Raw genomic sequence first — 115,343 nt, forward strand, 5'->3', positions numbered from 1 at the left:
CAGCCCCAAGAACCCGGGCCAGCCGATTGGCTGCGTCACGCAAATCGGCCCCAACTGGGTGGAACTGCAACTCGACGACAAGAGCGCCAGCCTGCACAACGGCGATGGCCTGTGCTACTACGACTTGCAAAAGGAACTGGTGGGCCTGGCGGTGAACCGGGCCGAGGTGCAGAGTGCCGCCAAGGGCAAGTGGCGGGTGTTCCCCAAGGACGCGGTGGCTGGCCTGAAGGACCTGCGCAAAGGCACCCAGGTGAACCGCAACCGCGACATGCACTGGACACGGGTGCTGGAGAAAAAATCCAGCGACCGGCGCATTGGCGTGTGGCTCGCACTGGCGGAAACACCCCAAGGCATGGCGCTCACGCTCACTGACGAGGACGGCCACACGGCCACGGCCCATGGCAGCCTGCAGCGGCAGGTTTCCAAGGATTGCGCCATGGCCGAGGCCACGCTGCGCGAACAACTCGGGCGCATGGGCAACACGATTTTTGAAGCGCTGGATGTGGCGATCCAGTTCAGCCAACCCTGGTTTGTTCCCGCCTCCAGCCTGAACGCGCTGCGCCGCGAAGCGGTGGAATCACTGGAAGCAGCGAGGTTCAAGGCCTTCACCCGCCTGCCCCGCGCTGCGGCCGTAGAGCCACCGGCACCCTTCCCCGAAGACAGCCTGAGCTACCTGGGCAATGTGTTCAACCAGGCCGCGCACCGCTTTTACGCCAGACACGGCGTGCAGGTGATTGCCCCGGCCTACGAGGCCATTGAAGAGCTGGGCGAGGTCAGCCTGATGATCACCAAGCACTGCGTGCGCTATTCCTTGAGCCTGTGCCCCAAGCAGGCCAAGGGAGTGACCGGTGTGCAGGGCCAGGTCAAGGCCGAGCCGCTGCAGCTCATCAACGGCAAAGAGAAGCTCACCCTGCGCTTTGACTGCAAACCCTGTGAGATGCATGTGGTGGGCAAGATGAAGACCGCCGTGGCGCGCCAGTCACGCGAGGAACTGGCGCTGTCGGCCCAAGGCCAGCCCCTCACCTTTCACAAGCGCAGACCCGGCAGCGAATTCGGCCACTGAAGCCTCGCCTGCCTGCGCGCTGGTGCGAGGCCGCCCCTGGAGTGATCCAGCGGCGGCTTTTTTCTCTTACCCTACCCAGCGGCGCGCGTTGTGCCAGAGCTGCATCCAGGGGCTGTGGCCGTCCGTGCCCAGATCCGTCCAACTCATCTGAACCGAACGGAACACGCGCTCGGGGTGCGGCATCATGGCGGTGAAGCGCCCGTCTGCCGTGGTCACCGCCGTCAGGCCGCCGGGGCTGCCGTTGGGGTTGAAGGGATAGGCCTCGGTGGCTGCACCCGTGTTGTCCACAAAGCGCATGGCGGCAATCGCCTTGTCGGCATTGCCGCGGTACTTGAAGTTGGCATAGCCCTCGCCGTGCGCCACCGCAATCGGCAGGCGCGTACCGGCCAGGCCTTGCAGGAACAGGCTGGGCGACTCCAGCACTTCCACCAGCGACAGGCGGGCTTCAAAGCGCTCGCTCTGGTTGGTGGTGAAGCGCGGCCAGTCCTGCGCGCCGGGAATGATGTCGGCAAGCTCGGCAAACATCTGGCAGCCGTTGCACACGCCCAGGCCAAAGGTATCGCCCCGGCCAAAGAAGGCCTGGAACTGCTCGGACAAACGGGGGTTGAAGGTAACCGAGCGGGCCCAGCCAATGCCGGCTCCCAGGGTGTCGCCATAGCTGAAGCCGCCACAGGCCACCACGCCCTGGAAGTCGTCCAATTTTGCGCGGCCCGTCTGCAGGTCGGTCATGTGGACGTCGAAGGCATCAAAACCCGCCTCGGTAAAGGCATAGGCCATTTCCACATGGGAGTTCACACCCTGCTCGCGCAGCACGGCCACCTTGGGACGGCTTTTCAGAACCGCGGGGGCGGAGGCCATCAGCGTCTTGAGAGATGCGGGCAGATGCGTGTGCAGGCCGGGGTCACCCACCGCACCAGCGGCTGCGTGCTCGGCATCGGCGCAGGCCGGGTTGTCGCGCTGCTGGCAAATCTTCCAGCTCACGGCGTCCCAGACCTGGTGCAAGTCGGACAGGGGCGCGCTGAAGATGGACTTGGCATCGCGCCAGATCTGCAGTGCGTTTTTGCCGGCGTCCATGCTGCTGGTAGCCGGACGGGTCTTGCCCACGAAATGGCTGAAGGCGGACAGGCCGTGCTCGCGCAGGGTTTGCATCACTTCGGAGCGCTCGGAGGTGCGCACCTGCAGCACGACACCCGGCTCTTCGCTGAACAAGGCCTTGAGGGTCAGCTCTTCGCGGCGGGCACCCACCTGCCCTGCCCAGTTCTTGCTGTCACCCACGTCCATGCGGCTGTCACTGATACCGTCACCCTCCAGCACCAGCATGTCCACATTGAGGGTAACGCCCACGCGTCCGGCAAAGGCCATTTCGGCCACGGTGGCCAGCAGGCCGCCGTCACCGCGGTCGTGGTAGGCCAGGACCTGGCCCTTGGCGCGCAGGGCGTTCACCGCGTTCACCAGGTTGATCAGGTCCTGCGCACTGTCCAGGTCGGGCACGCTGTCGCCCATCTGGTTCAGGGTTTGCGCCAGGATGCTGCCGGCCATGCGGTTCTGGCCGTGGCCCAGGTCGATCAGCACCAGGGTGGTGTCCTCCACCGCATTGAGCTGGGGCGTGAGCGTGCCGCGCACATCGGCCAGCGTGGCAAACGCGGTGATGATGAGGGACACGGGTGAGGTCACCTTGTGCTTGCCGGCCTCGGTTTCCCACTGCGTGCGCATGGAGAGCGAATCCTTGCCCACCGGAATCGAAATACCCAGCGCCGGGCACAGTTCCAGGCCCACGGCCTTGACGGTGGCGTAGAGCGCGGCGTCTTCGCCGGGCTCGCCGCAAGCGGCCATCCAGTTGGCCGAGAGTTTGACGCGCGAGAGTTCAATCGGTGCGGCCAGCAGGTTGGTAATGGCTTCAGCCACCGCCATGCGGCCCGAGGCGGGGGCGTTCAGTGCGGCCAAGGGCGTGCGTTCGCCCATGGACATGGCTTCACCGGCAAAGCCCTGGTAGTCGGCCAGGGTCACGGCGCAGTCGGCCACCGGCACCTGCCAGGGGCCCACCATCTGGTCACGGTGGGTAAAGCCGCCCACGCTGCGGTCACCAATGGTGATGAGAAAACGCTTGGAGGCCACCGTGGGATGGGCCAGCACGTCGATCACGGCCTGTTGCAGCGACACGCCCGTGAGGTCCAGCGGCTTGGCGGCGCGCGTGATGGTGGTCACGTCACGCTGCATTTTCGGAGGCTTGCCCAGCAGCACGTTCATGGGCATATCGACCGGGGAATCTGCCCCCGCGTCCACCAATTGCAACTGCCGCTCTTCGGTAGCCACGCCAACAACAGAGAACGGGCAGCGCTCGCGCTCGCACAGCGCCTTGAACAGCTCCAGCGACTCAGGCGCGATGGCCAGCACATAGCGTTCCTGGCTTTCGTTGCACCAGATTTCCTTGGGCGCCATGCCACTTTCTTCCAGCGGTACGGCGCGCAAATCAAAACGGGCGCCGCGTTCGGCGTCGTTGGTGAGCTCGGGGAAGGCGTTCGAGAGGCCGCCGGCGCCCACGTCGTGGATGGCCAGAATCGGGTTGCCGGTGCCAGTGGGGCCGCCGGTTTGCCCCAGCGTCCAGCACTGGTTGATGACCTCTTGTGCCCGGCGTTCGATCTCGGGGTTGCCGCGCTGCACCGAGTCAAAGTCCAGGTGGGCCGCATTCGCCCCGGTGGCCATGGAACTGGCCGCGCTGCCGCCCATGCCGATGCGCATGCCGGGGCCGCCCAGCTGGATCAAGAGGCTGCCGGCAGGGAAGGCAATCTTGTGGGTCTGCGTCTGGTCAATCACGCCCAGGCCGCCGGCAATCATGATGGGCTTGTGGTAGCCGCGTTGCTGCGTGTCCCGGTCGGTGACCACGGTCTGCTCGTACTCGCGGAAGTAGCCCAGCAGGTTGGGCCGTCCAAATTCGTTGTTGAAGGCCGCGCCACCCAGCGGGCCTTCCGTCATGATTTGCAGCGGGCTGGCAATGTGCTCGGGCTTGCCACCGGCTTCATCGGACCAGCCGCCCCAGAGCTTGGAGACGGTAAAGCCGGTCAGGCCCGCCTTGGGCTTGGAGCCGCGTCCGGTGGCGCCCTCGTCGCGGATCTCGCCACCGGCACCGGTGGAAGCTCCGGGGAAGGGGGAAATGGCGGTGGGGTGGTTGTGGGTTTCCACTTTCATCAGGATGTGCTGGGTGGCGGTCTGCTTTTCATACGCCGCTGCGCTGTGGGTACCCGTGACGCTGGCTGCGGCCGTGGCCACAAAGCGCTCCACCACCGCGCCCTCCATCACCGAGGCATTGTCCGAGTAGGCCACCAGCATGTGCTGGGGGTTTTGCTGGTGGGTGTGGCGGATCATGCCAAACAGGCTGCTGGTCTGGGCCACACCGTCAATGCTGAACTGCGCATTGAATATCTTGTGGCGGCAGTGCTCGCTGTTGGCCTGGGCGAACATCATCAGCTCCACGTCCGTGGGGTTGCGGCCCAGTTTGGTAAAGGCGTCCACCAGGTAATCGATTTCATCGGCGGCCAGGGCCAGGCCGAAGCGGCTGTTGGCGTCCAGCAGCGCGGCTTTTCCTCCCGAGAGCACATCCACATGGTCCATGGGTGCGGGTTGCAGCGCATGAAACAGGTCATTGGCCTGGGCGCGGTCCAGCATGGCGCTTTCGGTCATGCGGTCATGCAGCAGTGCGGCCACGGCCTGCAGTTGCTCCGGGCTCAGCGAGGCTTTGCCCAGCAGCGGGTTCTTCAAGGTGATGCGGTACTCCACCAGGCGCTCCACGCGCTTGACGGCAAAGCCGCAGTTGTGGGCGATGTCGGTGGCCTTGGAGGCCCAGGGCGATACCGTGCCAAAACGCGGGCTGACCACAATGGCCGGGCCGTCAGTTGCACCGGTGTACGGGTCGCCATAGGTGAGCAGGGCTGAGAGCTGGGCGGCAACGTCCGCGTCGAGTGCAGACTCGGTGGCCACCAGATGCACAAAGCGCCCTGCAATGCCGCTGATGCGTTCGTGAATGCCCTGGAGTGTGGGCAGGAGTTGCTGGATTCGGAAACTGCTCAGGGCGTTGCCGCCTTCAAAGGAAGAGATATGCAGGGTCACTGTGCGGGCCTGGAAGGTGGGCTGGAAGATGGGGCAAAGACGGGCGTAGCGATACGCCAACGCGGGCAATTTTACCCGCGCGATCCCGGCGCCCAGAGGCGATGGGATAATTCAGCCCATGACAATCACCTACAAAGATGCCCAGGGCATTGAAGGCATGCGCATTGCGGGCAGGCTGACCGCCGAAGTGCTGGACTACCTGGCCCCCTTCGTCAAACCCGGCGTGACCACCAATGAGTTGGACAAGCTGGCCCACGACTACATCGTGGACGTGCAAAAAGCCATCCCCGCACCGCTGAACTACACGGGTGGCGGCAACACGCCCTACCCCAAGTCCATCTGCACCTCCATCAACCACCAGGTCTGCCACGGCATACCCAATGACAAGCAGCTCAAGAAAGGCGACATCGTCAATGTGGATGTCACCGTCATCAAGGACGGCTGGCATGGGGACAGCAGCCGCATGTATGCGGTGGGTGACGCATCGATTGCGGCCAAGCGCCTGTGTTCCCTCACCTATGACGCCATGTGGCACGGTATCAAGATGGTCCGCCCCGGCATCCATCTGGGTGACATAGGCCACGCCATTCAGGTGTTTGCTGAGCGCAACGGCTTTAGCGTGGTGCGCGAGTTCTGCGGCCACGGCATAGGCCAGGGCTTTCACGAAGAGCCGCAAGTACTGCACTACGGCCGCCCCGGCACCCTGGACAAGCTGGTCGAAGGCATGACCTTCACCATCGAGCCCATGATCAACGCCGGCAAGCGCGACATCAAGGACGGACCCGAGAAAGACGGCTGGAGCATCGTCACCAAAGACCATTCGCTGTCAGCCCAGTGGGAGCACACCGTGCTGGTCACCCCCACCGGCTACGAGGTGCTGACCCTGTCAGCTGCCAGCCCGCCCATACCGGCTTTTGTGGCCGAGTACGCCCAAGCCGCTACCGCTTCCAAGCCCTGAGTCGCAGGGCCTGCATGCACGACATCGCCACGCTGCGCGACACTTATCGCGCCCAGAAGGCCGCCCTGCTGGCCACGCTGGGCGAGCGCGCGGCCTCCACCCGCACGGTGCGCCAGTCGCTGCGCCGCATGTCCGATCTGGTGGACTCGGTGCTGGTGGAGCTCTGGCATCTCTCGGGCATGCCGGAGCCCTTTGCCCTGCTGGCGGTAGGCGGTTTTGGACGCGCCGAACTGTTCCCCTATTCGGATGTGGATGTGCTGCTGCTCTTGCCCGATGGCACCTCGGCCGAGCAAGACCCGGAGCTCAAAAGCCGTATCGAAGGCTTCATCAGCAACTGCTGGGACCTGGGGCTGGAAATCGGCTCCAGTGTGCGCAGCATCAGCGAATGCCTGAGTGAGGCCGAGCGCGACGTCACCATCCAGACCGCCCTGCTGGAGAGCCGCCTGATCACGGGCAACGCCAAACTGGTGCGGGCCTTCCAGAAGGCCTACTTTGGCGCCATGGACCCCAAGGCTTTTTTTGTGGCCAAGACCCTGGAGATGCGCCAGCGCCACACCAAGTTTGAGGACACACCCTACGCACTGGAGCCCAACTGCAAAGAGTCACCCGGAGGTCTGCGCGACTTGCAGGTGATTCTGTGGGTGGCCAAGGCCGCGCGTCTGGGTAACACCTGGAAGGAACTGGCCCACAACGGTCTGGCCACGCCCTTTGAGATCCGCCAGATTCTGCGCAACGAAGCCCTGCTGCTGCAGGTGCGCGCGCGCCTGCACCTGCTGGCCAGACGGCGCGAAGACCGGCTGATATTTGACCTGCAGAACGCTGTGGCAGAGACCTTTGGCTACAGCAACCGCGAGGCCGATGAAGACAGGAAGCACATGGTGCGCGCCAGCGAGCAGTTGATGAAGCGCTACTACTGGGCTGCCAAGGCTGTGACCCAGCTCAACCAGATCCTGTTGATGAACATCGAGGAGCGCCTGAGCCCCTCCACCCACACCCTGCACCGCATCAACGAGCACTTCAACGAGAAGGCCGGAACCCTGGATGTGGTGAGTGACGACCTGTACCGCCGCAACCCGCATGCCATCCTGGAAACCTTCTGGGTCTACCAGACCACGGTGGGCGTGAAGGGCCTCTCAGCCCGCACCCTGCGCGCGCTGTACAACGCGCGCGACCTGATGGATGCCAAATTCCGCAAGGACCCGGTCAACCGCGCCACTTTCATGCGCATCCTGATGGAGCATGACGGCATTACCCACGCGCTGCGCCTGATGAACCAGACCTCGGTGCTGGGTCGCTACCTGTGGGTGTTTCGCCGCATCGTGGGGCAGATGCAGCACGACCTGTTCCACGTCTACACCGTGGACCAGCACATCCTGATGGTGCTGCGCAATGTGCGGCGCTTCTTCATTGTGGAGCATGCGCACGAATACCCGTTCTGCTCGCAGTTGGCCTCCGGCTGGGACAAGCCCTGGGTGCTGTACGCGGCAGCCCTGTTCCACGACATTGCCAAGGGCCGTGGCGGCGACCACTCCGTACTGGGCACGGTGGAGGCCGGGCGCTTTTGCCTCGAGCATGGCATTGACGCCGAAGACGCTGAGCTAATTGAATTCATGGTGCGCGAGCACCTGACCATGAGCCGTGTGGCCCAGAAGTCCGACCTGAGCGACCCCAAGGTGATCGCCGACTTTGCCAAGCGCGTGGGCAACGAGCGCAACCTCACCGCCCTGTACCTGCTGACGGTGGCCGACATTCGCGGCACCTCGCCCAAGGTCTGGAATGCCTGGAAGGGCAAGCTGCTCGAAGACCTGTACAAGTACACCACCCGCGCCCTCGGTGGCCGCGCCCCCGACCCGGATGCCGAGGTGGAAGCCCGCAAGCGCGAGGCGCTGGTGATGGTGGCCCTGTATGCCATGCCCTTTGAGGCGCACAAGCCCTTGTGGGACACGCTGGACGTGGGCTACTTCATGCGCCATGACGCCTCCGACATTGCCTGGCACACCAAGCAGATTTCCCGCCACGTGGACACCAAAACACCCATCGTGCGGGCGCGCCGCTCCCCGATTGGCGAAGGCCTGCAGGTGCTGGTCTACACCCACGACCAGCCAGATCTGTTTGCCCGCATTTGTGGCTACTTCGACCAGGGCGGCTTCAGCATCCTGGATGCGCGGGTGCACACCAGCAAAACCAATTACGCGCTCGACACCTTCCAGGTGATCACCGCCGGTGGCATCGACGAGCACTTCCGTGAGCTCACCGCCATGGTGGAAAACGGACTGGCCAGTGCCATTGCCACCGAATCCCCACTGCCCTCCCCCAGCCGCGGCCGGGTGTCACGGCGGGTCAAGAGTTTCCCGATTGCACCGCGCGTCTCCTTGCGCCCGGACGAGAAGGCCCAACTCTGGCTGCTCAGCATTTCCGCCAGCGACCGCCAGGGCCTGCTGTACTCCATTGCCCGCGTGCTGGCGCGCCACCAGATCGAGGTGCAACTGGCCAAGGTGGTGACGCTGGGCGAACGGGTGGAAGACACCTTCCTGATCCACGGCCCGCAGTTGCAGCACAACCGCGCGCAAATCGAGATCGAGACCGAACTGCTGGACGCACTGGCGGCCTGAGCCTTCCCTAATACCGCCCCCGCTGATAGTCTTCCTGCCGCAGCGGTGCCATGGGGTGCCGGTGCTGACCAGGAGACTTTGCAATGGATAGCGCACAAAACAAAACGTCTGGCACAGGTGATGCCGCTGATGCCTTCAATGCGGCCAATGCAGCGTTCAGGGAGGGCCAATGGGAAAGAGCCTTGGCCTTGTACCGATCCGCAATCGATAGCGATGGCACGCTCGATACCGCCGCCCTGCAGTGCGCGCGCTGCCTGGTGCAACTGGAGCGTTGGATGCCGGCGCGTGAGGCATTTGCCGCCACCCTGCGTATCAACCCGGCCAATTACTCGGCCTGGTTGGAGGCCGGCCATCTGTGCCGCAGGATGGGTGAAGAGCAGCAGGCCATGCTGTCCTACCAGCGCGCCATCGACCAGGCCCCCCAGCGCTATGAAGCACCTTTGGCCCTTGCCCGAACCCTGGAACTTGCTGGCAATTGGGACGTGGCGCAGCGCGCCTATGCGCATGCCGTGCAGGCCGCCGCGGCACTGAGCCCCAGCCTGGCCCGTGAAGTGCATAGGCACATGGCGCGCTACCGCCTGGAGCGCGGGGATGCCGAGCGCGCGATGCAGTCTTTGCAGGAGGCCCTGATTCTGGGCAAAGGCCCCGAAGGTGATGCTGTCGACCCAGAGGACCAGGCGGATATCCAGATCGACATCGGCGAGTGCCTGATCCGTCTGGGCGCCATGGAGCAAGGGCTATTGGCCCTGACCAGCGCAAGCAACGCGCAGCGCGAATCCACGCTGGCCCGTCTTGCGGCACTGAGCCTGCGCTACAACCTGTGGCAAGAGGCCATCGCGGTTTCGCGCCGCAATGTGGAACTGCACCCAGGCAGCCCCTGGGCGCACTGGAACCTGGCCTACCTCTTGAACGACTGCTGGCACATGGAAGAAGCTGAAGCCGCGCTGCGGCAAGCCGAAGCCATGGCACCCATGCCGGGAGCGCGGGCGCTGCGCGCTTCGATGGCCTCGCGCCGGGGAGATGCCGATACCGCGCTGGCCCTGTACCAGGAGATGGCCCGGGAGCCAGGCGCAGACCCTACGTTGGCAGCGTCGATTGCCATGACCTCGCTCTACAGCGACAAGCTGTCGGCCGCCGACGTGGCAGCGCTGCACCGCAGGCTGTTTGCGCCGCTGGGTGCTGGGGCACGCAGCAAGGCCAGTTTTGTGCGCGAACCGATAGCGGGGCGCCGTATCCGGCTGGGCCTGGTGTCGGCCGATTTTCACCACCAGCATCCGGTCAACCTCTTCATGCAGCCGGTCCTGCGGGAACTGGACCGCAGCCGCTTTGAGCTGTTTGTCTATTTCACCGGCACGTCCTATGACGCGCAGACCCGCTTTGCCCGAGACCGCTCAGAGCACTGGGTAGAGGTGAGCACGCTGAACTGCGAACAACTGGCCAAGCGCATAGACCGCGATGGCGTAGATGTATTGCTGGACCTGGCCGGCCATACCGACGCACAGCGCACGCTGTTGTATGCGCGGCGCGCAGCCCCGGTACAGGCCACCTACCTGGGCTACCCCGGCTCCACCGGTCTGCCCAATATGGACTGGATTGTGGGCGACGCCGTGGTCACACCTGAAGGTGACGAGGCACTGTTTTCCGAGCGCGTTGTCCGGCTACCAGGCGCAGTGTTTTGCTACGCACCCGAAGCCCACTACCCCTACCCGCCGTACGGCCCCAGCCATGGCCAGCGGCCGCTGACCTTCGGCTCCTTCAACAACGTGCCCAAGCTCACCGAACACACGCTGCGCCTGTGGGCCCAGGTGTTGGCAGCGGTGCCGGGTTCGCGCCTGCTGCTCAAGGCGCCCAGCATGGGTGACGCCTCGGCCGTGGCCGCTTTTGGCAAACGCCTGGAGGGCTTGGGCGTGGACCTGGCGCGGGTGGAGTTCCGTGGCCCCATCGCGCTGACCGAGATGATGGCCGAATACGCCGATGTAGACATTGCCCTGGACCCGGTACCCTACAACGGCGGCACCACCACCTTGCAAGCCCTGTGGATGGGCGTGCCCGTGATCACCAAGCGGGGCAGCAGCTTTGTGTCACGCATGGGGGCGAGTTTCATGACAGCCGCCGGTTTGCCGGAGTGGGTCGCAGACGATGACGCCGACTACGTGCGCATAGCGGTCCAGCAAGCGTCCAACCGCAAGGCCTTGTTGACGCTCAAGAAGGGCCTGCGCAAACGTCTGCAAGGCCGGCCCGCCTGGGATGTGGTGCAGCACACCCGCAACCTGGAGGCGGCGATTGAGCAGATGTGTGCAGAGTCCGATCAATCGTCCTCGTTGGCTGCAATGTCCGGGAACAAAACCTCTGTATAGCCAAACTGGCTGAAGTCGCGCATGCGCATGGGGTAGAGCTTGCCCCACAGGTGATCGCACTCGTGCTGCACCACACGGGCATGAAAGCCTTCCACCGTTCTGTCGATGGCGTCGCCGTATTGGTCGAAGCCGGTGTAGCGGATGTGGGTCCAGCGCGGCACCAGGCCGCGCAGGCCGGGCACGGACAGGCAGCCTTCCCAGTCGCTTTCCTCGGCATCACCAAGCGGGGTGATGGTGGGGTTGATCAGCACGGTGGGCGGCACCACCGGACGGTCCGGGTAACGCGGATTGCGCTCGAAGCTGCCAAAGATCACCACCTGCAGATCGACACCGATTTGCGGCGCCGCCAGCCCCGCACCGTTGGCCGCGCGCATGGTATCCAGCAGGTCGGTTACCAGCAGATGCAGCGCGTCGCTGTCGAAATCGGTGACCGGTTGCGCGGTGCGTAAAAGGCGTGGGTCGCCCATTTTGAGAATTTCACGCACAGTCATTTCAGCATCTCCAGCAAAGCCGCTTCATCCAGTATGGCCACACCCAACTCCTGTGCCCGGGTGAGCTTGCTGCCCGCCTCGGTGCCGGCCACCACGTAGCTGGTCTTCTTGCTCACCGAGCCGGAGACCTTGCCGCCAGCGGCTTCAATGCGGTCCTTGGCATCATCGCGGCCCAGGGTGGGCAGGGTGCCGGTCAGCACAAAGGTCAGGCCGGCCAGCGGCTTGGCTGCGTCGGAGTCGCCAGTGCCCTCCTCCCAACGGATGCCGCAGGCACGCAGTTGCTCCACCACCTCGCGGTTGTGGGGCTGCTCAAAGAAGGTGCGAATGCTGTGGGCCACGATGGGGCCCACGTCATTGACCTGCAGCAGTTGCTCCACGCTGGCGTCCATGATGGCGTCGAGTGCGCCAAAATGCCGCGCCAGCGCCTTGGCCGTGGACTCGCCCACATGGCGAATGCCCAGGCCGAACAGGAAGCGCTGCAAGGTGGTGTGCTTGGATTTTTCCAGGGCATCCACAATGTTCTGCGCCGACTTGTCGGCCATGCGCTCCAGGCTGGCCAATGCTGTAAAGCCCAGGCGGTACAGGTCGGGCAAAGTGCGGATGATGTTGGCATCCACCAGCTGCTCCACCAGCTTGTCGCCCAGGCCTTCGATCTCCACCGCGCGGCGCTGGGCAAAGTGCAGAATCGCCTGCTTGCATTGGGCGTTGCAGAACAGGCCGCCGGTGCAGCGGTAGTCGGCCTCGCCCTCCTCGCGCACGGCGGCCGAGCCGCAGACCGGGCAGGTGCGCGGCATGGTGAAGAGTGCGCGCCCTTCGTGGGCCGACTTTTGCTCGGGCTGGTCCAGCACCACGCTCACCACCTCGGGGATGACGTCTCCGGCGCGGCGCACGATGACCGTGTCGCCCACCCGCACATCCTTGCGCCTGGCTTCGTCCTCGTTGTGCAGGGTGGCGTTGGTCACGGTCACACCGCCCACAAACACCGGGGAGAGCTTGGCCACGGGTGTGAGCTTGCCGGTGCGGCCCACCTGCACATCAATGGCCAGCACGGTGGTCATCTGTTCCTGGGCCGGAAATTTGTGGGCCACGGCCCAGCGTGGCTCGCGCGACACAAAGCCCAGGCGCTGTTGCAGGGCCAGGCTGTTGACCTTGTAGACGACGCCGTCAATGTCATAGGGCAACTGGTCGCGGGTCTGGGCGATGTGCTGGTGAAAGGCCACCAAGGCATCGGCACCGCGCACCACGCGGATTTCATCGGCTACGGGGAAGCCCCAGCTCTTGAGGGTCTGCAGCAGTTCCATGTGCGTGGCAAACAGGCTGCCCGCGTTTTTGGGGGCAACCTCACCCACGCCATAGGCAAAAAAGCTCAAGGGGCGCTGGGCGGCAATGGACGGGTCGAGCTGGCGCACCGCACCGGCGGCGGCATTGCGTGGGTTGACGAAGGTTTTTTCGCCCTTCTCGCCCTGGGCAATGCGCGCGCGCTGGCGCTCGTTCAGAGCCTCGAAATCATCGCGCCGCATGTAGACCTCGCCGCGTACTTCCAGCACCTGCGGAAATTCCACGGTGATGTGCGCAGCAGCAGTGCGCTTGGGCAACTGCAGCCTGAGTGGGATCTGCCCCACCGTGCGGATGTTCTGCGTGACGTCTTCGCCGTTCTCGCCATCGCCCCGCGTGGCCGCCTGCACCAGCACGCCACCCTCATAGCGCAGGTTGATGGCCAGGCCGTCAAACTTCAGCTCGGCCACATACTCCACCGCTGCCTCCGCTTCTGTCAGCTCCAGTTCCTTGCGTATCCGCGTGTCAAAGGCCAAAGCGCCAGAGGACTCGGTATCGGTCTCGGTGCGGATGCTGAGCATGGGCACGGCATGGCGCACGCTGGCAAAGGCGTCGAGTGGCTTGCCGCCCACGCGCTGGGTGGGCGAATCGGGCGTTACCCAGTCGGGGTGCAGTGCCTCCAGGGCCTGCAGCTCCTGGAACAGGCGGTCGTATTCCGCATCCGGCACGGTGGGCGCGTCCAGCACGTAGTAGCTGTGGGCGTGGCGGTGCAGTTCGGCGCGCAGGGCATCCAGATGCTTGCGCTCGGGGGTGGCCTCGTCGGGTGCGGAAAATAAATCGCGGGGGTGATCCGGAGTGGCCATGGCCTGTGCCTCCTCTCAAAAAGGAAGGTTCAGGAAAAAAGGCGGCGCGCTACTGCGGAGCCAGCTGCCAGGTCGCGCTGCTCGAGGGTGTTGTAGAGCGTTTGCAGCTCGGTGCCGATCACTTCCATGCTCTCGCGCGCCAGGGGCTGACCGTTGTCATCGGTGACCACGCCGTCCATGCCTTCTGCCAGGGCAAAGGCCGCGTCGCGCATGCGCTCAAACGGCGCTTCAGCGCGCTCGGCCTGGGCCACATCCAGGTGCAGGCTGATCTCGCGGATGGCGGATTGCGCCGGGTCTTCGGCCAATGCGGCCTGTGAATCAAAGCCCAGCACCAATACCGGTGGCATGCCCTCGGTCGCCGCGGGCAGGACCATGCGCCCGGCCATCGCACCGGCCACAAAACCCAGGCGCCCGGCATTCTGGTGCACATAGCCAGGGCTCCACGAAGCGTTGCGGGCTCGGATGGTAAAGCCCAGCTGTGCGTCATGGCCGCTGGCGAACTGGTCGAGCTCGCGGGCACGGGCCACTTCGTCACGCATCTCGGGGAAGTCGGGCGTAGCGCCCACAGCGTCGGCAAAGTGCTGGGTCTTGACCACAAACTCGGAGTATTCGATTTCGTTGAGCGCGCCGGTGCGGTTGGCCAGTTGCACCCCGGCCTGGAAGCTGCTGTAGCGCTGGCCTGCCGCCGGTGCCTCCCACTGGTGGGTGTTCACGTTGAAGCCTTCCACCGCAAACGGCTTGGTGCCGGCGCGGCGCGTGGCCGGCAGCGCGGCAATGGCCGCATCACCAGATACGGCCGGGGCGCTGGGGTCCAGGGCCAGGTTGGCAATGACGTCGATCAGCGCGTCCAGCGTCGGCTTTTTGGCGGGCGTGGGCAGGGCCATATCGCGCTCCTGCACTTCGGCATCGGAAAAAGTGGGCTCCACCTGCTCCAGTCCGCCGGGCTCCACTTGTGCCGCCTCGGGTTGGCGCGGTGCATTCTTGCGCGAAGTCCAGGTGTTGTAGCCCACCACGCCGGCCAGCACCAGGCCTCCGGCAACAGCCAATCCGATCTGTAAGGTACTCATAGTCTGTGCGGGTCCTAGGCCAGTTCAGCCATTGAGAGGGCGGACTCCATGTCCACCGCCACGATACGGGAAACGCCCTGCTCCTGCATGGTCACACCAATCAATTGCTCGGCCATTTCCATGGCGATCTTGTTGTGGCTGATGAACAGGAACTGGGTGCTCTTGCTCATGCTGGCCACCAGTTTGGCGTAGCGCTCGGTGTTGGCATCGTCCAGCGGCGCGTCCACTTCGTCGAGCAGACAGAAAGGCGCGGGGTTGAGCTGGAAGATGGCAAACACCAGGGCGATGGCGGTCAGCGCTTTTTCGCCACCCGAGAGCAGGTGGATGGTCTGGTTCTTCTTGCCCGGGGGCTGGGCAATCACCTGCACGCCGGAGTCCAGAATCTCGTCGCCGGTAATCACCAGGCGTGCATTGCCGCCACCAAACAGTTCGGGGAACATGCGGCCAAAGTGCTCATTGACCTGGTTGAAGGTGCCCGAGAGCAGCTCGCGCGTTTCGGCGTCGATCTTGCGGATGGCGTCTTCCAGGATGTTCATGGCGTCCGTCAGGTCGGTGCTTTGCGAATCCAGGAAGGTCTTGCGTTCGCGCGCGGCGGCCAGTTCATCCAGGGCAGCCAGGTTGACGGCGCCCAGAGCCGTGATTTCACGGTTGATGCGGTCGATATCGCTCTGCATGCCGAAGAGGCGCACATTGCCGTCCTTGATACTTTGCTCCACCGCTTCCAGGTCGGCCTTGGCATCGACCAGCTGGGCCTCGTATTGCTCAAACCCCAAGCGCGCGGCCTGTTCCTTGAGCTGGAATTCGGTGATGCGCTGGCGCAGCGGGTCGAGCTCGCGCTCCAGTTGCATGCGGCGCTCGTCGCTGGCGCGCAGCTTGGCCGTCAGGTCGTCGTATTCACTGCGCTTGGCGCCCAAAGACTGTTCGCGCTCCAGCTTGAGGGCCAGGGCGTCCTGCAGGCCGCCTTGGGCGGCGGCATCGGTCAGGCGCGCCAACTCTTCCTTGGCGCGCTGTTCTTCGGCATCAATCGAGCGGCTTTGCTGGTCGGCCGTTTCCATGGCGCGCGACAGTTCGGCATTGCGCGCCTGCAGGCTGCGCTGGGCAAAGCTGGCTTCCTGGGCCTGGCGTTCCAGGCTGCGCTGCTGTTCGCGGCATTGCGAGAGCTTGCCCTGCCATTCGATCACGCGCTCATCAAGCTGGGCATGGCGCTCCTGGCTGTCGGCCAGTTGCATGTCCAGGGACTCGAAGCGCCCCTCGGCGGTGGCGCGGCGCTCCTGCAGGTCTTCAAGCTGCGCGTCCACCTCGGCCAGGTCACTCTCGATCTGGGCACTGCGGGCGCGGGCCTGCTCGGCCAGCTGGGTCAGACGCAGGGCTTCTACTTGCAGGGTGTGGTTGCGGGTTTGGGCCTCGGCCGCTTCCCGGCGCGCGGTCACCAGGGCCTGCGCGCTTTGGGCATAAGCGCTCTCGGCGCGCGACAGGGCCACGCGGGACTCGTCGGCAATCAGCACCTGGGCGCGCAGCTGCTTTTCCAGATTCTCGATTTCCTGGGCGCGCGCCAACAGGCCGGCCTGCTCGGAATCCTGCGCGTAAAAGCTCACGCTGTGGCTGGAGACCACATGGCCTGATTTCACATAAATGGTTTCACCGGCCTTGAGCTGGCCGCGTTGGGCCAGGGCCTCTTCAAAGCTGCTGGCAGTAAAGCAGCCGTGCAGCCAGTCCACCAGGATGGCACGCTGGCCGGCGTCGTTTACGCGCAGCAGGTCCGACAGACGCGGCAGCGCAGAGGCGCCTTCGGGTATTGCGGCCTGTGGCGGGCTGTAAAACGCCAGCTTGGCCGGTGGCGCGTCCACCGCGAAGGCGCGCACCATGTCCAGGCGCGAGACTTCCAGGGCGCCCAGGCGCTCGCGCAGAGCGCCTTCCAGGGCGTTTTCCCAACCTTGTTCGATGTGGATGCGGCTCCACAGGCCCTGCAAATGGTCCAGGCCATGTTTGGCCAGCCAGGGTTGCAGCTTGCCGTCGGTCTTGACCTTTTCCTGCAAGGTCTTGAGGGCCTCCAGCCGGGCCGAGAAGTCGGCCTGGCGGGCCGACTCGGTATTGACGGCCTGCTGGGCAATACGTCTGGCCTCGTCCAGCGCGGGCACGGATTCCTGCAGCTCGTGCAGGCGTTCCTGCGCAATGGCGTGGGCTTCGGTGGCCTCTTCAAACTGCTGCTGCACGTCATGCAGCTTGTCCTCATCCGGCGCGGACAGCGCGTTGCGGTCGGCGCTCAGGCGTTCGCGGCGTGTGGACAGCCCGCGGCTTTGCTCTTCAATGCTGCGTTGCTCGGCGGCCAGCACCTGGATTTGCTGCTGCACCTGCACCACGGCGCCACGCTGCTCATTGGCGGTGGTCTGCGCTTTGGACAGGTTTTCTTCAATCTCGGGGAGTTGCTGCGCCTGCTCTTCCACTTGGGCTGCCAGCAACTCGGTCTGCTCGTCACCATGCAGGGCCAACTCGGCCAGGCGTTCGATCTCGGCTGCGGCGTCCTCTTTGCGCACAGCCCATTGCGCGATCTGTTCTTTCAGGGTGACCAGGCGCTGCTCAACACGTTGGCGCCCTTCCACCACAAAGCGGATCTCGGCCTCCAGGCGGCCCACATCGGTGCTCGCCTCATACAACAGGCCCTGGGCCTGGTTGACGTGGTCACCGGCGGCGTAATGGGCCTGGCGCACGGCTTCGAGCTCGGCTTCGATGTGGCGCAGGTCCGCCATGCGCGATTCCAGCGCATTGACGGCCGAGAGGCCATCGGCCTGCACCTTGGACTGGTCGGCCAGGGCTTCTGCACGCTTCAAGAACCATTGCTGGTGCTGCTTGAGGGTGACTTCGCCGTGCAGTGTGTGGTACTTCTGCGCTACCTCGGCCTGCTTCTCCAGCTTTTCGAGGTTGGCGTTGAGTTCGCGCAGGATGTCTTCCACCCGGGTCAGGTTTTCGCGCGTGTCGGAGAGGCGGTTCTCGGTCTCGCGGCGGCGCTCCTTGTACTTGGAGACACCGGCCGCTTCTTCCAGAAACAGGCGCAGCTCTTCGGGCTTGGACTCGATGATGCGGCTGATCGTGCCCTGGCCAATGATGGCGTAGGCACGTGGACCCAAGCCGGTGCCCAGGAACACGTCCTGCACGTCGCGGCGGCGCACCGGCTGGTTGTTGATGAAGTAGCTGGAGCCGCCTTCACGGGTGAGCACGCGCTTGACCGCGATTTCGCCAAACTGGCCCCACTGGCCACCGGCGCGGTGGTCGGCGTTGTCAAACACCAGCTCCACGCTGGAGCGGCTTGCGGGTTTGCGGGTGGTGGTGCCATTGAAGATCACGTCCTGCATGGACTCGCCGCGCAGCTCGCTGGCCTTGCTCTCGCCCAGCACCCAGCGCACCGCATCCATGATGTTGGACTTGCCGCAGCCATTGGGCCCGACCACCCCCACCAGCTGGCCAGGCAGCAGGAAGTTGGTGGGTTCGGCAAAGGACTTGAAGCCCGAGAGCTTGATGGAATTGAGACGCACGTGACGGAATAGCCTGCGCTAAGCGGTTGATTTCATTGGGATTTACAAGGCTGCACAGTCACAGCCGCCAAGCCAATGATACCGTGTGACTAATCAAAGAACTCCAGCGTATGGCCCTTGAGCGCCTGCTCGATTTTTGCCGCCAATACTTTGAGGTTGGGTGGTTTGACCAGATAGCCGGCAATACCCAGCGGCAGGGCTTCGCTCACCGTGGAGCTGCTGGAGTCCGCACTCAGAAAAATCACTGGCAGGTTGGACAGCTTTTCGTCGGCCAGCGAGCGCAGGTTATTCAGGAATTCAATACCGCCCATGGACTGCATGTGCACGTCGGTGATGACCAGGTCCGGCTTGACCGTGCCAAGTTCCCGCAGTGCGGTGAGTCCGTTGTCATAAGAATACAAATCCAGTATGCCCATGCGCCGCAAACTGCCCAGGACGAAGGTGGCCATGATCTTTTCGTCTTCGATCACCAGCACGCGCGCTCTTTTCATGTCCATGGCTGCAGTTCTCCGGGTACCTTTGTCTGCTCAAGCCGAAATGCCGTTTGCCGCAAGATACGCCGACACCTCTGCCAGCAGTGTTTCCAAATGCGGCCGCAAGCCGGCATAGGCTGCTACCAGATCCGGATTGGCTGCGACCTTGCTCAGGCCTTCCACGTACACCACTTTGTCGCAGAAGGATTCATGACAAAAAATGGGGACAAACCCTTTGAGCGCGTGCAGCAGGCGATTGGCACCTGCAAAGTCTCCGCTTTGCAGCATCGTCGTTACCTGCGGCACATCACGCGCCAGGGCTTCCTCAAGCATGACGATCATGTCATTCATGGCATCCACATCACCGATTTGCGACAGGGCCAAATCGATGTCCAGAATGACCGGGCCGGTTTGCGACAACTGTGACGCCATGTATTTACTCTCCTGAATGGCTGTAAAGCATAGGCCTCTTGGGCCCATTGGTCGAGTTTAGCCAATGCTCGGACATAATTCCCGCCCATGAATCCCAATTTGTCACGTCTGCAGGCTTACCCATTCGAGCGCCTGCGTCAGTTGTTCGCCACCGTTACGCCCAACGCGGCCTACAAGCCCATCAGCCTGGGCATTGGTGAGCCCCGGCATGCGGCACCCGAGTTGGTCAAGCAAGCCTATTGCGATGCCATTCTGAACAGCGGCGGCCTGTCGGTTTACCCGGCCACTGCTGGAGACCCGGCCTTGCGCCAGGCCATGGGCCAGTGGATAGAACGGCGCTACGCCCTGCAAGTGGACCCGGCCACGCAAATCCTGCCTATCAACGGTTCACGCGAGGCGCTGTTTGCCTTTGCGCAGACGGTGCTGCATCCCAGGGCGGACGGCCAGGCTGCTTTTGTGGTGTGCCCCAACCCTTTCTACCAAATCTACGAAGGTGCGGCTTACCTGTCCAACGCGGAGCCGTACTTTGTGAACTCGGTTCCCGAGAGCAACTTCGCGCAGGACTGGGACAGCGTGCCCGAATCGGTGTGGGAGCGCACGCAGCTGCTCTTTGTCTGCTCACCGGGCAACCCGGCCGGTGCGGTGATGCCTCTCTCGGAATGGGCCAAGCTGTTTGCCCTGAGTGACCGCTTTGGCTTTGTCATCGCCTCCGACGAGTGCTACAGCGAGATTTACTTCCGCGACGAGCCGCCCCTGGGCGGGCTGGAAGCCGCGGCCAAGCTGGGCCGAGCCGACTTCAAGAACCTGTTGTCCTTCACCAGCCTGTCCAAGCGCAGCAATGTGCCGGGCATGCGCAGCGGCTTTTGCGCGGGGGACGCTGCCCTGGTCAAGCAGTTCCTGCTTTACCGCACCTACCATGGCAGCGCCATGAGCCCGGTGGTGCAAGCCGCCAGCATCGCGGCCTGGAACGACGAGGCCCATGTGGTGGACAACCGTGCCAAGTACCGTGCCAAATTTGCCCAGGTCACGCCCATGCTGTCGGCCGTGATGGATGTGGCCTTGCCCGACGCGGGCTTTTATTTGTGGGCCCGGGTGCAAGGCAGCGACATCGACTTCGCCCGCGACCTGCTCGCAAATTACAATGTGACGGTATTGCCCGGCAGTTTTCTGGCGCGTGAGGCGCAGGGCAGCAATCCCGGCGCTGGCCGCATCCGCATGGCTTTGGTTGCTGAGACCGAAGAATGCGTGGAAGCTGCACAACGCATTGTGCAGTTCGTGCAATCCCGATCCTGAACCCCTTCATTACCTTTTTGCCATGACACAACAACTTCAATCCATCATCGACCAGGCCTGGGAAGACCGCGCCACCCTGTCCATTGCCTCTGCCCCCAAGGAAGTGACCGAGGCGGTCGAGCACGTGATTGCCCAGCTCAACTCCGGCAAGCTGCGGGTTGCCACACGCGAATCCGTGGGCCAGTGGACCACGCACCAATGGATCAAGAAGGCTGTGCTGCTGAGCTTTCGCCTGAAGGACAACGAAGTCATCAAGGCCGGTGACCTGGGCTTTTACGACAAGGTGCAGACCAAGTTTGCGCACATGGACGAAGAAGGCCTGAAGGCCTCTGGCGTACGCGTGGTGCCACCCGCCGTGGCGCGCCGCGGCAGCTACCTTGGCCGGGGCGTGATTCTGATGCCCTCCTACGTGAATATTGGTGCCTATGTGGACGAAGGCACCATGGTGGACACCTGGGCCACGGTGGGTTCGTGCGCTCAGATCGGCAAGAACGTGCACCTGAGCGGTGGCGTAGGCATTGGCGGTGTGCTCGAACCCATGCAGGCCGGCCCCACCATCATTGAAGACAACTGCTTTATCGGCGCCCGCTCCGAAGTGGTGGAAGGCGTCATCGTGGAAGAGAACTCGGTGATCTCCATGGGCGTGTACATCGGGCAGAGCACCAAGATTTATGACCGCGCCACCGGCACCGTGACTTATGGCCGCATCCCATCGGGTTCGGTGGTCGTGTCTGGCAATCTGCCCAGCGCCGACGGCAAGTACAGCCTGTATTGCGCTGTGATTGTCAAACGCGTGGACGCCCAGACCCGGGCCAAGACGTCATTGAACGATTTGCTGCGCGACTGATTCCAAGGCATTCGGGAGGCCCACACATGGCAACGACAAGCACGCCAACACCAGGAACCATGGAGCGCATCCTGCGCCTGATGGGCGAGAAGAAAGCGTCTGACGTGTATTTGACGGCCATGGCCCCGGCGCAAATCAAGATCAACGGGCAGTGCGTCCCGATCAATGCACAGCTCTTGCCGTTTGATGCGCCCAGAAGCCTGCTGGCCGAGGTACTGCCAGCGGACCGCATGGCCGAGCTCGACGCGGTGGGTGAGCTCAATATGGGTTTTCCCATTGCGGGCGTGGGGCGCTTTCGGGTCAGCGCGATGCGCCAGCGCGGTACCGTGGCCGCCGTGATCCGCTACATCGCAGTGGACGTGCCCTCGCTGGATGACCTGAACGTGCCCCTGGTGCTGGGCGACTTGATCATGGAAAAGCGCGGCCTCATCCTGATGGTGGGCGCCACCGGTGCGGGCAAGAGCACCACGCTGGCTTCCATGCTGGACTACCGCAATGAAAACGCCTCCGGCCACATCCTGACCATTGAAGACCCGATTGAATTCCTGTTCAAGAACAAGAAGTCGATCGTGAACCAGCGGGAAATTGGCACGGACACCGAGTCGCTGCAGGTTGCGCTGAAGAACGCCCTGCGCCAGGCGCCGGATGTGATCCTGATCGGTGAAATACGCGACCGTGAGACCATGTCCGCGGCCCTGGCCTATGCCCAGTCGGGCCACCTGTGCCTGGCCACCATGCACGCCAACAACAGCTACCAGGCGCTGAACCGCATACTGAGCTTTTATCCGGTGGAGGTACGCGCCACCATGCTGGGTGACTTGGCGGCGGCACTGAAAGCTGTGGTGTCGCAGCGTCTGCTGCGCACCACCACGGGCAAGCGCACACCGGCCGTTGAGATCATGCTCAATACCAAGCTGATTGCCGAGTTGATTGAGAAGGGTGATTTCTCAGGCGTCAAGGAAGCCATGGAGAAGTCCATGGCCGAGGGGTCGCAGGGCTTCGAGCAAGACATTGCAAGGCTGATTGTCAGCGGCATTGTGGAACGCAAGGAAGGCCTGGCCAATGCCGACTCGCCTACCAATTTGATGTGGCGCATGCAGAACGACTTCACGCAAAAAGCGAAGGTGATTGCGGCCCCGGAAGAGGACGAAGAAGCGTCGTTCACCGAAATTTCCCTGGATGTGAAGCACTGATGAGCGTCACCGTGCAAAGCACCAAGGCAAGCCCATGACGCAGACCCTGTTTTTGACAGAGCAGTTGCTGTCCCTGCCCTCCCTGACACCGGCAGACCACGGTTGCCAGGACCTCATTGCCAGCCGCCTCGCGCCGCTTGGCTTTGTGTGTGAGACCCTGCACAGTGGACCGGCGGACTTTCGCGTGACCAACCTCTGGGCCAAGCGCACGTCATCGGTCGCCGGAGCGAAGACCCTGGTGTTTGCCGGCCATACCGACGTGGTGCCGACCGGCCCCTTGAACGAATGGCTCAGCCCGCCTTTTGTGCCCACGCACCGTGATGGCAAGCTGTTTGGCCGCGGCGCCAGTGACATGAAGGCCTCGCTTGCGGCCTTTGTGGTGGCAACGGAAGCATTTCTGGCCAGCCACCCGGATCCGGCTTTGAACATTGCCTTCTTGCTGACCAGCGATGAAGAAGGCCCGGCCAACGACGGCACCGTGATCGTGTGCAACACGCTGGCCGCACGCGGCGAGGTGTTGGACTACTGCATCGTGGGCGAGCCCACCTCGGTAGAGCGCACCGGCGACATGATCAAGAACGGCCGGCGCGGAACCATGAGCGGCAAGCTCACCGTCAAAGGCCTGCAAGGGCATATTGCCTATCCGCATCTGGCCAAAAACCCGATTCACCTCTTCGCGCCTGCATTGGCCGACCTGGTGGCCATCACATGGGACCAGGGCAACGCCTTCTTCCCACCCACCAGCTGGCAGGTCAGCAACATCCACGGCGGCACCGGGGCCAGCAATGTGATTCCGGGCAACTTGGTGGTGGACTTCAACTTCCGCTTTTGCACCGAGTCCACACCGGAGTCCCTGCAACAGCGCCTGGCCGCCGTGCTGGACGCCCACCAACTGGACTACACGCTGGCCTGGACCATAGGCGGCCTGCCCTTCCTGACCACACCGGGAACCCTGGTGGACGCGGTGTGTGATGCCATCCGTACCGAGACCGGTATCGAGACGCAACTCTCCACCACCGGCGGCACGAGCGACGGCCGTTTCATTGCCAAGGTCTGCCCGCAGGTGATCGAGCTTGGGCCGCCGAACGCCACCATCCACCAGATCAACGAATACGTGACTGTCGCAGACATCGAACCCTTGAAGAATATTTACCAACGCGTGCTTGAAAATTTGAACCGACTGGCTGCGGCATGACCCTGCTGGAATTGATTGAGACCTCGGCCGAGCGGCTAACCCAAGCCCAGGTTTGCTTTGGACACGGCACCACCAACGCCCGCGATGAGGCGGCCTGGCTGGTGCTCTGGAGCCTGGACCTGCCACTGGACACCGAATTCGTGGGGCCGAACTCGCAGGAGTTGCGCCCTATCCATGTGGCTGAGGCAGAAGAGTGCGCCACCTTGATCGAGGCCCGTATTGCCTCGCGCAAGCCCGCGGCCTACCTGACGCGCGAAGCCTGGCTGCAGGGCGTGTCGTTCTATGTGGATGAGCGCGTGATCGTGCCGCGCTCACTGATTGCCGAATGCCTGGTGGATGGCGCCCTGGACTATTGGTTGAGCGAGGCCACCCATGCGGTGCTGGACCTTTGCACCGGCAACGGCAGCCTGGCCGTGATTGCTGCCATGACCTACCCCGACACACAGGTGGATGCGGCTGACATTTCTGCCGATGCACTGGCAGTTGCACGCATCAATGTCGACCGCCACCACCTGGGCGAGCGCATCACACTGGTGGAGTCCGACGGACTACAACAACTGCACAAGACCTACGACCTGATTCTCTGCAACCCACCCTATGTCAACGCCGACAGCATGGCTGCCCTGCCCCCGGAATACCGGGCAGAACCCGCCATTGCGCTGGACGGCAACAGGTGTGGCGGCGCAGACGGCATGGACTTTGTTCGCAGCCTGCTGCAGGACGCGCCCCGGGTGATGAACCCGGGTGCTGTTCTGGTGCTGGAAATCGGCAACGAACGCCACTACTTTGAGACTGCTTTTCCGACCCTTCAGGCCATCTGGCTTGACACCAGTGCCGGTGAAGACCAGGTCCTACTTCTTACGCGCGAAGCGCTTCTTGCATGATCAATCTGAAAAATATCACCTTGCGCCGCGGCGTCAAGGTGCTGCTCGACGGCGCGTCCGTCACCCTCAACCCGGGAGAAAAAGTCGGCCTGGTGGGCCGCAATGGCGCTGGCAAGTCGTCGCTGTTTGCCCTGCTCAATGGCAACCTGCATGAGGACGGTGGCGAGTTCTTCATTCCCAGCCAGTGGCGCATGGGCCAGGTGGCCCAGGATATGCCGGAAACCTCGCAAAGCGCTACCGACTTTGTGGTGGAAGGCGACACCGAACTCCTCGCCGCCCGCATTGAAGTGGCCGCTTCTGAGGCCACCGACGACTACGACCGCATGGCCCACGCCTACATGGCGCTGCACGATGCCGGTGAGCATGATGCCCCCTCACGCGCGCAGGCGCTGATTCTGGGCCTGGGCTTCAAGACCACTGAACTGGAAAACCCGGTCAACAGCTTCTCGGGCGGCTGGCGCATGCGCCTGCAACTGGCGCGTGCGCTGATGTGCCCGTCCGACCTGCTGCTGCTCGACGAGCCCACCAACCACCTGGACTTGGACGCCCTGGTCTGGCTGGAGGCGTGGCTGAAAAAATACGAAGGCACCATGGTGGTCATCAGCCATGACCGGGAATTTTTGGACGCGGTAACCAACGTCACCTTGCACATCGATGCCGCCAAGCTGATGCGCTACGGCGGCAATTACAGCAAGTTCGAGGACATGCGCGCCGAGCAGATGGAGCTGCAACAAAACGCCTTCTCCAAGCAGCAGGACAAGATTGCCCACCTGCAAAAGTTCATTGCCCGCTTCAAGGCCAAGGCCAGCAAGGCCAAGCAGGCGCAAAGCCGGGTCAAGGCGCTGGACCGTATGGAAAAGATTGCGCCTCTGCTCAGCGAGGCGGACTTCACCTTTGAATTCAGTGAACCTGCCAACCTGCCCAACCCCATGCTCTCCATGGCTGGCGTGAGCTTTGGCTACCCGGCGCCCGAAGGCTCACCGCCCAAGACTCCACCCACGGTGATTGTGCGCAATGTCAGCAAGTCGGTGCTGGCCGGACAGCGCATTGGTATTCTGGGTGCCAACGGCCAGGGCAAATCCACCGTGGTGAAAACCATTGCACGCGATCTGGCCGCCATTGGGGGCGAGGTAACCGAGGGCAAGGGCCTCAACATCGGTTACTTCGCGCAGCAGGAGCTCGACGTGCTGCGCCCCGCGGACAACCCGCTGGAGCACATGATCCGCCTGGCCAAGGACCTGGCGGCCAACGGGAAGATCGGTGGCCAGGCCACGCGCGAGCAGGACTTGCGCAGCTTCCTGGGCACCTTCAATTTTGGTGGCGACATGGTCAAGCAGGCCGTGGGCAGCATGAGCGGCGGCGAGAAGGCGCGGCTGGTGCTGTGCATGCTGGTCTGGCAGCGGCCCAACCTCTTGCTGATGGACGAGCCCACCAACCACCTGGATCTGGCCACACGCGAGGCGCTGTCCATGGCGCTTAATGAGTTCGAGGGCACGGTGATGCTGGTCAGCCACGACCGCTCGCTGCTGCGCGCGGTGTGCGACGAGTTCTGGATGGTGTCACGCGGCGGTGTGGAACCCTTTGACGGAGACCTGGACGACTACCAGCGCTACCTGCTGGACGAAGCCAAACGCCAGCGTGAGTTGGCAAAGGAAGAGGCCAAGAACCAGGCACCCAAGGCGGCTACCGTGGTTGCGGCCCCGGCATTGCCAGCGGGACTTACTCAGGACCAGGTGAAGCAGCTGAAGAAATCCTTGCAGGCCGTGGAAGAAAAGATGGCCACTTTGAATGCAGAGGGTGCAGCGCTGGATGGAAAACTGTCCACCAACCCGCACCCTTCGGTGATTGCAGAAACCGGCAAACGGCTCAAGGCTGTGAACCAGGAGCTCAAGACGCTGGAAGACCAGTGGCTGGATCTCACCGGCCAACTGGAAACCTGATTCGGTTAGCTGGAGAAAACCTTCACCGCTGCCAACAGGCGCACGGCCTGCTCGCTCATGCTGTTGGCAGCAGCACTGCTTTGCTCCACCATGGCAGCGTTTTGCTGGGTCATCTCATCGAGTTGGGCAACGGCCTGCCCAACCTGACCGATACCAACCGCCTGCTCTTTGGAGGCCACCGTAATCTCGGCGATGAGCTGGTTCATGCGCTCCACCTGCCGGACCACATCGGACATGGTTTCACCGGCGTCGGATACCAACCTGGAGCCGCTCTCCACCTTGCCTACCGAGTCGTCAATCAGCCCCTTGATTTCGCGCGCGGCCGCTGCCGAGCGACCGGCCAGGCTGCGCACCTCACTGGCCACCACCGCAAAGCCCCTGCCCTGCTCGCCTGCGCGTGCGGCCTCCACGGCAGCATTCAGGGCCAGAATATTGGTCTGAAACGCAATGCCATCTATCACGCTGATGATGTCTGCAATCTTGCGGCTTGATTCCGAAATGAGTCCCATGGTGGCCACCACATTGCCCATGGCAGCCCCACCCTTGCTTGCCACGCTGGTAGTGGCATTTGCCAGTTGACTGGCTTGCTGCGCCGTGTCGGAGTTTTGCCGGACAGTGGCGGTTTGTTGCTCCATGGCTGCAGCGGTTTGCTCGAGGTTGGAGGCGGTTTGTTCGGTGCGATCCGACAGGTCAGAGTTGGCTACGGCAATTTCCTTGCTGGCAACCTGCACACCACTGACCTGCTCCTGCACATCGGCCATGAGTGCCTGCAGATTCAGTCCGGCCTGTGTGATAGCCCTGGCAATCAGGCCGACTTCGTCACAGCGTTCCAAGCCCAGGTCATCTGCTTTGGTTCCACTGGCGACTTGCTGGGCTGCACCCAGTATCTTCGCAATAGGGGTGGTGACCTGCGCCTCCATAAGCCAGCAGATCAGCAGGCAGGCAGACAAGATGACTGCGGCAGTGACCATCAGCGCAGTGCTCTCCAGCCCTGAGAGGCCAAGCGATAGGCCAGCGACAGCGCCAAGCAACAACATGGGCAAGCGGATGCGCCAGGCGACGGGGAGCAGCTTGTGGGCACTGGCCCAGCGCATGAGGCCGGTCCGCACAATCAGTCCGCGATGGAATGCGATTCCCGTTGCGCGTCCTTCGCGAAAACGCTCGTACAAGGTCTCTGCAGCCTGTACTTCTGCGACCTTGGGCTTTGTGCGAACCGACAGGTAGCCGACCAGGTTTCCATTGCGCACCATAGGCGCTGCGTTGGCGCGGACCCAGTAGTGGTCACCATTCTTGCGTCGGTTCTTCACAAGTGCGGTCCAGGAGTAGCCCGACTTCAGACAGCTCCACATGTCGGCAAACGCTTCTGCCGGCATATCGGGGTGTCTGACAATGTTGTGGTGCTGCCCGATCAGCTCGTCCTGCTCAAAGCCACTGGTTCGAATAAACGGCGCGTTGGCGTAGCTTATTCTGCTGGTGGTGTCGGTGGTGGACAGCAGTGTTTCAGAGTCAGGGAACTCATAGGCATGCTGTGTAACGGGAAGATTTGTGCGCATGATGCAGACGTACTCCTGTGTATCCCAACGACGCTTGCAATGAATTTTTGTGCGATTATGTGTTCATTCTGAATTGTTCGCAAAACAAAAAAAGCCTGCTACCGATATCGATAGCAGGCTTTTTTACAGATTCAGCCTAAGGTTAATGGTGGGTTCTGAGAGATTCGAACTCTCGACCTACGGATTAAGAGTCCGCTGCTCTACCAGCTGAGCTAAGAACCCACAAACCTCAAATAACTCTTGGTGGGACGTGCGGGGGTCGAACCCACGACAAACGGATTAAAAGTCCGCTGCTCTACCAACTGAGCTAACGTCCCGTCATCTCACAGAAACCAGATGGTCACTGCAATCTGCCAAGCCTTAAATTATAGCGTTATTTCTAACCTGATCGGCCGCTGCCCTGAGAAATTTTGTCCATCACCCAACCGGCTGCGCACATGCCAAAACTGGCTGTTACCGCAACGGAAGATCCATACCCATGGCAGTTCAAAGATCCATCCGAAGCTAGTGCGCAAGATGGGTCAGGTGGCGCCACGGCCTCGCGGCTGAACACACAAGCCACACCCATGGATTTGCCTTCCTTGGGTGCCCCATGGAATTTGCGCAGTTGGTAGCGCACCTGAGCCAGCAGAGGATCGTGCGTGACCTGTGAGAGGTCCGCAATGTCCGCCAAATGTGCATGCCGCTTCCCGCCAGCCGCACCCACGCAAACCAAAAGGGCCTTACTCCGGCGCGCCCAGTCAGCCATGGCTACTTTGGTCTTCACCTGGTCACAGGCATCTACAACTGCAGTTACATTGCCTGGCAAAAGTTGCGTCCAGCTATCCGGCTCTACAAAGGCATCGATCGCGTGTACTTTGCAGTCCGGGTTGATCTGCGCCATACGCTCCTGCATGGCCTGGACTTTGGCCATTCCCACTGTGGAAGTGAGTGCATGAACCTGGCGGTTGATGTTTGACTCGGCAATATGGTCCATGTCCAGCAGCGTGATTTCGCCAACACCGCTGCGCACCAGCGCTTCAGCCACCCAGGAACCCACGCCACCAATGCCAACGACCACCACGTGGCTGTTACGGATGCGCTGCGCGGGTTCCATGCCATACAAGCGCTCCAAGCCACCAAAGCGCCGAGCGAGGTCGGCTTGCATTTCAGACACGCAGCGGCCTACTTCAGACGCCCGAGCCTGTCCTTGGCAGCATTGGCCGCATCGGTGGTCGGATAGATCGATATCAGGTCATCCAATGTGCGCTTGGCTGCCTTGGTTTCCTTGGCTTCAATCTGGCAGTTGGCTACGGTCAGCATGGCCTCAGGTGCGTGCATGTGGGTCGGTGCCAAAGCAATCAGGCTTTTGAAGTTCACCACGGCACTTTTGCAGTCCTTGTTGGCATACTGCGCATTGCCAAGCCAGAACAAAGCCGAAGCCCGGTAGCCGGTCTGCGGATTGCGATTCAGAAAATCGACAAAGCCATTGGTCGCGCCTGCAAAGTCCCCCTTGCGAAACATGGCCAGGTTGGCGTCGTAATCACGCTTTTCGGATGGGTCTGCCTGAAACTCCTTGCCATCAACCGTCACGGTCAGTGGCTCGAGTTTGTGCAGTCGCTCCTCCAGGGAGACACTCGCATCCTTTTGTCGCCGCTGGTACTCGGACAAGTCTCGCGCGAGTTGTTCATTCTGGCCCCGCAGCTTGGCGATATCAGCACGCGTGGCTTCCAATTGGTTCTGCAAATCCAGAATGCTGCGACGCAGTTGCGCAGACTCCTCGGACGCCCGCTGCACCTCTTCTGTGATCTTTCGGTCGGTCTCGCTCTTGTCCTGCTTGACAGCTTCTACACGCTGGCGCAGGTCGATGATGGCTCTGCGCGCCTCTTCATCTTCAAACAAACCGGCTGATGCCGAACTTGCCGCCAGGACCAGCCCGGCAAGCACCAAAGACCGGGAAAGAGCGGAGCGAAAAATCATTGCTGTCAGACTCAACGGTAGGATATTTCAGCGCGACGGTTCTTTTCCATCACAGCTTCGCTCGAACCTTGAACCGCTGGCTTCTCCTTGCCAAAACTGACGGCTTCCAATTGGCTCTCAGCCACACCCAACAGACTCAGTGCCTTGCGAACCGCTTCGGCACGCTTCTGGCCGAGTGCAATGTTGTATTCACGGCCGCCACGCTCATCGGTGTGGCCTTCGATCACAACTTTGCGGCTCTTGTCTGCACGGATGTACTTGGCGTGAGACTCTATAACTGCCTGGAACTCCGAGCGGACGGCAAAGCTGTCGTAGTCAAAATAGACCACACGGGTGGTCGCCTGCATGGCTGCATCCTGGCCTGACTTGGTCAGGTCCACCGAAGCCACAGCTCCTTTTCCCACAGCAGAACCACTGGCGGCACCACCGGCGCCCGCAGAGCCAGAGGACGAACCGGAGCGGTCTTCCACGGGAACATTGTCCAGCTTGACTGCAGAACCACAGGCACTGAGCACTGCCACCAAACCGACCACTACCAAAGTACGTTTCATTAAAGACTCCTGAATACAATTTACTATCTTTGAAAGGGACCCCAATTGGGCTCCCGAATATCACCCGTTTGACCCGCCAGCCGCGCCTTGACCTTGCCATCGATGGTGCTGGTCATCAGCGCTTCCTTGCCCTGCTGCTGGGTCGCATAAATCAGCATTCTGCTGTTTGGAGAAAAGCTGGGCCGCTCATCTGCAACCGTGTCGGTAATGCCATTTGCTGTACCAGACGCCAAATCCATCACATACAGCTTGAAAGCCCCACCCACGCGCGACACATAGGCAAGCCAGCGTCCGTCCGGACTGAGCGCGGGCGACGTGTTGTAGTTGCCACTGAATGTAACCCGCTCCGGGCTGCCTCCAGACACGGAAACCCTGTAAATCTGAGGTGAACCGCCGCGATCACTGACAAAGTAGATGCTGCGTCCGTCCGCCGTGAAAACTGGCTCGGTATCGATGGACGCTGACTGGGCTATGCGTCTGGGCTCCGAGCCAGCGGTCGACACGTCAAGCAAATTCAGTTGGGTCCCACCATCGCGACTCAATGCAAGAGCCAGTGTTTTGCCGTCGGGCGACCACGCTGGCGCACTGTTGTTGCCCTTGAAGTTGGCAACCAGGCGCCGCTTTCCAGTGGCCACCTCATGGACGTAGATCGTGGGTTTTCGTGCTTCGTAGGATACGTAGGCCAGTTGGCGCCCGTTGGGTGACCAGGCCGGAGAAATGATGGGCTCAGAGCTGGCAAGCGCGCTTTGGGGGCTTTCGCCGTCCGCGTCGGCCACCCACAAATTGAACCCGTTACCCTTCTTCGTCACATAGGCTATGCGCGTTGAAAAGATGCCCTTGTCGCCGGTAAGTTTTTCATAAACATAATCGGCGATTTCATGCGCAGCTATCCGCAGATCGGCCTGAAATACTGCTTTGCTTTGCGCACCCAGATCCTGTCCGCGCACCGTGTCCCACAGATGCATGCGTACATCGAAACGGCCATCGGCAAGTCGCGTGACACTGCCCGTAAGCAACGCATCGGCATTCTTTTGCCGCCACGCAGAAAAGTCGGGGCGCGAACTGTCGTCCAGATTGCTGCCGGATGCGTCCACACCGCGGAACTGACCACTGCGCTCCAGGTCAGCCTGCACCAAGGCAGAAATTTTCTGGGAGGAAGAGTCTTCGCCGCGAAATGCTGCGATAGCTACAGGGATCTGCGTGACGCCAACGCCAGCAACCTCCACACGGAACTGTGCCCATGCAGTAGCCTGCAGAAGAGCCAGAATAAGAAGAGAAAGGATTTTTTTCATTGTGCGGCGATTATCCCCATCTGTGAACGACCACATCTTTTGCGGCCTTACTTTCCCTGTAACCAATTGTCGCCTGCGAGATACCACTCTGCAAACGCTCACCCACAATGGCCGCATTGGATCCTTCCGCATCCCGCGTTGCCTCCTTGTGCCAGAGGTGGTAAACCTCGGTGGCATAGAAACCGTTTTTTCGCTTCACCCCATGGTTGTGCAAGCGCAATACGAAATCAGCGTCCTCATGGCCCCAGCCGATAAAGGACTCGTCAAAGCCATTTACGGCTTCATAGTCCTTGCGCCACACCCCCATGTTGCAGCCACGGATGCCACGCCAACGGAACCCTTTTACTTTGCGCACTTTCAGATCGGGAAGGCGAATAATGGCCCCCAACTTGTTGGCATCTCCATGCAGGCGCCGACGCAACCAGAACAAAGCGCCTTGTCCCTCAAGCCGCATTCCGGTTGATAGCACACGCGTGGTAATGGACTGGGACAAAAGCACCCGGCTACCCATGACCAGGTACCCGCTTTCCCTGAGCTGACGGTGGCGGCGTACAAAGTCAGTGTCTGGCACGCAGTCGCCATCGAGAAAAACAAGATAACTTCCCCTGGATGCCGACACGCCAAGATTGCGAACCCGCGCCAGCGTAAATCCGACGTCGGGATGCCAGACATGGGTGAGGGACAGGCCGTAGGTTGTGGCTGCGGCCTGAATTGCGTCGCGGTGGACTTGCATGGAGCCGTCATCAGCAACAATGACTTCAAAGCCATTGTCGTCTTGATTGGCCAGTGAGGCCAATACAGCCACCAGAGTGTCACTGCGGTTGTAGGTAGCAATGACAATCGAGATTAAGTCAGCAGTTGGCATTTTGGAATAGACTAAGTGGCTATGGCGTAGCCCCCAAAAGGCGGGATGCTTCTCAAGATTTTTAATGGTATCACCTTCAATGCCCCTGGTTTCCGTTTACATCATTGCGTTTAACGAATCGGAAAAAGTACGCGCAACCATTGAAAGCGCGCGCTGGGCAGACGAGATCATTGTGGTGGATTCCTGGAGCACAGACGGCACCGCCGAAATCGCCACTGGCATGGGCGCGCGGGTGGTCCAAGTGGATTTCAAAGGCTTTGGTGATTTGCGCAACCAAGCCATTGCTGCCTGCAGCCATGAGTGGATATTCAGCCTGGATGCAGACGAGCGTTGCACACCGGAAGCTGCTGAAGAAGTCAGGAAACTCATTAATGACCCGAATGCGTTGGATGCCTACCGTACCCCACGTCGCAATTTCTTCATGGGCAGGTGGATCAAGCACTCCGGCTGGTACCCCAACTACCGCCAGCCCCAGTTGTTTCGCAAGGGCAAGATGTGCTATGACCAGAAGCCCGTGCACGAAGGCTATGAACTCATCGACAGCGCCAAACCCGTGGGCCATATGACAAATGCTATCTGGCAGTTCCCCTTCAAGAACATGGCTGAAGTCATGCACAAGGCCAACCGCTATTCCTCACTGGGTGCAGAGAAAATCAAGCACAAGAAGATCAGCATGGGCTCCGCATTGGCGCATGGACTCTGGTCGTTTGCCAAGCACTATGTGTTCAAGCTTGGCTTTCTGGATGGCTGGGCGGGGTTTGTGATTGCACTGGGGAACTTTGAGGGGACGTTTTACCGGTATGCGAAGGCGTTGGAGATTCAAAAGGGTGCGCAATGGAGCACTCCGACCGATACACCGAGCGGGTTAAATGGGTAACACCGACCGAGCCCTGTATTTCAGGCTTTTAAGCTATGTGAAGCCTTATTGGAGAGTCTTCGGACTTGCCGTGCTTGGTATGGTGGGCACCGCTTCAACCGAGCCGGTATTTCCGGCGATCATGAAGTTTCTTCTGGACCACGGCTTCAAGACTGAAGACCAGCGACTGGTTTGGCTGATACCGCTCAGCATTGTGGGTCTCTTCTTGGTACGCGGCTTGCTGTCATTTGTCACCAGCTACTTGATGACATGGATATCCACACGGTTGGTCTGCGATTTGCGGCGTGAACTGTTTGCCCACATCCTGGTTCTACCAACACAGGCGTTTCACGATCAATCCTCAGGCAAGCTGATTTCCAAGATTCTTTATGACGTGGACAACGTAAATCAAGCTGCCACCAATGTCCTGGTAATCGCCGTTCGAGAGTCGTTGACTGCTGTGGCATTGTTGGCCTATCTGTTGTTTTTGGACTGGAAGTTGACTTTGGTAACGCTGGCAATTGGGCCTGCCATAGCGTTCATCATCCGTGGCTTTGGCAAACGCATCCGTAAAGCCAGCAGAGACAGTTTCAACTCCATGCAGACCATTGCACACACGGTTGAAGAGAGCGCGGTGGCAAATAAGGTCATCAAGATCTATGGTGCACAGGCACAACAAAGCAGGCGCTTCTTTGAGGATACGGAGCGGTTCCGCCGCTCCATGATGCGCGAGGCAGTTCCGGCCTCTGCACTCACTCCGATTACACACTTGACGGCGTCGCTGGCCATCGCAGCCATTACCTTTATGGCCTTGAGCCAAAGCATGGGCCAAGGCGGAACCTCTGCAGGCGGATTTGTCTCGTTTATTACGACCTTGCTTCTTCTGATTTCGCCGATCAAGCAATTGACCACCATCAGCCCCATCATGCAGCGCGGACTGTCAGCTTGTGAAAGCGTGTTCCATTTTTTGGACACCCCCACAGAGCCAGATAAGGACGGTAAATTGCTGCCGCAGGTTCGCGGCGAAATTTCATTTGAAAACGTCACATTCCGTTACCCGCATGCCGACAAAGACGCGCTCTCGGACATCTGCTTCAAGGCGTTGGCAGGACAAACGGTCGCCCTGGTAGGCGCGTCCGGTGGTGGAAAGACCACGATTGGTGCGCTGATTCCACGCTTCTATTCGCCTGAAAGCGGCCGTATCAAAATTGACGGCCAAGACATCGGTGGTATCAAACTGGCAAGCCTGAGGTCCCACATCGGTCTGGTCAGCCAGGATATTGTCTTACTCAACGACACAGTAGAAGCCAATATTGCATTTGGTTTGGAGGGCACACTGGACCGGCAGCGCGTCATCAGTGCGGCAAAGGCAGCAAATGCCTGGGATTTCATAGAGCAATTGCCCCAAGGTCTGGACAGTTTGATTGGCGAAAACGGTGCCAAGCTATCCGGCGGACAAAGGCAGCGTATTGCCATCGCGCGCGCCGTTCTCAGAAATGCACCCATTTTGATTCTGGATGAAGCGACATCAGCCCTGGATACCGAGTCCGAGCGTCAGGTTCAAAATGCATTGGCCGCCCTGATGCAGAACAAGACCACACTGGTCATTGCGCACCGCCTCAGTACCATTGAGAAGGCCGACCAAATTCTGGTTCTCGATGCCGGCAGAATCGTGGAACGGGGTACCCATGCAGAACTGAGCCGCATGGGCGGCCTGTACTCCAATCTTCACCAAATGCAAACATGAAGATTCCGATATTGATGTACCACCAGATAGACGTGCCGCCCAGGCGAGGTACGTCCCTGCGCGGACTCATTGTTGCGCCCGCCTCTTTTTCGCGGCAAATGGCGATGCTCAAACTGTTGGGCTACCAGGCTTTGTCCATGCGCGATTTGGAGCCTTACCTCGCTGGTGAAAAGCAAGGCAGGGTTGTAGGCATAACCTTTGACGATGGCTTTCAGAACAATGTGCAGCATGCATTGCCCGTGCTGTTGAAACATGGCTTTACCGCAACCTGCTACGCAGTGAGCCAAGCCATCGGTGGCACCAACAGCTGGGACCTCAAATTGGGTATCGTCCAAAAGCCCCTGATGACCGCTGAAGACTGGAGGCAATGGTTGAAATCAGGTATGGAGATAGGTTCCCATACGCGTAACCATGCAAACCTGAATGAACTGTCCCGTGAGCAGGCAATTGCCGAGATCAAGGGCTCCAAAGACGACCTGGAGGCCAGGTTTTCGTGCAAAGTCAGGCATTTTTGCTACCCCTATGGTTGGTTTTCCGAACGGCACAAGCAACTTGTTCAAGACGCTGGATACATCACGGCAACCACGACGAGGCGGGGAAAAGTCGCGGTGCCGTCCGACCTATTCGCGCTGAAGCGCATCATGGTGGCGAGAGCCACCCACCTGGGGCTATTTGCCGTCAAGGTACTGACCGGATACGAAGACCGCAGAACATGAAGCCCCTGTCGCTGTACTGCAAGAGTTATTGCACCGACCTCAAGCGGGTGATTCGCCTGGCCGAATCCGTGCAAAAATTTAATCGAGAAGCATTGCCTTTTCACCTCTCTGTCCCCGAGCGGGACTACACGCTTTTTTTAGACCATCTGCGGGAATTTGATGTCGTTTTGCACAAAGACGAAGACATCATCACGGCCGCCGGTTTGAACTTGCAGCAGGTGCTTCAGATGGCTGGAAGTGCGTCACAGCAAGTCGTCAAGTCCAGTTTTTGGAAGTTGGGTCTCTCCACCTGCTACGCCTGCATCGATTCGGATTCGTTCTTCATCCGTCCATTCGGACGCGAAGATTTCCTGACCCCGGATGGAACACCTTACACCATGCTGGATGAGGGGCATGACTTGTTGGAGGATGCCATACGCCATGGTCGCCCCCGCATTGTTGACGCCTTTGAAAAGGAAGCAGCGTTGGTCCAGACCCTGTTTGCCCGCCAAGGCAAGCCGTACAGCTTTGGCCCCTTTCCCCTGGTCTGGCACCGTGATGTTTGGCAAAGCCTGGAAGTTAACTACCTGCAACCACGAAGCATGACCTTTGCCGACGCGATCACCATGGCGCCCATCGAGTCGCGCTGGTACGGCGAGGCTTTGTTGCGCTATGGAGCCATTCCCCTGGTGCCAACGCAAGCGCTTTTCAAGGTGTATCACTATGCTTGGCAGTGTGACCAGGACCGCAAGCGCGGAGTTGGTACGCAAGACCTGGCGCGACTGTACTGCGGCGTTATCCACCAGTCTGCGTGGGAGCGGGAGTTGGACTGGCCGCGTGAAGGCGGCAACTGGCTTTCCAGATTGGGCCGCAGGATCAGAAGAAAGCTGGGTCGCATTTAGCATGCAGGATGCGAACGCACATGCAGAATGGCGGGATCTGTGGAGCATTCCCGTTCTGCTTACCTCCAGCGTGATCGCACACGACACGCGCGTCGCGTTGACCAACACAGAAGAGCGGCTGGAATTTGCTCTGGAATCGGTTGCACAATGGTTGTCACTGTATCCCCAGATCCATCTGGTGCTATGCGATGGCTCCAACTTTGACTTCAGCGCGCTAGTGGCTCAACGGTTCCCCACGGCCTCCATTGAATGCGTGTATTTCGAGAACGACCAGAACGCTGTTCGCACATATGGAAGAGGCTATGGTGAGGGAGAGATCGTCCGCTTTGCCATTGCCCACTCACGGCTGATCCGGCAAGCGGGTGCGTTTGCGAAATGCACCTCCAAACTGTGGGTGAGCAACTATGCACAGTGCCTTGCAGAATGGAATGGGCTATTTCTTTGCAAGGCCGTTTTTGGCCACGTTTTTTCGCCATTCAAGAAGACGACCCTGTCCTACATCGACACCCGTTTTTACATTGCTTCCTTGCCGTACTACCAGCAGCACTTTGAATCGGCACATCAGCGGATCAACGTGGATGCGGGCAAGGGTCTTGAGGACTGCTTCTTGGAGGCCTTCTGCAGCGGCCATTTGTCGGGTGTTCTGTTGAATACGCCACCGGTCATTGACGGTGTGGGTGGCGGTATAGGCAAACACTACAAAAATCCACTGAAGCGCCGTTTGAAGGAGCGCCTACGCTTGTACCTGGTTCGCGCACAGCTGCCATTTCGCGGCCTGTTTACCCCCGTATTGAAACGCCCGTCACCTGACTAAGCTGCGTCAGCCGCAAACTGCCAACGTCCAAAAAGGTACATCAGCAACATGAACTGCATCTGCAGATAGTGCTCACGGTAAACCGAATCGGCAACCCCCCGCAATATCCAAAAGCAGCTGACCAGCACCAGTGCCATTGCCCATTGCCGGTCCACACCTGATCTCATACCCACAAGGCCGCGGTAGAAGAAGAGCCCCATCAGGCAGGCAAAGGCGAGTGTGCCAACCCAACCCAAGGCTAGTGTCAAATCAATCCAGGAATTGTGAGAATGCGCAAACTGCAAGACTGGTTCATGGCCACATTTTTCCTTGATCAGCTTGCGGTAGGACTGGCGGGAACCGTCCAGTCCTACCGGGTTCTCGAGCATTAACTGGAATCCCGCGCGGAGCACCAGAATACGCCCACCATCGGAGTTCAGTCCATCGATCACGGCCTGCACATATTTGGCGTCTCTGTCTGCGAGACGACTACGAATACCTTCCTGGACGCTGGGATCCAAACCTTCGCACAGGGCTTTGCTAGGGTCTTCAATGGCAAAGGCAGCCACCACACTGTCGGTCATGGAGAACCAGCGGGGATCGTTTTTTGCGTATTGAAAAGTCACCACCAACAAAACCAATGCAGCCAGGAATCCCAGTACAGTGCCACGCGGACCCAGGTGGACATTGTTTGGTTGACTGACAGCCGCGACGGGACGGCTGGCACGCACTTTGGTCAAGGAAATGCTGACGAGCATGATGAGAAACGCATACAAAATGGCGCCCCGTGACTGGGCGATCAAAATGCTCAGAAAGCACAATGCAATGCCAACCGAGGACGCAACCAGGCCTCTCACCCGCCGGTCACGTAGATCTTGTACCAAGGCAGCGCAAAACAGGCAGATGGATTGGCAAGCTGGGTAGCCCAGGTTGCCATGCATGGGCTCAATTCCTCTGAAGCCTTTCATCAGGGCCGACAAGGTCCAGTGGGCATTGGTCTGAAATGCCTCAGGATGCCGCAATGAATTCCAAAGCGTGGCGATGGTCGGGTTTGCAAAAAATGCACCATCGAGGAGTCCTTGCGTAGCGGCGATACACAGCAATAGATGCAGTAACAAAGGTACCGCACTTGCATAGCCCAAGGCCAGCAGTCCAGGTCCATTTCGCCCAAGCAGGTGGAATGCCGCGTATCCGATAAAGCCTGCCAAAAGAGCTTCCAGCCATTGCCCACCCAGGTTATGCCAGGCAGTAGGCGCCTCACGTGCCCATAAGGGAAACAGCAGTAGCAGCCCCACCCATAGAAGAATCGGCCATGGCATTTTTTTGAGCGAGCTACGCAGTGGATGTGCAAATCGTCCCTGTCCAAACACCAGCAATACCAGCATGGCGCCGGTCAAAAGGACGATCAGTACATTGCGCAGTGCAATCGTATTTGAAATGGGGAAAATGGCGAAAAGCAAAAGGAACAGCCCATAGATGCCATTTTTGAACGTGTACTTGCTCTCTTGAATCATTGAACTTGCTTTCAATCGTTGATGGCAGATTGCAGCGCATGCGCCAGATACAGCGAACCCGGATACGACAGGTGGTTCTCGTCCTTGAACATCGAGTGCCCTGCCCTGACCACCGGACAGGAGTCGCCGCTGCAAAGAAAATCGTTGGGGTCTATTACGTGCACTCCAGGATGCTGCGTCAAGACTGCCATGGCTTCCTTGCGCAACAAGACAGAATGAAATGCATCCGCACTGCGCGACAGCTCACACGACTGTGGAGCACGCCTTCCAAACGGCAAGTTGCCCAAACAAAACCGCGGCTCAAAACCGGTCTCCACAACCGGTAGAAAATAATATACAAGCTTGCCCGCATCAAGCAGACGAACCAAGGTGCGTTCAAGTCCATCGTGAAATTGTCGTACAGATGCGGGGCTTGCAGAGTTTGGAAGATAGCGACCCCGGAAAATCAGGAACACTTTCTTGATTTCAGGATTGTCTGCGGCGTAAGCAATCATATGGTTGATATGCGGCTGGCATTGATCTGAGTCATCACCCTGTGCATAGTCCAGAAAGGGCACACAGGCTCCGCGCCCGATACCAATCAGGTTGTCGCCAGTCTCATCCAGAACTTCAGCCAACCCCCAGTAGGCATGGAAGGCATGGCTGTCCCCCAGCACCACAGCCGTTGGTGCCAGAGCCGGATGCTTTTTCACGCAATACGATCTGCCAGGAAACTGAAATGGAATTTCACAGGAAGCTTCCGTGATCAACCCCGACTTTTCCCAATCTACAAAATCATGTTGTGCATCCGGACCCAAGGCAACCATGCTCTTGAGGCGGATGTCGGCCAAGCCCTCCCTGTCAAGGATGTTTCTTCCAAGCAAAGCCAGCACCACCATGCATCCAAGCAACAAACCAATGGACAGTTTGCGAGGCAATGTGCGAACAGGCTTCTCCAGCAATTGGTAGGTTAGCAGTGCCAGCACAAAGCTGGCCAGAACCAGAGCCAGACGCACATACCATGCTGGTGTGCCGGACAAAATAATCGTTGCAAAGCTCAGCAAAGGCCAATGCCATAGATACAAGGGGTAGCTGATTTTCCCCAACCCCGCCATCCATGAATTGGACAGAATACGTGCATTCAAGCTGCCCGCAGGGTTGGCAGCAATGAGCAATGTGGTGCCCAGCACGGCAGGCACAGCCAGTGCGCCAGGGAAACGGTCGCTGGCCCGTAATACAACGACGCTGACAGCTACCAATGCAAAGCCAATCCATGCGAGAAAGGGCCTTGACAGCATAAACACAAAACGCGACTTGGTATGCTGAAAGTTGGCCAACATGGCCCCGGCCAACAACTCCCACGCCCTGGAGAGAGGCGAATAGAAACCAGCTGTTGGGTTTTGAAAAACCAGCACGCACGAATAAGCAAGCGATACCAGGATGACAGCTCCCAACCACTTGGTTGTAGGCAGGTTTCGCCGCACACACATTGCCAGAGCGAAAGGCCAGACAATATAGAACTGCTCTTCGATGCCCAGTGACCACAAATGCAACAGAGGTTTGGTAACTGAAGCGTTGTCAAAATAATTGGACTCGAACCACAGCGTCAGGTTGGATACAAAAAGTGCTCCACTGAATATGTGCTTTCCTAACTGCATGTACTCATCACCGAGCAACGTGTACCAACCAAATACGATACAACTGCCCAGAACCAAGATCAATGCCGGAAATATGCGCAATATTCGTTTAGCGTAGAACCGCAGGATTTGGATGCCTGAACCTTGTGAGTCCAGCAACAAGATGGACGTAATCAAGAATCCTGAAATGACAAAAAAAATGTCCACACCCACAAAGCCCCCAGGGAATAAGTCGGGGAAGGCATGGAAGCCAATAACCAGTAGAACCGCAATGGCGCGCAGGCCATCGATGTCCGGCCGGTAAGGAATAGGCGCCATGCTTCAGTGCAACCAGGAAAGCAGTCTGCTGACCGAGGCCTGGGTTGAATATGGACTCGGCTTTCTGCTGTCGCAAAGACCATGGTTCATCCATTGCGCCACAAATTTTCCAATCGCCCGTGTCAATGCCACTTCTTGGGCCTGCGTGGCCTCAGCACCCAATGACTCAACATGGTGCCCATTTGCGTACAAGAGGTCTTCCATTTGCGCATTGCGATATACCAGCGCCAGGATAGGCCTCTGCATCCACAAATACTCGTACATCTTGGAAGGAATGTACTCCTCGCAAACCGGCTCCACTCCATGCAGCAGCAGCAGCACATCAGCACTGCGCATGTGCTGCAGAATCTGTTCGCGCCCGCTCTTGCCGCTCACCGGGTCGGCTTCAATACGCCCGAAGTGGCGCAGAAACGGATGCCTGGCAGCGGCTGCGGCTGCGGTAGAAACAGGGTCCAACGGTCCCCCATAAACATGCAACTCCACGCGGCCGGCCAATTCTGGCTTTTGATTCAAAAGAGCGTCCATTGCAGCAATGGTGCTGGCCAGGTTGCGCGTCTCGGACAGCGAACCAAAGTGGCCCAGCACAAACGTGTCACCCGCCTTATACGGTTCCAGCTGAAACGGCGGCGCGTCCACTCCCGGCAGCATCATGTGGCCGCGCGAACCCAGCTCCGGGTTGCGCTGCTTGGCGCTGGCCAGGGCCTGGTCGGTGAACCAGATGGCCACATCGGCCTGCCTGCAGATTTCGCTCTCCACCCGCGCCTGCATCTTCTGCTGGGGCGTGCCAGGTACGGTGCCGGGCACTACCATCGGGTCGTGCACCTCGGCCAGCCAGCGCACACCGGTGACGCGCTTGAGGGCCGCACCAGCGATGTGGGCGGCAAAGGCCCCGCCCGTGGAGTAGACCAGGTCAAACTTGCGCGAGCGCATCAGGGCGCGGCCCTTGAGGTAGGCGCTCAGCCACCAGGACCAGGAGCTCTCCACCGGGCGCAGCAGCTTTTCGAGCAGCATGAAGGGCAGCAAGACCAGCGACGCCGGCAGCATCACGGCACGGTAGCGCAGCCCCTGCCCCAAGCGCTTGCGAAGCACGTGGCGCAACTCAAAGCGTATGCCCGCTGGACCGGCAGGCCACAGTTGGTAGTGCTCGTAGTGGGTGTCGTGGCGGCCGGACACCCCGCTCAAGACCACCAGCTCAATGCCCGCTTTCTCCAGATGCGGCAGCTTGTCGGTAATGGTCTGGCTGGCGGCGCGGCCGTCCATATTGAAGGCGTGCGACAGCACCAGCCAGCGCTGCTTGTATGAAGGGGCCACCTGGGCATACAGCTGCTCATACTGCTGGGCCACCTGGGTCCAGGTGCGCTGCGCCGCAAATTCGCAGGCGTGGGCGCCCAGGCTGGCGCGCAGCATGGTGTTGCCCAACACTGCACCCACTGCACTGGCAATGGCTGGGGCGGAGGTGGGCTCGTCCAGCAGCAGAGCGTTCTGGCCTTGCGTCAGCTCGGCGCTGATACCGCAGAACCTCGCCGCACTCACCACCACCGGCAAGCCATGGGCCATGGCCTCCAGCACCACCATGGCGTAGGTGTCTTCCAAGGTGGGGTGCACCAGGCAATCAGCTGCCTGGTAGGCCACGTCCATCTGCTGCAGCGCACCCAAAAAATAGACGCGCGAAGAGAGTTGCAAGTCGGCCACGCGCTGGCGCATGGCCGCACCCTGCTCGCCCTCACCCACCACTGCCAGCCAGACGTCCGCTGGCAAGGCGGCCAGGGCCTCCAGCAAGGCAGGCAAGCCCTTCTTGCGGAAATCGTTGCCCACGAACAGCAGCCCCCTGCCCTCTGATGGCAGCCTGAGTTGTCTTCTCGCGGCTTGCTGCACGGCCGGGCTGCAGGCACCAGGTGCCTGGGACACGCCGGGTGCAATCACCTGCATGGCTGCACGTGCTGCCGGGTAGGACCGCTGCATCACATCGCGCAGCGTGCTGGACGTCAGCACCACCGCCCGTTTGGGGCCAGGCGCATAGCGCGCCGCTTCCAGCATGAGATAGGTCAGCAGCCTGGGGCTGGTGCACACCTTGAGCCAGCGCAGCCATTTGGAAAGCCCGGCACGCCCATCAAACAGATTGTGTTTGACCGGCAACACATGCACCGTCTGCACATTGCCGTGCCAGCTGTTCTCGTGCGAGTGCACGATGTCAAAGCCGCTGCGGGTGGCATGCCAGGTGGCATAGGCAAACCACAGCTGGTTGATCCAGCGTGGGCGCTTCAAAAGCAAGGGAATGGGGTGGTAGGTTACGCCCGGAAAGGCATGGGCAATGGTCTGCGCATACACATGCACCTCATGGCGCGCGGCCAGTTGCTCCACCAATGCAATGGAATAGCGCTCCGCCCCGCCACCGGTGCTGGAGAAATTTCTGCTGAGAACCGCGATACGCAAACCAGTCTACTCCCGCCGCTCAGAGCAACACAATGTCGTACTGTTCCTGCGCCATGGCCGCTTCGCTTTGCAGCGACACCGGCTTGCCGATGAATTCGCTCAAAGAAGCCAGGTGCTGGCTCTCTTCGTCCAGGAACAGTTCGATCACCTTGGGTGAGGCCACCACGCGGAACTCGCGCGGGTTGAACTGGCGGGCCTCGCGCAGGATCTCGCGGAAGATGTCGTAGGCCACGCTGCGCGGTGTCTTCACAATGCCCTTGCCCTCGCACACCGGGCAGGGCTCGCACAGCATGTGGGCCAGGGACTCGCGGGTGCGCTTGCGTGTCATCTCCACCAGGCCCAGCTGCGAGAAGCCGCCGGCCATGGTCTTGACGCGGTCGCGGGCGAGCTGCTTGCGGAACTCGGTCAGCACGGCATCACGGTGGTCTTCGCGCACCATGTCGATGAAGTCCACGATGATGATGCCACCCAGGTTGCGCAGGCGCAGTTGCCGCGCAATCGCCTGTGTGGCCTCCAGGTTGGTCTTGAAGATGGTGTCGTCAAAATTGCGCGCACCGACAAAACCGCCGGTGTTTACATCCACCGTGGTCAGCGCCTCGGTCTGGTCCACGATCAGGTAGCCGCCGGATTTGAGGTCCACGCGGCGCGCCATGGCCTTGGCAATTTCCTCGTCAATGCTGTAGAGGTCGAAGATGGGCCGCTCACCCTTGTAGTGCTGCAGCTTCTCCACGGCCATGGGCATGAACTCGGCGCCAAAGGCCTTGAGGGCCTCAAACTGCTCGCGCGAATCCACGCGTATGGTCTGCGTGGATTCACTCACCAGGTCGCGCAGCACGCGCTGCATCAGGCTCAGGTCCTGGTGCAGGATGCTTTGCGCGGGCAGGCGCAGCGATGCATCCTTGATGCGCGCCCAGGCCTTGCGCAGGTAGGCGATGTCGTCACCCAGTTCGCCGTCACTCGCATCCTCTCCATTGGTGCGCAAAATAAAACCGCCACCCTGGCTGCCGGCCAGCTTCAAGAGGCGCGCGCGCAGGTCTTCACGCTGGGTGAGCGGGATTTTTTGCGACACGCCAATGTGGTCGTCCTGCGGCAGGAACACCAAGAGGCGCCCTGCGATGCTGATCTGGGTGGAGAGGCGCGCACCCTTGGTGCCAATCGGGTCCTTGATGACCTGCACCATCAGGGACTGGCCTTCAAACACCTGCTTCTCAATGGGAATCTGGGCGGCCGCATTGCGCGCCGCGCTGATGGTCTCGCCCTCGGCCGGTGGATGCCAGACATCGGCCACATGCAGGAAAGCCGCGCGCTCCAAGCCGATATCGATAAAGGCCGACTGCATGCCGGGCAGCACGCGTGCCACCTTGCCCAGATAGACATTGCCCACCAGGCCGCGCTCCAGGGTGCGCTCCACATGCAGCTCCTGCACAGCCCCGTGCTCGACGATGGCCACGCGCGTCTCTTGCGGCGACCAGTTGATCAGAATGTCTTGCGATGGCATCAGGTCAGGCTCTTGAGCAGTTGTGCGGTCTCGAACAATGGCAGTCCCATGATGCCAGTGTAACTACCACTGATGCGGGAAATATGCGCGGCGGCCAACCCTTGCACCGCATAGGCACCGGCCTTGCCCATGGGCTCTCCGCTGGCCACGTAGGCGCGGATCTCGGACTCGCTCATGCGGGCAAACGTCACGTTGGACTCACTGCAGGCCTGCGCCACTTTTTCATTCAACCCAATCGCCACGGCCGTCAGCACCCCATGGGTCTGGCCGGACAGCGCCTGCAGCATGCGTACCGCATCGTCTGCGTCCAACGGTTTGGCATAAATGGTCTGGCCCAGCGCCACCGTGGTGTCGGCGCACAGCACCGGCGCCTCCGGCAGGCCACGCGCCTTGCGGCGTTGCAGCGCTGCCAGCAGTTTCAGATGGGTCACGCGCTGCACATAGGTTTCAGGGCTCTCGCCGCTCAGGTGCTCTTCCAGCGACTCGGCATCTTCCTCGGGTCCGGCCAGCAGCAATTCGTGCTGCACACCCAACTGGGTCAGCAACTGGCTGCGGCGCGGGCTTTGGGAGGCGAGGTAGATAAAAGGGTACATGGACGGTGCGTGGTTCGGTAGCGGCCAAGTGCCGCTACTCACGGTGGTAAGGATGGTTGGCGTTGATGGACCAGGCCCGGTACAACTGCTCGATCAACAGCACGCGCGCAAAGGCGTGGGGCAGCGTCAGGTCGGACAGGCGTATGCGCTCGTGCGCTGCCTGCTTGAAGGCGGGGTCCAGCCCGTCCGGTCCGCCAATCACCAGCGCCACATCGCCGCCGCCGAGTTGCCAGTCGGTCAGGCGACCGGCCAGCGCCATGGTGGTGAGGTTGCTGCCGCGCTCGTCCAGCACCACGATGCGGGTGCCCTTGGGGATGGCTGCCTCGATGCGCCCACGCTCCGCGGCATACAGGGCCTCTAACGTCTTGGAGCCGCGCGTCTCGGTCTTGACGGCCTTGAGCTCGACCTTGAGCTCGTGCGGAAAGCGCTTGGCGTAATCGTCCCAGGCGGTTTGCGCCCAGTCGGGCACGCGCAAGCCAACAGCCACAATCAGCAGCCGCATGGCGGGGCTCAGCCCTTGCTTACGGTCTTCTTGGCAGCGGGCTTGCGCACTTCAGCCTTCTTGGCTGCCACGCGCGCCACGGTCTTGGCCGGTGCCTTGACCACCAGGGTCTTGGCGGCCACCTTGACGGCGGGTGCCTTCGCTGCGGGCGACTTGGCTGCGACCTTCTTGGCCGGTGCAACGGGTCCGCGTGTAGAGGTGGACTTGGCGGCTGCCGACTTGGCAGGGGCGGACTTCACGGCTGCCTTCTTCACCGCAGCGGCCTTGACGGCCTCGTTCTTCTTCACTTGCGCCTTGGACGGGAACACCTCGGCCACGCCCTTCTTGGCAGCGCTGGACCGCTTCAGGGTGGCGGGTGGCACGCCCTTGGTGACAACGGCCACTTCCTTCTCGGGGGCGGCGGGTTTGGCCGAGCCCAGCTTCAGGCGCACGGGCTTTTCGCCCCACAGCTCTTCGAGGTGGTAGTACTGGCGGAAGTTGGGTTGCATGATGTGCACCACGGCCTGACCGCAGTCCACGATGATCCATTCGCCGTTGGTTTCGCCTTCCACGCGGGGCTTGGGGAAACCGGCTTCGCGCACGGCATCGCGCACGCTGGCGGCCAGGGCCTTGGTCTGGCGGTTGGAGGTGCCTGATGCAATGATGACCCGTTCAAACAGTGCCGACAGATGCTCGGTGTCAAACACCACGATGTCCTGCGCTTTCACATCTTCGAGGCCATCAACAATGGCGCGCTGGAGCTTTTGGGTGTCTTTTTTTACAACGGTAGGTGTGGTCATCAGTCAGCTTGGTAAAGGTGGTGTTGGTCAATATAACGCGCAACGGATTCCAAGACCAGAGCTGAAACACTCTGTCCGCGCGCAGTTCTGTCGCGGACTTCGGTGGCATTCAAGGGGCTTGGGGGCAACTGCAGTCGCTGCAAAGGAACGCCTTGCAGCTTGGGCGAATCATCGGCTGAACTGTCAGCCGCATGGGGTTCGGAGCGCGAAGCTACACAAATTATAGCAGCCAGGCCCAGATCCTCGGCCCGGTGCCAGCTGGCCAGTGCCTTGGCCTGGTCCTCGCCCATGACCAGATAGAGCTGCGCGCCTGGGTATTCGGACTGCAACTCCTGCAGCGTGTCGATGGTGTAGCTGGGGCCGCTGCGCAGGGTTTCACGCGCGTCCACCTGCGCGCGGTTGACATGGGCAAAGGCCAGGCTGCACATGGCCAGGCGGTGCTCGGCAGCCGTGAGCGGGCGCTGCTTGTGCCAGGCGTGGCCAGTGGGAACAATGTGCAGCACATCGAGCTGCAGCTGCGCAATCGCAGCCTCTGCCAGCGCCACATGGGTGCGGTGCGGTGGGTCAAACGCCCCACCAAACAGCCCTACCCGCTTGGGTGCAGTCATTGCGTCGGCCGGGCTCAGACCCAATCCCGGCGCGGCAGGAAGTCGGTATACAGCGCAGCTTCCGGTGTACCCGCCTCGGGCACATTCTGGTACGACCAGCTGGCGTGCGGTGGCATGGACAAAAGAATGGATTCGGTGCGCCCGCCCGACTGCAGACCGAAGTGCGTGCCCCGGTCCCACACCAGATTGAACTCCACATAACGGCCGCGCCGGTAAAGTTGGAACGCCCGCTCGCGCTCGCCATAGGCTGTGTGTTTGCGCCGCTCTACGATGGGCAGATAGGCCGCCAGAAACGCATCACCCACGGCCTGCAGCATGCCAAAGCTGCGCTCCTGACCCAGCTCGGAAAAGTCGTCAAAGAACACACCACCCACACCGCGCGCTTCGTTGCGGTGTTTGAGGAAGAAGTAGTCGTCGCACCAGGTCTTGAAGCGCGGGTATTTGTCGGCACCAAAGGGCGCGAGCGCATCTTTGCAGACCTGGTGGAAGTGCTTGGCGTCTTCCTCAAAACCATAGAACGGCGTCAGGTCCATGCCGCCACCAAACCAGCACACCTCGCTGCCATCCGGCGCCTTGGCTGCCAGCATGCGCACGTTCATGTGCACCGTAGGCACATAGGGGTTGCGCGGGTGGAACACCAGTGACACGCCCATGGCCTCAAACGGCGCACCCGAGAGTTCGGGGCGGTGCTGGGTGGCACTGGGCGGCAGTCTGGGGCCGCGCACATGGGAGAAGCCGCAACCGGCCCGCTCGAATACCGGGCCGCCTTCTGTTATTTTGGTGATGCCGTTGCCCTGCAGCATCTCGCCCGCGGGCTTCTCCCAGGCGTCCACCAAAAAGCTGCCTCCATCCACCGCCGCAATCGCATCGGTGATGCGGGTCTGCAGGCCGACCAGGTAGGCACGTACGGTGGCGGGTGAAAAAGGCTGGGGTGCGGTAGTGGTGTTCATTTTTCAATTATCTGTATGGGCGCAGCCAGTGCGGGATGCTTGCCGCTCGCCCCTTGCAAGGCTGTGGCAATGCGCTGCATGTCGACCGCCACATCGCCTGTGAGCGCGAAGTAGTGCGTGATTTCAATCGTCTTTGCTGCGTAATTCACGGTGCAGACGCCCAGCGGCACATTGGCACCGTTAGCCACCTGGTAGAAGCCACTGCGCCACCCAGCGGTCCACTTGCGTGTGCCCTCGGGCGCCAGCGCCAACCAGAAGAAACTGTCACTGGCCCGGCATTGCTCCAGTGTGCGCACCATGTCACCCACCACGCCACGCGGGCTGTCGCGCAGAATAGGCACGCCACCTATCCAGCGCAGCCAGCGCCCGGCCAGCGGAATGTTGAAGAGCGATGCCTTGCCCCAGAACTTCATGGGAAAACCCGCAGCCCACTTGGCCAGCACCATGTACAAAAAGTCCCAGTTGCTGGTATGTGGGTAGACCACCATCACGCCTTGGCGCGCAGGCAGGCCATCCATGCGGAACTGCCAACCCAGCAGGGCCAGCAGCCCGCGTGCCAGGGCGCTGCCCCGCACCGGCACGGCCAGGGGCCGGGGAAAGTCATCTGCCATTGCAGGGCTCGGAAACGGCACGCATGGTTCAGTGCAATGGCAGCCCGGCCACTCAGGGCTTGATCGCCCGAAAGCCGATGTCGGTGCGGTACTGCATGCCATCAAAGTGAATGCCCTTGATGACCTGGTAGGCCTTTTGCTGCGCCAGGCGCACGCTGTCGGCCAGCGCAGTCACGCACAACACGCGCCCGCCCGAGGTCTGCAAGGCATCGCCCTGCAGCACGGTACCCGCGTGGAACACGGCGCTGTCATCGGTGTGCGCCGGAATGCCGGTGATGGCATCACCCTTGCGGGGCGACATGGGGTAACCCGGTGCGGCCAGCACCACGCCGAGTGCTGCGCGGCGGTCCCACTGCAGTTCGATACCGTCGAGCTTGCCGTGCGGGCCCGGCTCGGTGGCGGCCCACAGCACATCCACCAGGTCGGTCTTCAGACGCATCATGATGGGCTGGGTTTCCGGGTCGCCCATGCGGCAGTTGAATTCCAGCGTCTTGGCGTGGCCTTGTGCGTCAATCATCAGCCCGGCATACAAAAAGCCGGTGAAGGGAATGCCGTCCTTCTCCATGCCCTTGATGGTGGGAAGAATCACCTCGCGCATGGCACGGGCATGCACTTCGGGTGTGACCACCGGTGCAGGGGAATAGGCACCCATGCCGCCGGTGTTGGGGCCCTGGTCGCCATCCTGCAGGCGCTTGTGGTCCTGGCTGGTGGCCAGGGCCAATACGTTCTTGCCGTCGCACATGACGATGAAGCTGGCTTCTTCGCCTTCCAGAAACTCTTCGATCACCACCCGCGCGCCACCCTCGTTGTGCGTCACACCCAGGGTGTTGTCCACCAGCATGAAGTCAATCGCGTCGTGTGCTTCCTGCGCGTTCATGGCCACGACCACGCCCTTGCCGGCAGCCAGGCCGTCGGCCTTGACCACGGTGGGCGCGCCCATCTTGTTCACGTAGGCGTGGGCCGCCACCGGGTCCGAGAAGGTGGCGTATTCGGCGGTGGGAATGCCGTGGCGGCGCATGAAGGCCTTGGAGAAAGCCTTGGAGCTTTCCAGTTGTGCAGCGGCCTTTGTGGGGCCAAAGATGCGCATGCCGTGGGCACGGAACTCATCCACCACACCGGCGGCCAAGGGGCCTTCCGGGCCGACCACTGTCATGGCGATCTTGTTGGCTTGGGCCCAGGCGCGCAGTTCCACGATGTCGGTGATGGGCAGGTTTTGCATGCGCGCATCCAGGGCCGTGCCGCCATTGCCAGGGGCCACAAACACCATCTGCACCTTGGGCGACTGTGCAATCTTCCAGGCCAGCGCGTGCTCGCGTCCGCCGCCGCCAATAACCAGTATTTTCATTTGAGGGCTCACAGTGCAGCGTTGTGGTAAACCTCCTGGACATCGTCCAGGTCTTCCAGCACATCCAGCAGCTTTTGCATGCGCTCGGCGTCTTCCGCGCTGAGCTCCACGGTGTTTTCGGGGCGCATGGTGACACCGGCCACGGCAGCTACGAGCCCTGCCGCATCTAGCGCGGCCTTGACGGCTTCAAAGTCGGTCACGGCGGTGATCACCTCTACAGCACCGTCGTCATCGGTGATGACATCGTCGGCACCGGCATCCAGGGCCACTTCCATGATCTTGTCTTCATCGCTGCCCGGCGCGTAAATCAGCTGGCCGCAATGTTTGAACTGGAACACAACCGAGCCTTCTGTGCCCATGTTGCCGCCATTGCGGTTAAAGGCGTAACGCACCTCGGCCACAGTGCGCACGCGGTTGTCGGTCATGGTGTCGAGCAGGATGGCTGCACCGCCAATGCCATAGCCTTCGTAGCGGATTTCTTCGTAGTTCACGCCCTCGGCATTGCCGGTGGCTTTGTCGATGTTGTATTTAATGCGGTCGGCCGGCATATTGGCGGCCTTGGCCTTTTCAACGGCCAGGCGCAGACGCGGGTTGATGCCCAGGTCGCCTCCACCGGCGCGGGCTGCCACGGTGATTTCACGGATGATGCGTGTCCAAATCTTGCCCCGCTTTTCGTCCTGACGGCCCTTGCGGTGCTGAATATTGGCCCATTTACTGTGTCCTGCCACGCGAAATCCTTTAAAAATTCGTTACGCTTATGTGGATTGTACTTTTCAGGATCACCATGGCAGAGAACACCGACAACGGCATACTGATTGCACAACATGCTGCAGCAAAAAATCCCATCCAGTGCTTCTTGCGGCCCGACAAGGCCAACCGCCACGGACTGATCACCGGCGCCACCGGCACCGGCAAGACCATCACCCTGCAAACCCTGGCCGAAGGTTTTTCGGATTTGGGCGTTCCCGTGTTCATGGCCGACATCAAGGGTGACCTGACCGGCATCTCGCAAAAAGGCGTGCTGTCCGACAAGCTGGGCAAGATCATCAAGGAACGCGGCTTCGATGCACCTGCCTTCCAGGCCTACCCCGCCACTTTGTGGGATGTATTTGGCGAACAGGGCCACCCGGTGCGCGCCACGGTGAGCGACCTGGGCCCCCTGCTGCTGGCCCGCATGCTCAACCTGAACGAAACCCAGGAAGGCGTGTTGCAACTGGTGTTCAAGATTGCCGATGACGACGGCCTTTTGCTGCTGGACATGAAGGACTTGCGCGCCATGTGCCAGCACGTGGGCGACAACGCGGCCACCTACACCACCGAGTATGGCAACATCAGCGCCGCCAGCATTGGCGCCATTCAGCGCGGGCTGATGCAGGTGGAGCAGCAAGGCGGCAACCAGTTCTTTGGCGAGCCCATGCTCAACATTGCCGACTTCATGCAGACCGACAGCTCGGGCAAAGGCGTGATCAACATCCTGGCCGCCGACAAACTGATGAACTCCCCGCGCCTGTACGCCACATTTCTGCTGTGGATGCTGAGCGAGCTGTTCGAGACGCTGCCCGAGGTGGGCGACCTGGACAAACCCAAATTGGTGTTCTTCTTTGACGAGGCGCACCTGCTGTTCAACGACGCGCCCAAGGTGCTGATCGAGCGCATCGAACTGGTGGTGCGCCTGGTGCGCAGCAAGGGCGTGGGCGTGTTCTTTGTCACGCAAAACCCGCTGGACATTCCCGACACCGTGCTGGCCCAGTTGGGCAACCGCGTGCAGCACGCCCTGCGCGCCTTCACCCCGCGTGACCAGAAGGCCGTCAAGGCAGCCGCTGAAACCATGCGCGCCAACCCCGGCCTGGATGTGGCAGCCGCCATCACCGAGTTGGGCGTGGGCGAAGCGTTGGTGAGCCTGCTGGATGAGAAGGGCCGCCCAACGCTTACGGAGCGCGTGTTCATCCTGCCGCCCAATAGCCAGATCGGCCCCATCACTGCGGCCCAGCGCAAGGAGCTGATCGACAACTCCATCGTCGCCGGTGTGTACGAAAAAGCCGTGGACCGCGAGTCCGCCTTTGAGGCCATCAAGGGCCGTGTCGAGAACCGCATGGCCCCGGCTTCCAACGGTGCTGGCGCTGAGGCAGCACCGGCAGCCAAGCGCACGCCTTCGGTGCGGGGCGGGCCTGCGGCGCCAGCTGAAAGCCAGGCTGCCCCCGAGCGCGGCATGCTCGACGGCCTGGGCGACTTGCTCGGTGGTGGCGCCCGCCGCACGCGCTCCAGCGCGGGTGAGCAACTCATCAAGAGCGCTGCCAGTTCGATTGGCCGCGAAGTGGGCCGCCAGATCATCCGCGGCGTACTGGGCAGCATCTTTGGTGGCAGCCGCCGCTAGTTCTGCAATACCAGGCCGCAACACCCACCCAATATCTCTTCAGGAAAGAACCACACCATGACCCCAATCGACCCCGCAGCCCGTGCCAATGTGCACCTGATAGACCACCCGCTGGTGCAGCACAAGCTCACCCTGATGCGCAAAAAAGAGGCCAGCACCAACAGTTTTCGCCGGCTGCTGGGCGAGCTCAGCAGCCTGATGGCCTATGAGGTCAGCCGCGACATGGCACTGCAGGACGTGGTGATCGAAACCCCGCTGGAGACCATGACGGCCAAGGTGATTGACGGCAAGAAGCTGGTGTTTGTAAGCATCCTGCGTGCGGGCAACGGCATTCTGGACGGCGTGCTCTCGGTGGTGCCGGGTGCGCGTGTGGGCCACATCGGCCTGTACCGCGACCCCAACACCCTGCAGGCGGTGGAGTACTACTTCAAGATGCCCAAGAACATGGAAGAGCGCGACATCGTGGTGGTGGACCCCATGCTGGCCACCGGCAACTCGGCTGCTGCAGCGGTCACGCGCCTGAAAGAGTGCAAGCCCAAATCCATCAAGTTCCTGTGCCTGCTGACCTGCCCCGAAGGCATCAACACCATGTACAAAGCCCACCCGGATGTGCCTGTCTACACGGCGGCAATAGACCGCGAGCTCAACAGCCACGGCTACATCCTGCCGGGTCTGGGCGATGCCGGTGACCGCATATTTGGAACCCAATGATGAACTTGCTCGACAAAGACCTGCAACGCTTGGCGCTGCAAGAGCAACTGCTAGTGCTGGAGCGCTTTGACGAGGCCACGGCCTGGGAGCTGGGGCTTTCCATCAAGGCGTTGTGTGAGGCGCGCAAACAGGCCCTCACCATCGAGATCCGCCGCGCCAAGGAAACCCTGTTCTTCTACGCCATGCCGGGCACCACGCCCAACAATGCGGAGTGGGCACGGCGCAAGCGCAACACGGTGGACTTGTTGCAGCGCAGCTCCTATTCCGTAGGGCTGGCGCATCAGAAGGACAACAGTTCCTTGCCACAAAAGACCGGCGTGGCCTTGGCTGATTTCGCCGAGCACGGTGGCAGTTTCCCCATCCGCGTGAAGGGTGTGGGGTGTGTGGGAACGGTCACTGTTTCCGGCGTGCCGCAGCGGGAGGATCACGCGATTGTGGTTGAGGCGCTGGCTGCGCTTTGTGGGGTGCCGTTGGCGGATGTGGCTTTGGATTAGTTTGTTCTTGCTTTCAGCTTTTGTTTGATTGGCTGCGTTTTTCCCTGCGGGGCTTTTGTAGGCCCCCCTATCCCCCCCCGCCCCTTTCGCCCCCGCCGGGGCGAAAGGGGCGCCAAGACGGACAGCCGATTTGGTTGCGTCGCGCCGACTACGGAATTACGAGCGCAATGTTGCCACCGCTGTTTGCTGGCTTAAAGCTCACGCCTAAAGTTCCGAGCGCCGGAGGCGTTAGTCAAACGACACGCCGGTAAGGCCGTAGCCGAAGCGAGGCAACCAAATCGGCTGTCCGCATTAGGCACCCCTTACCCCGACGGGGGGTCAGGGGCGGGGGGATGGGGGAGTTAAAAAAACTTACCTGCGACGCGCAGAACGAACCCCCGGCAACTCACCAACCACCCCCAACACCCGGGCCAAGCGGCCAGACTCCGAAACCTCCACCGTAAACGTCATCCACGCAGTGCCCTTGATCGACTGCGTCTGCACCCCGATCACATTCATCTTCTCCTTGGTAAACACCTCGGAGATATCGCGCAGCAGGCCCTGCCGGTCATTGGCCTGAATGGCCACATCCACAGGGTAGACGCTGCTGTCCTTGCCCGGTGCAGAGCCCCAGGCCACATCAATGCAGCGGTCGCCGCTGCGCTGAATCATGTTGCGCAGGTTGGTGCAGTCCGAGCGGTGCACGGCCACACCCTTGCCGCGGGTGACAAAGCCGGTGATCAGGTCAGGCGGTGCGGGCTTGCAGCAGTTGGCCAATTGCGTCATCAGCGAATCCACGCCCACCACCAGCACGCCGCCCTTGCCGTGGCCGGCGGCGCTGGGTTTTTTGAGCAGAGGCGCCTCAAACTGGTCAGCCACCGGTTCGGGCGGCCGCAGCACAATTTCAATATTGCGCAGCGAGAACTCGTCCTTGCCCACCACCTCAAACAATTCATCGGCCGAGTTGAAGCCGAGCTGCGAAGCCAGATCGTCGAGTTTGACGGAGGTCTTGCCTTCACGCTGCAGCAGCTTCTCTACGGCCTCGCGGCCCAAGGCCCGCGTCTCACCCATGGCCAGCACGTTGAACCAGGCGCGTACCTTGGCGCGCGCCCGGTGACTGGCCAGAAAGCCCAGCTCGGGGTTGAGCCAGTCACGCGAGGGGCCGCCCTCCTTGACTGTGGTGACTTCCACGGTCTGGCCGTTCTTCAAGGGCGTGTTGAGCGGCACCATGTGGCCGTCGATCCTGGCACCACGGCAGCGGTGTCCCAGGCTGGTGTGCACGCTGTAGGCAAAGTCCACGGCAGTGGCGCCTTGGGGCAGTTCCACTACGGCAGCGTCCGGGGTCAGTACATAGATGCGGTCATCCAGCACCGGCGCGTCATGGGACTGCGCGCCCTCACCCGCATGCGCACCCGAGAGGTCTCGCTCCCAGGCCAGCAGTTGGCGCAGCACCGCGATCTTGGCGTCGTACTCACTGCTGGCCGACACACCGGCATAGCCCTTGGTGCCCGCTTCCTTGTAGGCCCAGTGGGCGGCCACGCCGTGCTCGGCGTGGTCGTGCATGGCCTGGGTGCGCAGTTGCACTTCGATGGGCTTGCCGCTTTGGTCGCGCACCACGGTGTGCAGTGACTGGTAACCGTTGGCCTTGGGCTTGGCAATGTAGTCGTCAAACTCGTCGGCAATCGGCGCAAAGTGGCTATGCACCCAAGCCAGGGCCGCGTAGCAATCGGGCACGCTGGGCACCACGATGCGCAGGGCGCGTACGTCGTATACATGGGCAAAGTCCAGCGACTTGCCTCGCATCTTCTTGACGATGCTGTAGATGTGCTTGGGCCTGCCCTGCACCTTTGCCTGGATACCCTGCGCGGCCAGGTCGTCTGCCAGCTGCTGGCGCAGCGCTTCCATGGAGGCCTCGCGCTCGGTGCGTTTTTCATCCAGCAGTTTGGCAATCTGGCGGTAGGTGTCGGGCTCCAGAAAGCGGAAGGACAGGTCCTCGAGTTCCCACTTGATTTCCCATATGCCCAGGCGGTTGGCCAAGGGCGCAAATACCTGCAGCGATTCCTTGGCCAGGCCGGCCGGCACGGGCAACTTGGTGGCAGCAAAGAAACGCAGCGTCTGCAAGCGGGACGCCAGGCGCAGCATGACCACACGCAGGTCGCGCGAGAAGGCCAGCAGCATCTTGCGCACGCTCTCGGTTTGCGCTGCCGCTGTCTGGGCCATGGGCGCATTGCCGCCCGCATGCGAAGCCGAGTTCTGCGCCACGCGCGCCATGCGTTGCACCCGCACCAGCTTGGTGGTCTCCAGGGCCAGGTTGGCAAAACTGGCACCAAAGGCCTTGGTGATGACTTCTTGGGGCTTGTTCAGGTGGTCGCAGGCATACACCAGGTAGCAGGCGGCCTGCATGGCTTCGGAGCCGCCTATGTTCTTGAGGATCAGGGCCACGGCATCGGCGTGGGCGAGGATGTTCTCGCCCGTGTCCAGGGTTTCGCTGGTGAGCAGCGGCTCGGCAAAGGCGCGGGCACGCGACAACGCACCGGCCTGCTCGGGCAGGCCTTGGGCGGTGATGGCCAGCACCGGAGGCGGGGCCAGGCTGCCGTTTTCGGCAGAGTTGCTTTTCATGGGAAGACCTGCAGAAGGGTTGCGCGTTCAGCCCAGCAAGAAGGAGGCCACAGTGTCCACCTGGTCATCTGCCACCAAGGTGGGTGCATGGCCCACGCCCTCAAAGCTCACCAGCCTGGCCTTGGGGCCGCGTTGCGTCATCTGCTCTGCGGTCTGAATGGAAAGCAAATCCGAGTCCGCACCACGCACCACCAGGGTTTGTGCGGTGATGGCGTCATACAGGCCCCACAACGCTGCCTCGCCTGCGGCTGCAGCGTCTTGTTCAAGCGACTGAAAGGCCAAGGCGATGGTCGGGTCGTAATGCAGTCGCACACCACCTTGCGGGTCAGGCTTGACCATGTGGCGGGACAGTTCCATCCACTGCTCCGGCGTGTGCGGACCAAAGCTGCTGGCAATGACGCGCAGCGAATCGGCCGCCTGTTGTAGAGAGTCAAAGTGCATGTGCTTGGCCAGATAGCTGCCTATGCGCACCAGGGAGGCCCACTCCAGCACCGGCCCCACGTCGTTGAGTACCAGGCGGCGTACTTCAGCACCCACCGCCTTCGCATGGACGCACACGGCCATGCCGATCAGGCCGCCCATGCTGGTGCCCACCCAGTCCAGGGTTTGGGGCTTGAGATGCGCCAGCAGCGCCAGCATGTCGGCGGCATAGGTGGGCACGGCATAGGCCTTGGCGTCTTGCAGCCAGTCGCTCATGCCGCGGCCTGCCACATCGGGACACACCACACGAATCGGACCGGGCGCTCGCGCAAGCAATGCACGGGCCAGCACATCGAAGTCCCGTCCCTGGCGCGTCAGACCGTGCACGCAAACCACGGTGTGCGCAGCAGTGGCGTCACCCCACTGCCAGTAGGCCATGCGGTGACCGCCAGCCGCATCGGGGCAGTTCACAAAGTTCAGCGTCGGGTCAGCCATGCAAAAGCTCGGTGTTTGATAATGGCTTATCCTAATTCAAACCCCCTCTGCATTTCATAAGGATTCCTCATGCTCAAAGGTAAAACTGCGTTAGTCACCGGCTCCACCAGTGGCATTGGATTGGGCATTGCCAAGGCCCTGGCAGAACAGGGCGCCAATATCGTGCTCAACGGCTTTGGTGATGCAGAAGGCCCCAAGGCCGAAATTGCAGCACTCGGTGTGCAGGTGGCCTACCACGGCGCCGACATGAGCAAGCCCGCCGAGATTGAAGACATGGTGGCCTTTGCCACCAAGACCTTTGGCGGCGTGGACATTCTGGTCAACAACGCGGGCATCCAGCATGTGGCGCGCATAGAGAACTTCCCGGTGGACCGCTGGGACGCGATCATCGCCATCAACATGTCCAGCGCCTTTCACGCCACGCGCGCGGCACTGCCCGGCATGCTGGCCAAGGACTGGGGCCGCATCATCAACGTGGCCTCGGTGCACGGCCTGGTGGGGTCGGCCGAAAAATCAGCCTATGTGGCAGCCAAGCATGGTGTGGTGGGCCTGACCAAGGTCACCGCCCTGGAAAACGCCACCAGCGGTGTCACCTGCAATGCCATCTGCCCGGGCTGGGTGCTGACTCCCTTGGTGCAAAAACAGGTGGATGCCAAGGCCGCTGCACTGAACATTACCAACGATGAAGCCAAGGGCCTGTTGCTGGGTGAAAAAGAGCCTTCCAAGCACTTCACCTCGGTCGAGGAGCTAGGTGCCCTGGCCGTGTTCTTCTGCTCACCTGCGGGCAACAACATCCGCGGCGTGGCCTGGAATATGGACGGCGGCTGGGTCGCGCAGTAACTTCATCGCCAAATCAACCCTGCACTTTGTCGGCCCGCCTTGCCGTGCGCTGTGCACTGTCTGCGGCGGGCCTTCGCGTTCAGGGCTGATGTGGCGATGAAGGAGGCATGCCGCCACTCAGCGTGACTGTTTGAAAGCCATGACGGCCTGGTTGCGCAGGGTGCGCAGCAGGGCCAGTTCTTTTTCATCCAGCTCCAGCGCACCCTTCTTGGTCTTGTCGGCATAGATCAATCCAAAGGGCGCTCCCTTGATCTGCAGCGGCAACAGCAGGAAGGCCGGTGCATTGAGGGACTGCAGGTACCACGCAGGCAGGCGCTGCAGGATTCGCGACTCGCCAGCGTCGCTGATCATGCTGTCCACACCCTTGATGCACACCACGCCGAATAGGTCGGGCGTTGCGGCTTTGAGCGGCACCTTGAAGTTTTTGGCGAAGGCTTCTACGCCCTCCCCCAATCCAAAACGCCCTGTCACCGACTCTGTCTTGGGGTCACGCATGCAAAAAATAATGCGGTCAAAGCCCATGGCGCGGAACATGGTTTCCAGAATCATGCGCAGCACGTCGCTGAGCTTGAAGTCTTCCACCATGGCGTTGGTGATGTCCTGAATGCCTGCTGCCAGGGTTTCGGCAACCTGGGTGGATTTGACAGGTACCTGCGCAGCACCCAGGTCCACCGCTTGGGTGGCCTGAAGTTCCAGGCTGTTGATTTGGCTGTCGGTCGCAGGCCCACCTTTGTCGGCCGCAGAAGCCGGAGCCTCAACCGCAACATGCAGCAGCTTGTGAGCGGCCGAGTCGGGCTTGACGCGGATTTCCATGGCGGTGGCCATTTCCACCAACTTGACCTTGGCCTGCTCCACCGCGGCTTGAATCTGTTTTTCGGTGCTGCCCACGGCATGCGCATACTTGCGCACTACCCTGGTCAGGTGCACGCCGGCTTCTTCGGGCGGGTACTTCAGCATGACATCCGCCATTTCGTTGGCGGCTACGGCCACCCAGCGCGTGCGTTCGGTGCTGTCGCTGGATGCGCTGGTGGGTGGCCCGCCTACGGGCAGCTTCATGCACTTCTGGATGCTTGCGGGAAGGCCCCATGCTTTGGCAATGCCGATGCCCAGATTTTCATAGCTCAGGCCCAGCACACGCAGCGAGGCCACAGCCTCACTGACGGCAGGCGTTTCGGACTGCACCAGGCTGCGCACCTGCGCGGCCTCTTCCGGGAAGTAAAACTGCACCAGCAGGCGCCCCATGTTCTGGAACATGGCACCAATAAAGGCCTCTTCGGCCTCCTTGGAGGTGGCGCTCATTTCGGAGCCCAGGGTGGCCGCCAACAGGCTGCGCACAAACTCATCCTTGAGCTGGGCGGCATGGCCTTTGTCCTGCATGTGCTCCAGCAGCACCAGGCTCAGCGCCATGTTGCGGATGCCGTTGAAGCCCACCAGCGTTACCGCCCGAGACACCGTGCTGATACTGCCACCGCGTGCGTAATGGGCACTGTTGACCACCCGCAGCAGCTTGTTGGTGAGCGCCACGTCCTTGAGGATCTGGTTGGTCACACTGCTGACGCTTTCGGTGTCAGAGTTCGCCATGGTCTGGATTTGCACGACGGACGCAGACAGGGCCGGAAAGTCGCTCTTGTGGCGCATGCGCCGCATCAGGAACTCCAGCGTGCCACCCGAGTTGCTGCCACTTTGTCCATCGCCCTCCACGGCGGCCGGCTGGCGCCAGCTATTGAGCGCATTGAAAAAGCTGCGGGCATCTCCAAAACGCTGCAACGGATCGCGCGCCAGGGCGCGGTTCACCACGGCACGCAGACCGTCATCCACATCCGGGCCGAGTTCCTGCGGCAAGGTCAGTTGTTCATGCGCTGCGCGGTACAGGGCACGGTTGCTGTCACTTTCAGCGACCAGGGGCTTGCCCATCAGCAACTCGGCCAATACCAGGCCACACGAAAACAGGTCCATGCTGGGCACGGGTTGCGAACCGGCCAATGCTTCGGGCGAAATGTAGCCAACCGTGCCACCCACCGCTACTGCAGCGTTGTCAGACGGGTTGCGCACACGTGCGGCAATGCCAAAGTCCATCACGCGCGCGCGCCCCGTGCTGTCCACCAGCACGTTGGAGGGCTTGATGTCGCGGTGTACCACCCCTTCGGTGTGTGCCACGGCAATCGCATCCAGCACATCCATCATCAGGGCCGCTGCCTCGCGGGCAGGCAAGGCACCACGGCGCGCCACCAACTGCGCCAGCGTGTCGCCCGCAACATATTCGAAAACCAGGTAGGTGTACTGCTCGTGGATGTCGGCCTCGAACACCGGCACGATGCTGGGGTGCTTGACCCGGCCCACGCTGCGCGCCTCTTGCAGCCATTGTTTGATGGCCAGTTCATCGGCGCCTGCCGTGGGCCGCAATACCTTGATGGCCACCTCGCGCTCCATGCGCGGGTCGTAGGCCAGCCACACCGTGGACTGCGCTCCCTGACCCAGTTGCCGCCGCAACTCAAAGCGGCCCAGCATGCTCGCTGGCTTCAACCCGGTCTGGGAAGTTGGGGGACGGCTATTTTGAAAGGCACGGGAATCAACCATGCCCTAATGCTACTTGAGTTGCACCGACCCTGAAACGGTAACCACAACCAAAGTTTTTCCACCTTCCATCGGGACGGCAGCATCTGCCGACATGGACTTGGCAGACATGGCCACCATGCGCGGCATGGGGCCAGGGCTCTGGTCCACTGTGCCGACACTGACCTCACGCAGGCTGAAGTCGGCAAATCCGAAGCTCCGTGCAATGTCGGCGGCCCGGGTTTTGAAGTCGGCAATCGCCAGAGACTGAGCCTGTGTTTCCAGCTTGGCACGGGCCTGGCGGCTCAGGCTGAACCGCATGCTACTGATGGTCAGGGGCTGGGCCTTGGCTGCCGCCGTGCCGATGCGGGCGAAATCGCTGCCTTCAAGCACCAGTTCGGCACTACCGATCCAGCCATTGATCTTTGCGTCATTGCTGTAACGCGGCTGCAGGCTGAAGCCGCCGCTGCGCACCTCCATACCGCCAGGCTGGGCCGTTTTTTTCAGTTCCATCAGTGCGGTATCCAGAGACTGGCGCAGCCATGCCTGTACAGCACCGGCGTCACTGCCCTCGCGCGAGGTGGACAGGGTGACGGTCAGCCAGTCCTGTGGTGTCTCCACACTTCCTGTGCCGGAGAGTTGAACGATGTTGTGCGGCTCTGCGGGAGCAGGCGACTGGGCCGCTGCCAGGCCTGTTCCAAGCACAAGCGAGGCCGCAAATAGACACTGCAATGCCCACACTAACCCGAAGCGCAAAGCGGTGACAGGAATCCGTGTACTCATTTCAGCCATTCCTGCTGTTGGCGGAGTTGTTGGCGCAACTCGGAACGCTCCTGCAAACTCATCTGGCGCGCCATGACGGGCACCTCCTCTGGCTGGGTGCGCAGTGCCTCCCGCAGCACGTCACGCCGCCGCTGCCGGCTTTGCAGGTCGGCCAACAGCGCGTCGGCGTCCTGCGTGGCGCGCCCCCTGGAGCCCGCGTCCTGTGCCTGTGAAGTGGAACGGGATGCATTCTCCGTGTGCGATTCAGAGTGCGAGGCAGACTGCTCACGTGCCTGCGCACTCAGCACAAGTGCCAGCATGGGTATCAGGGCAAGTTGACGGCTCGACATGGTGTTCATCGGTTGCAGCTTTGAAGGAGTGCCCATTGTCGACAGCGCGTCCGGTGGCGCACGCCTTTATTTGTAACATAGTGTCAACATTGACGGCCCCTTTCGTGGTATGACGCTGGGGCCGCGCAAAATCTGCCCTGTTACAAATTTGAGGCTCTCATGATCCAACCGAACGACCGGCCCGACAAGATACTTGTAGTCGATGACGACGCGCGTATCCGTGACCTGCTCAAACGCTACCTGACCCAGGAAGGCTTTGACGTACTGGTGGCCGAAGACGGCAAGGCACTGAACCGCGTGATGATGCGTGAAACCGCAGACCTGATCGTGCTGGACCTGATGATGCCCGGTGAAGATGGCCTTGCCATTTGCCGCCGCCTGCGCGCCGCCAATGACCTGACACCGGTGATCATGCTGACCGCCAAGGGCGAAGATGTGGACCGCATCGTGGGTCTGGAGGTGGGAGCGGATGACTATTTGGGCAAACCCTTCAATCCGCGTGAACTGCTGGCACGCATCCACGCTGTGCTGCGCCGCCGACCGGTGCCCGAGGTGCCGGGTGCACCGTCTACCAGCAATGAAACCGTACGCTTTGGTGCCTTCAGCTTTGACATGGGTGCCCGCACGCTGCACAAAAGCGGCGAAGAGCTGACCCTGACCACCGGTGAATTCGCCATGCTCAAGGCACTGGTACGCCACCCGCGCACGCCGCTCTCGCGCGAGAAGCTGGCGCAGCTGTCGCGCGGACGCGAGTTCGAACCCTTTGACCGCAGCCTGGACGTGCAGGTATCCCGCCTGCGCAAGCTCATCGAGACCGATCCGGCCAACCCGCGCATGATCCAGACCGTCTGGGGTGTGGGCTATGTATTTATTCCAGAAGACCCCGTGTGAGCCAAACGCTGCTGACGGATTACGACGACGCCACCGAGCCGCTGGAGGACGATGCGGGCAAGAGGCGCAACCTGCTGGCTTGGCGCGAACTGAGCCTTTTCTGGCGAACGTTTTTCATGCTGGCCCTGCTCCTGCTGGGCAGCATCCTGGCGTGGTTGCAGGCACTTCGTGCCTTTGAGTTCGAACCGCGTGCCGTGCAGACCGGCCGACAGATTGCCTCGCAGGTCAACCTCAGCCGCGCGGCGCTCATCAATGCCGATGCCATTGCCCGCCTGACACTGCTCAAGACCATGGCGCAGGAAGAAGGCTTGCGCATCATTCCCCGGGAAAGCACCGACAAATTCGTCTCGATGGAGGGCGATGCCCTGACCATGGACCTTGCAAAAGAGCTGCGCCAGCGCCTCGGTGCCACCACCATCGTGGCCAAGCAGGTCAATGGCAGCAAGGGCTTGTGGATTGCCTTCGAGATGGACGGCGATCCGTACTGGTTTCTCACCGACCTGGAGCGCTTCAGCACCGCCGGCGGCACGACCTGGATCATCTGGCTATGCGTGGCAGCAGGCCTGTCGCTCATGGGCGCGGCGCTTATTGCAGGCCTGGTGAATCGCCCGCTCAAGGCCCTGTCGTTTGCCGCCAGCCGCGTGCGCGAAGGCAACTTCAACGCCAGCCGGCTGGATGAGACCGTGCACACCAGCGAGATCCGCGAAGTCAACATCGGCTTCAACCGCATGGCACAGCGCCTGGCCAAGCTCGACCAGGACCGGGCCCTGATGCTGGCAGGCATTTCGCATGACCTGCGCACACCGCTTGCGCGACTGCGCCTGGAGGCTGAACTCAGTGTGGCCGACCTGGACGCGCGCGCGCACATGGCCGCCGACATATCGCAGCTGGATGCCATCATCGGCAAGTTTCTGGACTATGCGCGGCCTGACATGGTGGCCCTGACGGCCGTGCCACTCAACGACATTGTGCTGGCCTGCGTGCGCCCTTTCCAGGACAAGCCCGATACCGATATCCGGATGCAAATTGAAGCAGGCATCCAGGTGATGGCCGAGCCGGTGGAGCTGGGCCGCATCCTGTCCAATCTGCTGGAAAACGCCCGCAAATACGGCAAGTCGACCGACAGCGGCGTGGCACAGATCGAGGTGTCAGCCCTGTCGCGTGACAACTGGGTGTTCATCAAGGTGCGGGACCACGGCATTGGCGTGGCCGTCGACCAGATCGCCAACCTGACCAAGCCGTTCTATCGCGGAGAGGCTGCACGCACCGCCGCCAACGGGGCGGGCCTGGGTCTGGCAATTGTGGAAAAAACCATTCACCGCATGGGTGGCGCCTTCGCGCTGAACAACTCCACCACCGGCGGCCTCTCGGCCAACATCAAGTTGCAGCGCGCGCCGCAGTCTTGAACAGCAGCGCCACCGCGCGGGCCTCCATGGCCAGGCCCTCGCCTACGGGGCCCATTTTTTCAGCCGTCTTGGCCTTCACATTCACCTGCTCCACGGTGATGGAAAGAATGCTGGCAATGCGCGCGCGCATGGCGGGCTTGAAGGCTGCCAGCTTGGGCGCCTGGGCCACCACGGTGCAGTCCACGTTGCCAATGTCATAGCCCAGGGCGCGCACCTGCCGGGCCGCCTCGGCCAGCAAGAGTGCCGAGTCAGCACCTTTGAATTGCGCATCGGTATCGGGGAACAAGGTGCCTATATCGCCCAAGGCTGCAGCGCCCAGCACAGCGTCGGTAATGGCATGCAGCAAGGCATCGGCATCGGAGTGGCCCAGCAGGCCCTTGGCAAAGGGAATTTCCACGCCACCCAAAATCAGTTTGCGCCCTTCTACCAGGGCGTGGATGTCCCAGCCCTCACCCACTCGAATTTGCATGCCTGTGCCCCCAAGAAGGGTTTACTTGGCGCGGCGACGTTGTTGCCAGGCCAGAAGTTCGCCCACGATTCCTTTGCGAAAGGCGATCACACAGAACACAAACGTGGCACCGATGATCACCGTGACCCATGAGCCTACCCGATCCGCCAGGAAGTTCTGCAAACCGATAATGGTGAAGGCCCCCACTACCGGCCCGGCAAAGGTACCCATGCCGCCCAAGAGCGTCATCAGCACCACCTCGCCAGACAGCGACCAGTGCACGTCTGACAGTGTGGCAAAGCCCAGCACCACGGTCTTGAGCGATCCGGCCAGGCCGGCAATGGTGGTGGACAGCACAAAGGCCAGCAGTTTGTAGCGGTCCACGTCGTAGCCCAGGGAGATGGCGCGCGGCTCGTTCTCGCGAATGGCCTTGAGCACCTGACCATAGGGCGAATGCACGATGCGCACAATCGCCAGGAACACACCCACAAAAATGGCCAGCACCAGGAAGTACATCACCAGGTCGTTGTCCAGCGGCAGCAGGCCCAGCAGCTTGCCGCGCGGCACGCCCTGCAGGCCATCTTCACCGCCGGTGAAGGGCACCTGCAGACATATGAAGTAAATCATCTGCGCCATGGCCAGGGTGACCATGGCAAAGTAAATGCCCTGGCGGCGTATGGCCACCAGACCCACCAGCAAGCCCAAGGCCCCTGCACCCAGGGTACCGGCCAACAGCCCCAGCTCGGGCGACCAGCCCGCGCTGCGTATCAGCCAACCCGTAACATAGGCTGCCGACCCCATAAAGGCCGCGTGACCAAAGGACAGCAGGCCGGTGTAGCCCAGCAGCAAATTGAAGGCGCAGGCAAAGATGGCAAAGCACAGCGCATTCATCAAAAAGACCGGGTACACACCCACCAGAGGTGCAACCAGCAGCAGGACCAGACCGATGAGCCAGAGGCGACGGCCGCGCGAGGAGTCAACACCCGCGCTGGCGCTGACCGACGCGTTGTTGGCAGCGGAGGCGCTTGGGCTGGCAGCAGAGGAAGACGGGGTAGCGCTCACGTTATTTTTCCTTGCCAAAGAGGCCAGCCGGACGAACCATCAAAACGATCACCATGATCACAAACACCACGATGCTGGAGGCCTCCGGGTAAAACACCTTGGTCAGGCCCTCCAGCAGACCGAGCATCACGCCCGTCAGTATGGAGCCCAGAATCGAGCCCATGCCGCCAATCACCACCACGGCAAACACCACGATGATCAGGTTGGAGCCCATCAGCGGCGTGATCTGGATCACGGGAGCCGCCAGCACACCGGCAATGGCCGCCAGGCCTGCGCCACCGGCATAGGTGAGAGTGACCATCAGCGGCACATTGATGCCAAAGGCCTGCACCAGCGCCGGGTTCTCGGTGCTGGCACGCAGGGTGGCGCCCAGGCTGGTCTTCTCGATCAGGAACCAGGTGCCAAAGCAAATCGACAGGCAGGACACCACCACCCAGGCCCGGTAATTGGGCAGCACCATAAAGCCCAGGTTGGTAGCACCTTGCAGCAGTTCCGGCACCGGATACTGCTGGCCCGACACACCAAACTGGTCACGGAATATGCCTTCGGCAATCAGGGCCAGACCAAAGGTCAGCAACAGGCCATACAGAGGGTCGAGCTTGTAGAGGCGCTTGAGGAACAGCCGCTCAATCACCACCCCCAGCAAGCCCACCACCAGCGGCGACACAACCAGCGCCACCCAGTAATTCAGCCCGAATTTCTCCAGGCTGAACCAGGCCACGTAAGCGCCAATCATGTACAGCGCACCATGGGCGAAGTTGACGATACCCAGCAAACCGAATATCACCGCCAGGCCCAGGCTGAGCATGGCGTAAAACGAACCGTTCACCAGGCCCAGCAGCAACTGCCCCAGGAAGGCCTGTATCGGTATGCCGAATATCTCGCTCATCAAAACTCCTGATTCAATGGTGTTTGATTACTTCCAAAGCGAGCACTTGGACTCGGCCTTAGTGGTGAATGCCGCATCACCCTTGATGGTCTCCATCACGTTGTAGTAGTCCCAGGGTTCGGTGGACTGTGCGGGCGCCTTCACCTGCATCAGGTACATGTCATGCACCATGCGGCCGTCGTCGCGGATGGAGCCGCCCTTGGCGAACACGTCGTTGATAGGGGTCTTCTTCATCTGGGCCAGCACCTTGTCGGACTCATCGGTACCGGTGGCCTTGACGGCTTTGAGGTATTGCAGGGTCGCAGAGTAGTCGGCTGCCTGCACGCTCGATGGCATGCGCTTGACCTTCTCGAAGAACTTGCGGCTCCAGGCGCGCGCCTCGGCATCCTTGTTCCAGTACCAGCTGTCGGTCAGGTACATGCCTTGGGTGGCATTTAGGCCCAGGGAGTGGATGTCGTTGATGAACACCAGCATGCCCGCCAGCTTCATGGTCTTGGTGATGCCGAATTCATTGGCAGCCTTGACGGCGTTGATGGTGTCACCACCGGCGTTGGCCAGGCCCAAAATCTGGGCCTTGCTGCCCTGCGCCTGCAGCAGGAAAGAAGAGAAGTCGCTGGCAGACAGCGGGTGCTTCACCGAGCCCACAACCGAGCCGCCTGCGGCCTTGACCACATTGGCCGTGTCGTTCTGCAGCGACGCGCCAAAGGCGTAGTCGGCTGTCAGGAAATACCAGCTCTTGCCACCGGCCTTCACCACAGCGCCGCCGGTGCCCTTGGCCAGGGCCACGGTGTCATAGGCATAGTGCACGGTAAACGGGCTGCACTGCTCGTTGGTCAGCGCGGAACTGCCCGCACCGATGGCGATGAACAGCTTCTTCTTCTCCAGAGCCACCTTGGACATGGCCAGGGCCGTGCCGGAGTTGGTGCCGCCTATCAGCATGTCTACACCCTGGGTGTCAAACCACTCACGGGCCTTGGCCGCAGCTACATCGGGCTTGTTCTGGTGGTCGGCAGTAATCACCTCGATCTTCTTGCCGTTGATGGAGCCACCCATTTCGGCAACCGCCATCTTGATGGCTTCAGCGCCTGCGGGACCATCAATGTCGGAGTACAGGCCCGACATGTCGGTGATGATGCCGATGCGAATGACATCGCCCGATACCTGGGCTTGTACCGGTGTAGACACACTGGCCACTGCGGCACAGGTGATGGCACAGGTCGATGCGAGTTTCTTGAGTTTCATGGGGTTCTCCTCTTTTGGGTTGCTGACAAATCAAACGCCCAGGTGCTCTTGCAACTGGTGCATACGCTCAGGCAATTGCGCCTGGGTGAATTCCTGCTGGATCTCGCCGTGCTCCATGACCATGAAGCGGTCGGCCAGGGGGGCTGCGAAACGGAAGTTTTGCTCCACCATCAGGATGGTGTAGCCCTTGGCGCGCAGCATGCGGACCATCTCGGCCAGCTTTTGCACGATGACCGGGGCCAGGCCTTCGGATATTTCGTCGAGCAAGAGCAGGCGCGCGCCAGTGCGCAGAATGCGGGCCACGGCCAGCATCTGCTGCTCGCCACCCGAGAGGCGCGTGCCCTGGCTGTAAGCGCGCTCTTTCAGGTTGGGGAACATGGTGTAGATTTCCTGCAGCCCCATTCCGCCCTGGGCCAGCTCAGGCGGCAGCATCAGGTTCTCTTCGGTGGTCAGGCTGGAGAAAATGCCGCGCTCCTCCGGGCAGTAGCCAATCCCCATACGCGCAATGTGGTGGGTGGAGGCGGCAATGGTCTCCTTGCCGTGGACCTTGATGGAGCCCTTGCGGCTGCCGGTCAGGCCCATGATCGCGCGCATGGTGCTGGTGCGACCTGCGCCATTGCGACCCAGCAGCGTGACCACTTCGCCCTCGCGCACATCGAAGTTCACGCCATGCAGCACGTGGGATTCGCCATACCAGGCGTGCAGGTCGCGGATTTCAAGAAAGGGGGTTGGCATCAGGACTCCCGCAGGGCCGCCCCAAGGGAGGCCAGCGCCCCCTCGGGGGGCAGTGAATACACGAAGTGATGAACGTGGGGGCTCATCGTTAATGTGCCCCTACCAATTCCGTGTCGGCGCTACCCATATAGGCTTCGATCACGGCGGGGTTTTTGGACACTTCGGCGTACGGGCCTTCGGCCAGCGTGGCGCCACGCTGCAGCACAGTGATGGTGTCGGCAATGCTGGAGACCACGCTCATGTTGTGCTCCACCATCAGCACGGTGCGGTTGGCCGCCACCTTCTTGATGAGCTGGCGGATGCGGTCCACATCTTCCAGGCCCATGCCCTGGGTGGGCTCATCGAGCAGCATCAGCTCGGGGTCCATGGCCAGGGTGGTGGCGATTTCCAGCGCGCGCTTGCGGCCGTAGCTCAGCTCCACCGTGATGGTGTGGGCATAGCTCTCCAGATCCACCGCGGCGAGCAGCTCCAGGGCGCGGTCATTGAGTTTGTGCAGGGTGCTCTCGGCTTGCCAAAAACAGAACGAGGTGCCCATCTTGCGCTGCAGGGCCACACGCACGTTTTCCAGCACGCTGAGGTGCGGGAATACGGCAGAGATCTGGAAGGAGCGGATGATGCCGCGCCGCGCAATCTGCGCCGGTGCATCACCCGTGATGTCCACACCGTTGAACAGGATCACACCCGAACTGGGCCGGATGAACTTGGTCAGCAAATTGAAGCAGGTGGTCTTGCCCGCGCCATTGGGGCCTATGAGCGCGTGGATGCTGCCACGTCGCACCGACAGGTCCACCCGGTCCACGGCCACAAAGCCCTTGAACTCTTTGCTGAGTTTTTGCGTTTGGAGAATGCAGTCATTCGTCATGTCCCGATGGTGACAAGCAAACAAACTTGCGCTGCTAGTAGAAACCCCGACTGCTGCAGTGCACGTCAGTAAAGCGTCAGACTGGAATATTCAGAAGTGGGCGTCGCCATGCGCAATCTCAAAGGCGTGACAACAACACCGCTTCTGCCAGCGCAAAGTCCTGCGCGTAAGTCACCTTGAAGTTCTGCGCAGAGCCCTGCACCAGCAACGGAGACAGGCCTGCAAATTCCATGGCGCTGGACTCGTCGGTGACGGCGTCGCCTGCGGCTTGCAGGGCAGACTGCAGTGCCCCGATGCGAAACATCTGCGGCGTCTGCGCCAGCCATTTGTCGCTGCGCTCCAGCGTGGCGCTTACACGGCCGCCTTGGGCTGCCTTCAGGGTGTCCGGCAGGGGCAAGGCCAAAAGGCCGCCCACTGCGTCATGCTGGCAGGCGTCGATCAGCGTGTCGATCTGCTGCGGCGTAATCAGGCAGCGCGCGGCGTCGTGCACCAGCACCCAATCTTGCGCGTCGGCGCCCTGCTGTTGCAAAGCCGCCAGCCCATTGGCCACGCTTTGCGCCCGCGTGGAGCCACCGCAATCGGCCACCCGCACGCTTGCTGCATGCTGCGCGAAGAAGCTGTCACCCGCCGACACCACCACCAGGGTACCTGCCAAACGTTCCACCGCAGCAAAAGCGTCCAGCGTGTGCAAGACCATGGGCTTGCCCGCCACCGCTTGGTACTGCTTGGGCACCACGGCGCCGGAACGCGAGCCGTTGCCCGCGCAAGGAATCAGGCCCCAGAGGCGCGCCCGTGCAAGCAGGGCGGGCTGCTGGAGTTCAGAAGAATACGGGGTTGTTTGAAGCATGGTGCACGGTGTGAAGCTGCCCCATTCTAAAATCGAACCCATCCATGGATTTACCAAAACTCACCAGCGGCAAACGCTACACCCTGCCCCGCCCTGCGGGATCCGCAGACGCCCTCCTCCTGGCCCAGCTGGGCCAGCGTGAAAAAGCCGCAGGCAAACCGCTGGCCATCGTCACGGCCGACGCCAGTGACGCCCAGCGCCTGCTGGAAGAAATTGCCTTCTTCGCCCCCACCCTGCGCTGCGCCCTGTTCCCGGACTGGGAAACCCTGCCCTACGACACCTTCAGCCCACACCAGGACCTGATCAGCGAGCGCCTGGCCACGCTCTGGCGCATCCAGCAGCGCAACAAGGAAACCGGCGCCGATGTCATCATCGTTCCGGCCACCACCGCGCTGTACCGCCTGGCGCCACCCAGCTTTCTGGCGGGCTACACCTTCGAGTTCAAGGTGAAGCAAAAGCTCGACGAAGCCAAGCTCAAGTCGCAGCTCACGCTGGCGGGCTACAGCCATGTGACGCAGGTGGTCAGCCCCGGCGAATACGCGGTGCGCGGTGGGCTGATTGACCTGTTCCCCATGGGCTCGCAAGTGCCTTACCGGGTGGACCTGTTTGACGACGAGATCGACAGCATCCGCACCTTCGACCCCGACAGCCAGCGCAGCCTGTACCCGGTGCCCGAGATCCGTCTGTTGCCGGGGCGTGAGTTCCCCATGGACGACGATGCCCGCGCGCGCTTTCGTGGCCGCTGGCGCGAGTTGCTGGAAGGCGACCCGACCAAGAGCCGCATCTACAAGGACATTGGCAACGGCGTGGCCACGGCGGGCATTGAGTATTACCTGCCGCTGTTTTTTGACCAGACCGCCACCGTGTTTGACTACGTGGGGGCGGATGCCACCGTGGTGCTGCATGGCGACCTGGAGCCCGCCTTCCAGCGCTTCTGGCAGGACACCAAGGACCGCTACCGGCTGGTGCAGGGCGACCCCGAACGCCCGGCCCTGCCACCGGAAACATTGTTCCTGGGCACCGAGCAGTTCTATACGCTGGCCAACGGACACGCCCAGTTGGCGCTACGCCCCAACACCGCCGAAGAGGCCGCGGTGGCCTATGCCGACATCAGCGCCCTGCCCCCCATGGCCGCTGTGCGCGGCACCGAAGACCCGCTGGCCAAGCTGAAAGACTACGCCCGCAACACCCAGCAGCGCTTGCTGATCCTGGCCGAAAGCGACGGCCGCCGCGAAAGCCTGCTGGACTTTTTGCGCGCCTCGCACATCAACCCGCCCAGCTTCGAGTCGCTGCAGGAGTTTGTGGGCAGCGACGAGAAATGGGGCATTGCCACTGCCGGATTGACGGTGGGCTTTGGCTGGCTGGAAGCCGGTGTGGACCTGGTCACAGAGACCGAGCTGTTTGCCGCAGGCCCGGTCACGCGCCGCCGCAAAAAGCAGGAACAGGTCAGCGACGTTGAGGCACTGATCAAGGATCTGTCCGAGCTCAACCTGGGCGACCCGGTGGTGCACTCCTCGCACGGCATTGGCCGTTACCGGGGCCTGATCCACATGGACATGGGCAACAAGAACGCTGAAGGGCAGCCCGAGCTGCAGGAGTTTTTGCACTTGGAATACGCGGATGCGGCCACGCTGTATGTGCCGGTCAGCCAGCTGCAGCTCATCAGCCGCTACACCGGCGTCAGCGCCGACGAGGCACCGCTGCACCGCCTGGGCTCCGGCCAGTGGGAAAAGGCCAAGCGCCGCGCGGCCGAACAGGTGCGCGACTCGGCCGCCGAGCTGCTCAACATTTATGCCCGGCGCGCCGCGCGCGAGGGCTTTGCCTTCCGCTTCTCGGCTGGTGACTACGAGACCTTTGCCAACGACTTTGGCTTTGAGGAAACCGCCGACCAGAAGGCCGCCATCCACTGCGTCATCCAGGACATGGTCAGCCCCCGCCCCATGGACCGCCTGATTTGCGGCGACGTGGGCTTTGGCAAGACCGAGGTGGCCTTGCGCGCTGCCTTTGTGGCCGTGACCGGCGGCAAGCAGGTGGCCTTTCTGGCCCCCACCACACTGCTGGCAGAGCAGCACTTCCAGACCCTGACCGACCGCTTTGCCAAGTGGCCGGTGAAGATTGCCGAGATGAGCCGTTTTCGTTCGGCCAAGGAAATCACTGCGGCACTGAAGGGTGTGAAGGACGGCACCATCGACATCGTGGTGGGCACCCACAAGCTGCTGAGCCAGGACACGCACTTCAAGGACCTGGGCTTGCTCATCATTGACGAGGAACACCGCTTTGGCGTGCGCCACAAGGAGGCCATGAAGGCCATGCGCGCCGAGGTGGATGTGCTGACTCTCACTGCCACCCCGATTCCCCGCACCCTGGGCATGGCGCTGGAAGGCCTGCGCGATCTGTCGGTGATTGCCACCGCGCCGCAACGCCGCCTGGCCATCAAGACCTTTGTGCGCTCTGAGGGCAATGGCGTGATCCGCGAGGCCGTGCTGCGCGAACTCAAGCGCGGCGGCCAGGTCTACTTTCTGCACAACGAGGTGGAGACCATCGAGAACCGGCGCGCAAAATTAGAAGAGCTGCTGCCCGAGGCCCGCATTGCCGTGGCCCACGGCCAGATGCCCGAGCGCCAGTTGGAGGCCGTGATGCGCGACTTCATCGCCCAGCGCTACAACCTCTTGCTGTGCTCCACCATCATCGAGACCGGCATCGACGTGCCCACTGCCAACACCATTGTGATGAGCCGCGCCGACAAGTTCGGCCTGGCCCAGCTGCACCAGCTGCGCGGGCGTGTGGGCCGCAGCCACCACCAGGCCTATGCCTACCTGATGGTGCCCGACATCGAGGGCTTGACCAAACAGGCCCAGCAGCGCCTGGACGCCATCCAGCAGATGGAAGAACTGGGCAGCGGCTTCTACCTGGCCATGCACGACCTGGAGATTCGCGGTGCCGGTGAGGTGCTGGGCGAGAACCAGAGCGGCAATATGCTGGAAGTGGGCTTTCAGCTTTACAACGAGAAGCTGAGCGAGGCGGTGCGCTGCCTCAAGGCCGGTATCGAGCCTGACCTCTTGAGCCCGCTGAATGTCAACACCGAGATCAACCTGCATGGCCCGGCCCTGCTGCCGGACGACTACTGCGGCGACGTGCACCTGCGCTTGAGCTTCTACAAAAAGTTGGCGACTGCCAAGAACACCGACCAGATCGACGCCCTGCTGGAAGAAATCGTGGACCGCTTCGGCAAACTGCCGTCCCAGGCCCAGACCCTTATCGACGTGCACCGCCTGCGCGTAATTGCCAAGCCCTATGGCGTGGTCAAGGTGGACGCGGCACCGGGCGTGATCACCATCACCTTCAAGAAGGACCCGCCGATAGACCCGATGCGCATCATTGCGCTGATCCAGAAGAACAAGCACATCAAATTAGCGGGCAACGAAAAGCTGCGCATCGAGCGCGAACTGCCCGAGGTAAAAGACCGGGCGCAAATGGTGCGGGACATCCTGCGTTCGCTGGGGGAACCCCTGAAGGCGGATGTGGCGGCATGATCAGCCGGCTGGCATTGCGGGTCTGCGGTACATATAATTGCCACACACTTATACGCTTAGAAATCCAAGGAGTGTTGCGATGTCCCAAGTCACAATTTACCTCGAACCCGAAACGCTGGATATAGCCAAGTCGGCGGCGGCGCGCACGCATGTATCGGTCAGCAAATGGTTTTCCCAACTGGTATTGGCAGAGCATGCTCGCACGCAACCCGGCAATCTGTTGGCGGCCTTGGAAGAGATTGATCGCCTGCATGGAACGGCCGGTCGCGATGACCTGGACTTTTTGCTGGATCCCAAGACGCGGAATGCCGGCCTGGGCCAAGACCTGCCCCGCGAACCCTTTGACTGCTAAGTGTCAGTGAAGTACCTGCTCGACACCAACACCCTGATCTACGCCCAAAAACGGCAGGGACAATGCTTGCCACGCATAGCGCAGCATCCATCGGAAGGCCTGGTCTGGAGCGTGGTCAGTTTGCAGGAGTTGGCCTTTGGCATGGGGAAGTCCGCCTATCCCGAACGCATGAAAGCCTATCTGGAGGCGCTCAAGCACCTGTACGCTTTGCTCAATTTCGATGGCGCCTGCGCGGAACGTGCCGGGCAATTGCGCGCGCAGCTTGCACTGCAAGGCACGCCGATTGGCCCCTATGACCTGCAGATTGCTGCTACCGCGCTGGTCCATGGACTGACTCTTGTGTCGCGCAACACCCGTGAATTCGCACGTGTGCCAGGTCTTCTGTTCGAAGACTGGTACGAATAGCCTCATCCGAACAAACTTTTGAATGACAACCCTCACCGAAATCGAATCCGGCCTGGTCCTCCAGGGTATCACCACACCCCTGCGCCTGAAAGACTTCAAGCTCATCGCCTTTGACATGGACTCCACGCTGATCAACATCGAGTGCGTGGACGAGATCGCCGATGCTGCCGGGCGCAAGGCCGAGGTGGCAGCCATTACCGAGGCCGCCATGCGTGGCGAGATTGCCGACTACAAGGAGAGCCTGCGCCAGCGCGTGGCCCTGCTCAAGGGCGTGACGGTGGCGCACATGGAAGAGGTCTATACCCGGCGGCTGCAGCTCAACCCGGGCGCGGCAGACCTGGTAGCCGCCTGCAAGGAGGCCGGGATGAAGGTGCTGCTGGTATCCGGCGGCTTTACCTTTTTCACCGACCGCATCCGTGAGCTTCTGGGTATCGACTACGCGCGATCGAATGTGCTGGAAGTGGAAAGCGGACCCTCCTGCGGCGTGCTCACGGGCCATATGGTGGACCAACCCTGGGGCGATATTTGTGACGGTGCCGAGAAGCGCCGCACCTTGCTGGAAGTAGCCTCGCTCCTGGGCATTCCCATGGAGAAAACCATTGCCATGGGCGACGGCGCCAATGACCTGCCGATGATGGGCGTGGCGGGACTCTCGGTGGCTTTTCATGCCAAACCGGCGGTGCGGGCCAAGGCACATGTGGCGATCAACAGCGGTGGGCTGGACCGGCTGCTGACCGTGCTGCGCTAAACCGGAGGGCTACGTTCCGCCGCCGGGGGCCTAAATTCCGGCGATCTGGCGCAGGGCTTGTTCAAACACCTCAGGCGGCTGGCCGCCCGAGATCAGGTGCTGGTCGTTGAGGATGATGGCGGGCACTGAGTTGATGCCCGCCTGCTGGTAAAAGCGTTCCTGCTCCCGCACCGCATCCGCAAATTCGTCGCTGTCCAGAATGGCCTGGGCCCGAGCGGCATCCAGCCCAACCGAGGCCGCCACGCGCACCAGCAAGGCGGTATCACTTGGGTTCTCGCCGTCGGTGAAGTAGGCCTTGAGCAGCGCCTTCTTCAGCTCCGCCTGCTTGCCCTCGATCTGTGCCCAGTGCAGCAGGCGGTGGGCGTTGAAGGTGTTGTAGATACGCCCGCGCTTGTCCATGTTGAACGCAAAGCCCAAGGCCGCACCCCGCTCGCGGATGTTGGCCTGGGCACCGGCCGCCTGCTCAGGCGTGGAACCGTACTTCTTGGCCAGGTGCTCGGTGATGTTTTCACCCTCAGCCACCATTTGCGGGTTGAGTTCAAAAGGCTGGAAGGTCAGGCTGGCGTCCAGTTCGCCCTCTAAGCGCTGTAAGGCAGTTTGCAGGGACTGCAAGCCGATGGCGCACCAGGGGCAGGACACGTCGGAGACGAAATCGATCTTGATCTGCTTTTTCATGCGGCTCTCTACTTGGGACATCACAAAGCCTTGGCCAGACGCGCCACACCTTCTTCAATGCGGGCCACATCGGCCGTGGCAAAGCTCAGCCGCAGCGTGGAGCGGTCCGGGTTGGCGGCATAAAACGGCACACCCGGTACAAAGGCCACGCCCTGCTCTATGGCCCGTTTGGCAAACTCGGCGCCGTCGGCAATCTTGCCTTTGGCGCCCGTCAGGCGGGCCCAGAAGAACAGGCCGCCCTGGGGCTGTACAAAATCAATCGCTTCGCCCAGATGCTGTCGCAAGGCGCTGCCCATGGCCTGCGCCCGCTCGGCATACACCTGGCGCACATGGGCCAGTGTGGCCGGCATGCGCCCGGCCTTGAGGTACTGCGCAGCCGTGGCCTGGGCAAAGGTGCTGGTGTGGGCATCGCTGAACTGCTTGCACATGGTGGCGCGGGCCAGCAGCTCGGGTGGGGCAATCATCCAGCCCACGCGCAGGCCAGGGCTGAGTACCTTGCTTAAGCTACCGCAATGCGCCAGCCAATCGCGGCTGCCGGGTACTTGTGCGCTGAGTGCCAGCATGCTGGGCGGTGGCGCTTCGCCAAAGAACAGGTCGCCATAGGGGTCGTCTTCCACCACCAGGGTCTGGTACTTCACCGCCAGTTCCAGCACCCGTTTGCGGCGCTCCAGGCTGAGCAAGGCGCCGCTGGGGTTGCCAAAGGTCGGGATCAGGTAGACCAGCTTGGGTTTGTGCTCGGCAATCAGCTGCTCCAGCGTGTCGGTGTTCACGCCATGGGCATCCACCGGCGCACTGATGAGCTCGGCACCATACAGGCGGAAACATTGGATGGTGGCCAGGAAGGTGGGGCCTTCCACAATCACCTTGTCACCGGGGCTGATCATGGTCTTGCCCAGCAGGTCCAGCGCCTGCTGGCTGCCGGTGGTGACGATCAGCTGCTCGGGTGCCACATCGTTGGCGCCCTTGGCCGCCATGAAGCTGGACAGCTGTTCGCGCAGCGGCTGGTAGCCCTCGGTGGCACCGTATTGCAGGGCCGCGCCGGGGTCCACCGTCAACGCGGTATTGGTGGCTTCGCGTATGCCGTCCACGTCAAACATGGCGCTATCCGGGAATCCCCCGGCAAAACTGATGATTCCTGGCTTTCCTAGCAGCTTAAAAAGCTCCCGGATAGCGGAAGTCTCTATATTATTCAGTCTAGTGGCGAATTTCATTTCGTGGTGCTTTTGGATTTGGATAAATTTCACTTCGATTGTGCTTCGAAAAAATCAGGAACTCTTGTGTCAGATATCGATTCTTTCTTTGCATCCGTTCGGTTGCCCAGCATCAGCCGTATAACGCATGCCTTGATCCAGATGATCGATGGACAGGTGGTGGGCCTGAACGAGGTTTGCGCCCTGATTGCACAGGACCCGGCCATCTCGGCACGGCTGCTCAAACTGGCCAACAGCAGCCAGTTCGGGCTACCGCGCGCCGTGGGGCGCTTGCCCGATGCGGTGACGATGGTCGGCCTGGAGCGCGTGCGTACCTTGGCCGTTGGCGCCATCCTGAGCGACACCTTCAACGACTTCCCGCGACTGGACCACAATGCCTTTTGGCGCTCTGCGATGGACTGCGCCGGCTACGCGGAGTGGCTTGCCCCCCGGGTTGGCATTCAGGGACACATCGCCTGGATCACCGGCTTGATGTTGCACTTGGGACAGTTGCTGATCTCGCAGGCTGAACCCGAGGTGTTGGCAGCGATTGAAAGGCTGCCTCGCATTGCCGGAGTGCAATGGCGGCGCGAGCAAAGGCTGATCGGGTTTACCGAGGGGCAAATCACCGCCGAACTGGCACGGCGCTGGAAGTTTCCGCCCCAGATGGTGCAGGCGCTGCAACGTTCGGCCGACCCCATGGCCGAAGACGGCTTTTCCCGCCTGGGTGCCGTGGTGCATCTGGCCGCCCTGCTGGCTGAAGCCAAGGATGCGGGGCCGCACACAGTTGCCGCCCTGCCGCTGGACGTGCTGGCAGCGCTGTCCCTGGATACGCAGTGGATGTTCAACACATTTCCGAACCGCGAGAAGTTTGTGAACCTGGGCTAGTCATCCCCGGGGCTCAGCACGTTCCACGCAAACAGGTCTGCTATGGTTTCCGCACGGAACACCGCAACCACTTTCCCACCCCACCATGACCCCCGCCCAAATAGAAACATTTTTTGCCACCCTCAAGGCTGCCAATCCGCAACCGCAAACCGAGCTGCACTACGCATCGGTATTTGAGCTGCTTGCCGCTGTGCTGCTGTCAGCCCAGGCCACCGACGTGGGCGTGAACAAGGCCACCCGCAAACTCTTTGCCGTGGCCAACACGCCGCAAAAAATCCTGGACCTGGGACTGGACGGGCTGGAGGGCTACATCAAGACCATTGGCCTGTACCACAGCAAGGCCAAACACCTGATGCAAACCTGCCGCATGCTGGTGGACCACTTTGATGGCCAAGTGCCGCGCACCCGCGAGGAACTGGAGTCACTGCCCGGCGTGGGCCGCAAGACAGCCAACGTGGTGCTCAACGTGGCCTTTGGCGAACCCACCATGGCGGTGGACACGCATTTGTTTCGTCTGGGCAACCGCACCGGCCTGGCACCAGGAAAAACCCCGCGCGAGGTGGAAGACAAGCTGCTCAAACGCATACCACCAGCCTACCTGGTGGATGCCCACCACTGGCTGATCCTGCACGGCCGCTACATCTGCCAGGCGCGCAAGCCCCTGTGCTGGCAATGCGCGGTAAGCCATGTGTGCGACTACAAGCCCAAGACACCCGCTCCAGCCTGAACTTCTTCTGTATCGTACAAAAGTTACCCGACACGCAGCCTGAACAACTATCATTTGACACTGGTGGTGTCATTTTGACCGAACCCGGCGCCCCCACGGCGGCGCCTGACAAATGCAACATGGTCGGTCAACTCAATAAACTGTATGGCAAGCAAGCTCCCAAAAAACGCGCGTGCGCAAGGCACCAAACCGGTTGCGGCAAACGCGCCAGCGGTTCTTGCAACGGATAGCACTGAGGTATACAGCGGGGCCAGTGCAAGCTTCCCCATCGTAGGTATTGGTGCCTCTGCCGGCGGACTGGCCGCATTCGAGGCCTTCTTTTCCGGCATGCCGGCCGCCATCGACCCCCAGATGGCCTTTGTGCTGGTGCAGCACCTGGCCCCCAACCACGAAAGCATCCTGGCCGATCTGATCCAGCGTTACACCCGGATGCCGGTGTCCGAGGCGGTGGATGGGCTGGTGGTCAAGGCCAACTGCGTCTACATCATCCCGCCCAACCATGACATGGCGATTCTCAATGGCGCCATACAGCTGTTTGACCCGTCCCTGCCCCACGGACAACGCCTGCCCATCGATTACTTCTTCCGCGCCCTGGCGCAGGACCAGGGCGACAACGCCATTGCCATCGTGCTCTCGGGTACTGGCTCTGACGGCACCCTGGGCGTGCGCGCCATCAAGGGAGAAGGCGGCCTGGTCCTGGTGCAGACGCCCAGCACCACCGAGTTCGACGGCATGCCCCGCAGCGCTGTCGCCACCGGCTTGGTGGACTACCAACTCGCACCCGCCGAGATGCCCGCGCGCCTGATTGCCTACGCTGTGCAGACCGCCCGGGCCCGGCGCTTGCCGGCCTCGGCCCTGGTTGCGCCAACTGTCGAGAAAGAACTCAACAAAGTGTTCGTGCTGCTGCGCGCCCAGACCCGGCATGACTTTTCCCTCTACAAGCCTGGCACGCTGCTGCGGCGCATCGAGCGGCGCAAAGCCCTGCACCAGATGGAAAAGCTCGAAGACTACGTCAAGCTGTTGCAGCAGACCCCGCTGGAAGTAGAGGCACTTTTTCGCGATCTCCTGATTGGTGTGACCAACTTTGTGCGCGACCCGCATGCCTTCGAGCAACTGGAGGAGCAGTTGGGAGCCCGGCTGCTGGCGGGCAAGGCGGCAGGTGAGCGGGTGCGCGTCTGGGTACCCGGCTGCTCCACCGGTGAGGAGGCTTACTCCATCGCCATCGCTCTGCATGAGCGCATGCAGGCCCGCAACCAGAACTGTGTAGTGCAAATATTTGCCACCGACATCGACAGCCAGGCCATCATCACCGCCCGCGCGGGTCTGTACCCCACCAGCATTGCGGCCGATGTGTCCAAAGAGCGGCTGGGAAGCTTTTTCACCATGGAGCCAGGCGGCGGCTACCGGGTGCGCAAGGTCATCCGCGACATGATTACCTTCTCCGAACAGGATCTGATCCGCGACCCGCCCTTCTCCCAACTCGACCTGATCAGTTGCCGCAACCTGCTGATCTACCTGCGCAGCGAGTTGCAGCAAAAGCTGATGCAGCTGTTTCACTACGCCCTCAATCCGGGCGGCATCTTGTTTTTGGGCAGCGCCGAGAGTGTGGGTGACTTTGACAACCTGTTTACCGTGCTGGATGGCAAGTCCCGGCTCTACCAGCGCAGGGAGGCCATGATGCACAGAACGCTGGGCAACTTTCTTCCACCCATGGCCGGGCCGGAGGCGGCGCTGTCGCCCCGCCCTCCGCGGCAAACCGGTCCCGTGAAATATTCGCTGGGTGAGCAGACCGAGCGGGCCTTGCTGCTTTTGCTGGCACCTGCCTGCGCGCTGGTCGAAAAAAATGGTGACATCCTGCACCTGCGCGGTCGCACCGGCAATTACCTGGAACCCACACCCGGTGACTCCGGTGTCAACAATATCGTGAAGATGGCGCGCGAAGGCCTGACGCAAGCCCTGAAACTCGCGCTGCACCAGTCGGCACAGGAAAAAATGGTGATACGGCGCTTAGGCCTGCGGGTGCGTACCAACGGCCACTTCAGCTCGGTCAACCTGACGGTTTCACCGGTGGTTCCGCGCGCTGCAGACGTCTACCAGTCGACACGTTTTTTGGTGGTGATGGAAGAGTCGCCACTGATCGATGCGGACCAGCCCCTGCCCGACATTGTGGCTATGGACCCTGCGGTGCCCACCGATGTACGCGTTGCGGCGCTGGAGCGGGAACTGCGCGACAAGGAAAAGCTGTTGCGCAGCGCCCATGAAGACACAGAGACATCCACCGAAGAGCTGCGCTCGGCCATTGAGGAAATGCAGTCGGTCAACGAGGAGCTGCAAGCCAGCAACGAAGAGCTCGCCACCTCCAAGGAAGAGCTGCAGTCCGTCAACGAAGAGCTGGCCACGGTCAATGTGGAGCAGCAAAACAAGGTAGCCGACCTGGCGCGCGCGCTCAACGACAACCGCAACCTGCTGGCGGGCAGCGGCATTGCCACCGTCTTTGTCGACCTGCAGCAGCGCATTCTGAGTTTCACCCCGTCGGCCACCGCCATCATCAAGCTGGTGGCCAGCGATGTGGGCCGCCCCCTGGGCCATTTCATGGCCCGGCTGCGTGGCTATGACCGCATGACGGAAGACATCGCAACCGTGCTGGACACCCTGGCCACCAAGGAAATTCGCGTGCAGGACAAGGACGGGCGCTGGTACATGCTGCGCATCCTGCCCTACCGCACCCTGGAAAACGTAATCGAAGGCGCAGCCGTCACCTTCATGGACATATCGGAAGTGGTAAAGGCGCAGGTGGACATCGCCGAATTGCACGGGGCGCTGGATGCGCTCAAGGAAAGCGAACAGCGCTTTCGCTCGGTCGTGTCGGCCCTGTCCGAGGGGGTACTGCTGTACACGCGTGATGGAAAGATCGCCGCCTGGAATCCATCGGCCGAACGCATCCTGGGCCTGAGCGGCCAGGAGATTCAGGAACGCAGCAACATTGATCCGCGCTGGGACGCAGTTCATGAAGACGGCAGTCCATGTACGCCAGAAGCACACCCCAGCCAGATAGCCTTGCGTACCGGGTTGGCACAACAAGGCCTTGTCATGGGCATGCGCAAACCCGGTGGTGCAGTGGCCTGGGTGTCGGTCAGCGCTGTGCCCATTTTTGAGCCTGGAGAGCCGGGGCCCTCGTCAGTGGTGGTCTCTTTCAGCGACATTACCGAGCGCAGACTGATGCAGGGGCTGCTGGACAGGGCGGATGTGGACACGCGTCTGGCGATGGTGCTGCGTGATGCGCATGACGCCATGACTATCCACGCGAAGGATGGCCGCATCCTGGCCTGGAACCCTGCGGCCGAGCGCATCTACGGCTGGACCGAGGCCGAAGCACTGCACATGAACCTGCTGGACCGCGTGATACCTGCGGAGCGTGAGCAGGCGCTGCAACGCATGGACCAGCTTGGCCGTGCGGTGAAGATAGAACCCTGTCTGGCTCAGCGCCTGGCCAAGGACGGCTCTGTGAGGGAGGTATCGATTACGGCTACGGCCCTGCGCAACGAGGCCGGCGATATCTATGCCATCGCCACAACGGAAAGACTGGTCACCCGTGCCCAACCGCACTGAGAAAGGCGCACCCGTCTCCCGGCGCAATGGCGCACGAGAGCCCTTCTCGGTGCCCGGACTGCGCGGCCAGGCCGAAGCGGCATTGCTCGCACGCGCTGCGCCGTCGGTGACAGGCCGGGGTGACCTCCTGATCGACGCGGGCGAGCGGGCGTTGCATGAATTGCGCGTGCACCAGATCGAACTGGAAATGCAAAACGAGGAACTGCGGCGCCGGCAGGTGGAGTTGCATGTCGCCAATATGCGCTACCTTGACCTGTACGACCTGGCTCCGGTGGGCTATTGCACCTTGAGCGAGGGCGGCCAGATTTTGCAGGTCAACCAAACCGCAGCATCCCTCCTGGGCATGGAGCGCAATGCGTTGGTCACGCTGCCGTTTACCCGCTTTGTTCTCAGTGACGATATGGACAGCTATTACCTGATGTGCAGGGCACTGCTCAAAACAGGGCAGTCCCAGCACGCTGAGCTTCGCATGGTGCGGCAGGGCGCCATGGCGTTCTGGGCTGAAATGGCGTGCAACGTTTCCCAAGGCGCAGATGGCGCGCCAGTGCTGCGCCTGGTGCTGTGCGACATCAGCGAACGCAAGCGGGCAGAGGCAGAGCAAGCCAGGAGCGACGCGCGGTACCGTGCGCTGTTCAGTTCCATTGACGAGGGCTTCTGTCTGGTGGACATGGTCTTCGATGCAGACGATCAGCCAGTGGAATGCCGCTTGGTGGAAGCAAATTCGTCGTTCGTACAGCAAACAGGGCTGGTGGATGCACAGGGCAAGAACTTGTGCGAACTGGCCCTGCTGCATGACCTGCCGTGGTTCAACGTGCTGGGGAGTGTGGCCCTCACAGGCCAGGCCGTGCGCTTTGAGCGCTGCGCCGAATCGTCGAAGCGCTGGTACGACGTTCACGCCTTCCGGTGCGATCCCGCGCAGGCCCATCAGGTGGCAGTCCTGTTGCGCGACATCACGGAGCGCCGGGCACGTGAATCTGAAAGGGAAAAGCACCGCCTGGAGCTGGAAGAACAGGTCGAAGGGCGAACCCGGCAGTTTCTGGACCTGTATGACCAGGCTCCCTGCGGTTACCACTCGCTCGGCCTGGACGGTGTGATCACGCGGATCAACAAGACCGGTTTGGCGCTTCTGGGCTATACCGGGCAAGAAGTTGTAGGCCAGGACATTGCCGATTTCATGACGCCTGAAAGTGCGCGCATTTTTCAGGCTGCATTTGACCGCCTGCTCCAGACCGGCAGCTCACGCAATCTGGACCTGGACTTCATCTGCAAGGATGGGGCTATACGGCCCTGTCTGATGAACTCGGATTTGGTTGCCGGCGTGGCCAGAGAACTCCCTCTCATCCAAAGCACGCTGGTGGATATCTCCGAGCGCAAACTCCATGCACAACGCCTGGAACTGGCGCTGATGGGTGCCGACCTGGGTCTGTGGGACCAGCAGATTGTCAGTGGCGAGTTGCACCTCAGTGCCAGGGCCTTTGCGCTGCTCGGTTACCAGGAGGGCGAGATTGGCCCCCGCATGAGCGACTACGACAAACTGGTGCACCCCGACGATGAGCCTACGCGTGATGCCGCCTTCAACGCCATCAAGACCGGCGAAGTGCCGTACTACCGGACGGAATACCGCCTGCGCCACAAGGAAGGCCATTGGGTGTGGGTCCGCTCGCAGGGTCGCATCGTTGCACGGGATGAACACGCCAGACCCGTGCGTGCAGCAGGCACCTTGCAGGACATCAGCCAGGAGCGGCAACTCCAGCAGGAAGGCGCCGACCTGCTGCAACGCATCGAGTCACTGATAGCGGGTTTTGGAAAGCTGCCAGAGCCACCGCCCCCGCCAGTGCATGGGCACCAACCCACTGCCATCGGTGCCCGCGAGATGCAGGTGCTTCAGTTGATAGCAGCGGGTTGCACCTCGGCAGAGGTTGGCGAGCGTCTGCATATTTCAGCGTCTACTGCCGCAACCCACAGGCGCAACCTGATGCGCAAGCTCGACCTGCACAGCACCGCGGAACTGACCCGCTACGCAGTGGCGCACCAGCTCATCGCCAGCTGATCAGCAGTCAGGCGAAGGTCGTTTTTTCTGTCTGGACTACCCTGTTCAGGGTACGCGCTACCCGGTATGCAGGATTGAATTCGTCTACTCCCTGGCCTACATTCACACACACTCATTGAAACAACAGGACTTAACTCTAGGACGCACACCATGAAGACCCGAGACGATCCCGTTCTGGATGACGAGTTGGCTGACCTGGAATTCACCGGGCAAACACATGAGCATCTGCCGTGGCTCCACACGCTTGCGCGCAATGTCAGGCACTTCAGGCGGGCGCAAAAGGTCTCTCAGCAGGCGCTGGCTGACAGATGCGGCATCTATCGCACCTACCTGAGCCGGATTGAAACCGGAAAGTGCAACCCTTCGCTGACGGTTCTGGTTACCTTGTCTAACGCCCTGGATATTCAGCCCCACGCATTGTTGGTGCCTCTGGACTAAACCTGCGCTGCAGCACGGGATTTAAAACCGCACCCACCCACCATAGGGCAGCTTGGAGAGCGGCCAGTCTTCTGCCCGGCTGATGTGGCGCATGCCTTGGTGCAGCAAGGTCGCCGCCTGCGCAATTCCGGAGTGCGCAATCCACAGGGTGTCGTGCAGCGCGTGCAATGCATCCCAGGCGCTGGCCACGCGCTCAAGCACCTCGTTGGCCGACTCCTGACCGCCGAAACGGTGCTGCGCGAAGTCAGCTGTCCAGGCATCGATGGCGGCACGGGGAATGTCGGTCCAGGCCACGCCTTCCCACAAGCCAAAGTCCATCTCGCGCAGGCGCATGTCGGTTGTGAAGTGCAGGTCGTGTCGCTCGGCTTGCAGGGCCTCGGCCAGTTGCTGGCAGCGCCTGAGCGGGGAGACCCGCACCGCAATACCCAGTGGCAGTTCCAGCGCCAGGGCACGCGCGGCCTGCAGGGTCAACTGCGCATCGGCCGCCATGTCCGTGGCGCCGTAGCAGATGCCAGGTGCCACCAGCGGCTGGGCATGGCGCGCCAGCCACAGGCTCATGTGCGCCCTCCCAGGGCCAGCAAAAAGCCCAGGTAGAAAGCCAGTTCGCAGATCTGCTGGGTGGCACCCAGGCAGTCGCCGGTAAAGCCTTGCAGGCGCTTGGCAAACAGGCGCCCCATCCAGGCAAAAGCCAGCGCGCTGAGCGCCAGGGCCCAGCCCATAGCGGACAGTAGTGCTGAGGGCTGCAGCAGCGTGGGCCAAATTGCGCCAGAAGCCAGTGGAGGTACAAGTAAAAGCACCAGCGCAAAGGCCGCAAGGCACCACAGCAAAGCCACCAGCAAGGCAGCGCCTGAGATCTGGTCTGCCAGCGGTTTCGATTTGGAGGCTGCCGTATCGCCCACATGCGGCAGCAGGCGTATGAGCAAGAGCGGCCAGGTGCGCGACACTACATGGGCCAAAAACACCACAGGGCACAGCACGGCCACGCCCATCAGGCCCAGTTGCGCCACCAGTGCCACCTTGGTCAGCAAGGCCATGGCGATGGCGATGGCGCCAAAAGCCCCCACCCGCGAGTCCTTCATGATGTCCAGCGCCCGCTCGCGCTCGTAGCTGCCGCCCAGGCCATCAGCTACATCGGCCAGACCATCCTCGTGGAAGGCGCCGGTGAGCAAAATGCCAAAGGCCGTGCCCATTGCCGCCACCACCAGGGGTGAAAAGCCGCCCTGCGGCAAAGCCCACAGCAGCAGCGCACTCAAGGCCGCAACCAAGCCACCGATCAGCCAGCCCACGCCCGGAAAATGCGCCGCACTGGCACGCAGCATCTCCGGGCTGTAGCCCACCCACGCAGCCAGGCGGCCTGTCACCGGCAAGCGGGTGAAGAACTGCAGGGACAGCAGGTAGTGGCGAACAAAACGGCTCATGGCCTGAACGCGGGTATCAAGCGGTGACCGCGTCGGTGGATTTCTCCGACACCCCGGCCGAGGCAAAGCTGGCCATGTCGCGCAGGATGGTGCAGGCCGATTGCAACAGCGGCCAGGCCAGGGCGGCGCCCGAGCCTTCGCCCAGACGCAAGCCCAGGTCCAGCAAGGCCTGCACGCCCAGGTGCTGCAGCATGAACTCGTGGCCGCGCTCGCCCGAGCGGTGGGCAAACACGCAGCGTTGCAGCACCAGCGGCTGCAGGGCATGGGCCACCACCACGGCGCTGCTGGCAATAAAGCCGTCCACCACCACCACGCGGCGCTCCTCGGCTGCCTGCATCACGGCGCCCACCATGGTGGCAATCTCAAAGCCGCCCATGGCCGCCAGCACGTCCAGCGGTTGCACGGCTGCGGCATGCAGGGCCAGCACCTCGCGCAGCACCTCGGTTTTGCGCAGCACAGCAGGTGCGTCCAGGCCGGTTCCGGCACCGGTGCAAACGGCAATATCCAGACCGGCCAGACGCGCCAGGATCAGCGAGGCCGCCGAGGTGTTGCCAATGCCCATTTCACCCAGGAGCAGGGCATTGCCCGGCAGGCCGCGCACCAGTTCCCTGCCCTGCTCCATGGCAGCAGTGCATTGCGCGGGCGTCATGGCTGGGCCGGCCGACGAATCGGAAGTGCCGGCTTCGGCTCCGGCCACCTTGCGCACCTGCAGGCCGGGGCGTGTGGCGCCTGCGGGCAGGCCGGCCAGAAAGTCGTGCTTCACGCCGCAGTCCACCACGGTGAGCGCAATGCCGTTTTGCTTGGACAGCACGCTGACTGCCGCACCACCGGCCAGAAAGTTCTCCACCATCTGCCAGGTCACATCGCTGGGAAAGGCAGACACACCGCGCGCCGTGAGGCCATGGTCAGCCGCGAACACCACCATTTGCGGCTGCTCCAGCACAGGCGTGGCGCTGCCCAGGATCTGGCCGATTTGCAGGGCCAAGCCTTCCAGGCGGCCCAGGGAGCCTTGGGGCTTTGTCTTGTTGTCCAGCGTGCTTTGCAGCTTGGCGGTCAGCGCTGCGTCGTGGATATTGGCAAGGGTGGGCAAGGTGCTGTGCATGGGGTGGTCCGGGTTGAAAAGAGGCTGTGAAAGAGATCTGGAAGGCGTCTGCTTGCAATAAGAAATAGTGCGCTTGGAGCGATTGCGTGCGAGCGCCTCAGGGCTTGAGCAGGCCTTGCAGCACGCCCGGCTCGAAATGCTGCTCGATGAAGTCGGCCAGTCCGTCAAACACGGTGTCCAGCGTGGGCACAGGTTTGTTGAAACGCGTGCCAAAAAGGGCTTGCAGGGCGGCGGCGTCTTCAAACAGCCCGTGCAGGTACAGGCCCAGCACATTGCCAGCCGGGTTCTGCCAGGCCAGGCCCACGGGCATGACACTGCGCGCCACGTTGCCTGCGGCCTGCATGGCGGCATGCGGCTGGGTCTGGCCGTGGTGGATTTCGTAGCCTGTCACTTCCACACCGGCCAGTGCGGACCAGATGCCCTTCATGTTTTGGGCAAAGCGGCTGCGCGTGTGGCGCACCGTCTTGTCGGCCTCAAACACAGTGACCAGTGGCAGCAGGCCCAGGCCGGGTGCATTGCCGTCCACACCGTGCGGGTCTATCAAGGCCTCGCCCAGCATTTGCAGGCCGCCACATACACCCAGTACGGCACCGCCCTGCCCTGCGTGGTGCGCCACGGCGGCGTCCAGCCCCTGTGTGCGCAACCAGGCCAGGTCGCCGCTGGTGTTTTTGGAGCCGGGCAGGATGATCCAGTCTGTCTGCTTCAAGGCCACCAATTCCGAGGGGCTGCGCACCCACTGCAGGCGCACGCCGGGCACCTTCTTCAGGGGCTGGTATTCATCGAGATTGCTGATGCGCGGGTAGGCGATCACCGCTACCGTCAGGTCCACAGCGCCGCTGGCGATGCTGCGGTCATCGAACACACCGTCCTCTTCGGGCAAGCCGTGCTGCCACCACATGGGCAGTGTGGACACGGTGGGAATGCCGGTCAGGTCTTGCAGCATCTGGGGCGCCGGGGCCAAGAGGCTCGCATCACCCCGGAACTTGTTGAGCACAAAGCCGCGTATCAAGGCGCGCTCGTTCTCGGGCAACAGGGCCCAGGTGCCATACAGGTGGGCAAAGGCGCCGCCCCGGTCGATGTCGGTCACCAGCAGGCAGGCCGCATCGCCATGCAGGGCCACGCGCATGTTGACGATGTCGCTGGCAGACAGGTTGATCTCGGCCGGCGAGCCCGCGCCTTCGATCACCACCACATCGTTTTCCGCGCGCAGGTCATCCAGCGCCTGTGCAATCACCGGCCAGACGCTGGCACTTCGGCCACGCCAGGCCATGCGCGACAGGGCCTCGTGCACCTGGCCCATGAGCACCACCTGGCTGTGGGTGTCGTGCTCGGGCTTCAAAAGCAAAGGGTTCATGCGCACATCGGGCACGGCTCTGGCTGCCAGAGATTGGAAGTACTGGGCACTTCCGATTTCACCCTGCCCATTGGCGCTGGCCACCACGCGCGCGTTGTTGCTCATGTTCTGCGCCTTGAAGGGAGCCACCTTGAGGCCTTGGCGCTGGTAGTAGCGGCACAGGGCGGTGGTGAGCCAGCTTTTGCCAGCGCCACTGGTGGTGCCCAGCACCATGATGCATTTGGCGGTCATAGTCGCTTAGTCCTCGATGCCTCGTTGCGCCGGAATGCCAGCCTGAAACGCGTGTTTGACCATGGTCATCTCGGTTACCGTGTCGGCCAGCGCGATGATCTCGGGCGGGCAGCGCCGGCCGGTCAGCACCACGTGCACATGGGAGGGGCGGCTGCGCAGGGTGTCCAGCACTGCCTCCAACGGCATCCAGCCGTAGATCAGTGGGTAAGTGATTTCATCCAGCACCACCAAAAAGAAGTCGCCGCTCAGGATGGCGGCACTGGCTTTGGCCCAGCCGTCACGCGCGAGTTGTGCGGAGTGTTCCAGGTCCTGGCTCTTCCAACTGAAACCATCACCTAATCCCTCTATGGGCACACCCAGTTGCTCAAACATGCGGTGTTCACCAAATCGCGCCGAAGGCACCTTCATGAACTGAAAGATCTTCACCGCCTTGCCGCGCCCATGCGCACGCAGGGCCAGGCCAAAGGCGGCGGTGCTTTTGCCCTTGCCGTCGCCCGTATTGACGATGACGATGCCGCGGCGCTCGCCCTCGGATTTTTCGTAGGGCTTCTCTGTAGGTGCGGCTTCAATTTGCATGGGGTGTTTTTGCGGGAATGTGCGGCAGGGCCACCCACTGGTTGTTGAGGGGGTAAATGGCAATACGGTTGTCAAAGGCCTCGCAGACCGCGTCACGCGTGGTCGCGTCTTCAGTTGCACCGTGGTGGGTGACACGGCCTTCGCGCATCACCACCAGGCGGTTGGCATTCAGGGCGATGGTGATTTCATGCAGCACGCTGACCACGGTGGTGCCGTGCATGAGCAGGGCCTCGACCACGCACAGCCAGTCGGCCTGGTGCGGTGGGTCCAGATTGGCCAGGGGCTCATCCATCAGCAGCACCTGGGCTTCGACGGCCAGGGCGCGGGCCAGCAGCACGCGCTGGCGCTCGCCGCCCGAGAGTTGGCCCAGAGCCCGGTGCCGCCAGTCCCAGGCCTGGGTGTAGCGCAGCGAGCGCTCCACGGCCGCCAGGTCTTTTTCATTGGGTGGTGCCAGCCAGGCCTGGTGCGGCAGGCGGCCGAGCATCACCACATCCCAGGCACTCAGGTCTTCGGCCGAGGCTTCGTTCTGGCCCAGCCAGGCCAGTTGCCGGGCGCGTTGGCGCGGGGGAATGGAACGCAGCGGCGCACCCAGCAGGGACACACGTCCACTGTGCGGCAGCAACCCGGCCAGGGCCTTGAGCAGGGTGGACTTGCCCGCACCATTGGGGCCCAGAATGCTGGTCCACTGGCCCTGGACGATGTCCAGATCAATGTGGTGCAAGACCTCGCGTCCACCCAAGCTGGCACTCAAGCCGTGGGCGCTCAGAGCCATGCCGCTGGTGGTGGACGTGCTCATGCGCCCCGCCCTCCCAGTGCGCCACCACCTCTGTGCATCAGCCACAGAAGATACAGGCCACCCAGTACCGCGGTCAGAACGCCCACAGGCAGTTCCTGCGGCGCAATCAGCCAGCGTGCCAGCAGATCGGCGCCGCCCAACAGCACCGCGCCCATGGCGCTCGCCAGCCACATCAATTGGCGGTGCGGCACGCGGGCGATTGCACGCACCAGATGCGGCGCGGCCAATCCCACAAAGGCAATCAACCCGGTCTGCGCCACGGCCGTGCCCGTGGCCAGGGCCAGCACCCCCACCAACGCGGCACGCAAGGGGCCAATGGGCAGGCCCAGGCTTTGTGCGGTGGACTCGCCCAGACTCAGGCCGTCCAGCACGCGGGCCAAGGCCCAGGCCGCCACCACACACAGCAGCCACACCACGGCCATGAGCAGGCACGAGGTCCAGCCGATAAAGCTGGTGGAGCCCAGCAAAAAGGATTGCATGGCCTGCAGAGAGTCCGGCGAGAACAGCAGCACCAGCGAGGTGATGGCGCCCAGCACCACACCCACAATCACACCGGCCAGCAGCAAGCGCAATGTGTGCTGCACGCCACGCGCCAAAGACAGGGTCAGCATCACGGCCAGTACGGCACCGCCAAAGGCTGCACCGGTCAAGCCCAGACGCACCCACACGCTGCTGGAGAACACGCTGATGGCCGCACTCTCACTCATCATGCTGCCGCCCACCATGCCCGCGCCGCCGCCCAGGCTGGCCAGCGCCAGGGCCACGCCCAGCGAGGCGCCGGAGGCGCTGCCCAGCAAATACGGGTCGGCCAGCGGGTTGCGAAACAGACCCTGTGCAAGAGCCCCGGCCAAGCCCAGCAAGGCACCGGCGGCCAGCGCGCCCAGGGTACGCGGCAGGCGGATGTCCCAGACGATTTGTTGTGCCATGGCCCGCTCTGCCGCTTCCGTGTGCGCACCCAGCAGGGTACCCACGGTGTTCTCAAACCCGGCGCTGCCTATGCACAAGCCCAGCACCGCCATGGCCACGCACAGCAGCGCGGCAAGCCACAGCAACCAGGCGGTGCGCGTGGTGTTCACTTGGGGGCCTTGTCTGTCAGACATTGCGCCATGATGCGCGCACTCTCGGCCATGCGCGGGCCGGGGCGCACCAGCACATTGGACTGCGCGTCACCAAACACGCACACATGCTTCCCGCGGATCGCACGGATGTTGCTCCAACCGGGGCGCTGCTCCAGCCCTTCCAGGTTGGCCTGGCCCACCAGAATCAGGTCCGGGTTCTCGCGCACCACCAGTTCGGGGTTGATCTTGGGGAAGGGGCCCAGCTTGGCTGGCAGAATGTTTTTCACCCCCAGGCGCGTCAGGATCTCGCCAATGAAGGAAGCCTCACCCGCGCCAAACGGGCCGCGGTTGACTTCAAAGTAGACCCGCGTGCCACGCACATGGGCAGGCAAGGACTGGGCCGCGGCAGTCACCCCGGCATCGATCTCACGCCACAGCTTGGGCGCGTCAGGCACGTCCAGGAGTTGCCCCAGCTTGTCGATGGTGCGTTGCACATCGGCCTGGTTCTTGGGCTCCAGCGCAAACACCGGAATGCCCAGCGACACCAGCCGCATGGCCGTGCGCGAGGAAAGTGCTGCCAGCACCACGTCCGGACGCAGGGCGACGATGGCCTCGATGTTGGGGTCCATGCCGCCGCCCACCTGGGGCAGCTTGGTTACCGAAGCCGGGTAGTCGGAATAGCGGTCCACCCCCACCAGGCGCTGGCATTGACCCAGGGCGCATACCGTCTCGGTGAGCGAGGGCAAGAGGCTGACGATGCGCTGCGGGGGGTTGGACAGGGTGAGCGTGGTGCCGCGGTCATCGGTGACCTGTAAGGCCTGGGCCGTGTGGCAAAAGCCAGCGGCGGTGGCCAGCACCACAAGCATCATCCACCGCTGCATCTGCTGCATGAGGCCAAAATTACAACGCGTCACGGCGTTCCTTTGAGTGTGAGCGGCAGACCGGCGGCCATCAGGGTGACGCGCGCACACACGCGGGCCACGTCCTGGTTCAGGCGCCCCAGTGTGTCCACAAAGGCACGCACCTGCGCGCCCATGGGGATGACACCCATGCCAATTTCGTTGCCCACGAGTATCACCGGGCCGCTGGCCTGTTGGATGGATACCAGCAAGGCTTCTATGGGCGCGGTAACCCTGTCGGCCAAGTCCAGCCCGTCGTCTTCGGAAAAGGTGTTCTGCCCGTCTTCCGAGGGTGCGGGCATGAGCCAATTGGTCAGCCACAGGGTCAGGCAGTCCACCACCACCAGGGTCTGGGCTTGGCTGAGGCTGGCAATGGCAGCACCCAGTTCCCGCGGCACTTCCACGGTTTGCATGCCGGGTACGCGCTCGGCACGGTCGACCTGGTGCCGGGCTATGCGCTGGCGCATCTCCGCATCCCAGGGCTGGGCCGTGGCCACCAGCACCGCGCGGTGCTCCGGGCTGGTATCCAGCCACTGGCGTGCCAGCATTTCAGCGCGACGCGACTTGCCGCTGCGCTGGCCGCCCAGGATCAGCTCGCTGCTGGGGATGCCACTTGTGTCGATGCGTGCTGCGTTCATGCACTGCGCTCCTGCAGGTCACGGTCCATCCACTGGACCACGAAGTGGTGCAACTTGCGCACACCATCGGTGAGTGCGGCCGGGCCCGGCTGCAGAATGTCGGGCGACTTGATTTCAAACAGCTGCTGGTGCTTGACCGCAGGCACCTCACTCCAGCCCGGGCGGGCTGCCACGTTTTCCGGGCGAAACTTCTTGCCGCACCAGGAGCCAAAAATCATGTCCGGCTGGCGCCGCACGATCTCGGCACCATCGGCAATGATGCGGTTCTTGCCCAGCGACTGCAGGGACAATTCGGCAAAGCAGTCATCCGCCCCGGCAATGGCCATCAGCTCGGACACCCAGCGGATGGCGCTGATGTGTGGCACATCCCACTCTTCAAAAAACACCCGGGGCCGGCGCGCACCCGCAGCCACGCGCTGGGCCACGGCCTCCTGCATGGCGCGCAGCTCGGCCTGCATGTCCGCTATGCGCTGCAGTCCCTGCTCGGCCTGGCCCACCATGGCCGCCACCTGAAACAGCATGGAGAAAATCTCGACCACACTGCGCTGGTTGAAGATGGTGACCTGTACGCCGTGGCGTATGAGCGCCGCTGCAATGTCGGCCTGCAGGTCCGAAAAGCCCAGCACGCAGTCCGGCTTGAGATCCAAAATCCTCTCGATCTTGGCACTGGTGAAAGCGCTGACCTTTGGCTTCTCTTCACGTGCCCGGCGCGGCCGCACCGTGTAGCCCGAGATACCCACGATGCGGCTCTCCTGCCCCAGCAGGTAGAGCCACTCGGTGGTCTCTTCGGTCAGGCAAACGATGCGCTGGGGGCCGAGGTTCATTGGGATGCGATCAGAACTGGTAGTTCATGGACAGGTACACAGAACGCGGGTCAGCCGGGTAGTAGTAATAGGTGCTCGCACCCCCTCCCCCCGGCAAGGAAACAAAACCGTAACCACCATATGGCGCGTAAGTTTCACCCGTCACATTCTTCACCGTCAGCTTGGTTTCGAGCTTGCCGTAGCTGCGTGACCAGAATAGATCCGCCGTTGTATAGGCCGGCATTTGCGCCAATGAGGGAAGGGTTGCCGGCGAGGCATCATAGTTTTGCTTGGACACGTGCGTCACTTGCACTCCCGCCTTGGACTTGTCCGCCAGGTCCTGAATCCAGCCCAGGTTGTATATGGCGGTGGGAACCATGCCCAACATCTGGCCTGAATACTTGCCTGTTGCATACTGCGCGCGCTGCAAGCGGGCCCCCAAACTCACATGACTCTTGTCCAGAACATGCATGGTCCAGTTGAGAGACAAACTGGCCCTGTCGATAGAGTCGGCAAGGTTGCCGTTCTGGAATGTGGCGGGGTCATAGCGAATTTCGTCCTGAGTGACCGATTGGGCGAGCACCGCACTGAACTGCTGGCGTGCATCTTTGAAGTCATAACCAAGCTCGTAGGCTTCGGTGATCTGGGGCCGCAACTCGCCAGAGAAGACGCGATTGCCATTGGCATCGTAGCCCCAATATTCATCGGTATTGGCAAAGCGGTAAGACTGGCTCACACGCAAGTAGGTGCGGCTTGCCTCGTTCAGCTTGATATTGAGTCCCGCCTCATGTGCATTGGCGGCCATGGTGCCGGAACCGGCTTGTGGGAATCCGACAGTGGCATTCAGGTCGGCGCTGTCAAAGCCCTGCAATTGACGGCGCACACCCACGGTCAACTCAACTTCTTCATTCAGAGGCATACGGCCAATTGCATACGCCGAATGATTCAGCAACTGGACCGATTGCTGGTTGCTCAGCAGGTTGCCCTGAAATAGAAAGGGCCCCTGGTTTGCCAGAATAAATTGCTGCGCCAGGGTGCCGTAGGAGCTGACGCCCTCCTGCTTGGACTGCGAAAAATCATAACCGTAGACCAGCGATGCCCCGTTGGAAAATTCACTGCGGAATTTGGGCGAAAAGCTCAGATCGGTTCCCTTGAGTTCGATTTTGTCAACGCCGGGGTAAAAGCCAGCCAAAGAGTCCGCCGTGTCGTAGTACGGTCGCACAAATGTGCTGGTCTTGTTACCTATAAACACGTCAAGGTCCAGGGACGTCTTGTCGGACAGGTTTGCCAGCCCGCCAAACCGCAGCCCCTGACCTTCAACTTTGTTCTCGGAACCTGCGCTGTTGAATTTGGCAGCGCGCAAGTCGCCATTGCCCACCTGGCCCAGTACGCCACCGGGGAAGCCGTTGGTACTTTGCGAGAAGATCACTTCACCATAGACGGCGCCGGCCGCACCCAGGTTCTTTGCAATTTTTGCGGAAACATTGTTTGCATCGATGCGTGAGTTCTCCCTCCAACCGTCGGAGTGATCGGCCCCCGCTTGCACGTTCAGGGTCAGGTCATCGATGACACGGGCGAGGTTCAGGCTCAATTGAGCCGTGCCAAAAGAACCCAACTGCACGCCAGCAGCAGTGCGATCCGCCCGCTTGCCATCGGTGCTGATGTAGATCACGCCACCCGAGGCACCGGCACCAAATTGGACGCCAGCTCCACCCGAGGCAATCTCAATGCGCTCAATGCTTGAGAGCGGGATGACGGACCAGTCGATCTCGGCGGAGTCAATTGGATTCAAGCGCCGCCCGTCAACCACGACCAAGGTGTTCTGAGTTGCGGTAACGCCAAAACCGCCCAAGTCTATTGCGGAATTGAAGCCCAGCTGTCCGCCGACAATGCTGCGGATATTGACGCTGCCCAGAACACGCAGCACATCAGGCACGGACATCGCTGCCGAGTTCTGGATGTCCGCTTTGGTAATCACCTGCACAGCCACAGGCACGTCGAGTTGGGATTCCAGGAATCGCGAGCCCACCACCACCACCTCCCCCAAAGTGCCCTTTGTTTGGGTTTGCCCATAGGCAGAAAAAACGCCGCACAAAGCCACAGAAAGCACGCTCAGACGCGCACACAAACTTGCTGATTTCATTTTGAAAAATATCCGACTAAGAACCCTCGCCGTCTTCCCCGACAGCGCTTGGGCGTTAAGACCGCACGCACGTGCAGCCACCTTGTTGGCCGGTATCCGGGCTGGTGGAGCTACCTTCATCGCCTTCCCAAACGCATGTTCAAGCGTTCAGTGGCTGTGATGAAAGCGGCATCTTGCGATGCGTCCACTTACCGTTGCGGGGGCAGCGCAGGTTAGGCAAGGCTTGATAGCCTCTTCCCTCCTGCTTCCCGTTGAACTGCGGCATGTGAACCACACCGCGAGCACCAACAGGCCAGATTTTAACCCGTGACACCGGCGTGAAACCCTACAATGCGACTTCTATGGTGAACAACGCGACGCCCATGTCGAAACCGTCTCAAGTCGACCAAATTACCGAACGCGTGGAGCGGCTGTTGCTGCGCTATGCCGAGGTGCAACGTACCAACGCCCTGCTGGCCCGGCAGGTGGACGTGCTGGCGCAAGAGCGCGACTCGCTCAAATCGCGCCTCAGCGCAGCACGCGCCCGCGTGGATGCATTGCTGGAGCGTTTACCTGACAACACTGCCACACAGAAGGACGCGCCTTGAATCAGCTTGAAGTACAGATCATGGGGCAAAGCTATTTGCTGGGCTGCCCTGAGGGGGGCGAGGACAAATTGCGCGCCGCCGTGCAACGGGTGGACGAAGCCATGTGCAAGATTCGCGACGCGGGCAAAGTGCGCGCGCGTGACCGCATTGCAGTGCTGGCTGCCCTGAACCTGGCCTTTGATTTGTCCGAGCGGCCACCGGCCGTGGCTGCCACGCTGGCGGACGGCAGCGCAGCACCGGAATCCGAGAGCGAAGCCTTGCGCGCCCTGCTCGACCGACTGGACGACGCACTCAGCGAAGACGGCCAACTGCTGTAAAGGCAAGGCCCCTTAAATGGGCCGACGTGTGGGCTGAAATGTGGGCCAATAAATAGGCCGCCTGTCCACGCAAAAGCCGCAATGCTGCGCCTACAATCAAGGCGTCTGCGGTGCCGCCGGGCTTTATATTTCCTTGTACCAATGCTCTTTGAGCTCGGGCTTGGAACATTGCCCAGCCAGCGTGATCATCTCGCGTTAGATGAACCCAAGGTTGATGCTGACCTCGCCCACCTGAACCATGGTTCAGGATGCCGGTCCGGTGGCATTCGCAGACACCTTTTCAGCGGGGACTGGGCCAATCGCAGTTTCCAAGAAGTAGCACAAGCGTTGACGTGGTTGCAGGTATTCCTGTGCTGCCGTAGACAGGCTCTCCGGCTTGACGCTGCGCCGGATGCCGGCATTTGCAACACCCTCCAGATCCAGAATCAGTGCCTCGTGCCGAGGCGTACCGGGCTCATGCACGATGACGCGCGGCTTGAGCGGACGCGCCGCATTCACACCCACCACCATCGCATGGCGCTCGTCATTGAGCTGTACCAAGGAACCCGGTGGGTAGACGCCCACCATGCGGACAAATGCACTCAGTACATGGGGGTCAAAACGCTTTTTCTGCTGTGAGAATATCGTCGCCAGGGCTTCATGGGGCGTCATCGCATGGCTGGGCTTGGCCGGGTTGCACAGTCCGTCATAGCGGTTGACCAGGGCCAGGATACGGGCACCCATGCCGATGGCATCGAGCTTGAGGTGCTGCGGAAAACCACTGCCATCTGCCAACTCATGGTGTTGGGCCACAGCCTGTATCGCGCCCTGGCTCAAGCCCATGGCCTGGGCCAGCCGGACACTGTTCTCCACATGGGATTGGTAGGCGTTGCGCTCAACGGTAGAGAACGTATCGTCAGGCCTGCGCAAACGCTCGGGCAAATCACACTTGCCCACGTCATGCAAAAACGCAGCAAGCCCAAGGTCCTTCAATGCAAGGTCTTGCAACCCCAAAGCCTGACCCAGCAGCAAAGAAATGACGGTGACGTTTACCGGATGCAGCGCCACCTTGTCGGCAGCCGAGTCGTTCAAAAGCCTCAGCGCTGAATCACCTTGCTGCTCGATATCCACCACCAGTTGCTGCACCACTTGCTGTGCGACCCGGGCCGCCTCGATGGGTTGGCTGTGTAGCAGATCCAAGGTATGGTGGTATTGCCTGGCAGTGTCCGTGAAGCGGCGCTCGCAGTCGGCCAAGCCTTCTTGCTGAAGTGCAACGGCCTGTTGGCGTTGCATGCGTAACTGCTGGACTTTTTGATCCCTGCCCAGGGCATACAGATTGGTAGCAAGGGATTCCTCCTGCACCTCGGACGGGGAAGCACCGACCGCCTCCGACCACTCGCTCCTGGACGGCACAAAACGAAACCGATCAGCCGCCAGGCCTTTAAGTACGCGGATTTGCTCGTCGCTGGAAATTTTGAACCGGCCTGAGGCAAAGGGATGGTCAATCCAACCCAGTTCGAGGTCGACAAACAGTCCTATGCGCAAGTCGCGCGCTGATACGTAAGCAAAACTGTCTTTATTCATAGAGCCCAAATCCTGTCAGCTTGCTGGTGCCTGATTGTTTTGTGCTCTCCCTGAGGCCATTATGGCGCTTTAAATAAAACTGTTTGATGAAATATGCTGGCCAGTCCAAGCGAAGCCCGACAGGTGTCGGATTTCATTCACACAGGCAGCGGCTCGTCTGCAAAGTCCGCAAGGCACTGCACCCGCTGAAGCAGTTCCAGCACCTGCGCCGTGTCCCCAAGCCCGCTGCCCAGGCTTTGCAAGGTGGCCGTTGCGCACGCCACTCCCTTGGCAAAGGCCTGCACCGGGCTCTCGTGCTCCGCCAGCGCCCAGACCATGCCGGCCACAAAGCTGTCGCCTGCCCCCACGGCACTGTGTACCGTGACATGCAGGGGCGGTGCATACCAGCACCCCTGCTTGCAGGCCAGCAGCGCACCCATTTCACCCATGGAGACCACCACAATCTGCGCCCTGCCCTTGGCCACCAGGTCCTGTGCGGCATCACGCACCTCATAGAGCCGCGTCAAGGGCTTGCCCGTGACATCCCGCAGTTCGTGCAAACTGGGCTTGAGCATGAAGACGCCCTGCTCCATAGCGGCACGCAGGGGCTCGCCCGAGGTGTCCACCACCAGGGAGCCATGCGCAGCTTGCACCACCTGCGCTACACGGGCAAAAAAATCCAGGGGCACGCCAGGCGGCAGACTGCCACTGGCCACAACCAATGATTGCGGTTGGCAGAGCTTGCCAATTTCCTGCAGCGCGCTTTCCCACTCCTGTGTGGTGATCTCCGGGCCGGGCAGCACAAAGCGGTACTCATGGCCAGTGCTGCGCTCCAGGATGGTGAAACTCTCGCGGGGTGAGCCAGAGATGGCGTGGGGGTGGCAGGCAACGCCCTCCTGCTGCAGCAAAGACCACATCATGCGGCCGGTGCTGTGCCCGGCGGTATAGAAGGCCAACACGTCCGCACCCAGGCGGTGCAACTCACGGGCCACATTGACGCCACCGCCGCCTGCGCGCCGGTGCATGGGCTCGCAGCGCAGCTTGCTGGTGTGTCGCACTTCGTCTACCGCGGTAGAGACATCGAGTGCCGGATTCATGGTGATGGTGAGTATGTTCGTCATGGCAAAAAGAGTATCACAGCCCCATGAAAAAAACCCTGTCCACGGTCAACGTGAACAGGGTCTTGGCAAGTCCTGAAGCAGCCTGGGCTGCACCGGGATTTAGCCCATGTGCAAGCCGCCGTTGACGGAGAAGTCCGCACCGGTGGAGTAGCTGCCTTCATTCGATGCCAGCCAGGCAATGATGGAGGCAATTTCACTGGGTTCGCCCAAGCGCTTCACGGGCACGGTGGCCACGATCTTGGCCAGCACATCTTCGCGAATGGCCTTGACCATGTCGGTACCGATGTAGCCGGGGCTGACGGTGTTCACTGTGACACCCTTGTTGGCCAGCTCTTGCGCCAAAGCCATGGTGAAACCGTGCATGCCGGCCTTGGCAGCCGAGTAATTGGTTTGACCAGCCTGGCCCTTGGCGCCGTTGACGGAAGAGATGTTGATGATGCGGCCCCAGCCCTTTTCAACCATATCGCCCACCACCTGCTTGGTGACGTTGAACATGGAGTTCAGGTTGGTTTCGATCACAGCGTCCCAGTCTTCGCGGGTCATCTTGATGAACATGCGGTCGCGGGTGATACCGGCATTGTTCACCAGCACGTCGATGGTGCCGTGCTCGGCCTTGGTCTTGGTGAAGGCTTCGACCGTGGAATCCCAGTCGCCCACATTGCCGGCCGAAGCATAAAACGTGTAGCCCAGGGCTGCCTGCTCGGCGATCCACTTGGCGTGGTCGCGTGTGGGGCCGCAACCGGCGATGACCTTGAAGCCCTCCTTGTGCAGACGCTGGCAGATGGCGGTCCCGATGCCACCCATACCGCCGGTGACGTACGCTACTTTTTGACTCATGACTATCTCCTTCTTTGAATTGAACTCAAACACACTTACAAATTAACGCTCGATGGTCAGGGCCACGCCCATGCCGCCACCGATACACAAACTGGCAATACCCTTCTTGGCGTTGCGGCGCTGCATCTCATGCAGCAGGGTCACCAGAATACGGCAACCGGACGCGCCAATCGGGTGGCCGATGGCGATGGCGCCACCATTCACATTGACCTTTGACGTATCCCAACCCATTTGGTTGTTGACGGCACAGGCCTGGGCCGCAAAGGCTTCGTTGATTTCCAGCAGGTCCAGGTCTTGCGCATTCCAGCCTGCGCGGGCCAGGGCCTTTTGTGAGGCGGGCACCGGGCCCATGCCCATCAGGGCCGGGTCCAGGCCGCTGGTGGCAAAGCTGGCAATGCGGCCCATGGGGGTGAGGCCCAAGGCCGCTGCCTTCTTGGCTGTCATGACCATGACGGCCGCAGCGCCGTCGTTGATGCCGGAGGCATTGCCTGCGGTGACGCTGCCGGCCTTGTCAAAGGCGGGGCGCAGGCCAGCCAGCACCTCGGCGGTGGATTTGCGGTTGATGAACTCGTCGGCAGAAAAGACGATGGGGTCGCCCTTTTTCTGCGCGATGCTGAAGGGCACGATCTCGTCCACAAACTTGCCTGCGTCCTGTGCAGCGGCAGCCTTTTGCTGGCTGGCCAGGGCCAGGGCGTCCTGCATGTCACGGGTGATGCCGTGGGCCTTGGCCACGTTCTCGGCGGTGATGCCCATGTGGTACTGGTTGTAGACGTCCCACAGGCCGTCGACGATCATGGAGTCGATCATCTTCCAGTCGCCCATGCGCTGGCCGTCGCGGCTGCCCAGCAGCACGTGGGGCGAGGCGCTCATGTTCTCCTGTCCGCCAGCGATGACGATGTCACTGTCGCCCCAGGCCACAGCCTGCGCGGCCAGCATCACAGCCTTGAGGCCGGAGCCGCAGACGGCGTTGATGGTGAGGGCCGGGGTTTCTTTGGCGATGCCGCTCTTGAGCAGCGACTGGCGTGCCGGGTTTTGGCCTTGGCCTGCTGCCAGCACCTGGCCCAGAATGACTTCACCGATCTGGTCAGCGCCCAGGCCGGTGCGAGCCAGCAGGCTCTTGATGACGGCTGCACCCAGTTCGGGTGCCGGGCTCTTGGCCAGCGTGCCGCCAAACTTGCCAACCGCCGTGCGGGCCGCCGATACGATGACGATGTCTTCCATGTTGGTTTCTCCTGCTTCAGTCTGTGCAATAAATAATCAGGCGCGGGCTTTGACGTAGCTGCCCGGTGCAGGCATCAGCGCCTTGTACTTGCCCTTGCCATAGGTTTTGGGCGCGGCGATCTGCTTGCCAGCCTGGCTCTTGAGCCAGATGGACCAATCCGTCCACCAGCTGCCGGGGTGTTCTACCGCGCCTTCCAGCCACGCTTCTTGCGTTTTGGGGAGTTTGCCGTCGGCACGAATCCAGTGGCTGCGTTTGTTCTTGGCGGGCGGGTTGATCACACCAGCAATGTGGCCAGACGCGCCCATGACAAAGCGCTTCTTGCCTGGCAGCGCCTGGGTGGATGCATACGCGCCACCAATGGGCACGATGTGGTCTTCGCGCGAGCCGTACAGGTAGAAGGGAATGTCCACCTGGCGCAGGTCGATCTTTTCACCGCAGACTGTGGCCTTGCCGGGCTTGACCAGCTTGTTTTCCAGATAGGTGTTGCGCAGGTACCAGCAGTAGAACGGGCCGGGCAGATTGGTGCTGTCGGAGTTCCAGTACAGCAGGTCAAAGGGTGGCGGGGTTTCGCCCTTGAGGTAGTTGCCCACCACATAGTTCCAGACCAGATCGTTGGGGCGCAGAAAACTGAAGGTGCTGGCCAGGTCGGTGCCCTTCATCATGCCGCCCTTGCCCATTTCGGACTCGCGGTATTTGACGAAGGACTCGTCAATGAAGACGTCCAGAATGCCGCTGTCGGTGAAGTCCAGCAAGGTGGTGAGCAGGGTGGCACTGGCCACCGGTTTTTCGCCACGCGCGGCCAGAACGGCCAAGGCCGAGGTGAGCATGGTGCCGCCCACGCAAAAGCCCAGGGCGTTGATGGTCTCGGCACCGGTCAGTTCTTGCGTAACACCAATGGCTTTGATGACCGCGTCCTCAATGTAGTTGTCCCAGGTCTTGTGGGCCAGAGATGCGTCCGGGTTGCGCCAGCTGACCACAAAGGTGCGGTGGCCTTGTGCCACGGCGTAGCGGATCAGCGAGTTCTCGGGCTGCAGGTCGAGGATGTAGAACTTGTTGATGCAGGGTGGCACCATCAGAAAGGGCTTCTCAAAGACCTTGGCAGTGAGCGGCTTGTATTCAATGAGCTGGAACAGCTCGCTCTCAAACACCACAGCACCCTCGGTGGTGGCGACATTGCGACCCACTTCAAACAGGCTCTCGTCGGTCATGGACACATGGCCTTGCTGGATGTCATGCACCAGATTTTTGACGCCCTTGGCAATGCTTTCGCCCTTGGTGTCTATGGCCTTCTTCTGGGCTTCGGCGTTGAAGGCCAGGTAGTTGCTGGGTGCGGCAGCGGCCACCCACTGCTCAACGGCGAAGCGGATACGGTTGCGGGTTTTGGCGTCGGCCTCCACCGCCTCGGCCATGCCCATGAGGGTGCGCGCATTGAGCATGTAAACGGCAGCTGCATAGGCAGCCATCGGGTTCTCATTCCAGGCAGCGTCGGCAAAGCGGCGGTCACCGCTGACTTTGGGAGCCTTGAAGCCTTCGGCAAACAGGCCCAGGGCTTCCTTGGAATAGTCCTGCTGCAGCGCCTGCAATTTTTCAGGTGCAAAATGGATTTCGGGTGCCTTTCCCTTCATGTTGGCGCCTACCGCCCCCAGGTCCACCGTCTTGAAGGATTCCAGGGCTTTGGTCCAGCCCTCTGTCACTGCCTGTTGGAACTGTGCGGCCGCCTGCTGCATGAAATCGGGGGAGTTTTGGCTCACTATGTCACCTTTGAAGTTGATCTCAGTTAGACCGCTAGTATCTCAGCTTGTCAGCCCGATTTTCCTTACAAAAAAATATTAGAAACCCCTATGTACATTGTTCCAATTGCCTGGATTTACGTGGCCTTGATGATGAGCGTGGCCGAAGCCACCAACAGCAACGGCACGGTGCTCGGAGCGGTGATGACCTTTGTTCTCTACGGGCTTTTGCCAGTGGGTCTGGTTCTCTACATCATGGGTACACCCGGACGCAAACGTTTGCTGCGGGCCAAGGCGGCAGAAGAACGCGCAGCCTGGGAAGCGCAGGCTGCAAGCCCGACTGCAATGGCAGAGCCCCAGCCGGCTTTAGCTGACGCGCCAGATACAGGCGGCCATGCGCCCGCTGACTCCGTCCCGCCGGTGGGAAAAAAACCGTGAGGGATTGGCCACGGTGCACCAGCTTTGGCTGCCATCATTGCCGTAGATGCCCGTGACGCCCAGAGCCTGCAGGCGTTGTCGCGCCAGTGCCGGCAAGTCGGCCAGCCATTTGCCACTTGCAAAGGGCGCAAAACAGGCCGCCGCATCGGCTGACTGGGCAACAAAAGCGGCACGCACCTCGTCACCCACTTCAAAGGCTTGGGGCCCTATGCAGGGGCCCAGCCAGGCCATCAGGCTTTCATTGGGCGAATCACCCGATGCCATACGACGGTCGTCACCAAAGCTGCCCACTGCAGCCTCCAATACGCCCCTGCCCTGCAAACCCAACAAGCCACGCCAGCCCGCGTGCGCGGCCGCTACCTGACGCCCCTGCGTGTCGCAAAACAGCACAGGCAAGCAGTCGGCCACCATCACTGTGCAGGCCACGTCGCTCTGCACGGCATACGCACCGTCAGCGGGCATGGCATCGGGCGAACCGGCCGCCACCTCCACCATGTCAGTGCCATGCACCTGGTCCAGAAACACGGCAGGCACCCCCAACCTTGCCTGCAATCGCGCTCGGTTGCTTTGCACCGTTGCCGGGTCATCGCCCACGTGCATGCCGAGGTTCAGACCGGCATACCGGCCCACGCTGGTACCACCATCACGGCAGCTGAACAGGGCGCGTACGCCTGCAGGAGCGGGCCAGTCGGGTAATAAGCAGTCAACATCGTGGGTTTGCATGGCCCACAAGCATAATCTCCCACCGCACACCACCCCATCAACGGAGCTTTCATGATTCTCGAACTGGCTGATATTCGCATCCACCCCGGTCAAAACACGGCCTTTGATGAAGCCATTGCCCGTGGCCTGCGCGACGTAATTTCCCATGCCAAAGGCTGCCAGGGCTACAAGGTCAACAAGGGCATTGAAAGCCCCGAGCGCTATGTGCTGCAGATTTTTTGGGAAACACTGGAAAACCACACGGTGGATTTTCGCCAGTCCGAGGCGTTCACCCAGTGGCGCGGCATCGTCGGGCCGTTCTTTGCGGCACCCCCCGTGGTGGAGCACTTTGACTTGGTGGTCAAGTCCCTCTGATCAGACCTTTTGCCCAAGTGCCGCGAGACACCACCATGCCTTATGCAGTTGAGCCCCCTGCCCTTGTGACCGTACCTGTGCATGGCAGCACAGAGGTGTTTCCAGTGCACCGCATCTACTGCGTGGGGCGCAACTACGCGGAACACGCCAAGGAAATGGGCGGCACCGGCCGGGAGGCGCCCTTCTTCTTCATGAAACCGGCAGACGCTGTGCTGCTGGCAGGGCCTGATGGCGCGGCGCACATGCCCTACCCCACACTAACGCAGAATCTGCACCATGAAATCGAACTGGTGTTGGCCATTGGTGCCGGTGGCACGTGCATTGCAGCAGCTGATGCGCACCGCCACATCTACGGCTACGCCGTAGGGCTGGACATGACCCGGCGCGACCTGCAAAGCGACATGAAGAAGCAGGGCCGCCCCTGGAGCATAGGCAAGGGCTTTGACCACTCAGCGCCGCTGGGAACCATCACCCCTGCAGACCAGGTGCTTGGTATTGAACAGGCTGCAATATCGCTGGACGTGAATGGCCAAACCCGCCAGAGCAGCAGCATCTCCCAGCTGATCTGGAACATTGCCGAAACAATCGAACAGCTGTCAGCCGCCTGGACGCTGCAAGCCGGCGACCTGATTTTTACCGGCACACCGGAAGGCGTTGGCGCCGTGGTTTCGGGCGACCTGCTGCTGGGCCGCATTGCCGGTCTGCAAGCACTGACAGTGCGAATCGTCTGAATTTCAATGTGAGCACCTGATGCACCGACCACCCATCAAATTCTGCAAGCAATGCGGCACGGCCGTGGAATACCGCATCCCCGATGACGGGGACACCAAGGTGCGCGCCGTGTGCCCGTCCTGCGACACCATCCACTACGAAAACCCGCTGACCGTGGTGGGCACTGTGCCCTCTTGGGGCGACAGGGTGCTGCTGTGCAAGCGCAATATCGAACCGCGTTTTGGTTTGTGGACCTTGCCCGCAGGCTTTATGGAGCTCAACGAGACCACGACCGAAGGCGCTGCGCGCGAAACCGTGGAGGAAGCCGGTGCGCAGTTCGAAATGCAGGACCTGTTTTCTCTGGTGAATGTGTCGCGTGTGGGGCAGGTGCATCTGTTTTACCGTGCCAAGCTCACCAGCGACCAGTTTGACCCAGGTGTTGAAACCATTGAAGCGCGGCTGTTTCTGGAGAGCGAAATTCCCTGGGAGGAAATCGCCTTTCACACCACGCGTGTGACGCTGGAGTGTTTTTTTGCGGACCGCCGCAAAGGCGGTTTTTCGCTTCACCACCTTGACGTTTAGGCCCGACGCGTGCTGCCCTGCTATGTGATGCTGGATCTGGAGACCACCGGTGGCAATGCGGTGCACGACCGCATCACCGAAATTGCCGCGGTGCGGGTGGAAAACGGCGTGGAGACCGCGCGCTGGAGTACGCTGGTGAACCCCGGTGTGCGCATACCGCCCTTCATCCAGTCGCTCACTGGTATCAGTGACGCCATGGTGGCCGACGCACCGCCCTTCGAAGACGTTGCCCGTACCTTGCTGGAACTGCTGGACGGTGCGGTGTTCGTGGCCCACAACGTGCGCTTTGACCACGGCTTTGTGCAGAACGAACTGGCCCGCATGGAACTGCCCCTCAAGGTGAAGACCCTGTGCACCGTGCGTCTGTCCCGCAAGCTGTATCCGCAGCACAAGGGCCATGGCCTGGACGCCATCCTGCAACGCCATGGCCTGCACACCATGGCCCGGCATCGCGCCATGGGCGATGTGGACGTGGTGTTGCAGTGGCTGAAGATTGCCGCAGATGAGCTTGGGCATGACGCGCTGCAGCGCAGCGCACAGGAACTGCTGCAAGGAAGCGCGGCAGTTCCACCACAACTGGAAACCGCCATTTCTGACATTCCGGACACACCCGGCGTGTACCTGTTTTACGGCGAAGGTCCGCTGCCTTTGTACATAGGCAAGAGCGTGAACATACGCACCCGGGTGATGTCGCATTTCCAGTCGGCGGCCAAGGTGGCGCGCGAGATGCGGATCCTGACCGAGATACGCCGGGTCGAGTGGATCGAAACCGCTGGTGAACTGGGTGCGTTGTTGCTGGAATCCCGTTTGGTAAAGCAGAGACAGCCCGTTTACAACCGGCAACTGCGCCGTGAAAAGGCCTTGTGCTCCTGGCAACTGAACGCAGACCCTGCGGCCAATCCACTGGTCAAGCTGGTGCAAATGGACGACATTGAGCCGATGCAATGGCAGCAGTTGTACGGAACCTACCGCTCCAAGCGCCAGGCCTTGGATGCCTTGCGCGCGCTGTGCGACACCCATGGGCTGTGTCCGCAGTTGTTGGGGCTGGAGAGTGGCAAGGGGGCATGTTTTGCCTGCCAGACTGGACGCTGCAAAGGAGCGTGTGCCGGCCGTGAACCAAAGCCAATGCACCGGGTGCGTCTGCAACTGGCTCTGGGGCTGCAAAGGCTGCAGGCCTGGCCGCACAAGGGCCGGGTTGCGATTCGCGAATACCAGGCCCAAACCGGACGCACCGATATCCACGTGTTTGACCAGTGGTGCCATTTGGCCACCGTGAGTGACCTGAGTGAACTCGAAGATGCCAACCAGACACAGCATGATGGCCTGGCCTTTGATCTGGATACCTACCGCCTTTTGCATAAGCGTTTGGGTAGCGCAGGCGTGCGGGATGCCGAGGTCTTCTTTCTGGCTGTGACAGACCCCGAATCAATGGATTCAGAGGGTTCTTGATGCCCGCCCGCCGGGGCATATCTCACGGCGCAGGTGTTGCATAGAGGGCAAATCCAGCCCTACTCCGTCGCAATGTGGTGTCGCATACACAGTGCGCATGCGAAAATGTAAAAAAATACATGAGGCGGGTATGAGATTCAAAGCGGTCACTCTGGGATTTGTATTGGCCAGCACCACACTGGCCAGTGCTGCACTGACTCTGGGGAGGGCGAGAGGCGCAGCGTGGATAGGCCAGCCTCTGGAACTGATGGTGCCTGTTCAGGTAGATCCCGGGCAGGCAGATGGTGCACTGTGTGCCGAGGCCGATGTATTCCACGGTGACAGCCGACAGGACGCGGGCCGCGTGCAGGTTGTGGTGCTTCCAACCGACCAGCCTGACACTTTCAACCTGAAGATCAGTTCAACCTCACTGATTGACGAGCCAGTCGTAACGGTCTATTTGCGAGCAGGCTGCAGCCAAAAGTCATCCCGTAAATATGTGTTGCTGGCCGACTTTCCCAGTGACACCGCTGCTCCGCTAAGCCGCACCGCGGCCCCGGCAGTCGCGCAAGTTCCACTGGTCATCCCATTGGAGGCCCCTGCGGCGACCAACGCTGCCGCACCAAACAATTCTTCTGCGTCGACCACGCCGAAAGCCATTGCCAAGGCAAGCAAACCCACTGCGCCCCCTCCTAAGGAAGCACAGAGGGAACAAACCGCCCCCAAGGAAACCAACGGGGAAGCAATCAAACAGACGGTAAAAGAAACTGCCAAGGAAGCAGCCCCTAAAAAAGAGAGCCCAGCCAAGGCTGCCGCGCCTGTTGACAGTGCAAAGCCTGTGGCGCAGGGAAAGCCACGTTTGCGCCTGGACCCGATCGAAACCTTGAATGAACGCGTGAAGACGCTGGAGTCCACCACCACGGGAACTACCACGCAGGAAGATGTCGCTCGTGATGGCCAGAAAATGCAATTGCTGCAGAACGACTTGAAGACCTTGCTGGATCAAGCCGTGAAGAATGAAGCCAGTCTGTTGGCCATGCGTGAACGCCTGGAAAAAGCCGAGTCTGATCGCGTGCCCGTGGCCATCGTCTATGGTTTGGGCGCTCTGGTCGTTTTGTGCCTGGGTGCATTGGCCTACCTCTTGACACGTCGCAACAGGCATCCCGGCTGGGACCAGTCTGAGTTGCATGCCTCTGAGGCAACTGCTGGAAATAATGCGATGGCTGCTGGCAAGCGCGTGCCTGGCTCTAAGGACGTGCCCAACGAACAACAGGGCATTGACGTTGATATGGTCGATATGGATGACGCCTCTTTTGACCAGTTGATGGGTCAGGCCGGCGCCGCGAATCAAAAGGTCCAGGCTCGGTAAAACGGCCTTCCGAAATATGCATGGTTTGCAATGCCTTTGGGGCATTGCAAACGCACATGAAAAAAGCCTCTGAGCATTTCTACTCAGAGGCTTAACTATTTCAAATGGTCGGTGTGAAAGGATTCGAACCTTCGACCCCTTGCACCCCATGCAAGTGCGCTACCAGGCTGCGCCACACACCGATCAAGCCTCGAATTATAGCGTGAAAAAGAGACCGTTATTGATCAGCGAAAGCCAATAGTTCACGAATTTCAAACAGTTCACGGCGGAGTTGCAACAGGGGCACCGCTGTTTCGTCAAATGGGTCACCAGGCAGCAGGGAATCCATGTCATCCAGATCATCTGCGTCGAGCTCAATCACCTCGACACCCTCCAGCATGACTTCGCCGTTGCGCTTCTTGTCACGCTCGGTTTGCAGGAGCTCCTGCATCTTGTTGCGCGCACCGCTGATGGTGAAGCCTTGGTCATACAGCAGATCACGTATGCGGCGAATCATCAACACTTCATGGTGCTGGTAATAGCGCCGGTTGCCTCTGCGCTTCATCGGGCGCAGTTGCGTGAACTCCTGCTCCCAATAACGTAGCACGTGTGGTTTTACGCCGCACAAATCTCCTACTTCACCGATGGTGAAATAGCGTTTTGCGGGAATGGGAGGGAGAGTTTTCTCCATTGAAATCAATGCGATACGTGCTAAAGCGCAGAGGTTACTCTAACTTTAGCCCGGACGCAAAGGGCTTATTACGCACTTACCAAATAAAGTGTGCGCTTCGACTTAAACAGACACTGAAGGCTTGTTGCTGTCTTCCTGAATCTGTTCTTTGAGCTTGTGGCTGGCATGGAAGGTCACCACCCGGCGCGCCTGTATCGGTATGGCCTCACCCGTGCGCGGGTTGCGCCCCGGGCGGGGTGCCTTGGTACGAATCTGGAAGTTGCCAAAGCCGGATATCTTGACGTCCGTGCCTTCGACCAGGCTGCCGGAAATCAGGTCAAAGAAAGCGTCGATCATGTCTTTGGACTCGCGTTTGTTGAGACCGATTTGCTCAAACAGCAAATCAGCCAACTGCGCCTTGGTCAGCGCCGGTGTCTCCAGGCTTTCGACGGAAAAATCCATGGTGTCTCGCTTCTTTGTTGTGGCGTAGTTTAGACGCGCTGGCGCGCATCCAGTGTTTGGCTCAGTTGATCGACCACGGCCTTCACTGTGGATTCAATCTGCTCTTCAGTCAAACTGGCTTCATCGCTGTTGAGCGTGAGGCGCACGGCCAGGCTGCGGTCGCCAGCACCCTCGGCCACCACGGCATCCTTGGCGAACTTGGGGCGGTAGACATCGAACAGTTGCGCATCGCGCAGCAAGCCCGCAGTCGGTGCGGCCCAAATGGCGGCCATCAGGGCTGCGTGGGTCACGCTGTCTGCCACCACGACGGCCACATCCCGCTGCACCGCCTGAATCTTGGCCACGGGCTTGAAGACGGGCACGCGGCGTGCCAGCACCGGCTCCAGATCCAGTTCAAACAACAGAGGTGCTGTGGGCAACTCGTAGGACTGGCGCCACTTGGGATGCAGTTCGCCCACGTAGCCAATGCACTTGCCGTCCAGCCAGACCGAGGCGCAGCGGCCCGGGTGCATGGCTGGGTGCGTACCGGGTTTGAACTCAGGGGCCAAGGGTGCCAGCAGGGTTTCCACATCGCCCTTGACGCTATAGAAATCTACCGGGGCGTCTTTCACACCCCACTGCAGCGGATGCTCGCTGCCGCTGGCCAGTCCGGCCACACGCATGGGCTGGTCAAAGCCTTCCACGGTGGCATCGGTACTCTTGACAGAAGCATCACGCAGAAATACGCGGCCCAGCTCGAACACGCGCACACGCGTGGCCTTGCGCGCCTGGTTGAACTTCAGCACCTGCAGCAGCGAGCCCAGGAGCGAGGAGCGCATGACGCTCATCTGGCTGGCAATCGGGTTGAGCAGCTTGATGGGGTTGGGGTTGCCCGCCAGCTCGTTTTCCCAACGCTCTTCCACAAAGCTGAAGTTGATGGTTTCCTGGTAAGCCAGTGCGGCCAGCGCGCGGCGCACGGCGAAGGCACTGCGCTGCGCTTCCGGGCGGATGCGGGCGGTAATGGGGGCCAGCGGCGGCGTGTCGGGCAGGTTGTTGTAACCCACCATGCGCGCCACCTCTTCGATCAGGTCTTCCTCGATCTGCAGGTCGAAACGGTAGGAAGGCGGTGCAACGGTGATCAGGCCTTCTTCTTCGGTCAGGGACAAGCCCAAGCGCTTGAGTGCGTCGGCACATTGCGCCTGGCTCAGGGGCATGCCGATGATCTTTGCGGCACGGGCCACACGCAGGGTGACGGGTGCCGCCACGGGCATGTTGGGCTTTTGGTCGTCAATCGGGCCGCACGTGGTGTCAGGCGTGCCGCAAATGTCGATGATCAGCTGCGTGATGCGCTCGATGTGCTCCACGGTCAGTTCCGGGTCCACACCGCGCTCAAAACGGTGACCGGCATCGGTAGAGAAGTTGAATCGGCGCGAACGCCCGGCAATGGCCTTGGGCCACCAGAAGGCAGCCTCTACATAGACATGCTGCGTATCGTCGGACACGGCCGTGGCGTCACCGCCCATGATGCCGGCCAACGACTCCACTTGCACGTCGTCGGCAATGACACCCACCTTGTCATCCACGGTGACCGTGTTGCCATTGAGCAGCTTGAGTTCTTCACCGGCCTTGCCCCAGCGCACATCAAGCCCGCCGTGGATCTTTTCCAGATCAAAGATGTGGCTGGGACGGCCCAGCTCGAACATCACGTAGTTGGAGATGTCGACCAACGCGGTAACGCTGCGCTGACCACAACGCGCCAGGCGGTCCACCATCCACTGTGGCGTCTGGGCCCGGGTGTTGAGGTTGCGCACCACGCGCCCTGAGAAGCGGCCACACAGATCGGTCGCACTGACGGTGACCTTCACGCTGTCGCTGTTGCCCACAGCCACTGCGGGGAATGCCGGTGCCAGCAGTGGTGCCCCGGTCAGCGCCGAGACTTCGCGCGCCACGCCATAGACACTCAGGCAATGCGCCAGATTAGGCGTGAGCTTCAGGGTGAACAGGGTGTCATCCAGGTCCAGGTGTTCGCGGATGTTTTGTCCCAAGGGTGCATCCAGGGCTAGCTCCAGCAGGCCGCCGTGGTCCTCGGACAGCTTGAGCTCGCGGGCGGAGCACAGCATGCCCTGGCTCTCCACGCCGCGCAGCTTGCCCACCTTGATCAGGAAGGGCTTGCCGTCTTCACCCGGTGGCAGCTCTGCGCCCACCAGGGCGCAGGGCACACGAATGCCTACGCGGGCATTGGGTGCGCCGCACACAATATTCAGCAACTCGGCCTGGCCCACATCCACCTTGCAGACGCGCAGGCGGTCGGCATTGGGGTGCTGCTCGGCTTGCCGGATTTCACCCACCACGATGTGCGTGAAGGGAGGTGCCACGGGCTTGAGTTCTTCCACCTCAAGTCCAGCCATGGTCAGGGTTTCAGCGAGCTCTGCCGTGCCGATTGCGGGGTTGCAGAAAGTGCGTAGCCAGGATTCAGAAAATTGCATAAAAAAATCTCAACCAAAATCAAAAACATGTCAGGCCAGCAATGCCTGCAACCAGGGACGCCGCGCAGCGGCTCAGGGGGCTACTGAAACTGCGACAGGAAGCGCACGTCGCCATCAAAAAAGAGGCGCAGGTCATTCACGCCATAGCGCAGCATGGTGAGGCGGTCCGGGCCCATGCCAAAGGCAAAGCCGATGAACTTCTCCGAGTCCAGCCCCATGTTGCGAATCACATTCGGATGCACCTGGCCGGAACCTGCCACCTCCAGCCAGCGGCCCGACAAGGGACCGCTCTGGAACTGGATGTCGATCTCGGCGCTGGGCTCTGTAAAGGGGAAGAAACTGGGGCGAAAGCGCAGCACCAGGTCATCGCTCTCAAAGAAGGTGCGGCAGAAATCGGTGAAGACAAATTTCAGGTCCTTGAAGCTCACGTTCTCGCCCACCCACAGGCCTTCGCACTGGTGGAACATGGGGGAGTGCGTCGCATCGCTGTCCACGCGGTAGGTACGGCCCGGTGCGATCACGCGAATCTCGGGCATGTCACCGCTGAAGAGGCCGTCTGCCGAGGCGCCCACCAGCGCGCGGTGTGCCTTGACGTGCTGCACCGCGTAGCGGATCTGCATGGGGCTGGTGTGGGTGCGCAGCAGGTTGGGGGCGGCTTCCGAGCCGCCTTCCACATAAAAGGTATCGTGCATGGAACGCGCAGGATGGTCTTCCGGCGTATTCAGTGCAGTGAAGTTGAACCAGTCGGACTCGATCTCGGGGCCCTGGGCAACATCGAAACCCATGGAGCCAAAGATCGCCTCAATGCGCTCCAGTGTGAGCGACACCGGGTGCAAACCGCCCTGCCCGCCCTGTCGGCCCGGCAAGGTCACGTCCAGCGCTTCGGCCTGGAGTTGCAACTGCAGTTCGGCATCTGCCAGGCCCTGGCGGCGCGCTGTCAGTGCGGCTTCAATGGCCTGCTTGGCCAGGTTGATGGCGGCACCGTGCGCCTTCTTCTCGTCCACGCTCAGGGCGGCCATGCCCTTCATCAGCTCGGTGATACGGCCGGACTTGCCCAGGTACAAGGCCTTGGCGTTTTCCAGATCGGCAGGCGTTGCAGCTTGTGCAAACGCGGAATGGGCGGATTCGACGATGGCGTTCAACTCGTTCATACGGTCTTCTTGGTATTCGGTTCAATTGAAAAAGGGCTAGTGCCTTTTCAAGCTCTAGCCCTTACTTCGTGTGCCAAGCGCGTTAGCGCCCAGCCGTGAATCAAGCAGCCAGCTTGGCCTTGACCTGCTCCACGATGCTTGCAAAAGCAGCCATGTCATGAATGGCGATATCAGACAGAACCTTGCGGTCGATCTCGATGTTTGCCTTCTTCAGACCGTTGGCGAATTGGCTGTATGTCATGCCGCACTGACGAGCAGCCGCATTGATACGGGCAATCCACAACTGGCGGAACACACGTTTTTTGGTACGACGGTCGCGGTAGGCATATTGCCCAGCCTTCATTACCGCTTCTTTGGCGACGCGGAAGACATTACCGCGGCGACCGCGGAAACCCTTTGCAAGGGCCAGAACTTTTTTGTGGCGGGCGCGAGCCGTTACACCACGTTTGACGCGAGGCATGTAGTTACTCCTTGTTCGTCGTTAATTAAATACCACGGCCGGGGAGCATCTGTGCCATGTGACCCATATTGGTCTCATGAACTCCAGTGGATCCGCGCAGGTGGCGTTTATTTTTGGTGGTCTTCTTGGTCAGAATGTGACGCTTGAAGGCTTGGCCGCGTTTAACGGTTCCACCGGGACGAACGCGAAAGCGTTTTTTCGCCGCGCTCTTGGTCTTCATTTTGGGCATGTTGATGCTCCTTCTATCTTGTGCTCGTGAGGCGTCCGGAAAAAAACTTCCAGCCTTGTTGGCCCCGAGCCACTTTTGTGGCGAGTAATAAAACCCACCACTTTTGTGGCGAGCTATGAGACTCGCCACTTGATTTCAACCGGCGACCAAACCGGTTGAAAAAAATTACGCCGCAGTTTCTGCTACGGGCTTCTGTGCACCACCTGGCTTCTTACGGCCCGGTGCAATCATCATGACCATCTGGCGACCTTCCAGCTTGGGGAACTGTTCCACCAAGATGGAGTCACCCAACTCGTCGCGCATACGCTGCAACAAAGCCAATCCAATTTCCTGGTGGGTGATCTCGCGACCCCGGAAGCGCAAGGTAATCTTGCACTTGTCACCATCATCCAAAAAGCGCCGGATATTGCGCAGTTTGATGTTGTAGTCGCCATCGTCGGTACCAGGCCGGAACTTGATTTCCTTGACCTCGATAACCTTTTGCTTGGACTTCGCTTCCGCAGCCTTCTTCTGTTCCTGGTACTTGAACTTGCCGTAATCCATCAAGCGACAGACCGGCGGATTCGCCGTGGCAGATATTTCAACCAGATCAACGTCCAATTCGCCTGCCATGCGCAGGGCTTCCATCAGACTCACAACGCCCAAAGGCTCGTTCTCGACCCCGGTGAGGCGAACCTCAGGGGCCATGATTTCACGGTTCAGGCGGTGCTTGCGTTCTTCACGCTGACGGCGGTCACGAAATTCAGTAGCGATGGCTCAATCCTGTTCTGTTGGTGCCACAAAAACGTGGCTGATGC

The 115,343-nt window shown here is 61.4% G+C and carries 101 protein-coding genes, 3 tRNA genes and 1 riboswitch (1 of these 105 cut by a window edge); of the genes, 38 read left to right on the forward strand and 66 right to left on the reverse strand.

Annotation, left to right across the window (positions count from 1 at the left end):
- Positions 1-1,063 carry the 3' portion of a peptidase U32 family protein gene (locus tag DIC66_RS01805; protein ID WP_117173443.1) on the forward strand. It extends 956 nt beyond the left edge of the window, so the window shows 1,063 of its 2,019 coding nt (coding positions 957-2,019); its start codon lies off the left edge, out of view; its stop codon occupies positions 1,061-1,063.
- 66 nt (positions 1,064-1,129) lie between these two features.
- On the opposite strand, the gene purL is transcribed toward DIC66_RS01805, so the two are convergent.
- Positions 1,130-5,167, reverse strand: a complete 4,038-nt coding sequence (gene purL / locus DIC66_RS01810; RefSeq protein ID WP_117173445.1) for a phosphoribosylformylglycinamidine synthase — start codon at positions 5,165-5,167, stop codon at positions 1,130-1,132.
- Between the two features lie 118 nt (positions 5,168-5,285).
- Between purL and map the strand changes: the two genes are divergently transcribed.
- The 3 genes from map (at position 5,286) to DIC66_RS01825 (ending at position 11,094) form a co-directional block, all read left to right on the forward strand.
- The gene (map, locus tag DIC66_RS01815; protein WP_117173447.1) at positions 5,286-6,125 is read left to right on the forward strand and encodes a type I methionyl aminopeptidase; all 840 of its coding nucleotides are present in this window, start codon (positions 5,286-5,288) and stop codon (positions 6,123-6,125) included.
- A gap of 14 nt (positions 6,126-6,139) precedes the next feature.
- Positions 6,140-8,737, forward strand: coding sequence for a [protein-PII] uridylyltransferase (locus DIC66_RS01820; RefSeq protein WP_117173449.1), 2,598 nt, complete (start codon positions 6,140-6,142; stop codon positions 8,735-8,737).
- A gap of 83 nt (positions 8,738-8,820) precedes the next feature.
- Positions 8,821-11,094, forward strand: coding sequence for a tetratricopeptide repeat protein (locus DIC66_RS01825; RefSeq protein WP_117173451.1), 2,274 nt, complete (start codon positions 8,821-8,823; stop codon positions 11,092-11,094).
- Here DIC66_RS01825 and def read toward each other — a convergent pair.
- From def to DIC66_RS01855, 6 genes are all read right to left on the reverse strand, one after another.
- The gene (def, locus tag DIC66_RS01830) at positions 11,046-11,585 is read right to left on the reverse strand and encodes a peptide deformylase (RefSeq protein ID WP_117173453.1); all 540 of its coding nucleotides are present in this window, start codon (positions 11,583-11,585) and stop codon (positions 11,046-11,048) included. The genes DIC66_RS01825 and def overlap by 49 nt on opposite strands.
- Positions 11,582-13,723 carry an NAD-dependent DNA ligase LigA gene (ligA, locus tag DIC66_RS01835; RefSeq protein ID WP_117173455.1) on the reverse strand — a complete coding sequence of 714 codons (2,142 nt, stop codon included), beginning with the start codon at positions 13,721-13,723 and terminating at the stop codon, positions 11,582-11,584. The genes def and ligA overlap by 4 nt, the downstream gene beginning before the upstream one ends.
- Before the next feature lie 29 nt (positions 13,724-13,752).
- Positions 13,753-14,790 carry a cell division protein ZipA C-terminal FtsZ-binding domain-containing protein gene (locus tag DIC66_RS01840; protein ID WP_117173457.1) on the reverse strand — a complete coding sequence of 346 codons (1,038 nt, stop codon included), beginning with the start codon at positions 14,788-14,790 and terminating at the stop codon, positions 13,753-13,755.
- Positions 14,791-14,804: 14 nt separating this feature from the next.
- The gene (gene smc, locus DIC66_RS01845; RefSeq protein ID WP_117173459.1) at positions 14,805-18,320 is read right to left on the reverse strand and encodes a chromosome segregation protein SMC; all 3,516 of its coding nucleotides are present in this window, start codon (positions 18,318-18,320) and stop codon (positions 14,805-14,807) included.
- 89 nt (positions 18,321-18,409) lie between these two features.
- Positions 18,410-18,817: a response regulator gene (locus DIC66_RS01850; protein ID WP_117173461.1), complete on the reverse strand. Its 408-nt coding sequence runs from the start codon at positions 18,815-18,817 to the stop codon at positions 18,410-18,412.
- A gap of 30 nt (positions 18,818-18,847) precedes the next feature.
- Entirely contained in the window at positions 18,848-19,225 is a 378-nt protein-coding gene (locus DIC66_RS01855; RefSeq protein WP_117173463.1) for an Hpt domain-containing protein, read from the reverse strand.
- A gap of 87 nt (positions 19,226-19,312) precedes the next feature.
- Here DIC66_RS01855 and dapC point away from each other — a divergent pair, with 87 nt between their 5' ends.
- The 6 genes from dapC to DIC66_RS01885 are packed head-to-tail and all read left to right on the forward strand — an operon-like array spanning position 19,313 to position 26,577.
- Positions 19,313-20,518, forward strand: a complete 1,206-nt coding sequence (dapC, locus tag DIC66_RS01860; protein WP_117173465.1) for a succinyldiaminopimelate transaminase — start codon at positions 19,313-19,315, stop codon at positions 20,516-20,518.
- A gap of 22 nt (positions 20,519-20,540) precedes the next feature.
- Complete coding sequence (dapD, locus tag DIC66_RS01865; RefSeq protein ID WP_117173467.1) at positions 20,541-21,365, forward strand: 2,3,4,5-tetrahydropyridine-2,6-dicarboxylate N-succinyltransferase; 825 nt, start codon at positions 20,541-20,543, stop codon at positions 21,363-21,365.
- A gap of 26 nt (positions 21,366-21,391) precedes the next feature.
- Positions 21,392-22,558: a PilT/PilU family type 4a pilus ATPase gene (locus DIC66_RS01870; RefSeq protein ID WP_117173469.1), complete on the forward strand. Its 1,167-nt coding sequence runs from the start codon at positions 21,392-21,394 to the stop codon at positions 22,556-22,558.
- Positions 22,559-22,592: 34 nt separating this feature from the next.
- Complete coding sequence (gene dapE, locus DIC66_RS01875) at positions 22,593-23,753, forward strand: succinyl-diaminopimelate desuccinylase (protein WP_117173471.1); 1,161 nt, start codon at positions 22,593-22,595, stop codon at positions 23,751-23,753.
- Positions 23,750-24,637, forward strand: coding sequence for a 50S ribosomal protein L3 N(5)-glutamine methyltransferase (gene prmB / locus DIC66_RS01880; RefSeq protein WP_117173473.1), 888 nt, complete (start codon positions 23,750-23,752; stop codon positions 24,635-24,637). Before dapE ends, prmB begins: the two co-directional genes overlap by 4 nt.
- On the forward strand, positions 24,634-26,577 hold the full coding sequence (locus DIC66_RS01885) for an ABC-F family ATP-binding cassette domain-containing protein (protein ID WP_117173475.1): 1,944 nt from the start codon (positions 24,634-24,636) through the stop codon (positions 26,575-26,577). Before prmB ends, DIC66_RS01885 begins: the two co-directional genes overlap by 4 nt.
- A 5-nt stretch (positions 26,578-26,582) precedes the next feature.
- Here DIC66_RS01885 and DIC66_RS01890 read toward each other — a convergent pair whose 3' ends face one another.
- From DIC66_RS01890 to DIC66_RS01925, 8 genes are all read right to left on the reverse strand, one after another.
- The gene (locus DIC66_RS01890) at positions 26,583-28,130 is read right to left on the reverse strand and encodes a methyl-accepting chemotaxis protein (protein ID WP_117173478.1); all 1,548 of its coding nucleotides are present in this window, start codon (positions 28,128-28,130) and stop codon (positions 26,583-26,585) included.
- Positions 28,131-28,276: 146 nt separating this feature from the next.
- Positions 28,277-28,352 (reverse strand) — tRNA-Lys (locus tag DIC66_RS01895).
- A gap of 19 nt (positions 28,353-28,371) precedes the next feature.
- A tRNA-Lys gene (locus DIC66_RS01900) sits at positions 28,372-28,447 on the reverse strand.
- Positions 28,448-28,509: 62 nt separating this feature from the next.
- Positions 28,510-29,277, reverse strand: a complete 768-nt coding sequence (locus DIC66_RS01905; RefSeq protein WP_117173480.1) for a tRNA threonylcarbamoyladenosine dehydratase — start codon at positions 29,275-29,277, stop codon at positions 28,510-28,512.
- A 17-nt stretch (positions 29,278-29,294) separates the two neighbouring features.
- On the reverse strand, positions 29,295-30,089 hold the full coding sequence (gene ybgF, locus DIC66_RS01910) for a tol-pal system protein YbgF (protein WP_117173482.1): 795 nt from the start codon (positions 30,087-30,089) through the stop codon (positions 29,295-29,297).
- An 11-nt stretch (positions 30,090-30,100) separates the two neighbouring features.
- Positions 30,101-30,640, reverse strand: coding sequence for a peptidoglycan-associated lipoprotein Pal (pal, locus tag DIC66_RS01915; protein WP_117173484.1), 540 nt, complete (start codon positions 30,638-30,640; stop codon positions 30,101-30,103).
- Between the two features lie 23 nt (positions 30,641-30,663).
- Entirely contained in the window at positions 30,664-31,932 is a 1,269-nt protein-coding gene (gene tolB / locus DIC66_RS01920) for a Tol-Pal system beta propeller repeat protein TolB (RefSeq protein WP_233505745.1), read from the reverse strand.
- A gap of 10 nt (positions 31,933-31,942) precedes the next feature.
- On the reverse strand, positions 31,943-32,797 hold the full coding sequence (locus DIC66_RS01925) for a glycosyltransferase family 2 protein (protein ID WP_117173488.1): 855 nt from the start codon (positions 32,795-32,797) through the stop codon (positions 31,943-31,945).
- A 79-nt stretch (positions 32,798-32,876) separates the two neighbouring features.
- On the opposite strand from DIC66_RS01925, the gene DIC66_RS01930 reads away from it, so the two are divergent.
- From DIC66_RS01930 to DIC66_RS01950, 5 genes are read left to right on the forward strand one after another with little or no spacing between them, the layout of a single operon-like run.
- The gene (locus DIC66_RS01930) at positions 32,877-33,674 is read left to right on the forward strand and encodes a glycosyltransferase family 2 protein (protein WP_117173490.1); all 798 of its coding nucleotides are present in this window, start codon (positions 32,877-32,879) and stop codon (positions 33,672-33,674) included.
- Positions 33,667-35,400 carry a lipid A export permease/ATP-binding protein MsbA gene (gene msbA / locus DIC66_RS01935; RefSeq protein WP_117173492.1) on the forward strand — a complete coding sequence of 578 codons (1,734 nt, stop codon included), beginning with the start codon at positions 33,667-33,669 and terminating at the stop codon, positions 35,398-35,400. The genes DIC66_RS01930 and msbA overlap by 8 nt, the downstream gene beginning before the upstream one ends.
- On the forward strand, positions 35,397-36,116 hold the full coding sequence (locus tag DIC66_RS01940; RefSeq protein ID WP_117173494.1) for a polysaccharide deacetylase family protein: 720 nt from the start codon (positions 35,397-35,399) through the stop codon (positions 36,114-36,116). The genes msbA and DIC66_RS01940 overlap by 4 nt, the downstream gene beginning before the upstream one ends.
- Positions 36,113-36,997, forward strand: coding sequence for a DUF6492 family protein (locus tag DIC66_RS01945; protein ID WP_117173496.1), 885 nt, complete (start codon positions 36,113-36,115; stop codon positions 36,995-36,997). The genes DIC66_RS01940 and DIC66_RS01945 overlap by 4 nt, the downstream gene beginning before the upstream one ends.
- A gap of 1 nt (position 36,998) precedes the next feature.
- Entirely contained in the window at positions 36,999-37,811 is an 813-nt protein-coding gene (locus tag DIC66_RS01950; RefSeq protein ID WP_117173497.1) for a hypothetical protein, read from the forward strand.
- On the opposite strand, the gene DIC66_RS01955 is transcribed toward DIC66_RS01950, so the two are convergent.
- From DIC66_RS01955 to DIC66_RS02010, 12 genes are read right to left on the reverse strand one after another with little or no spacing between them, the layout of a single operon-like run.
- Positions 37,808-39,304, reverse strand: a complete 1,497-nt coding sequence (locus DIC66_RS01955; protein WP_117173499.1) for an O-antigen ligase family protein — start codon at positions 39,302-39,304, stop codon at positions 37,808-37,810. The genes DIC66_RS01950 and DIC66_RS01955 overlap by 4 nt on opposite strands.
- 11 nt (positions 39,305-39,315) lie before the next feature.
- A complete protein-coding gene (locus tag DIC66_RS01960) occupies positions 39,316-41,238 on the reverse strand; it encodes an acyltransferase family protein (RefSeq protein ID WP_117173501.1) in 1,923 nt (640 codons plus the stop codon).
- A 3-nt stretch (positions 41,239-41,241) separates the two neighbouring features.
- On the reverse strand, positions 41,242-43,671 hold the full coding sequence (locus tag DIC66_RS01965) for a glycosyltransferase family 4 protein (RefSeq protein ID WP_117173503.1): 2,430 nt from the start codon (positions 43,669-43,671) through the stop codon (positions 41,242-41,244).
- A gap of 19 nt (positions 43,672-43,690) precedes the next feature.
- Positions 43,691-45,169, reverse strand: a complete 1,479-nt coding sequence (gene rng, locus DIC66_RS01970; RefSeq protein WP_117173505.1) for a ribonuclease G — start codon at positions 45,167-45,169, stop codon at positions 43,691-43,693.
- Complete coding sequence (locus DIC66_RS01975) at positions 45,169-45,762, reverse strand: Maf family protein (RefSeq protein ID WP_117173507.1); 594 nt, start codon at positions 45,760-45,762, stop codon at positions 45,169-45,171. Before DIC66_RS01975 ends, rng begins: the two co-directional genes overlap by 1 nt.
- A gap of 34 nt (positions 45,763-45,796) precedes the next feature.
- Positions 45,797-46,264 (reverse strand): 23S rRNA (pseudouridine(1915)-N(3))-methyltransferase RlmH, encoded by a 468-nt coding sequence (gene rlmH / locus DIC66_RS01980; RefSeq protein ID WP_117173509.1) that lies wholly within the window; start codon positions 46,262-46,264, stop codon positions 45,797-45,799.
- Positions 46,265-46,272: 8 nt separating this feature from the next.
- Positions 46,273-47,043, reverse strand: a complete 771-nt coding sequence (rsfS, locus tag DIC66_RS01985) for a ribosome silencing factor (protein WP_117173511.1) — start codon at positions 47,041-47,043, stop codon at positions 46,273-46,275.
- Positions 47,043-47,651: a nicotinate (nicotinamide) nucleotide adenylyltransferase gene (nadD, locus tag DIC66_RS01990; RefSeq protein ID WP_199534639.1), complete on the reverse strand. Its 609-nt coding sequence runs from the start codon at positions 47,649-47,651 to the stop codon at positions 47,043-47,045. Before nadD ends, rsfS begins: the two co-directional genes overlap by 1 nt.
- A gap of 14 nt (positions 47,652-47,665) precedes the next feature.
- Positions 47,666-48,601 (reverse strand): oxygen-dependent coproporphyrinogen oxidase, encoded by a 936-nt coding sequence (gene hemF, locus DIC66_RS01995; protein ID WP_117173512.1) that lies wholly within the window; start codon positions 48,599-48,601, stop codon positions 47,666-47,668.
- Positions 48,598-49,212, reverse strand: coding sequence for a 1-acyl-sn-glycerol-3-phosphate acyltransferase (locus DIC66_RS02000; RefSeq protein WP_233505746.1), 615 nt, complete (start codon positions 49,210-49,212; stop codon positions 48,598-48,600). The genes hemF and DIC66_RS02000 overlap by 4 nt, the downstream gene beginning before the upstream one ends.
- Positions 49,213-49,264: 52 nt before the next feature.
- The gene (gene purD, locus DIC66_RS02005; protein ID WP_117173514.1) at positions 49,265-50,557 is read right to left on the reverse strand and encodes a phosphoribosylamine--glycine ligase; all 1,293 of its coding nucleotides are present in this window, start codon (positions 50,555-50,557) and stop codon (positions 49,265-49,267) included.
- A gap of 8 nt (positions 50,558-50,565) precedes the next feature.
- The gene (locus tag DIC66_RS02010) at positions 50,566-51,285 is read right to left on the reverse strand and encodes a YebC/PmpR family DNA-binding transcriptional regulator (protein ID WP_117173516.1); all 720 of its coding nucleotides are present in this window, start codon (positions 51,283-51,285) and stop codon (positions 50,566-50,568) included.
- A gap of 56 nt (positions 51,286-51,341) precedes the next feature.
- Between DIC66_RS02010 and DIC66_RS02015 the strand changes: the two genes are divergently transcribed.
- Genes DIC66_RS02015 through DIC66_RS02025 form a run of 3 tightly spaced genes read left to right on the forward strand, consistent with a single transcriptional unit; the run spans position 51,342 to position 54,136 of the window.
- The gene (locus DIC66_RS02015) at positions 51,342-52,931 is read left to right on the forward strand and encodes a helicase HerA-like domain-containing protein (protein WP_117174122.1); all 1,590 of its coding nucleotides are present in this window, start codon (positions 51,342-51,344) and stop codon (positions 52,929-52,931) included.
- A gap of 57 nt (positions 52,932-52,988) precedes the next feature.
- Complete coding sequence (gene upp, locus DIC66_RS02020) at positions 52,989-53,642, forward strand: uracil phosphoribosyltransferase (protein ID WP_117173518.1); 654 nt, start codon at positions 52,989-52,991, stop codon at positions 53,640-53,642.
- Positions 53,642-54,136 (forward strand): heme-degrading domain-containing protein, encoded by a 495-nt coding sequence (locus DIC66_RS02025; protein WP_117173520.1) that lies wholly within the window; start codon positions 53,642-53,644, stop codon positions 54,134-54,136. The genes upp and DIC66_RS02025 overlap by 1 nt, the downstream gene beginning before the upstream one ends.
- Positions 54,137-54,487: 351 nt before the next feature.
- Here the strand turns inward: DIC66_RS02025 and DIC66_RS02030 are convergent, their stop codons facing one another.
- A complete protein-coding gene (locus DIC66_RS02030; RefSeq protein WP_117173522.1) occupies positions 54,488-56,734 on the reverse strand; it encodes a RelA/SpoT family protein in 2,247 nt (748 codons plus the stop codon).
- 27 nt (positions 56,735-56,761) lie between these two features.
- Positions 56,762-57,649 (reverse strand): alpha/beta fold hydrolase, encoded by an 888-nt coding sequence (locus tag DIC66_RS02035; RefSeq protein ID WP_117173524.1) that lies wholly within the window; start codon positions 57,647-57,649, stop codon positions 56,762-56,764.
- A gap of 69 nt (positions 57,650-57,718) precedes the next feature.
- On the opposite strand from DIC66_RS02035, the gene DIC66_RS02040 reads away from it, so the two are divergent.
- Positions 57,719-58,489, forward strand: coding sequence for a 3-hydroxybutyrate dehydrogenase (locus DIC66_RS02040; RefSeq protein ID WP_117173526.1), 771 nt, complete (start codon positions 57,719-57,721; stop codon positions 58,487-58,489).
- Between the two features lie 117 nt (positions 58,490-58,606).
- On the opposite strand, the gene DIC66_RS02045 is transcribed toward DIC66_RS02040, so the two are convergent.
- The 3 genes from DIC66_RS02045 to DIC66_RS02055 all read right to left on the reverse strand — a co-directional run bounded on the left by DIC66_RS02045 (position 58,607) and on the right by DIC66_RS02055 (position 62,124).
- Positions 58,607-60,997 (reverse strand): serine/threonine protein kinase, encoded by a 2,391-nt coding sequence (locus DIC66_RS02045; protein WP_233505747.1) that lies wholly within the window; start codon positions 60,995-60,997, stop codon positions 58,607-58,609.
- A 78-nt stretch (positions 60,998-61,075) separates the two neighbouring features.
- Positions 61,076-61,825: an SIMPL domain-containing protein gene (locus tag DIC66_RS02050; RefSeq protein WP_117173530.1), complete on the reverse strand. Its 750-nt coding sequence runs from the start codon at positions 61,823-61,825 to the stop codon at positions 61,076-61,078.
- On the reverse strand, positions 61,822-62,124 hold the full coding sequence (locus DIC66_RS02055; RefSeq protein ID WP_158558822.1) for a hypothetical protein: 303 nt from the start codon (positions 62,122-62,124) through the stop codon (positions 61,822-61,824). Before DIC66_RS02055 ends, DIC66_RS02050 begins: the two co-directional genes overlap by 4 nt.
- A 189-nt stretch (positions 62,125-62,313) precedes the next feature.
- Between DIC66_RS02055 and ompR the strand changes: the two genes are divergently transcribed.
- Both ompR and DIC66_RS02065 read left to right on the forward strand, forming a co-directional pair.
- A complete protein-coding gene (gene ompR, locus DIC66_RS02060; protein ID WP_117173534.1) occupies positions 62,314-63,045 on the forward strand; it encodes an osmolarity response regulator transcription factor OmpR in 732 nt (243 codons plus the stop codon).
- A gap of 116 nt (positions 63,046-63,161) precedes the next feature.
- The gene (locus DIC66_RS02065) at positions 63,162-64,451 is read left to right on the forward strand and encodes a sensor histidine kinase (protein WP_117174124.1); all 1,290 of its coding nucleotides are present in this window, start codon (positions 63,162-63,164) and stop codon (positions 64,449-64,451) included.
- On the opposite strand, the gene ispF is transcribed toward DIC66_RS02065, so the two are convergent.
- From ispF to ispD, 7 genes are all read right to left on the reverse strand, one after another.
- Entirely contained in the window at positions 64,423-64,920 is a 498-nt protein-coding gene (ispF, locus tag DIC66_RS02070) for a 2-C-methyl-D-erythritol 2,4-cyclodiphosphate synthase (RefSeq protein WP_117173536.1), read from the reverse strand. The genes DIC66_RS02065 and ispF overlap by 29 nt on opposite strands.
- Positions 64,921-64,941: 21 nt before the next feature.
- A complete protein-coding gene (locus DIC66_RS02075; RefSeq protein ID WP_233505763.1) occupies positions 64,942-65,847 on the reverse strand; it encodes a branched-chain amino acid ABC transporter permease in 906 nt (301 codons plus the stop codon).
- A 115-nt stretch (positions 65,848-65,962) separates the two neighbouring features.
- Positions 65,963-66,850, reverse strand: coding sequence for a branched-chain amino acid ABC transporter permease (locus tag DIC66_RS02080; protein ID WP_117173538.1), 888 nt, complete (start codon positions 66,848-66,850; stop codon positions 65,963-65,965).
- A 27-nt stretch (positions 66,851-66,877) separates the two neighbouring features.
- Positions 66,878-68,092, reverse strand: coding sequence for an ABC transporter substrate-binding protein (locus tag DIC66_RS02085; RefSeq protein ID WP_117173540.1), 1,215 nt, complete (start codon positions 68,090-68,092; stop codon positions 66,878-66,880).
- A gap of 30 nt (positions 68,093-68,122) precedes the next feature.
- Positions 68,123-68,827, reverse strand: a complete 705-nt coding sequence (locus DIC66_RS02090; protein ID WP_117173542.1) for an ABC transporter ATP-binding protein — start codon at positions 68,825-68,827, stop codon at positions 68,123-68,125.
- An 88-nt stretch (positions 68,828-68,915) separates the two neighbouring features.
- Entirely contained in the window at positions 68,916-69,689 is a 774-nt protein-coding gene (locus tag DIC66_RS02095; protein WP_117173544.1) for an ABC transporter ATP-binding protein, read from the reverse strand.
- A 118-nt stretch (positions 69,690-69,807) separates the two neighbouring features.
- Positions 69,808-70,536, reverse strand: a complete 729-nt coding sequence (gene ispD / locus DIC66_RS02100) for a 2-C-methyl-D-erythritol 4-phosphate cytidylyltransferase (RefSeq protein ID WP_117174128.1) — start codon at positions 70,534-70,536, stop codon at positions 69,808-69,810.
- A gap of 44 nt (positions 70,537-70,580) precedes the next feature.
- On the opposite strand from ispD, the gene mfd reads away from it, so the two are divergent.
- From mfd to serB, 4 genes are all read left to right on the forward strand, one after another.
- On the forward strand, positions 70,581-74,069 hold the full coding sequence (mfd, locus tag DIC66_RS02105) for a transcription-repair coupling factor (protein ID WP_117173545.1): 3,489 nt from the start codon (positions 70,581-70,583) through the stop codon (positions 74,067-74,069).
- Positions 74,070-74,148: 79 nt separating this feature from the next.
- Positions 74,149-74,421, forward strand: a complete 273-nt coding sequence (locus tag DIC66_RS02110) for a hypothetical protein (RefSeq protein ID WP_117173546.1) — start codon at positions 74,149-74,151, stop codon at positions 74,419-74,421.
- Entirely contained in the window at positions 74,422-74,826 is a 405-nt protein-coding gene (locus DIC66_RS02115; protein WP_117173547.1) for a type II toxin-antitoxin system VapC family toxin, read from the forward strand. It abuts the gene before it with no gap.
- Positions 74,827-74,848: 22 nt separating this feature from the next.
- Complete coding sequence (serB, locus tag DIC66_RS02120; RefSeq protein WP_117173548.1) at positions 74,849-75,574, forward strand: phosphoserine phosphatase SerB; 726 nt, start codon at positions 74,849-74,851, stop codon at positions 75,572-75,574.
- 30 nt (positions 75,575-75,604) lie between these two features.
- Here the strand turns inward: serB and DIC66_RS02125 are convergent, their stop codons facing one another.
- Positions 75,605-76,249, reverse strand: a complete 645-nt coding sequence (locus DIC66_RS02125) for a DsbA family oxidoreductase (RefSeq protein ID WP_117174129.1) — start codon at positions 76,247-76,249, stop codon at positions 75,605-75,607.
- Between the two features lie 20 nt (positions 76,250-76,269).
- The gene (locus tag DIC66_RS02130) at positions 76,270-77,460 is read right to left on the reverse strand and encodes an aminotransferase-like domain-containing protein (RefSeq protein ID WP_117174131.1); all 1,191 of its coding nucleotides are present in this window, start codon (positions 77,458-77,460) and stop codon (positions 76,270-76,272) included.
- 66 nt (positions 77,461-77,526) lie between these two features.
- On the opposite strand from DIC66_RS02130, the gene DIC66_RS02135 reads away from it, so the two are divergent.
- The 5 genes from DIC66_RS02135 (at position 77,527) to DIC66_RS02155 (ending at position 85,151) form a co-directional block, all read left to right on the forward strand.
- Positions 77,527-78,327, forward strand: coding sequence for an HDOD domain-containing protein (locus tag DIC66_RS02135; RefSeq protein WP_147321222.1), 801 nt, complete (start codon positions 77,527-77,529; stop codon positions 78,325-78,327).
- 85 nt (positions 78,328-78,412) lie between these two features.
- Positions 78,413-79,054 (forward strand): endonuclease III, encoded by a 642-nt coding sequence (gene nth / locus DIC66_RS02140; RefSeq protein ID WP_117173551.1) that lies wholly within the window; start codon positions 78,413-78,415, stop codon positions 79,052-79,054.
- A gap of 144 nt (positions 79,055-79,198) precedes the next feature.
- Complete coding sequence (locus DIC66_RS02145) at positions 79,199-82,663, forward strand: chemotaxis protein CheB (RefSeq protein ID WP_117173553.1); 3,465 nt, start codon at positions 79,199-79,201, stop codon at positions 82,661-82,663.
- Complete coding sequence (locus tag DIC66_RS02150; RefSeq protein WP_158558823.1) at positions 82,647-84,713, forward strand: helix-turn-helix transcriptional regulator; 2,067 nt, start codon at positions 82,647-82,649, stop codon at positions 84,711-84,713. Before DIC66_RS02145 ends, DIC66_RS02150 begins: the two co-directional genes overlap by 17 nt.
- Before the next feature lie 150 nt (positions 84,714-84,863).
- Positions 84,864-85,151 carry a helix-turn-helix domain-containing protein gene (locus tag DIC66_RS02155; RefSeq protein WP_117173557.1) on the forward strand — a complete coding sequence of 96 codons (288 nt, stop codon included), beginning with the start codon at positions 84,864-84,866 and terminating at the stop codon, positions 85,149-85,151.
- 21 nt (positions 85,152-85,172) lie between these two features.
- On the opposite strand, the gene DIC66_RS02160 is transcribed toward DIC66_RS02155, so the two are convergent.
- The 11 genes from DIC66_RS02160 to DIC66_RS02210 form a co-directional block, all read right to left on the reverse strand.
- Positions 85,173-85,709, reverse strand: a complete 537-nt coding sequence (locus tag DIC66_RS02160) for a histidine phosphatase family protein (protein ID WP_117173559.1) — start codon at positions 85,707-85,709, stop codon at positions 85,173-85,175.
- Positions 85,706-86,569, reverse strand: coding sequence for an adenosylcobinamide-GDP ribazoletransferase (locus DIC66_RS02165; protein ID WP_117173561.1), 864 nt, complete (start codon positions 86,567-86,569; stop codon positions 85,706-85,708). The genes DIC66_RS02160 and DIC66_RS02165 overlap by 4 nt, the downstream gene beginning before the upstream one ends.
- 16 nt (positions 86,570-86,585) lie before the next feature.
- On the reverse strand, positions 86,586-87,671 hold the full coding sequence (gene cobT / locus DIC66_RS02170) for a nicotinate-nucleotide--dimethylbenzimidazole phosphoribosyltransferase (RefSeq protein ID WP_117173563.1): 1,086 nt from the start codon (positions 87,669-87,671) through the stop codon (positions 86,586-86,588).
- Positions 87,672-87,768: 97 nt separating this feature from the next.
- Entirely contained in the window at positions 87,769-89,256 is a 1,488-nt protein-coding gene (locus DIC66_RS02175; RefSeq protein ID WP_117173565.1) for a cobyric acid synthase, read from the reverse strand.
- Between the two features lie 6 nt (positions 89,257-89,262).
- Complete coding sequence (cobO, locus tag DIC66_RS02180) at positions 89,263-89,832, reverse strand: cob(I)yrinic acid a,c-diamide adenosyltransferase (RefSeq protein ID WP_117173567.1); 570 nt, start codon at positions 89,830-89,832, stop codon at positions 89,263-89,265.
- Positions 89,822-90,628 (reverse strand): ABC transporter ATP-binding protein, encoded by an 807-nt coding sequence (locus DIC66_RS02185; RefSeq protein WP_117173568.1) that lies wholly within the window; start codon positions 90,626-90,628, stop codon positions 89,822-89,824. The genes cobO and DIC66_RS02185 overlap by 11 nt, the downstream gene beginning before the upstream one ends.
- Positions 90,625-91,728 (reverse strand): FecCD family ABC transporter permease, encoded by a 1,104-nt coding sequence (locus DIC66_RS02190; RefSeq protein ID WP_199534640.1) that lies wholly within the window; start codon positions 91,726-91,728, stop codon positions 90,625-90,627. Before DIC66_RS02190 ends, DIC66_RS02185 begins: the two co-directional genes overlap by 4 nt.
- A complete protein-coding gene (locus DIC66_RS02195; protein ID WP_117174135.1) occupies positions 91,701-92,567 on the reverse strand; it encodes an ABC transporter substrate-binding protein in 867 nt (288 codons plus the stop codon). Before DIC66_RS02195 ends, DIC66_RS02190 begins: the two co-directional genes overlap by 28 nt.
- A 29-nt stretch (positions 92,568-92,596) precedes the next feature.
- Positions 92,597-93,223, reverse strand: a complete 627-nt coding sequence (gene cobU, locus DIC66_RS02200; RefSeq protein ID WP_117173570.1) for a bifunctional adenosylcobinamide kinase/adenosylcobinamide-phosphate guanylyltransferase — start codon at positions 93,221-93,223, stop codon at positions 92,597-92,599.
- A complete protein-coding gene (locus tag DIC66_RS02205) occupies positions 93,220-94,047 on the reverse strand; it encodes an ABC transporter substrate-binding protein (RefSeq protein ID WP_117173572.1) in 828 nt (275 codons plus the stop codon). Before DIC66_RS02205 ends, cobU begins: the two co-directional genes overlap by 4 nt.
- A 10-nt stretch (positions 94,048-94,057) precedes the next feature.
- Positions 94,058-96,169 (reverse strand): TonB-dependent receptor, encoded by a 2,112-nt coding sequence (locus DIC66_RS02210; protein WP_117173574.1) that lies wholly within the window; start codon positions 96,167-96,169, stop codon positions 94,058-94,060.
- A gap of 70 nt (positions 96,170-96,239) precedes the next feature.
- Positions 96,240-96,473, reverse strand: a riboswitch (cobalamin riboswitch).
- 58 nt (positions 96,474-96,531) lie between these two features.
- On the opposite strand from DIC66_RS02210, the gene DIC66_RS02215 reads away from it, so the two are divergent.
- On the forward strand, positions 96,532-96,756 hold the full coding sequence (locus DIC66_RS02215) for a DUF904 domain-containing protein (RefSeq protein WP_117173576.1): 225 nt from the start codon (positions 96,532-96,534) through the stop codon (positions 96,754-96,756).
- Entirely contained in the window at positions 96,753-97,073 is a 321-nt protein-coding gene (locus DIC66_RS02220) for a cell division protein ZapA (protein WP_117173578.1), read from the forward strand. The genes DIC66_RS02215 and DIC66_RS02220 overlap by 4 nt, the downstream gene beginning before the upstream one ends.
- Before the next feature lie 243 nt (positions 97,074-97,316).
- Here DIC66_RS02220 and DIC66_RS02225 read toward each other — a convergent pair whose 3' ends face one another.
- From DIC66_RS02225 to DIC66_RS02245, 5 genes are all read right to left on the reverse strand, one after another.
- Positions 97,317-98,636, reverse strand: a complete 1,320-nt coding sequence (locus DIC66_RS02225; protein WP_117173580.1) for a cyclic di-GMP phosphodiesterase — start codon at positions 98,634-98,636, stop codon at positions 97,317-97,319.
- A 137-nt stretch (positions 98,637-98,773) separates the two neighbouring features.
- The gene (locus DIC66_RS02230; protein ID WP_117173582.1) at positions 98,774-99,736 is read right to left on the reverse strand and encodes a 1-phosphofructokinase family hexose kinase; all 963 of its coding nucleotides are present in this window, start codon (positions 99,734-99,736) and stop codon (positions 98,774-98,776) included.
- A gap of 99 nt (positions 99,737-99,835) precedes the next feature.
- A complete protein-coding gene (gene phbB, locus DIC66_RS02235; protein WP_117173584.1) occupies positions 99,836-100,573 on the reverse strand; it encodes an acetoacetyl-CoA reductase in 738 nt (245 codons plus the stop codon).
- 42 nt (positions 100,574-100,615) lie between these two features.
- Entirely contained in the window at positions 100,616-101,794 is a 1,179-nt protein-coding gene (locus DIC66_RS02240) for an acetyl-CoA C-acetyltransferase (protein WP_117173586.1), read from the reverse strand.
- Positions 101,795-101,830: 36 nt separating this feature from the next.
- Positions 101,831-103,522 carry a PHA/PHB synthase family protein gene (locus DIC66_RS02245; RefSeq protein ID WP_117173588.1) on the reverse strand — a complete coding sequence of 564 codons (1,692 nt, stop codon included), beginning with the start codon at positions 103,520-103,522 and terminating at the stop codon, positions 101,831-101,833.
- Positions 103,523-103,636: 114 nt separating this feature from the next.
- Between DIC66_RS02245 and DIC66_RS02250 the strand changes: the two genes are divergently transcribed.
- Positions 103,637-103,963 (forward strand): hypothetical protein, encoded by a 327-nt coding sequence (locus DIC66_RS02250; protein ID WP_117173590.1) that lies wholly within the window; start codon positions 103,637-103,639, stop codon positions 103,961-103,963.
- Here the strand turns inward: DIC66_RS02250 and pgeF are convergent.
- Positions 103,892-104,686: a peptidoglycan editing factor PgeF gene (gene pgeF / locus DIC66_RS02255; protein ID WP_117173592.1), complete on the reverse strand. Its 795-nt coding sequence runs from the start codon at positions 104,684-104,686 to the stop codon at positions 103,892-103,894. The two genes, DIC66_RS02250 and pgeF, sit on opposite strands and share 72 nt — an antisense overlap.
- Positions 104,687-104,737: 51 nt before the next feature.
- Between pgeF and DIC66_RS02260 the strand changes: the two genes are divergently transcribed.
- The 5 genes from DIC66_RS02260 (at position 104,738) to DIC66_RS02280 (ending at position 109,130) form a co-directional block, all read left to right on the forward strand.
- Positions 104,738-105,040 carry an antibiotic biosynthesis monooxygenase family protein gene (locus tag DIC66_RS02260; RefSeq protein ID WP_117173594.1) on the forward strand — a complete coding sequence of 101 codons (303 nt, stop codon included), beginning with the start codon at positions 104,738-104,740 and terminating at the stop codon, positions 105,038-105,040.
- Between the two features lie 35 nt (positions 105,041-105,075).
- Positions 105,076-105,771 (forward strand): fumarylacetoacetate hydrolase family protein, encoded by a 696-nt coding sequence (locus DIC66_RS02265; protein ID WP_117173596.1) that lies wholly within the window; start codon positions 105,076-105,078, stop codon positions 105,769-105,771.
- A 16-nt stretch (positions 105,772-105,787) separates the two neighbouring features.
- Complete coding sequence (locus tag DIC66_RS02270) at positions 105,788-106,333, forward strand: NUDIX hydrolase (protein WP_117173598.1); 546 nt, start codon at positions 105,788-105,790, stop codon at positions 106,331-106,333.
- Between the two features lie 9 nt (positions 106,334-106,342).
- Positions 106,343-107,782: an exonuclease domain-containing protein gene (locus DIC66_RS02275; RefSeq protein WP_117173600.1), complete on the forward strand. Its 1,440-nt coding sequence runs from the start codon at positions 106,343-106,345 to the stop codon at positions 107,780-107,782.
- Positions 107,783-107,912: 130 nt separating this feature from the next.
- Positions 107,913-109,130 carry a hypothetical protein gene (locus DIC66_RS02280; RefSeq protein ID WP_117173602.1) on the forward strand — a complete coding sequence of 406 codons (1,218 nt, stop codon included), beginning with the start codon at positions 107,913-107,915 and terminating at the stop codon, positions 109,128-109,130.
- Between the two features lie 105 nt (positions 109,131-109,235).
- Here DIC66_RS02280 and DIC66_RS02285 read toward each other — a convergent pair.
- The 8 genes from DIC66_RS02285 to infC all read right to left on the reverse strand — a co-directional run bounded on the left by DIC66_RS02285 (position 109,236) and on the right by infC (position 115,299).
- A tRNA-Pro gene (locus DIC66_RS02285) sits at positions 109,236-109,312 on the reverse strand.
- Positions 109,313-109,347: 35 nt separating this feature from the next.
- On the reverse strand, positions 109,348-109,800 hold the full coding sequence (locus DIC66_RS02290) for a MerR family transcriptional regulator (RefSeq protein WP_117173604.1): 453 nt from the start codon (positions 109,798-109,800) through the stop codon (positions 109,348-109,350).
- Between the two features lie 102 nt (positions 109,801-109,902).
- Positions 109,903-110,241: an integration host factor subunit alpha gene (locus tag DIC66_RS02295; protein WP_117173606.1), complete on the reverse strand. Its 339-nt coding sequence runs from the start codon at positions 110,239-110,241 to the stop codon at positions 109,903-109,905.
- Positions 110,242-110,270: 29 nt separating this feature from the next.
- A complete protein-coding gene (gene pheT / locus DIC66_RS02300; protein WP_117173608.1) occupies positions 110,271-112,706 on the reverse strand; it encodes a phenylalanine--tRNA ligase subunit beta in 2,436 nt (811 codons plus the stop codon).
- Positions 112,707-112,786: 80 nt separating this feature from the next.
- The gene (pheS, locus tag DIC66_RS02305; RefSeq protein WP_117173610.1) at positions 112,787-113,857 is read right to left on the reverse strand and encodes a phenylalanine--tRNA ligase subunit alpha; all 1,071 of its coding nucleotides are present in this window, start codon (positions 113,855-113,857) and stop codon (positions 112,787-112,789) included.
- Positions 113,858-113,957: 100 nt separating this feature from the next.
- A complete protein-coding gene (rplT, locus tag DIC66_RS02310; protein WP_117173612.1) occupies positions 113,958-114,317 on the reverse strand; it encodes a 50S ribosomal protein L20 in 360 nt (119 codons plus the stop codon).
- Positions 114,318-114,342: 25 nt separating this feature from the next.
- Positions 114,343-114,546, reverse strand: coding sequence for a 50S ribosomal protein L35 (rpmI, locus tag DIC66_RS02315; RefSeq protein WP_094481090.1), 204 nt, complete (start codon positions 114,544-114,546; stop codon positions 114,343-114,345).
- A 165-nt stretch (positions 114,547-114,711) separates the two neighbouring features.
- On the reverse strand, positions 114,712-115,299 hold the full coding sequence (infC, locus tag DIC66_RS02320) for a translation initiation factor IF-3 (RefSeq protein ID WP_117173614.1): 588 nt from the start codon (positions 115,297-115,299) through the stop codon (positions 114,712-114,714).
- Positions 115,300-115,343 lie beyond the last annotated feature (44 nt).

The organism is Rhodoferax lacus (assembly GCF_003415675.1).
GTDB lineage: Bacteria > Pseudomonadota > Gammaproteobacteria > Burkholderiales > Burkholderiaceae_C > Allorhodoferax > Allorhodoferax lacus.

Excerpts from the sequence above, each read along its gene's own strand:
- pgeF (WP_117173592.1), bottom strand. The coding sequence starts at position 104,686 with ATGCAAACCCACGATGTTGACTGCTTATTACCCGACTGGCCCGCTCCT.
- DIC66_RS02015 (WP_117174122.1), top strand. The coding sequence starts at position 51,342 with ATGGCAGAGAACACCGACAACGGCATACTGATTGCACAACATGCTGCA.
- DIC66_RS02210 (WP_117173574.1), bottom strand. The coding sequence starts at position 96,169 with ATGAAATCAGCAAGTTTGTGTGCGCGTCTGAGCGTGCTTTCTGTGGCT.
- ligA (WP_117173455.1), bottom strand. The coding sequence starts at position 13,723 with ATGGCCACTCCGGATCACCCCCGCGATTTATTTTCCGCACCCGACGAG.
- DIC66_RS01905 (WP_117173480.1), bottom strand. The coding sequence starts at position 29,277 with ATGCAAGCCGACCTCGCTCGGCGCTTTGGTGGCTTGGAGCGCTTGTAT.
- DIC66_RS01825 (WP_117173451.1), top strand. The coding sequence starts at position 8,821 with ATGGATAGCGCACAAAACAAAACGTCTGGCACAGGTGATGCCGCTGAT.
- upp (WP_117173518.1), top strand. The coding sequence starts at position 52,989 with ATGACCCCAATCGACCCCGCAGCCCGTGCCAATGTGCACCTGATAGAC.
- DIC66_RS02080 (WP_117173538.1), bottom strand. The coding sequence starts at position 66,850 with ATGAGCGAGATATTCGGCATACCGATACAGGCCTTCCTGGGGCAGTTG.
- serB (WP_117173548.1), top strand. The coding sequence starts at position 74,849 with ATGACAACCCTCACCGAAATCGAATCCGGCCTGGTCCTCCAGGGTATC.
- DIC66_RS01870 (WP_117173469.1), top strand. The coding sequence starts at position 21,392 with ATGGCAACGACAAGCACGCCAACACCAGGAACCATGGAGCGCATCCTG.
- DIC66_RS02245 (WP_117173588.1), bottom strand. The coding sequence starts at position 103,522 with ATGCAGCAGGCGGCCGCACAGTTCCAACAGGCAGTGACAGAGGGCTGG.
- nth (WP_117173551.1), top strand. The coding sequence starts at position 78,413 with ATGACCCCCGCCCAAATAGAAACATTTTTTGCCACCCTCAAGGCTGCC.
- msbA (WP_117173492.1), top strand. The coding sequence starts at position 33,667 with ATGGGTAACACCGACCGAGCCCTGTATTTCAGGCTTTTAAGCTATGTG.
- DIC66_RS02035 (WP_117173524.1), bottom strand. The coding sequence starts at position 57,649 with ATGGCTGACCCGACGCTGAACTTTGTGAACTGCCCCGATGCGGCTGGC.
- DIC66_RS01850 (WP_117173461.1), bottom strand. The coding sequence starts at position 18,817 with ATGGACATGAAAAGAGCGCGCGTGCTGGTGATCGAAGACGAAAAGATC.
- purD (WP_117173514.1), bottom strand. The coding sequence starts at position 50,557 with ATGAAAATACTGGTTATTGGCGGCGGCGGACGCGAGCACGCGCTGGCC.
- DIC66_RS02185 (WP_117173568.1), bottom strand. The coding sequence starts at position 90,628 with ATGAGCACGTCCACCACCAGCGGCATGGCTCTGAGCGCCCACGGCTTG.
- DIC66_RS02090 (WP_117173542.1), bottom strand. The coding sequence starts at position 68,827 with ATGCCAACCCCCTTTCTTGAAATCCGCGACCTGCACGCCTGGTATGGC.
- DIC66_RS02260 (WP_117173594.1), top strand. The coding sequence starts at position 104,738 with ATGATTCTCGAACTGGCTGATATTCGCATCCACCCCGGTCAAAACACG.
- def (WP_117173453.1), bottom strand. The coding sequence starts at position 11,585 with ATGACTGTGCGTGAAATTCTCAAAATGGGCGACCCACGCCTTTTACGC.
- DIC66_RS02030 (WP_117173522.1), bottom strand. The coding sequence starts at position 56,734 with ATGAAAAGCAACTCTGCCGAAAACGGCAGCCTGGCCCCGCCTCCGGTG.
- DIC66_RS02000 (WP_233505746.1), bottom strand. The coding sequence starts at position 49,212 with ATGGCAGATGACTTTCCCCGGCCCCTGGCCGTGCCGGTGCGGGGCAGC.
- DIC66_RS02085 (WP_117173540.1), bottom strand. The coding sequence starts at position 68,092 with ATGAAACTCAAGAAACTCGCATCGACCTGTGCCATCACCTGTGCCGCA.
- DIC66_RS02025 (WP_117173520.1), top strand. The coding sequence starts at position 53,642 with ATGAACTTGCTCGACAAAGACCTGCAACGCTTGGCGCTGCAAGAGCAA.
- hemF (WP_117173512.1), bottom strand. The coding sequence starts at position 48,601 with ATGAACACCACTACCGCACCCCAGCCTTTTTCACCCGCCACCGTACGT.
- DIC66_RS02280 (WP_117173602.1), top strand. The coding sequence starts at position 107,913 with ATGAGATTCAAAGCGGTCACTCTGGGATTTGTATTGGCCAGCACCACA.
- DIC66_RS01960 (WP_117173501.1), bottom strand. The coding sequence starts at position 41,238 with ATGGCGCCTATTCCTTACCGGCCGGACATCGATGGCCTGCGCGCCATT.
- dapC (WP_117173465.1), top strand. The coding sequence starts at position 19,313 with ATGAATCCCAATTTGTCACGTCTGCAGGCTTACCCATTCGAGCGCCTG.
- DIC66_RS02240 (WP_117173586.1), bottom strand. The coding sequence starts at position 101,794 with ATGGAAGACATCGTCATCGTATCGGCGGCCCGCACGGCGGTTGGCAAG.
- DIC66_RS02165 (WP_117173561.1), bottom strand. The coding sequence starts at position 86,569 with ATGAGCCGTTTTGTTCGCCACTACCTGCTGTCCCTGCAGTTCTTCACC.
- DIC66_RS01840 (WP_117173457.1), bottom strand. The coding sequence starts at position 14,790 with ATGAGTACCTTACAGATCGGATTGGCTGTTGCCGGAGGCCTGGTGCTG.
- DIC66_RS02230 (WP_117173582.1), bottom strand. The coding sequence starts at position 99,736 with ATGACGAACATACTCACCATCACCATGAATCCGGCACTCGATGTCTCT.
- DIC66_RS02145 (WP_117173553.1), top strand. The coding sequence starts at position 79,199 with ATGGCAAGCAAGCTCCCAAAAAACGCGCGTGCGCAAGGCACCAAACCG.
- DIC66_RS01955 (WP_117173499.1), bottom strand. The coding sequence starts at position 39,304 with ATGATTCAAGAGAGCAAGTACACGTTCAAAAATGGCATCTATGGGCTG.
- ybgF (WP_117173482.1), bottom strand. The coding sequence starts at position 30,089 with ATGATTTTTCGCTCCGCTCTTTCCCGGTCTTTGGTGCTTGCCGGGCTG.
- DIC66_RS02265 (WP_117173596.1), top strand. The coding sequence starts at position 105,076 with ATGCCTTATGCAGTTGAGCCCCCTGCCCTTGTGACCGTACCTGTGCAT.
- DIC66_RS02040 (WP_117173526.1), top strand. The coding sequence starts at position 57,719 with ATGCTCAAAGGTAAAACTGCGTTAGTCACCGGCTCCACCAGTGGCATT.
- DIC66_RS02160 (WP_117173559.1), bottom strand. The coding sequence starts at position 85,709 with ATGAGCCTGTGGCTGGCGCGCCATGCCCAGCCGCTGGTGGCACCTGGC.
- DIC66_RS01820 (WP_117173449.1), top strand. The coding sequence starts at position 6,140 with ATGCACGACATCGCCACGCTGCGCGACACTTATCGCGCCCAGAAGGCC.
- DIC66_RS01890 (WP_117173478.1), bottom strand. The coding sequence starts at position 28,130 with ATGCGCACAAATCTTCCCGTTACACAGCATGCCTATGAGTTCCCTGAC.
- DIC66_RS02195 (WP_117174135.1), bottom strand. The coding sequence starts at position 92,567 with ATGCAGCGGTGGATGATGCTTGTGGTGCTGGCCACCGCCGCTGGCTTT.
- DIC66_RS02190 (WP_199534640.1), bottom strand. The coding sequence starts at position 91,728 with ATGTCTGACAGACAAGGCCCCCAAGTGAACACCACGCGCACCGCCTGG.
- DIC66_RS02045 (WP_233505747.1), bottom strand. The coding sequence starts at position 60,997 with ATGCTGGGCCGCTTTGAGTTGCGGCGGCAACTGGGTCAGGGAGCGCAG.
- ompR (WP_117173534.1), top strand. The coding sequence starts at position 62,314 with ATGATCCAACCGAACGACCGGCCCGACAAGATACTTGTAGTCGATGAC.
- DIC66_RS01945 (WP_117173496.1), top strand. The coding sequence starts at position 36,113 with ATGAAGCCCCTGTCGCTGTACTGCAAGAGTTATTGCACCGACCTCAAG.
- DIC66_RS01885 (WP_117173475.1), top strand. The coding sequence starts at position 24,634 with ATGATCAATCTGAAAAATATCACCTTGCGCCGCGGCGTCAAGGTGCTG.
- DIC66_RS02155 (WP_117173557.1), top strand. The coding sequence starts at position 84,864 with ATGAAGACCCGAGACGATCCCGTTCTGGATGACGAGTTGGCTGACCTG.
- DIC66_RS02055 (WP_158558822.1), bottom strand. The coding sequence starts at position 62,124 with ATGCTGGCACTTGTGCTGAGTGCGCAGGCACGTGAGCAGTCTGCCTCG.
- DIC66_RS01940 (WP_117173494.1), top strand. The coding sequence starts at position 35,397 with ATGAAGATTCCGATATTGATGTACCACCAGATAGACGTGCCGCCCAGG.
- rpmI (WP_094481090.1), bottom strand. The coding sequence starts at position 114,546 with ATGCCCAAAATGAAGACCAAGAGCGCGGCGAAAAAACGCTTTCGCGTT.
- pal (WP_117173484.1), bottom strand. The coding sequence starts at position 30,640 with ATGAAACGTACTTTGGTAGTGGTCGGTTTGGTGGCAGTGCTCAGTGCC.
- DIC66_RS02225 (WP_117173580.1), bottom strand. The coding sequence starts at position 98,636 with ATGAATAAAGACAGTTTTGCTTACGTATCAGCGCGCGACTTGCGCATA.
- pheT (WP_117173608.1), bottom strand. The coding sequence starts at position 112,706 with ATGCAATTTTCTGAATCCTGGCTACGCACTTTCTGCAACCCCGCAATC.
- DIC66_RS01950 (WP_117173497.1), top strand. The coding sequence starts at position 36,999 with ATGCAGGATGCGAACGCACATGCAGAATGGCGGGATCTGTGGAGCATT.
- cobO (WP_117173567.1), bottom strand. The coding sequence starts at position 89,832 with ATGCAAATTGAAGCCGCACCTACAGAGAAGCCCTACGAAAAATCCGAG.
- DIC66_RS02175 (WP_117173565.1), bottom strand. The coding sequence starts at position 89,256 with ATGACCGCCAAATGCATCATGGTGCTGGGCACCACCAGTGGCGCTGGC.
- cobT (WP_117173563.1), bottom strand. The coding sequence starts at position 87,671 with ATGCACAGCACCTTGCCCACCCTTGCCAATATCCACGACGCAGCGCTG.
- DIC66_RS02290 (WP_117173604.1), bottom strand. The coding sequence starts at position 109,800 with ATGGAGAAAACTCTCCCTCCCATTCCCGCAAAACGCTATTTCACCATC.
- DIC66_RS02065 (WP_117174124.1), top strand. The coding sequence starts at position 63,162 with ATGCTGGCCCTGCTCCTGCTGGGCAGCATCCTGGCGTGGTTGCAGGCA.
- map (WP_117173447.1), top strand. The coding sequence starts at position 5,286 with ATGACAATCACCTACAAAGATGCCCAGGGCATTGAAGGCATGCGCATT.
- DIC66_RS02110 (WP_117173546.1), top strand. The coding sequence starts at position 74,149 with ATGTCCCAAGTCACAATTTACCTCGAACCCGAAACGCTGGATATAGCC.
- ispD (WP_117174128.1), bottom strand. The coding sequence starts at position 70,536 with ATGCTTCAAACAACCCCGTATTCTTCTGAACTCCAGCAGCCCGCCCTG.
- DIC66_RS02205 (WP_117173572.1), bottom strand. The coding sequence starts at position 94,047 with ATGAACCTCGGCCCCCAGCGCATCGTTTGCCTGACCGAAGAGACCACC.
- dapD (WP_117173467.1), top strand. The coding sequence starts at position 20,541 with ATGACACAACAACTTCAATCCATCATCGACCAGGCCTGGGAAGACCGC.
- DIC66_RS02250 (WP_117173590.1), top strand. The coding sequence starts at position 103,637 with ATGTACATTGTTCCAATTGCCTGGATTTACGTGGCCTTGATGATGAGC.
- DIC66_RS01925 (WP_117173488.1), bottom strand. The coding sequence starts at position 32,797 with ATGCCAACTGCTGACTTAATCTCGATTGTCATTGCTACCTACAACCGC.
- pheS (WP_117173610.1), bottom strand. The coding sequence starts at position 113,857 with ATGAACGAGTTGAACGCCATCGTCGAATCCGCCCATTCCGCGTTTGCA.
- DIC66_RS01930 (WP_117173490.1), top strand. The coding sequence starts at position 32,877 with ATGCCCCTGGTTTCCGTTTACATCATTGCGTTTAACGAATCGGAAAAA.
- prmB (WP_117173473.1), top strand. The coding sequence starts at position 23,750 with ATGACCCTGCTGGAATTGATTGAGACCTCGGCCGAGCGGCTAACCCAA.
- cobU (WP_117173570.1), bottom strand. The coding sequence starts at position 93,223 with ATGAACGCAGCACGCATCGACACAAGTGGCATCCCCAGCAGCGAGCTG.
- ispF (WP_117173536.1), bottom strand. The coding sequence starts at position 64,920 with ATGCAAATTCGAGTGGGTGAGGGCTGGGACATCCACGCCCTGGTAGAA.
- DIC66_RS01855 (WP_117173463.1), bottom strand. The coding sequence starts at position 19,225 with ATGGCGTCACAGTTGTCGCAAACCGGCCCGGTCATTCTGGACATCGAT.
- DIC66_RS02050 (WP_117173530.1), bottom strand. The coding sequence starts at position 61,825 with ATGAGTACACGGATTCCTGTCACCGCTTTGCGCTTCGGGTTAGTGTGG.
- rplT (WP_117173612.1), bottom strand. The coding sequence starts at position 114,317 with ATGCCTCGCGTCAAACGTGGTGTAACGGCTCGCGCCCGCCACAAAAAA.
- tolB (WP_233505745.1), bottom strand. The coding sequence starts at position 31,932 with ATGAAAAAAATCCTTTCTCTTCTTATTCTGGCTCTTCTGCAGGCTACT.
- DIC66_RS02095 (WP_117173544.1), bottom strand. The coding sequence starts at position 69,689 with ATGACGAATGACTGCATTCTCCAAACGCAAAAACTCAGCAAAGAGTTC.
- dapE (WP_117173471.1), top strand. The coding sequence starts at position 22,593 with ATGACGCAGACCCTGTTTTTGACAGAGCAGTTGCTGTCCCTGCCCTCC.
- rng (WP_117173505.1), bottom strand. The coding sequence starts at position 45,169 with ATGCCATCGCAAGACATTCTGATCAACTGGTCGCCGCAAGAGACGCGC.
- phbB (WP_117173584.1), bottom strand. The coding sequence starts at position 100,573 with ATGAGTCAAAAAGTAGCGTACGTCACCGGCGGTATGGGTGGCATCGGG.
- rsfS (WP_117173511.1), bottom strand. The coding sequence starts at position 47,043 with ATGACCACACCTACCGTTGTAAAAAAAGACACCCAAAAGCTCCAGCGC.
- DIC66_RS02125 (WP_117174129.1), bottom strand. The coding sequence starts at position 76,249 with ATGAAAAAGCAGATCAAGATCGATTTCGTCTCCGACGTGTCCTGCCCC.
- mfd (WP_117173545.1), top strand. The coding sequence starts at position 70,581 with ATGGATTTACCAAAACTCACCAGCGGCAAACGCTACACCCTGCCCCGC.
- rlmH (WP_117173509.1), bottom strand. The coding sequence starts at position 46,264 with ATGCGGCTGCTGATTGTGGCTGTTGGCTTGCGCGTGCCCGACTGGGCG.
- DIC66_RS02215 (WP_117173576.1), top strand. The coding sequence starts at position 96,532 with ATGTCGAAACCGTCTCAAGTCGACCAAATTACCGAACGCGTGGAGCGG.
- DIC66_RS02130 (WP_117174131.1), bottom strand. The coding sequence starts at position 77,460 with ATGAAATTCGCCACTAGACTGAATAATATAGAGACTTCCGCTATCCGG.
- DIC66_RS02295 (WP_117173606.1), bottom strand. The coding sequence starts at position 110,241 with ATGGATTTTTCCGTCGAAAGCCTGGAGACACCGGCGCTGACCAAGGCG.
- DIC66_RS01975 (WP_117173507.1), bottom strand. The coding sequence starts at position 45,762 with ATGTACCCTTTTATCTACCTCGCCTCCCAAAGCCCGCGCCGCAGCCAG.
- nadD (WP_199534639.1), bottom strand. The coding sequence starts at position 47,651 with ATGACTGCACCCAAGCGGGTAGGGCTGTTTGGTGGGGCGTTTGACCCA.